The organism is Bradyrhizobium erythrophlei (assembly GCF_900142985.1).
Classification (GTDB): domain Bacteria; phylum Pseudomonadota; class Alphaproteobacteria; order Rhizobiales; family Xanthobacteraceae; genus Bradyrhizobium; species Bradyrhizobium erythrophlei_B.
Genome location: NZ_LT670849.1, coordinates 2,342,201 through 2,457,543 on the forward strand (window position 1 = coordinate 2,342,201; position 115,343 = coordinate 2,457,543).

The following is a 115,343-nucleotide window of genomic DNA, read 5'->3' on the forward strand; positions in this document are numbered from 1 at the left end:
GGCGTGGAGGTCATTCTCAACCAGCCCGTCACCGAATGCTCCGCCGACGGCGTCGTGTTCGGCGGCAAGCCTTTGCAGGCGCGAACCCTGATCTGGGCCGCCGGCGTGCGCGCCTCCCGCGCCGCCGAATGGCTGCAGGCCCCTCACGATCGCGCTGGACGGTTGCAAGTTCAGCCTGACCTGACCGTGCCGGATCATCCCGACATCTTTGCGATCGGCGACACGGTGTCGATCGCAGACGCGAAAGGAAACCCGGTGCCCGGCATCGCGCCCGCCGCCAAGCAACAGGGCCGTTATGTCGCGGCCGCGATCAAGGCGCGCCTCGCGGGCCAAACGACCGCACCATTTCGCTACAGCCATGCCGGCAGCCTTGCGCAGATCGGCAAGCGCAAGGCGGTGATCGATTTCGGCACCATCAAGCTGCGCGGCACGATCGCATGGTGGATCTGGGGCATCGCCCACATCTACTTCCTGATCGGTCTGCGCAATCGTCTGAGCGTCGCCATCAGCTGGCTATGGATTCATGCCCGCGACCAGCGCGCTGCGCGCCTGATCACCCAGGGGTCCAGCAAGGTCGCGCGCTAGGAAAGGCGCTGCCGGAGAAATCGGCAGCACGACATACAAGGCTGTGCTATTGGCGGCGTCTGAGCCGGTCAAATCATTGATAAGACAGGGCCATCCGCCAAGACGGCCAACGCCTAACTGATGTACAGATGGCACACCAATTGCTTCGCAACTTGAGAAATTTGCCTACGCTCTCGTCAATCAGGATTTACGCGTGACCGAAACCGTCGCCGCCATCGTTGCCGCACATCGCGCCGGCCAACAATCCCCTGCGCAAACCGTGGCGCGCAGCTTCAAGCGGATTCGCGAGCACAACGATCCCGCGATCTTCATCTCGCTACGCGACGAAAAAGATGCGGTCACTGAGGCCGAGGCACTCTCCGCAAAGGACGCGCGCGAGCTTCCGCTGCTCGGCGTTCCGGTTGCGGTGAAGGACAATATCGACGTGGCGGGACTGCCGACCACCGCCGCCTGCCCGGCCTACTCTTACAACCCGACGCGCGACGCGGCGTCGGTGGCGCGGCTGCGCCAGGCCGGCGCGATCATCATCGGCAAGACCAATCTCGACCAGTTCGCGACCGGTCTCGTCGGCGTGCGTTCTCCTTACGGCATTCCCGTCAACCCGATGCGTTCCGATCTCATTCCGGGCGGATCGAGTTCGGGATCGGCGGTGGCGGTTTCGACCGGATTGGTGCCGCTCTCACTCGGCACCGATACCGCAGGGTCCGGCCGCGTGCCGGCGATGCTCAACAACATCGTCGGACTGAAGCCGAGCCTTGGCCTCGTTCCGACCGCAGGCGTCGTGCCGGCCTGCCGAACGCTCGACTGCGTGTCGGTGTTTTCGCTGACCGTCGACGATGCGGTCGCCGCGCTCTCGGTGATGGCCGGTCCCGACAGGTCGGATCCGTTCTCGCGCGACCGCTCGTTTGCGAAACTCAGTCCTTTTCCCGGCGGATTGCGGCTCGGCGTGCCGCGCGACGGCCAACTCATCTTCTTCGGCGACAAGGCGCAGGAGGCAGCCTACGCCGCCGCGCTGGAGCGGTGGCGCGCGCTCGGCGCGACGCTCGTCAGTTTCGACCTCGAGCCGCTCTACGAGACCGCGCGCTTGCTCTACGAAGGGCCCTGGGTCACCGAGCGCTATCTTGTGATCCGCAACCTGCTGGCGTCCTCGCCCGATGCGATCCATCCCGTGACGCGGGAGATCACCATCGCCGGCAGCCGGATATCGGCCGCCGACACGTTTGCCGCGCTCTACCGATTGCAGACCTTGCGCCGCACCGCCGAGCACGCCTTCGCCGGGATCGACGCGCTGGTGTTGCCGACCGCACCGACCGCCTATTCCACCGCGCAAGTACTCGCCAATCCGATCGAGCTCAACTCGCGGCTCGGCACCTATACCAACTTCGTCAACCTGCTCGACCTCTGCGGCCTTGCACTGCCGTCATCGATCCGGCCGGACGAAATTCCGTTCGGCATCACGCTGCTCGCGCCCGCCGGGCAGGATGCGCTGCTCGCCAGCATCGGCCGTGTGTTCCAGGCGCAAACCAAACTGACGCTGGGCGCCAAGGGCGTTGTGCTGCCGCCGCTCGCCGATCTCAGCCTGGATCTGACGGGCGACGAGATTCCGATCGCGGTGGTCGGCGCGCATCTTTCCGGCATGGCGCTCAATGCCGAATTGAAGGCGCATGGCGGACGGCTATTGGAAGCAACCTCGACCGCACCGGACTATCGGCTGTTTGCGTTACCCACCACGCCGCCCAAACCCGGAATGTTGCGCGTCGAGGCGGGAAGCGGCACGCCGGTCGCGCTTGAAGTATGGGCGCTGCGTGCGGCCGAGTTCGCCAGATTTGTCGCCGCGATTCCGCCACCGCTCTCGATCGGCACGGTTCGCCTGAAGGATGGTCGCGGCGTGAAAGGTTTTATCGTGGAAGCCGCCGACGTCGGCAACGCGAAGGACATTTCGTCGTACGGTGGCTGGCGGGCCTTCACCACGCAGGCAGCAAAGTAAGCTCAGAACAAAGCCCGCGGCCCGCTCACACCGAAACGGCGTAAATTTCGTATTCGCCGTGCACGCGCTCGATATGCGCACGCATCGCATTCGCAGCGCCGTTGCGATCGCCGCGCAGGATGGCCTGCACCACGCGATCATGCTCGGCATGCGACTGCGCCAGCCGACCCAGATTGCGGAACTGGGCCCGACGAAATGGCTGCACGCGCTTGCGGGTCGCCAACGTGATCTCGGCGATATGGCCGTTTAGCGAACCGGCGTAGATCGCGCTGTGGAAGCGTTCGTTCACCTGATGAAAGCGGTCGGGATCGCCGGCATGGCTCAGCACCCGCAATTCCTCGTGGATCGCTTCGAGCTGATGGCGCTCGGCGGGCGTCATCCGTTCTGCCGCAAGCCCCGCGCACAGAGCTTCAAGTTCGGCCATCGCCTCGAACATGCCGCTTAGACGTTCGACGGACGGCTGCGCCACCACCGCACCGCGATGGGCACGCGCTTCGATCAGGCCCGACGCTGCGAGCTGCCGCAAGGCCTCGCGCACCGGCGTGCGCGATACGCTGAAGCGCCGCGCAATATCGGTCTCGTCCAGCGCCGCTCCCGGCGCCAGGTCGCCGCGCACGATCTCGTCGGCGAGCTGTTGGCGCAACTCTTCGGCGCGGGTGAGCTTGTCGGCGCGCACGATGCGGCCGCCGGGACGCGCACCCGTCTGCGCTTGCCGATCGGCGCGCGGCGCAACAATGTCTGGCAGATCGTCAAGGCTCATGCCTTATCCTGCGGTTCGTTGATCACGCTGACATGCGCGGCGACAATTTTCCAGCCCTCCGGAAAGCGTACCCAAGTCTGCATCTGCCGCCCGACCTTGCCGGGCATGGCATCGCGATAGAACAGGGTCGAGGCCACCGCCATGTCCCGGCCATAGGTCGTGATCAGGGTGCGTTCGGTCCTCCGCCCCAGGCCGATCGGCGAACGGCCAGCGCGAAACGCCATGATTTCCTGGTAGCCGTAGAGATTTTCGCCGCCGCCATAACGCAGCGTGCGCGGATCATTGCGGAACAATTCGTCGAGCACAGCGACATCGTTAGACACCAATGCCTTTTCGTAGCGCTCGAACTGCGCAGTCACCTCGGCCAGCACTTCGGGAAGATCGACCTGCATGTTCAAATTCCTCTCGGGGCGGCTGCGGCCACCACCCCTTCCCGCTCCAATGCCGCCGCCACGCGTAGCGCGATATCTTCGCGCCACGGTGCGGCGATGATCTGGACGCCGATCGGCATCGGCTCCAGCGGCACGGGAGCGGCGACCACCGGCAACCCGATGAAAGAGATCGGCTGGGTGTGAATGCCGATATTGGCGCGAACCGGCAGTTCGACGCCATCAAGCGTGAAATTCACCTGTCCGAGTTTCGGCGCGACGCAAGGCGTCGCCGGTGCCAGAATGACGTCGACCGACTTGAACAACTCCATCACCTGCGCGCGGTACCAGCGCCGGAATTTTTGTGCACGATCGACCATCGGCGCCGGAATCATCGCGCCGGCGATCAGACGGTCGCGCACCGCGGGATCGAAATCGTCCGGCCGTTGGCGCAAGCGGTCGAGATGAAGCGAAGCGCCTTCGCATGTGGAGATCACGTAAGCCGCCGATCGGGCGCGGGCGGCTTCCGGAATTTCGACGGTGCGATTGACCTTGAGCGCCCTGGCGACACGTCCAACAGCTTCGATCGCCTCGGGAAACACGTTCTTCTGGAAGTAACCGCCGGCAACCGCAATGCGCAAATCGCCGATGCCTTGGGCCAGTGCCGGCAGTGACGGCTCGACCGGCCGTGTCGTGCAGGCGGCATCGGCCGCGTCCGGTCCCTGCATCGCGTCATAGGCGAGCGCGAGGTCGGCGACACTGCGGGCGAGCGGGCCGACATGGTCGAAGCTGAATACAAACGGGAACGAGCGCGCGCGCGACAGCCGGCCGTAGGTCGGCTTCAACCCGAAGATTCCGCAAAACGACGACGGCACCCGGATCGAGCCGTTGGTGTCGGAGCCCAGCGCCAGCGGCACCAGCGCGCCGCCGACCGCGCTGCCGGAACCGCCGGAGGAACCGCCGGTCATCCGTGTCGGATCATGCGGATTGCGCGAGGGACCGTCGTGAATGTTTTCGCCGGTGAAGTCGTAGGCGTATTCGCCCATGTTGAGCGCGCCGACCAGCACAGCGCCGGCAGCCTCCAGCCGCTCGACCAGCGTCGCGTCGCGCGATGCGGGGGGAAGATCGCGGTTGATCTTCGATCCGGCGCGGGTCGCCAGCCCCTTCACATCGAACAGGTTCTTCACCGCAAACGGCACGCCGGCGAGCGCTCCGGGATTTGCCCCGGCCGCAATCGCCGCATCGACCGCGCGCGCCTTCGCCTGCGCGCGCTCGGCGGTGACATCGGTGAAGGAATTCAGCACGCCGTCGTATTTGGCGATTCGCGCCAGCGCGGCCTCGGTGGCCTCGAGCGCTGACAATTTCTTGTCCTTGACGGCGCGTGCGATGTCGTCGGCCGACATTACCGCCGATGCGGTATCAGGCTGTGAAGACACTGGCGGGCTCGGCTTCGTCGGAAAATTCAAACTCGTCCACCATCCGCGCGAGGCGCATGGACACTTCGAGATTGGCCCGGACCGCCGGCTTCCAGGCGTCCTTGACCGGCAATCTCAGGAGTTTCGAGGCAGCGTCGATATAGTCGTCCAGGGAGTCTTTAGCCATTGTTGTCGCAATCTTCCACTAGCTGACTGGCAGCGGTGGGTGGGGAATAGCCGTCAGCAACTCCCTTGTATAGGCATTTTGCGGATCGCCCAAGACCCGGTCGGCCGTGCCCTGCTCCACGATTTTGCCGGTCTGCATCACAATGACGCGGTCACACAGCAGCCGCACCACGTTCAGATCGTGGGAGACGAACAGATAGCTCATGCCGAGCGATTGCTTGAGGTCCTGAAGAAGGTTCAGCACCACCGCCTGCACCGACACGTCGAGTGCGGCGGTCGGCTCATCGAGGATGACGAGTTTCGGATTGAGCGCGATAGCGCGCGCAATGCCGACCCGCGCCTTCTGGCCGCCTGACATCTGATGCGGGAATCGATCGAGTAGATGCAGCGGCAACCCGACCAGCGTGGCGAGTTCCTCGCAGCGCGCCCGCAGTGCATCGCGCTTTTTGATGCCGCCCAGCCTCAGAATCGGGTCCGCGATGGCGCGCACCGCCGTAAAGCGCGGGTTGAGGCTGTCGGTCGGATCCTGAAACACCATCTGGATGCTCTTGCGCTGCGGCAGCCGCGCGAAGGCATTGGGCATGATGCCGCCGATCTCCTCACCATCGAACATGATGCGGCCCGATGTCTGATCGAGCAGCCGCATCACCATCATCGAGGTCGTGGACTTGCCGCAGCCGGATTCGCCGACAAGGCCGACGCTTTCGCCGTGACCGACCGAAAAGCTGATGCCGTCGACAGCGCGAAATAGATCGGGTTCGGCCGGTGGCTTGCGCGAGAACAATTTGGCGAGCGTCCCCGGCGCGCCCTGGCGCGGATATTCCTTCACCAGTTTCTCGACCAAGAGAAGCGGTTTGGCGTCTCCGTTGGCGCTGGAGGGCTTGAGCTGAGACTCCGCCTTCTCCGGTGCCGGCGCGGTCATGACTGGAGAAGTTTCCTCCTCCGGCAACAGGTCGCGCAAGGAGACGCCGAGCCGCGGCGTGGCCCGCATCAATTTGCGCGTATAGGGATGTTCGGGCCTGGCGAAAATGTTGGACGAGAGCGCGGTTTCGACCACATGCCCCTTCTCCATCACCACCACGCGATCGCAATAGGCCGCGGCTAGTCCCAGATCATGCGTGATCAGGATGGTCGACATGTTGCGTTGTTTGGTCAGTTCGACGACGAGGTCCATCACCGCCTTCTGGGTGGTGACATCGAGCCCGGTGGTCGGCTCGTCCGCGATCAGAAGCCGCGGACCGCAGGCCAGCGCCAGCGCGATCACGACCCGCTGGCACATGCCGCCGGAGAGCTGGAACGGATAGGCATGATAGCGCTCGCGCGGACGCGCAATCTTGACCTGTTCGAGCGCCGCAATCGCGCGATCCGTCACCTGGGAGTGGTCAACCTGGACATGCTGCAGCAGCACGTCCTCGATTTGATGGCCGATCTTGCGGATCGGATTGAGCGCGAGCCGCGGGCTCTGAAAAATCATCGACATTTCGCGGCCGCGCATGTCGCGCATCTGATCTTCGCTCGCAGCCTTGACGTCGACGCCGGAAAAATGAACCGAGCCTTCGGCGATCTTGCCGGCCCGGTCGAGGATGCGCATCACCGCATAGGAAGTGACGGATTTGCCGGAACCGGACTCGCCGACGATGCCGAGCGTCTCGCCCTTGGCCACCTGGATATTGACGTGCTGCACCGCCTTGACGATGCCGCGCCGGGTGACGAATTCCACCGTGAGGTCGTTGACGTCGAGCAGCGGCAACGCGGTCATGGCAGACTCACTTTTTTGAGCATAACCTTTTCGGAAAACCGGTACCCACTTTTCCGGGTCATGCTCTATGTCCTCCGCTGCGGATCGACCAGATCGCGCAAGCCGTCGCCGAGCAGGTTGAAGCAGAACACCGCGACCATCAGCGCCGCGCCGGGAAAGAACGCGACCCACCACTCGCCGGAAATGATGTTGGTGGCGCCTTCCGCCACCATGATCCCCCATTCCGGCGTCGGCGGCTTGACGCCAAGCCCGATGAACGACAGTCCGGCGGCGTTGAGGATGGCGTAGCCCATGGTCAGCGACACCTGCACCATCATGATCGGCATGATGTTGGGCATGATCTGCGCGAGCAGGATCCGCATGTCGCTGTTGCCGGAAAGCCGCGCCGCCTGCACGAAGCCGGCGTCGCGCCGCACATTGGCTTCCGCGCGCGCGACACGGACGTAAAGCGGGAAATTGATGATCGCAGTTGCGATCACGATGTTGGTCACGGTGTTGCCGAGCGCGGCGACGATGCCCATCGCCAGCACGAACAGCGGAAACGCCATGATGGTATCGGATATGCGCCCGACGATGCGGTCGGTCCAGCCGCCGAAGAAGCCGGCGGCAATTCCGGCGAACCCGCCGATGACAAGCACCAGCGCGACGGAAGCAATCGCAATCACGAAATCGAGCCGGGTTGCGGCTATCACGCGGCTGAAGATGTCACGCCCCAACAGGTCGGTTCCGAACCAGTGCCGCAGCGACGGCGACTGCAACGTCGCCGAGGTATCGCTGGCGAGCGGATCGTAAGGCACGACATACGGACCGATCACGGCGCACAGCGCAATCAGCGTGAACAGGCCGAACGACAGTCCGGTGACGGGATTATCCGCGATGACATAGACCGCATGGCGGAGGATCGAGTTGCTCGGCGGGGCTGGCTGAAGGCTCGTGGCCGGCGACGTGGTCAGACTGGCTTCGGTCATGCATCCACCCTCACGCGCGGATCGATCACGCCATAGAGCATGTCGATGATCAGGTTGAGCGCCACATAGAGCACCGCCATGGTCAGCACGAAGCCCTGCACCGGCGCGAAGTCCGATTGCAGCAGCGCTTCCACCGCGTAGGAACCGATGCCGGGCCAGGCGAAGACCTTCTCGACCAGCACATTGGCGCCGAGCAGGAACGAGAACACCATGCCGAGCGTTGTGACGACCGGCAGCATCGCGTTGCGGAACGCGTAAGTCAGGATCACGGTGCGGCTGCTGAGGCCGCTCGCCCGCGCGGTTCGGATGAATTCGGAAGCGAGCGCCGCCAGCATCGAGGCGCGGGTCATGCGCGTGATCGGCGCCAGCGAAAAGATCGCAAGCGTCACTGCCGGCAAAATCAGCTGACCGAGCGCCGAACGAAACGTCTCGAAGTTGCCCGTGATCAGGCTGTCGATCAGAAAGAAGCCGGTGATATCGGGCGGGCTGGTCGCGAAGGCATCGAGCCGGCCGAGCGGCGCCGGCGACCAGCCGAGGCGGAAATAGAACACATAAGCCAGCAAGAGCCCGGTGAAGAACACCGGCAGCGAGACACCGGCAGTCGCGATCACCCGGCAGAGATGATCGATCCAGGAGCCTTGTTTCACCGCGGCAAAGATGCCGAGCGGCACCGCAATCGCGATCGCGAGAAAAAGGCCGAACAGCGTCAGTTCGGCCGAAGCCGGCAGGCGGCTTGCGATTTCGGTCGCAACGGATTGCCCGGTCGACAGAGAATTGCCGAAATTGCCGTGGGCGAGATCGTTGACATAGCGCAAGAACTGATCCGGCAGCGGGCGATCCAGCCCCAGCGATTTTCGAATTTCGGCAATTGACTGCGGCGTTGCCGCGGGCCCTGCGAAATACACCGCGGGATCACCGGGCAGCACGCGCGTGAGCAGAAACGTCACGATGATCACGCCGATCAAAGTCGGAATGACGGTTGCGAGCCGTTTGAGGATCACCATGGTGTGCGCCCTTTGGCGGCTACGCCGCGACTAACTTCAGCCCTTCACGATCGAGCGGTAATCGAGCTGACGATGGAACCAGTAGGCGTAGCCGGAAATGTTCTTCTGCGTGGCAATATTGAGGACCGGCTGGAACAGCGGAATCCGCGGCACTTCCGTGTAGGCCTTGGAGATGAAGCCCTCGACGTCCTTGGCGTATTTTTCCTTGTCGCCGACCGCGGCGGCCGCTCGCGCGCCGTCGATCAGGGCGTCCATGTCGGCATTGACATAGCTCGGCGTGTTGAAGATCGCGTTCTGGCCGGAATAGGCCCAGAAGAAAAAATATTCGGGATAATCGAGCCAGCCGGAGAAGAAGTTGAGCATCAGCGGCATCGTCTTCTTGGCCATCTCGCTGCGCCAGTTGGCGCCTGGCACCTTGTTGATGGTGGTCTTGATGCCGATCTGGCCGAGGGCTTCCTGCACCAGCACGGAGACGGGCTCGCTGACATCGCTGGTCCCGAGGTCGTAGGAGATCGTCGTCTCGATATCGGAAGCGCCGCTCTCGGCCATCAGCGCCTTGGCCTTCGCCATGTCGTTGACGTAGCCGGTCCTGGCCGGCCAAGTGGTATCGGTGACAGTGTTGGATGGACCGCCGAACAAGGGATTGGCGAGGCCGAACATCGCCGCATCCATGATCTTCTGGTACGGCAACGCGTAGGCCACCGCCTGGCGTACCTTCTGGTTGTCGAACGGCGGATTCTTCACATTCAGATCGATCGAATACATACCGTTGCCGACCGGATGCGAGAGGATGACGAGCTTGCCCTCCTTCTTCATCTCGGACGTGTCCTTGCTGGACAGGTCGAAGGAGATGTCGGCATCGCCGCGTTCCATCAACGCGCGGCGATTGCCCTGCGAAGGCACGGTGCGCCAGATCACTCGTCTGAGCTGCGGCAGCTTGCCGCCGACCCAGTCGTCATTGCGCTCATAGATGGTCTCGACCCCGGGCTTCCAGCTCGTCACCTTGTAGGCGCCGCTGCCAGCCGTATTGCTCTTGGTGTACTCCAGTGCCCACGGATCTTTTTCCGTGGCTTTCTTTTTCAGCAGCTCGGAGTTGTAGATGCTTGGCACGATCACCGCGAGATCGGGAAGCGTCAGCCGGTCCTTCTTGGCAAAATCGACCCTGATGGTTGAGTCGTCGACAATGACGAACTGCTCCGTGCTGGACAGAGAGCCCGCCTTCATCTGCACGGTGGGAAAGCCGCCGACCGTCACCGAGCGGTCGAGCGACCATTTGACGTCCTTGGCCGTGACCGGCGCACCGTCCTGGAATTTGGCGTTCTTCTTCAGCTTGAACGTTACCGACATGTCACCGAGGTTCATGTCGTCGGCGAGCTCCAGCTTGAACTTGTCGCGGTCGTAAGCCTGCGTCCCGTCGGCCTCCGTTTTGAGCTCATGGCTGATCAGCCGGTCGTAGCAATTCCACGACACTTCGTAGCCGGCCCGGTTGGTGCCAACGCCATGAATATCGAGGTTGTTGGGGCCGCCTTCGGTCACCACCAGCAAGGTTTCCGATCGCGCATCGGCCTTCGCCGGGGACCAGATCGCAGGCGCCTGAACGGCCGCGCCGACGGCAATGCCGGAAACGGATTTTAGAAAATCACGGCGCTTCATCGCATGCTCCAACAAAAGGGGATCCGTTCTGGAGCAGGCGTCGCAAGGTTCGTGCCAAGGCTTACCGTTTGGTTAACCCGTTCTTAAATCCCTGATTTGGCTTGCAGATCGCGAACCGGTCACGACCACGGCTGCGGTTGAGCCGCAGAAATCCATTGCATGCACAGGGCCAAACTTGCTGAATTAATGGGCAGGGATTCTGCCCCCCGGCAAGGGCCGTCCCGAAGGCGACGGAGGGGATGCAGCCACCCAAAATGCGGTGGTTGGCGGTCTTTTGTGCTTTAAAAATCAACCGTGAGATTGTGTTGAACCTTTTTTTCTCGCCACAGACTTTATTACGGGGGGACAAGTTGCCCGTGTGTACCCGCGCCGACCTTTCGCGGACCGTCGCCATGTTTGCTGCCTTGCTTCTGACGGCCGTCACGACATCCGCTCCGGCCCGCGAATTTCGCGCGGCCGATACCCAGAGCGAAGATTATCCGACCGTCCAGGCGCTTCGCTTCATGGGCCGGCTCATCGAAGAGAAAACCAGCGGCCGGCTTCAGATTCGCGTGTTTCATTCGCGTCAGCTCGGCGAAGAAAAGGAAACGATCGAGCAGACCCGCGCTGGCGCGATTGATCTCAACCGAACGAATGTGGCGCTGATCGGCACGTTCGTGCCAGCGATGAACGTACTGGCGATGCCGTTTCTGTTTCGCTCCATCGAGCATTTGCAGAAGGTGCTGGATGGCCCGATCGGTGACGAAATCCTGGGCAGCTTCGAGCCTTACGGATTTGTCGGCCTCGCCTTCTACGATTCCGGGGCGCGGTCAGTGTACAACAGCGTCAGGCCGGTCCGCACGATCGCCGACATGAAAGGTTTGAGGCTCCGCGTGCAGCAATCGGAATTGATGTCCGACATGATCAAGGCGCTTGGCGCCGAGCCGATCGAGCTGCCCTATGGACAGGTCCTCACTGGGTTAGCCACCAAGCTGATCGACGGCGCGGAAAACAACTGGCCGTCATTTGTCACGACCGACCACTATAAATATGCCGGCTTCTATACGCTGACCGAGCACACGATGAGCCCTGAAGTCCTGGTGATGTCGCACAAGGCGTGGAGCAGCCTGTCGGCAGAGGACCAGGCGACATTTCGCGCCGCCGCGAAGGAATCGAGCCGCTTCATGCGCGCGCGATGGAAAGACCTCGAGGAGCAATCGCGCCGGCGCGCGGAAGCGGCCGGGGTCACGATCGTGAGCGACTTCGACCGCAAGCCGTTCGAGGCGGCGATGAACGATATCTATGCCAAGACCCGGCGCGATCCGCAGGCCTCGGCGCTGATTGAACGAATTCGCAAGGTCAACTGAATTGAGCGGGATCGCCGACCAGCATGAGACGAGCGAATTGCCGACGAGCCTGACGGCGCGCGGCCATTCGCGGCTGGTCGCGCTGGTTCGCGCCGTTCCGATCCGCTGGCGCATCCTGTCGATCGCCGCATTGAACTCCGCCGTCGTCGTGGTGCTGGTGGCGCTGATCTGGAACGGCGTCCAGGTCTTGGGGATGGCCTGGGACGACGTCCGGCAGGTGCGTGAATCCGACAAGGTCCTGGCCACGCTCGAGAGCGAAACCGGACACCTGCAAAACCTGATTCATCGCTACATCACCCAGCCGAGCCCGGAACTGTTCGCCGAGATCTCGCATCTGCGCGACACGGTGCTGGGTACGTTGAAGACACGCGCCTCGACAGACCCGATGCTTTCCGGTTCGGTGCAAAAACTCGAGCAGGTCACGGAGCGCTTCCTCAACGGCTTCAGCGAACTGCGCGAGGTGCAGGCGACGATCTCGAAGACCTACGAGCAGGAAGTGCTGGCCCCTGCCCGCGACATGGCCGGGCTCTATTCGATCATCGAGGGCGCGACCGGCCATCGCAATGCGCTGATCTGGCCCTCGCTCGGCAAGTCCCGCGAGGCCTTCACGGCGATGCTGGTTGCCGCCAACTCATATTATCTTTCGCTGGCGACTGCCGCGGCGGAGGAAGCCAGCCGCAATACCGAGACCATCCAGCAGACCATCCCGGTCATGAGCGACCTCGCCGACAACGACCTGCAACGGATGGCGCTGCAGCGGCTGAATACGCGAACCAAGTCGCTCAGCGATGGCCTGACGAAACTGTCGGCGCAATTGACCAACCGCACCGAATTGCTGCGTGACGCGATCGACGCCAGCCAGGCCGAGGCCTCCAACGTTATCGACGAACTCTCCGACAAGATGCGCCAGCGCGAGCAAAAGGCCCAAGAAACCTTCGACCAGACGCTCGCCGACATTTCCCGCAAAGTGCTTTCCGTCGCCGTTATCTTCTTAGGGATCATCATCACCGCCGGCGTCCTGATCGCGCTGTCGATCCGCCTGCCGTTGCGGCAGATCATGACGGCGATGCACGCGATCACGTCGGGCGACCTCAACCGCAAGGTTCAAGGCACAAGCGCCAGCGACGAGGTCGGCGAGATGGCGCGCGCGGTGGAAGTGTTCCGTGAAAACGCGATCGCCAAGCGCAAGACCGAAGACGAGTTGCGCGCGGCAAAGGAAAAGGCGGAGAACGCGTTGCACGAGCTGAACGCCGCCCAGCAGAACCTGATCGACGCCGAACGGCTGGCCGCGCTCGGCGGCCTCGTCGCGGGCGTCGCCCACGAGGTGAACAATCCGATCGGCATCAGCCTGACGGTTGCCTCGAGCTTTGCGCGCCGCACCGAGGCATTCGAGGACGAACTGAAGAGCGGCAACGGACTGCGCCGCTCGCAGCTCGACGAATTCGTCAAGACCTCGCGCGACGCCGCCCAACAGCTCGTGGGCAACCTGCATCGTGCCGGCGAATTGATTCAGTCCTTCAAGCAGGTCGCGGTCGACCGTTCGCATGCCGAGCGGCGCACCTTCAATCTGAGCGAGGCAACCGACCAGATCATCGCGAGCCTGCGGCCCGCGCTGAAGAAGGCCTCGATTGCGCTGTCGGTCGAGGTGCCGGAAAACCTCATCATCGACGGCTATCCCGGCTCTTACGGCCAGATCCTGACCAACCTGTTTCTCAACGCCGCCACCCACGCTTTCCCTGACGGGCGTTCCGGCAACATCACGATCTCGGCAAAGCCCCGCGGCAGCGATGATGTCGAGATCATCTTTGCCGATGACGGCGCCGGCATGACCGCCGACGTGCAACGGCAAGCGTTCGACCCCTTCTTCACGACGCGCCGCAACGAAGGCGGCACGGGCCTCGGCTTGCACATCGTTTACAATCTGGTCACCCAGCAACTGGGCGGCCGGATGATGCTGGATTCAAGACCGGGACAAGGCACCACGTTTCGCATTATCATGCCCAAGACCGCCAAGGGCGGCCAGCCGGCAGAAAACCGGGATCGCGACAGGACTGATTCATGGCCGAACAGGACGATGTCCTCCACCTGATCGACGATACCGGTGTCGCGCCGGAAGCATCCGGCGCGCGCAAATGGAAAATCGCGGTCATCGATGACGATCATGCGGTGCATGAGGGTACGCGCTTTGCGCTGAGCGATTACAACCTCAACGGACAGGGTCTTGAGATTCTGTCGGCCTATTCCGCCGCCGAGGGCCGGCAGCTGATGCGCGCCCATTCCGACATCGCCGCGGTGTTGCTCGACGTCATCATGGAAACGGATGCCGCAGGGCTCGATCTCGTCGAATATATCCGCAACGACATCCGCAACGAGACGGTCCGTATCATCCTGCGCACCGGTCAGCCCGGGCAGGCCCCCGAACGCCGCGTCATCGTCCAGTACGACATCAACGACTACAAGGCGAAGACCGAACTTACCGCCGACAAGCTGTTTACCTCGCTCACGGCGGCGCTGCGCAGCTATCAGCAGCTCGAACGGATGGTCCAGACCCGCCGCGGGCTGGAGATCATCATCGATGCCGCCTCGACGCTTTACGACTTCAAATCGATGCAGCGCCTTGCCGAGGGCGTGCTGACCCAGATCGGCTCGCTGCTCAACGTCGACTGCGCCGGCATTCTGGTGCTGCGCGACGGCGGCGACGTCAACGATGAATTTTCCGTTCTTGCCGGCTCCGGCTGCTACAGCCGCTTCATCGGCGCCTCGGGCGCGAAATCGCTCGATCCCGACCTGCGCAGCATGGTCGAAGCCGCTTTCAAGCGCCGCAAGCACGAATTCGTCGACCAGCGCACCGTGCTCTACGTCCGCACCGGCTCGGGCCGCGAAGTAGTCGTGCTGCTTCAGGCCGAGCGGCAATTGTCGGAGACCGACCGCTCACTGGTCGAAATCTTCGGCAGCCGGCTTTCGATCGCCTTCGACAACGTCATTCTTTACCAGCAGCTCCAGCAGGCCAACAGCCAGCTCGAGGACCGCGTCGCGCAGCGTACGCGCGCGTTGATGCAGGCCAACCGCCGGCTGTCGGCGCAATGGCTGCGGCTTCAGCGCGCCAATGGCTTCAAGAACGAAATTCTCGGCACCGTGGCCCACGACCTGAAGAATCCGCTCGGAGTGATCCTTGGCCGCACCGAAATGCTGACCGAACTGATCGCCGCCAGCTCTCCGCGTGAAAATATCACCTCGCAGATCGACCATATCCGCGACGCCACCAAGCGCCTGACCTCGATGGTCGATCACCTGATCTCGGACGCGATGGCCGATGCCTTCGACATCACCATCCGCCGCGAGCCGGTCGATATTGCGGCCCTGGTCGGCGAAGTGGCTGACGCCAATCAGCCGCTTGCCGTCAACAAGCAGCAATCGATCACGGTGTCCGCCGCTCCCAACTTGACCGCGACATGCGACGCCGACCGGATGCGCGAGGCGATCGACAACCTGATCAGCAACGCCATCAAATACAGCCCGATCGGTGGCAAGATTTCGGTGCAGGTCGGCCAGGAAGGCAACAAGACCGCGATCCGCGTCGTCGACCAGGGCGCCGGCCTTTCGCCGGAAGATCTTGGCCGGCTGTTCGGGCGCTTCCAGCGGCTGTCCGCCAAACCCACGGCAGGCGAGAGCTCGACGGGCTTGGGACTTTCGATCGTCAAGCGTATCATCGACATGCATGGCGGCGAGGTCGCTGCCAACAGCGGCGGGCCTGGACAAGGCTCGACATTCACCATCACATTGCCCGTAGCAGACGCGTGATCACATGAGCCAAAGTCAGCACATCATCATTGTCGATGACGAGGCGCCGGCTCGCGAAATGGTCGGCGATTACCTCAAGATGCACGGGTTTACCGTCACGCTTTGCGACGGCGGCAAGAGCCTGCGCGCGGCGATCGAAAACAACGTGCCCGACCTCGTGGTGCTCGACCTCAACATGCCCGAGGAAGACGGGCTCTCTATCATTCGCGACTTGAAGGGCCGTACCAACGTACCGGTCATCATGCTGACGGCCACCGCAAGCCCGATCGATCGCGTGGTCGGGCTCGAACTTGGCGCCGACGACTATATCGCCAAGCCCTGCGAGTTGCGCGAGCTGATGGCGCGGATCCGCTCGGTGTTGCGGAGAAGCACGCCGGCGCGCGCGCAAGGCGGCGATGCCAACGGGGCGAAGGCGGCCAAGGATTCGCTGGTGCGGTTCGGCACCAAATGGCTCGACCTTCAGGCCCAGGCGTTGCGCGACGACGAAGGCAACGAACACCCCCTGACGGCCTCCGAGTTCGGCCTGCTCAAGGTCTTTGCCGCCAATCCCAAGCGCGTATTGTCGCGTGAGCGGCTGCTGGAACTGGCCAATGCCCGCGACAGCGAAGCTTTCGACCGCGCCGTCGACCTGCGCATCATGCGAATTCGCCGCAAGATCGAGATTGATCCGACGAAACCGGCTGTGATCCGGACGATTCGTGGCGGCGGCTATCTGTTCTCACCGGCCGGCGAGAAGGCTTGACTTGGCCGTTCGAGAAACCTGCCTCATCCGTTGCATCAATGAAACAGCGGCTGTCAAACTGAAGCGGCCGGATGCCCGTTCTGGATTTTGGCGCTCCGATCAAGTAATCCATTCGGAAGCGACCAGGGCGCTTTAGGCCCTGCGTGAACGCGCAAGTGGGAGAGCCGGTTTCCCACGCAACCTTTAACCAGCGTTCGCGCGACGATTGCAGCAAGACAACAAGCCAGACTGCGATGGCGATCCGGCCTGGGGCCGTCGCGCTTTGGCCGTCCGCCGCCGCCGGGCGGCGCATATGGGTTTTGGGGATTACCGCTGCCATGCTTTCTTTTTTTCGTGTGACGTTTCGATGGGCAAGCGCGGCGCTGCTTGTCGCTTTGTCGGTGGTTGACGTATCTCCGGCCTCGGCGGCGACGGCCGTGCACAAGAAGGTGTACCTGCTGCGCGGTTTGACCAACGTGCTGTCACCCGGGATCGACCAGCTCAACGAGGAACTGCATCGGCGAAACGTCGACGTCACGATCGCCAATCATGCGTTTTCGGATTCGCTGGCCTCTGAGGCCATCGAGGGCTGCAAGAGCGGGCGCTTCGGTTCGATCGTGCTGGTCGGCCACTCGCTGGGCGCCAGCGCAGCCGCCAGCATGGCGGAGCAATTGCAAAGAGCCGGCCTTCACGTCGCGTTGATCGTGACGATCGACCCCGTCACCAAGATCGTTGTACCGAGCAACGTGCATCTGTTGAGAAACTACTTCCTTTCCAGTGGAGTCGGGACAGTGGTGGAGCGCAGTGGCCAATTCCACGGCACGCTGCAGAACGTCGATATGGGAAAATCCGAATATGGACACGTCTCGCTGACGACCGCCCCGGTCGTTCAGAACCAGGCGTTGCGGGATATCCTCACCGCCAATTCGAGCTGCCGCTGACAGTTCAGCGCTAGGGCGCGCTGTTTACGCCCGGTACCGTCGGCGCCGCGAACGGAAGCAGGCCGGCGGCCGCCAAAATTTATCTACCTAAAATTGCTGCTATTTTACCCCCAATTGTTTCGTCGCAAGGCCTGCGACGAAACAATTCTCCTGACCACGAAACCATTTTTCCCTTTTCTCGCAGACATCCCGAAACCGTCACCCACTACCAAAGGAGGGTAACGAAGCGCCGCCACAGGGCGACACCGGGAGACCGTCATGCAAAACGTCGTAGCCATCAATGCAGCAGCTCGCCAGGGCATCCTTGCCGCTCAAGCGACCTCCGACGAATCGCTGCTTGAGAGCATTGCCGAGGGCGGACGCACCGCGATGCATATCCTCTATTCCCGTCACCACGTGCGGGTTTATCGTTTCATCCTGCGGATGGTGCGGGACGCTACGACGGCCGAGGATCTGGCCAGTCAGGTATTCCTCGACGTGTGGCGAACCGCAAACCAGTTCCAGGGGCGTTCGCAAGTATCGACCTGGCTGCTGTCGATCGCTCGCTTCAAGGCCCTGACCGCCTTGCGTCAACGCCGGCACGAGGACCTCGACCAGGAGGAAATGCTGGAGATCCCCGACGACGCCGACACGCCGGAAGCCTGTCTCGACCGCTCCAGCACCAGCGCGATCTTGCGCGCCTGCGTCGCCAAGCTGTCGCCGGCGCATCGCGAGATCATCAACCTCGTCTACTACCACGAGAAGTCGGTCGAGGAAGTGGGCAACATCATCGGCATTCCCCAAAGCACGGTGAAGACCCGGATGTTCTATGCCCGCAGGCAGCTCGCCGATTTGCTCAAGGTTGCCGGCATCGAGGGCCTGGCCGCCTGAGCGCCACCGCCTCACGCCTCAGAAGGCGAGCCCGAGCCTCACGGCTTGGGTTCGCGAGCCGCGCTCAAAGCTTCCTGAAAATCATCAGTTTCGCTATAAAAGCAGCGGTTCGGCTGCATGATAGCCAGTTTACTTGCCATCACGCTGCCCCTGGGATTTGATGATAGCTGGCTTGGCCAAAACGGGCCACGGCGGGAGAGGCACAAGAGGCAAAAATGACAAAAATCCGTCACCTGATCTGCATGACGATGGCAGCCGCAGGCCTGATGCTTTCGGCCTCGGTCAGCTTTGCGCAGCAGCCCGACCGGGGCGACGAGCCAGGACTGATCGCTGACGACGGCTACCAGCTCGATCCCGAATGGCAGAAGCAGATGGTGTATTTCCGCACCACGGAGCCGCCGGGCACTATCATCATCTCGACCGCCGAACGTCATCTTTATCTGGTCCAGCCGGGCGGCCGCGCATTGCGCTACGGCATCGGCGTCGGCCGCGACGGCTTTCAGTGGCAGGGCTTGTTGAGCATTACCCGCAAGGCGGAATGGCCGGATTGGGTGCCGCCGCCGGAAATGATCGAGCGCCAGCCCTATCTGCCGCGCTTCATGGCCGGCGGTCCCGGCAATCCGCTTGGCGCCCGCGCCATGTATCTCGGCGGCACGGTCTATCGCATTCACGGCACCAACCGCCCGGACACCATCGGCACCAAGATTTCGTCCGGCTGCTTCCGCCTGGTCAATGCCGACGTTGCCGATCTCTATGACCGGGTGCCGGTAGGGACCAAGGTCGTCGTACGGCAAAAGCCGGAACTGTAACGAACACCCATTTTCCAGACAGCATCACAACTTCCCGATCGGGGCGAGGGGTAGATCATGCGTACATTCCGAGGCGGCCTTCTGATTGGGCTTGCGATCGCCGTTGCGGTCGCAGCCGTTGCCGTCACCTACGAGCTCTACGACACGCGCACCCTGAAGCGGACCGTTCGCCGCGGCGAAGTGCAGTGCGGCGTCAACAAGGGGCTGCCGGGCTTCTCGATCCCTGACGACAAGGGCAACTGGACCGGGTTCGATGTCGACTTCTGCCGCGCGGTCGCCGCCGCCATCTTTAACGATCCGGCCAAGGCAAAATTCATCCCGCTCGACGCCAATGAGCGTTTCAAGGAATTGCAAAGCCGCAAGGTGGACATTCTCTCGCGCAACTCGACCTGGAGCATGTCACGCGAGACCTCCTTCGACCTCTATTTCCCGGCGGTCGCCTATTATGACGGTCAGGGCTTCATGCTGCCGCGCGCGCGCAACATCGATTCCGCGCTCGACCTCAATGGCAGCAAGGTGTGCGTCCAGGACGGCACCACCACCGTGCTCAACCTCGCCGACTACTTCCGTACCAACAACATGAAGTACGAGGAAAAGAAGTTCGGCAAACTCGAAGACGTGGTCAAAGCCTATGAATCCGGCCAGTGCGACACGCTGACCGCCGACGTATCGCAACTTTATGCACTGCGGCTCAATCTCGGCAAGCCGGTCGATCACACCATCCTGCCCGACGTGATCTCGAAGGAGCCGCTTGCGCCCGTGGTGCGGGAGCGCGACGACGACTGGATGCTGATCGTGAAGTGGACGCTTTACGCGATGATCAACGCCGAAGAACTCGGCGTGACGTCGAAGAACATCGACGAAGCGCTGAAGTCCAAGAAGCCGGACGTGATGCGGCTGGTCGGCACCGAGGGCAACTACGGCGAGGAACTCGGACTGACCAGGGATTGGGCGGTCCGGATCATCCGCCATGTCGGCAATTACGGCGAAGTCTATGAGCGCAATATCGGCTCGGAATCCAAGTTGAAGATTCCGCGCGGATTGAACCAGCTCTGGAGCGCCGGTGGCATTCAATATGCCCCGCCGATCCGGTAGAACGTTCAACCTCTCCCTCATCCTGAGGAGCGCTCGCGCGTCTCGAAGGATGAGGCCGCGAACCGGGCCTCAAGGTTCGAGACGCTGCGCGTGAAGCGCAGCTCCTCACCACGAGGATACTTCAAAGAACAACAAAGCATAGAGGAACGCCAGGATGCGGCTGAAATTGCTCACCCCAGAGGAGATGAATCCGGCGCAGAAGCAGACCCACGACGAAGCGATCGCGGGAAAACGCGGCAAGCCGCCAGCGCCGATGATGGCCTGGCTCAACAGCCCGGAAATGGCGCGCCACGCCACCCGGCTTGGCGAGGTGTTGCGCTTCGATACGATCTTTCCGGCAAAACTGTCTGAAATCGCAATTCTCGTCACCGCGCGGCACTGGACCTCGCATTACGAATGGTTCGCCCACAAGCGCCTCGCGTTGCAGGGCGGCATGGACCCGAAGATCATCGAGGACATCCGCGACCGCCGGACGCCGACCTTCGACGACCCGAAAGCGAAGATGATCTACGACGTCGCGAAATCGCTGCACGAAGGCCACGGCGTACCCAAGGCGCTTTACGACGAGGCCGTCGAGCTATTGTCCCTGCGCGGGGTCGTCGAGGTGATCGGCCTCTGCGGCTATTACACCATGGTCTCGATGACGCTAAACACCTTCGAATTCGGCCTGCCCGACGGGCAGGTATCGGAGCTTGCGTGAGCCTTGGCCGCTTCCTAAATCCCTCTGATCACGCAGGGGAGCAGCCATGCCGCAAAATCCGCCCATCGTCGCCGGCACCAGGATCGGCCATGTCCATCTCAAGGTCGCCGATCTCGATCGCGCGCTGGGCTTTTATTGCGGCGTGCTCGGCTTCGAGCTGATGCAACGCTATGGCACCGAGGCCGCTTTCATTTCGGCCGGTGGCTATCATCACCATATCGGGCTGAACACCTGGCACAGCAAAGGCGGCCATCCCCCCTGCTCCCGGAACCACCGGGCTGTTTCACACCGCGATCCTTTACCCGACGCGCCCCGCCCTTGCCGATGCGCTCCATCGCGTCACCAGTGCCGGCATTCCACTTGACGGCGCCAGCGACCACGGCGTGAGCCAGGCGCTTTACTTGCGCGATCCCGACGAGAACGGCGTCGAGCTCTATTGGGACCGGCCCGAGGCCGAATGGCCCCGCGCGGCCGACGGATCACTTGCAATGTTCACCCGGCGGCTCGACCTCGAAGACCTGATGCGCGAGCGCGTGGCGTAATCTCGTCAAGACACGCGGCGTTCGGGCTCGTTGCCCTGTGACAGCCTGCCGCGGAACATCACCAGCATGGCGGCGATCAGTTCCAGCGCGATACAGCCATAGAAGGGCAGCGTGTAGCTGCCGGAGAGGTCGCGAAGCGCGCCGATCACGCCGGGGCCGAATGCGTAGGTGATTTGTGTGATTGCGGTGAGCAGGCTGATCAGCACGCCGAAAGATCGCGGATCGAACTCGCGCTGCACAATCAGCGACGGCAGCGTAATGAGATTGCCGACCGAGAAGCCGAACACGGCGCAGGCTGCGATCAGGGCCACTTCATTGCGGAAATTGATGATGACCAGAAGCGCCAGCGCCTGGCTCGCAAACGAAAGTGCCGAGGCGAGCCGCTGATTGAGCCGGTCGATGACGGTGGAAAACAGCAGGCGTCCGATCACGGCCATTGCGGTCAGAAGCGCGATCGCCACCGTCGCGCTAGCACGGCCAATGACGGGATCGAGAAACGAGATCAGGTGAACGACAAATCCCACTTGCGCAAACAGCACCAGCGCAAACGCGATCGACACCGACAGGAATCCGACGTTGCGCAAGGCGCAGGCGCGGATTTGCGCGGATGACGCCACCCCGCCCGCCGAAGGGAGCCTGCTTCCCGACACCAGCGGCGGACGGCCGACAAATATGACGACCACCGGAATCACCAGCACGATCATCAACGACGACGCCGCGATCATCGCGCCGGAAAATCCGAGTTGGCCGATGGCGAGCACCAGCAAGGGAACGCCGGCCACGCCGCCGAAGCTCGCGCCATTGAGCGCGAGGCTGATCGCCATGCCCCGCTTTTGATCGAACCAGAGCCCCAGTGTCGTGCTGATCATCGCGAGGCTGGTGCCTGCCCAGCCGAGCGCCAGCAGGACGTTGGCGAGGTAAAGCTGCCAGAGCGAGGTGACCTGTCCCATGACGATGACGGCGACAGCCATCGCAACCGTCCCGGCCACCAGGCAATTACGAGGACCGAACTTTCGAATCGTCTCGGCAACGAAGATGACGAGCAACGCGCCGAACAGGTAGAAAAAGGTGGTCGCGGTCGAAATCAGCGATGCCGGCCAGCCGTGCAACCGGTGCAATTCGGCGAGATAAACGCTTTGTCCGTAGAAGCCGAACGCCCAGCCAAAGGTTGCGACCAGAAAGCAGACGGCGACGATCCGCCATCCCTCGTAGTGAGCAGAGCTCTCGTCGATCGAATAGGGATTTGAAGCTTCCACGACGGGGCCTCCCGATCAGGGAGATCAGATAGGCCGCAGCCCGCCTCGCGCCAAGGCGATTATTTCGATCCAGATCGAAGTGTCAGCAGTTGGCACTAGCACCGCCGATCTGAAGTCCCTGTACCACAAGCGGTGAGTTCGATCAGGGACTTCAGATCGACAAAGCGGTGCTAGAATCAATAAGTTTTCTAGTGCCGATGACTTTCCGAAGTTCGTGACGGTGGGTGCTGCAATGGAGCACGAACTTCGGAAAGTGGGCACTAGCTGCTGCCAGTGACCTTAGTGGGGTCATAGAAGAAGCGCTCGCGAAAGATCAGATCGCCCCGCCATTCCTGCCAGGCGACTTCGTCGAAGCGGCGCACCAGGCCGGATTTCTCGGTGAGCACGAAGTTCCAATGAATGGCGACGCGGTCGCCTTCGACCACCGACGACACGCATTTCGAATAGACGTCCGACATCCGCGCCAGCGCTGCGCGCTCATGAGCGACAAGCACATCGCGGCCGACACGTGGCGGCGCGGCGTTCTCCTGCATGGTGGCGTCTTCGGTGTAGTAGCGCTCGATGGCGCCGGCGTGGTCGCCGGATTCGACCACGGCAATGAACTCATCAAGACGGGCTCGCGACGGCATCGATCTCTCCTGCGGTGAATTCCCGGATCTATGGCGACGCCGCGCGCCATGCAACGCTGCTCAGGCTCGGCGGAGCACGAGAGTGAGGTTGTTGGCTGGCATCTCGGCAATATCGATCAGCGAGAGCCTGGCGCGGTCCGCCAGCTTCTCGACCTCATCGACATCGCGCAATCCCCATTCGGGATTTCCCCGGCGCAGGCTGGCGTCGAAGGCGACATTGCTGTCAGCCGTATGCTTGCCGCCGCGCTTGAACGGACCGTACAGAAAAAGCATGCCGCCATTGCGCAGCGCGTGCCCCGCCCCGGCAATCAGGCCTTCAGCGACCTGCCATGGCGCAATGTGAATGACGTTGGCGCAGAACACGGCGAGCAACTCGCCCGGCCCGCCCTCGCCCTTCATGACAGAGCCCCACGCGGGATCCGATACGTCGAGCCGCCGGGCGGGGCGGATGTTCGCCAACGCCGAATGGCGCCGCCAGGCTTCGATGCTGGCGAGGTGATTGTCGTTGAGGTCGCTCGGCCACCAGGTGACTTCGGGAAACTGACGGGCAAATTCGACGACGTGTTGGCCCGTGCCGCTTCCGATCTCAAGCGCATCGCCGGATTTTCCGGTCAGATATCGTTCCAGCACACTCCGGATCGCCTCATAGTTACGGTGAAAGGCCGGCGCATCGAGGCGTCCGTCGGTCTGACGACTGCCGCCATCCTTGCCAAACTCGACGACATAATCGGGCATGACCTGCCTTTCGAATTTTCATCGCTGCGGCGCAAACTAGTGCTCCGATTCCGAAGTTCGTATCACATTGCGGCCTCACGTTAACGAACTTCGGAATCAAAGGAGCATTAGCCGCGTTGTCACGCGATAGCCTTTATGCTTTGAACGATTATATTCGGCTATATCGTGTACTGGAACCGTGTCTTGATCGACCGCCGTTCACTCAAGGTTTTCTTGCTGGCGCTCGTGGCCGCCGGCATCATGACGCCGATGGCGGCGCACGCCCAATCGAATGCGGCCGAGGGCGAGAAACTCGCGTTCGACCGCGCCAAAGGCAACTGTCTGAGCTGTCACGAGATCAAGGGCGGCGACCTGCCGGGGTCGATCGGACCCCCGCTCCGGGATATCAAGAGCAAATATCCCGACAGGGCCGACCTCGTTGCGATCCTCACCGACGAGAGCCGTCGGAATCCGCTCACCGCAATGCCGCCGTTCGGCCGGAATCGCATTCTAACCGAACAGGAAATCAACGCGATCGTGGATTTCTTGCAAACGCTATGAGTACCGCAAGATCAGAACTGCCAGCCAGGCGGCAAATTTGGGAGGTGAGCGATGACAAATTTCGATGGAGCTTCGCCGGTTACGCGGCGTCTTGTTTTACGTGGCGCAGGCTCGATCGCGCTCGCGGGACTTGGCCTTGCGGGACTTGGCATCGCCGCCTTCCACACGCCGGCGGCGCTTGCCGCGGCCAACGACAAATATCCGGAAGACGCCTTCAAGCAGAAGGACGGCAAGGAAGCGATCAAGCTGCTTTACGGCCGCACGGCCGAGCCTTCCGACAAGATCAAGCTCGATGCGCCGGAAATCGCGGAGAACGGCGCGGTGGTGCCGATATCAGTTTCGACCAGCATCCCTGAGGTCACCTCGATTGCTTTCGTGGTGCCGGAGAACCCGAACGTGCTGGCGGCGTACTACAAGATTCCGCAAGGCACGATGCCCAGCATCGCCAACCGCCTGAAGATGGCCAAAACCAGCAACGTCATCGTCCTCGTGGAATCCGGCGGCAAGCTTTTCAGCGCGACCAAGGAAGTCAAGGTCACCGTTGGCGGCTGCGGCGGTTAAGGAGAACTTCCATGGCATCGAGCATCCGCGTCCGCGCGATCACAAACGGTGAGATCACCGAGGTTCAGACGCTGATCCAGCATCCGATGGATTCCGGCTTCATCAAGGATGACAAGGGCGAATTCATCCCGGCGCATTACATCAGGGAACTGACCTTCGAACATAACGGCAAGGCCGTGTTCATTGCCGATTGGGGAACGGCTGTCTCCAAGGATCCATATGTCAAATTCGCCTTCAAGGGCGCGGCCAAGGGCGACGAGTTGAAGGTGAACTGGATCGACAACAAGGGCGAGACCGACACCGCGACCTTCAAGATCCAGTAATGTCGCGTGTTGGCCGGGCTAGTGGAGTGGATTTGGCATTCGCTGCTGGCCAAGCCGCAAATTCGTAAAGCGAATGTCAAATCCTAAACTCCACTAGAAACCCATATTTTGCTAGTGGTCCTTTTGATTCTAACATTCGCAAAAGTGGCCGCTGAGAAGGGATGCGAATGTTAGAATCGGACCGCTAGGAGACGGACGTGAGATTGCTTCTGATTTCGCTTGCGGCTCTCCTGCTTGCTGACGCGGCGGCTGTCGCCGACAGCACGGACCCGGCCGCCGAGGCACGCGCTTTCCGCGACTACTTCTTTCGCAAATTCCCGAACGTGAAGCCGGATGATTTCTCCAATGGTCCCTACGCCCTGAACGAGGACATGCGGCGACAATGGGAAGAGAAGGAGCAGTTTCCACCGTACGAATTTTCTCTCGAAGCGGGCAAGGAACTGTTCGCCAAACCTTTCGCGAACGGCAAACATTATGCCGATTGCTTTCCCGACCAGGGCATCGGCATCCGGCAGAACTATCCGCAGTTCGACGCAAAAAGCCGCAAGGTGATCACGCTTGAACTGGCGCTGAACCAGTGCCGCGAGGCCAATGGCGAGAAAGCGATCTCCTACACCGGCGAGGACATGGCAGCCCTCACCGCCTATATGGCCTTCACCTCCCGCGGCAAGCCGTTCGACATCAGGATTCCCGACGATCCCCGTGCGCTTGAGGCCTATGAGAACGGCAAGCGCTATTTCTACACACGGCGCGGGCAGCTGAATTTCTCCTGCGCGACCTGCCATGTGCAAAATCCCGGCGAGCGGCTGCGAGCAGAAGTGCTTGCGCCGGCGCTTGGAATCCTCAACGCAATGCCGATCTATCGTTCTGAATGGGGCGGCATGGGCACGACAAGCCGGCGTTTCATCTCCTGCAACAGCCAGGTGCGCGGTGTGCCGCTTGAAGCGCAGAGCGAGGAATATCGCGACCTCGAATATTTCCTGTCTTACGTCAGCAACGGCTTGCCGATTTCCGGGCCGGGTGCGCGGCCATGACGGACTCGTGGAAAATCTCGCTTGGATCATTTGGGCTGCTCGCCGCGGTCTGCATTGGCAGCGCGGCACTTGCAGCCGGCACCGAGGCCGATTTCAAGCAAGCCTACGCCGCGGCCGACGCCGCCGAGAAAGAGGCCGGCCGCCTGCGCAACCAGTGGCTCGCAACCGAAGCCGCTCTCGCTGATGCCAGGAAAGCCGCCGAGAGAAGCGACTTCGATCGTGCGGTCGCGGCCGCCAGGGAGGCCGAGGCATTGGCAAAAGCATCGATTTTCCAGGCGACGAGCGAAAAAGAAGCCTGGAAGAATCTCGAAATCCGCTAGTGGGGATGCGAATGTTAGAGTCAGACCACTAGTAAGGATAGCGCGACGCCCACCATGACCCTCCGCCGCCGGGATATTCTCAAACTCACAGGCGCCGCCGCGCTTTCCGGCAGCTTGCCGCGCCTCGCGCGCAGCGCCGAGCCCGGCGTCTATGATCTCGAGCGGTTCGGCAACGCCCGCATTCTGCACATCACCGACACGCATGCGCAGCTGTTGCCCGGTTACTTTCGCGAACCGAGCGTCAATCTCGGCCTTGGCGCGATGGCGGGCCAGCCGCCGCATCTCGTCGGCCGTGCTTTTCTCGACCACTTCGGCATCAAGCCCGAGAGTGCCGATGCCTACGCGTTCACCTCGCTGGAGTTCGAGAAGTCGGCGGCGCGCTTCGGCCGGCTCGGCGGTTTTGCGCATCTGAAGACCCTGGTCGACCGGTTTCGCAACGAGGCCGGCGCGCAGAATTCGATGCTGCTTGACGGTGGCGACGCCTGGCAAGGCACGGGGCTCGCCAACGCACTGCGCGGCGCCGACATGGTGGAGGCCTGCAATCTGCTCGGCGTTGAGGCGATGACCGGGCATTGGGAATTCACCTATGGCGAGGAAACGCTGCGCGGCAACCTCGAACGCTTCAAGGGCGAGTTTCTGGCCCAGAACGTCTTCCTGACCGAAGAAGCCGCCTTCAATGGCGCCAAGGCCTTCGATCCGGCTTCCGGCCGCGTGTTCAAGCCGGCAATGATCAAGCAAGTCGGCGATTATCGCGTTGCGGTGATCGGCCAGGCATTTCCCTACGTTCCGATCGCGCATCCGAAACGCCTGACGCCGGACTGGACTTTCGGCATTCGCGAACAGGAATTGCAAACACTTGTCGACGGCCTGCGCTCCAACGACAAGGCCGACGTGGTGCTGTTGCTGTCGCACAACGGCATGGACGTCGATCTGAAACTGGCGAGCCGCGTGCGCGGCCTCGACGTCATCCTCGGCGGCCACACGCATGACGCCATCCCGCGGCCGATCGCCGTGACCAACGCGAGCGGCAAGACGTTGGTCACCAATGCCGGCGCGAACGGCAAGTTTCTGGGCGTACTCGACCTCGATCTCGCCAAGGGCCGGGTGCAGGACGCACGCTACCGGCTGTTTCCGGTATTTTCGGAATTGCTGAAGCCTGATGCCGAAATGGCCGCGCTGATCGATAAAGTGCACAGCCCCCGTGTCGCGGCGTGGAGCGATAAAATCACGACCGCAACCCGCTTGCTCTATCGCCGCGACAATTTCACGGGCACCGTCGATCAACTGATCTGCGCTGCGCTTCGCCGCGAATTTGATGCCGAAATCTCGCTGTCGCCGGGCTTCCGCTGGGGCGCGACGTTCCTGCCGAACCAGCCTTTGACGATGGAAGACGTGCTGGCAGAAACGGCGATCACCTATCCGGAAACCTACGTTTCGCGGCTGACCGGCAGCGACATCAAGAACACGCTCGAAGACGTCTGCGACAATCTGTTCAATCCCGACCCCTATTATCAGCAGGGCGGCGACATGGTCCGCGTCGGCGGCCTCAGCTATACCTGCACGCCATCGGAAAAAGTCGGGCGCCGGATTTCCGATTTGAAACTCGACAATGGCCGGGCGATCGAACCCAGCAAGCGTTACAAGGTCGCCGGCTGGGCCGCGATCAACGCCCAGCAGGGGCTACCTGTGTGGGAGGTTGTTGCCAAACAGCTCGGGGCCGGCAAGCCATTTAACCCGCTCGCCGGCAATGTTGCGCTGCGGGGCGTGACCGGCAATCCCGGCATTGCAGAGTAGACAGCATTTCGCCGCATGGCACTGAGCTGTGCCTCAAGCCATGTCATGATACGATCGGGAATCGGTTCACGGATTTCACCACCATGATCTTTCGTCAGTTGTTCGACAGCGTATCCGGCACTTACAGCTACTTGCTGGCAAGCCGCGTCGGCGGCGAAGCCATGATCCTCGATCCCGTGCTGGAGCGGGTCGATCGCTATTGCCAATTGCTGCGCGAACTCGACCTCAAGCTGGTCAAGGCCGTCGATACCCACCTGCACGCCGACCATGTGACCGGCCTTGGCGAATTACGCGACCGCACCCATTGCATCACCATCATGGGCGAAGAGACCAAGGCCGACGTCGTGTCGATGCGGGTGTCGGATGGCGACAGGGTTACGATCGAAGGCCTCGCGCTGGATGTGATGTACACGCCGGGCCACACCGACGATTCATACAGCTATTTGATGGGCGATCGTGTCTTCACCGGCGATACGCTACTGATCCGCGGCACCGGCCGCACCGACTTCCAGAACGGCAGCGCGCGGGCGCAATACGAGTCGATTTTCAACCGGCTGCTGAAACTTCCCGAGGAAACGCTGGTGTTTCCCGCCCACGATTACAAAGGCGACACCGTCTCCACCATCGGCGAGGAGAAGCGCTACAATCCGCGGCTCCAGGTGCGTTCGGTCGACGAATATGTCGAGCTGATGAACAATCTGAAGCTGCCCAATCCGAAAATGATGGATGTCGCCGTACCCGCCAACATCCGGGTCGGATTGCATCAGGACGACCTAGCCAAGCAAGGACTTTCATTTTCGGCCATCGAGGCGATCCAGAGCCTCGGACGGCCCGATATTCTGCTGGTCGACCTGCGCGAGACCAGCGAGCGCGCCAAGCACGGCACTCTGCCCGGCGCGCTGCACGCGCCCTATCCCGGCATCGACGACAGCCTCAAGCCCGGCGGCATGCTGCGCGAAGTCGCGACCGCGACCGGCCGCCGCGTCGTGTTCTTCTGCGCCTATGGCGAGCGCTCGGCGATGGCGGTCAACGCTGCGAAGGAGGCGGGCCTCGCCAATGCGGCCCACATCGCCGGTGGCATCGACGCCTGGAAAAAGGCCGGCGGACCAGTCGCGACGGGCTAGAATCTCGGATAAAAATACCGCACCCGCCGCGCTAGTTCGCCCGACCACCCGCGACGGCATTGACTCGCCGCCAAGCGCCCTCCTAGATAGCCGGGACGGTTCCTCTTACGAGGATCAAGAGGGAATGCGGTGCGGAGAAAAATCTCCAATGCCGCGGCTGCCCCCGCAACTGTAAGCGATGAATCTTCCGTCAAATGCCACTGGGAATCTCGGTCCCGGGAAGGCGACGGAAGGTAACGACCCGCGAGCCAGGAGACCTGCCGTCAATCGTGGTCACACGCGAGGATGCCGGTCGGGGAGTACAGGCATTAGCTTCACTGGGCTGGGGGAAACAGCGTGGTGAGACTTCGTTCGCTGTGACGTGCCACTGACGTCATACCGAGGTCTAACTATGCCTTCCATCACCAAAGCCCGTACCCGGCGCGCCCTTTGGCTCGCCTCCACGGTGCTGATCCCATTATCTCCTTTTGCGCTCTCCGCCGCGCACGCCCAGCAATCGGCGTCGCCGGATCTTTTGCCGCCGGTCCAGGTCTCTCCGCCCAAGCGGGCCGAGACGGTTCAGCCTCCGGCGAAGCCCAAGCCGAGCCGACGTCAGGTTGCAGCCAAGCCAACGGCGCCAAAGCCGCCTGAACAGCCGGCCGCACCACAGCCGGGCGTTGCGACTTCGACAACAAACGTCGTCAGCCCGACCGGCATCGTGACGCCGATCAACCAGGTCGCGAACTCAGTAACGGTCATCACCGCGCAGGACATCGCGACCCAGCAATACCGCACCGTGCCCGACGCTCTGAATACCGTGCCGGGTTTGAATGTGGTGCAGAGTGGCGGGCTGGGTGGGCAAACTTCCGTCTTCATCCGCGGCACCAATTCGAACCACACCAAGGTGCTGATCGACGGCATCGACGTCAGCGACGCCAGCACCGGTACGTTCGATTTCGCTCACCTTCTGACCGCCGACATGGCCCAGATCGAGGTGCTGCGCGGCCCGCAAAGCGGACTTTACGGCTCGGACGCGATCGGCGGCGTCATTTCGATCGTTACCCAGAAGGGCGAAGGGCCCGCGCGCTGGACCGCGATGAACGAGGCCGGATCGTTCGGCACGTTCAATCAGAGTGTTGGCGTCAGCGGATCGCAAGACAATTACAACTATGCCGCCAGCGTCTCGCACGTCCATGCCAGCGATGTCCCCGTGACGCCGTTGCAGTTGTTACCGCCCGGACAACAGGCAAATGGCAACAACTACGACAACATGACGTACTCGACCAAGACCGGCGTCAACTTGAGCGATTCGCTGACATGGAACTCGGTGTTGCGCTACAGCGAGTCGACACTCCTTTTCACCGGAAACAACACCCCGAACGCAGACTTCAGCGTCTTTTTTCCGGACGCAAAACAAAGCCAACAGACCATTCACGAATTTTTCGGACGCGAAGAGGCTGTGTGGTCGTTACTGGATGGCCGCATCAAGAATTACTTCGGCGTCAATTACACGAACTACTGGCATGCCGACATCACGGAGGGTTTCGACCCGACCGCGATCACGACGGGCAACCGGCTGAAATACGATTGGCACAGCGTGACCGAGGTTGCGACCGGCCAGAATCTCATCGTTGGCGCCGAACGGGAGAATTCGAATCTCGACACGTCAGACCTTTCGGCAAAGACCGGCAACAGCGCCGCCTTTGTCGAATGGCAATCGAATCTCGCCAAGCGTTTCTTTCTAACCGCCAATATTCGCGAGGACGACAACGACAACTTCGGCCAGCATATGACCTACCGGATCGCCCCGTCCGTGATCCTGCCCGTCACCGAAACCACCATCAAGGCGAGCTACGGCACCGGCTTCAAGGCGCCGACGCTCAGTGAACTTTTCGAGTTTTTTCCCGGGTTTTCCATTCCCAATCCAAACCTGAAGCCCGAGCAAAGCCGCGGCGCTGACATCGGCTTCGAGCAGCCTCTGTTCAACGATCGCATCCGGTTTGGATCGACCTATTTCAAGAACGACATCACGGACCTGATCTTTTTCGAGCCCATACCCGGCAGCTTCCTCGGCCAGAATGTCAATATTGGGCACGCGATCACCGAAGGCACCGAGAACTTCGTAACCTTCAATGTGATTGATCGTGTGAAGGTTCGCTCGGACTACACGTTCACGCGAACGGTCGACACCGATACCGGTTTGCAGCTGCTCCGCCGACCAAAGGAAAAGTTCAGCGTCACCGCGCTCTGGAATCCGATCGACCCACTCACGTTGTCGGCCACAGTCCTTCACGTGAGCGATTGGTCCGATATCGACCGCAATACAGGCGTGCCGGTCACTGCCCCGGGCTACACCATCGTCAACTTGCGCGCCGACTACGCGCTCAACGACCAACTCAAGGTGTTCGGCCGGATCGATAACGTCGCCAACGTTCACTACCAGAACCCGACCGGATTCCTGGCGCCGGGTCTCGGCGTGTTCGCCGGCATCCGCTTTGCAAGCTATGGCGTGAAATAACCACGCCCAGACAGTCGCGCGAGAAGAGGGTCAGACCAGACGCCGGAACGCGTTCGCTGGCCCTCTCCATTCGAACAGTTCGGGGTGAAGGAGGTGCGCCAACAGCTCCGTGCCTTCGATGACACGCGGTCCTGGACGTGCGAAATAGGAATTCGCGTCCACCGCATAAACACATCCGTTGCGCACCGCCGGAAGATCGTCCCAGCCGGGATAGGCCGTCAGCCGTTGCGCCTCCTTGAACGTCTTTTCCAGATCGAAGCCGCACGGCATGACGATCAACACTTCCGGCTTCCATTCAAGGACGTCGTCCCACCGTATGCGAACCGAATCGGCTCCCTCGCGTCCAAGCTTGTCGAGGCCGCCCGCCATGCGAACCATTTCCGGAACCCAATGACCGCAGCAATAAACCGGGTCCATCCATTCCATGCAAAAGACCCGGGGCCGCGAAACGAGCGCGCGTGTAACAGATTCGATCTTTGCAAGCCGAGCCTGCCCGTCCGCAATCAATGTTTCGGCCATTTCGGACCGACCCGTCGCCTCGCCAAGCTCGCGCAAATTGTCGAATATCTGCTCGAGCGATTTCGGCGTAAGCCACAAGACCTGCGGCTTGCTGGGCAGCGACGTCAGAAGCTGCGAGATTTCGTTGCCCGAGGGCGCGCAGACCTGGCAGAGGTCCTGGGTCAGGATCAGGTCGGGCGCGATGTCCTGCATCAGCGCCTCTTCCACCCGGTAGAGACTTTGGCCATCGCGCAATCGTTGCGTGACGGCGACATCGATCTCCGCCTGGCTCATGCTTTCGATCGGAAGGACATTACGAACGACGACCGGCTTGCCCATGATCTGAGGCGGGTAATCGCATTCGTGGGTAATGCCCAGCAATTGGTCGCTTAGACCCAGCGCACATGCCATCTCGGTCGCCGAGGGCAAGAATGAGACGATCCGTCGCGTTTCAGGCATCTTTAAGCCGCCGATGTAATCAGGGACGTTACAGTAGCACAGTCTTGCACGGTCTGAGCCCCTCTATCAGAAACGCGGCATTAACCGCCAATCAGGCTATTGCGGGTCTATGAAATCGATTAAGGTGACGGCCAAGGAGAAATGATCATGTCCCTCAGCCTGCTCTCGCCGTCGGCCAACGGCTTCCGGCTCGCGCCTGTCGAATCGCGCCATGCGCCGTTGTTCGGTTTCGCCTTGCTGGCGGTGTCTTGCGCGCTCGCAAGCTTTGCGCTCGCCTGCGCCACGCCATTTGCGGCCTTTGCGGTGATTGCCGCCGCGATGCTGCCGCTGCGGCCGGCGCTGCTCGTGGTCACCGGCGCATGGCTGGTCAATCAGGGCATCGGCTTCGGGGCCCTGCACTATCCGGTCGACGGCAATACGATGCTCTGGGGTGCGGTCATTGGCATCGCCGCCCTCGCTGCGACCGCAGCGTCGTCGGCGGTTCTGCGCGCGCTTCCTCAGAGCGGCACGCCGCTCGTCCTCGCGCTGGCCTTGATTGGCGGCTACGGCATCTATGAACTGGTGCTTCTGGCCGCCACGCCGTTCCTCGGCGGCGCCGGCGACTTTACGGCCGCCATCGTCGCGCAAATCGGACTTACAAACATCGCCTGGCTGATCGGGCTTGTGGCAGCTTGCGAGATTGTCCGGCTGATCAATCCCTCCAGGCGCGGCCATATGGCCTCTTAGCCGTCCGCGTCTGACATTCGCATCCCGTCTCAGCGGGCGCTTTGCGAATGTTAGAATCATAGCGGCGGGCTGCCATGCGGCCCCATTCATGGACAGGGTGCCGTCGGGGCCGATAGGTTCGCTTCCAAAAAGCGAGGAAGCCCCGAGATGGCCGATATCCTGGCCACGCCGCAACAAGCCACTGATCAGGCCATCAAGGACGAGCAGTTCCGCACGCTGGGCGCGATATCAGTCGCGCACTGGGTAAGCCATTTCCACATTTTCGTACTCCCGATGCTGTTTCCGTTCCTGAAACAGCAACTCGGCGTCGGCTATGTCGAGCTCGGCTTCGCGCTCACGGTCTTCGCCGTCAGCTCCGGCCTGACCCAGGCGCCGATCGGCTATCTCGCCGATCATCTCGGCGCGCGAAATATTCTACTGATAGGCCTGTGCCTCGGCGGCTGCTCGCTCATCGCGCTCGGCCTGCATCTGAGCTATCCATGGCTGATCGTCAACGCCGCGCTGCTGGGGCTCGCCAACAGCGTCTATCACCCCGCCAACTACGCCATCCTCTCGGCCCACATGAATGAAGCGCGCATGGGCCGTGCGTTTTCGATTCACGCCTTTGCCGGGTTTTTCGGCGGCGCGGTTGCGCCCGCCATCATCGCCGCCCTGGTTGCGGCGATCGGCGGCCATGGCGCGCTGATCGCAGCCGGCGCGGTCGGTCCCCTGGCCGCGTTGCTTCTGATGGCCGTCGGCATTCCCGATGCGAGCAGCGCCCGCCCCACCACAAGCGCCGCCGATGCTCCCAGGCAAAACGTCATCACGCCGGCGATCGTCGTTTTGATGATCTTCTTCTTGCTGCTCAGCATATCCAGCGCCGGGATATCCAATTTCGGCGTCGTGGCGCTGATGGGCGGATACGGCACGACTTTCTCTGTGGCTAATCTCGTGCTCACAACCTATCTCGGCGCGAGCGCGGCCGGCGTTCTCGCCGGCGGACTTCTCGCCGACCTGACCGAGCGCCACGGTCAGGTGGCCGCTGCCTGCTTTGCCGTCAATGCCGTCATCCTGCTGATCGTTGCCGCGTTGAATTTGCCGCAAGTGCTCTTGATCGGCGCGATGGGACTGGCCGGATTCCTCAGCGGCGTGATCGTCCCCTCGCGCGACATGATGGTCCGTAACGCCGCGCCAGCCGGCGCCGCCGGCCGGGTGTTCGGCATCGTCTCCACCGGCTTCAATATTGGCGGCATCATCAGCCCGCTGTTGTTTGGCTGGATCATGGATCGGAACCTGCCGCATTGGGTGTTCGGCGTGTCGGTCGTGTTCATGATGATGACCGTCATCCTGGCGCTTGCCACCGAGCGAAACCCGCAAGCCGGCAAGGCCGCAGAGCCCGTGACCGAAGCGCACCCCTGAGCCGCACGATCAGGTCGCCATCGCCCTCGGGGGCCGTGATCTCCACTTCAGGTATTGCTATGCTGCACGGCCACTGAAGGGGTATTTAGTGCGGCGAATTTGAAGTTCCTATCGGCTTCGCCGCGAGTCCAGTATAGGAACTTCAAATTCAAAGCCGCACTCAAGACAATAACTTGCTAGAGCTCCTTTGATTCCGAGGTTCGCATCAGAGGTCGCCACGATAGCTTGCGAACCTCGGAATCGGAGCTCCAGGATGCGTTGCTTCGCATGACCGCCGACAAAGAGATCGTGCTGAGCGTTCGCCACCTGACCAAGGCCTATTTCGCAGCCGGCGAAAAGGTCGACGTTCTCCGCGGCGTGAACTTGAGCATCGCCGCCGGCGAACGGGTCGCACTGACCGGCGAATCCGGCAGCGGCAAGAGCACGCTGCTGCATCTGATCGCAGGGCTCGACCGTGCCGACGGCGGCGAAATCGATTTTTCCGGCACGCCGATCACGAATCTCGGCGAGGCAGGCCTGGCGACGTTGCGGCGCGACCGTCTCGGCCTGGTCTTTCAGCAATTCAACCTGATCCCGAGCCTGAGCGTTCGGGATAATCTCGCGTTTCAATCCCGCATCGCCGGACGCCACGACGCGGCGTGGCTGGCGCAATTGGCTGAACGATTGGGCCTTGCCGGCTTTCTGGATCGCTATCCGGAGCAGCTTTCCGGCGGCCAGCAGCAGCGGGTCGCGATCGGCCGGGCGCTCGCGGTCAAACCGTCGCTCCTGCTCGCGGACGAGCCGACCGGAAATCTCGACGAAGCCACCGCAGACGAGGTGCTGGCGCTGACCCGGGACCTGGTCGCGCAGACCGGCTGCAGTCTCTTGATGGTGACGCATTCGACCCGGCTGGCCGCGACGCTCGACCGCCATATCCGTCTCAGCGCGGGATTGATCGCATGAGGCGGCCGCTGTGGATTCTCGCGGTGCTGCTCAGCCACTGGCGACGGCATCCGATGCAATTTGCGACACTGCTGATCGGTCTGATCTCGGCGATCGCGCTGTGGAGTGGCGTGCAGGCGCTGAACCAGCAGGCGCGTGCGAGTTACGATCGCGCGGCCGCCGCGCTTGGAGGTGCTCGCACCGCGATGCTGGTTGGCCGTAACGGCGCGACCTTCCCGCAAGCGCTTTTTGTCGAGCTCCGCCGCGCCGGCTGGCCGGTGTCGCCGGTTGTCGAGGGGCGAATCCAGATCGACGGCCGGACCTTCCGTCTGCTCGGCGTCGAACCTGTGACGCTCCCGGCAGAAGCCGGCAATACGCCCGCAATAGGTGGCGACTTGCAGGCCTTTGTCGCGCCGCCGGGCGAAACGAGGGTGGCGCACGAAACGCTCGGCGAACTCGGAGCCTCCGAAGGCGACACGCCGATAACGAGCAGCGACCTCAATTTGCCGCCGCTTCGCGTGTCCGCGCAATTGGCGCCCGGCGTGATGGTGGTCGATATCGGGATTGCGCAGCGGCTGCTCAAAATGCCCGATCAGATTTCACGCCTCTTGATCGGCAAAGCCCAGGGACCCCGCGCGGCGCTTGAAGCCGTCGCGGGCGATCGCTTGCGCCTGATCGAGCCTGAGGCGGAGACCGATCTCGAACGCCTCACCGACAGTTTCCACCTGAACCTGACCGCGTTCGGCCTGCTTTCGTTTTTCGTCGGCCTCTTCATCGTCAATTCGGCGATCGGACTGGCATTCGAGCAGCGACTGCCGATGTTGCGAACCTTGCGCGCCTGCGGCGTATCCGCAGCCCAGCTCAACACGGTGCTCGTGTTCGAGCTGGTTTTCCTCGCCCTCATCGCCGGGCTTCTGGGCATGGTCTGCGGCTATCTGATTGCGGCGGCGCTATTGCCCGATGTCGCCGCATCGCTGCGTGGCCTTTATGGAGCCCAGATCCCCGGCCATCTCTCGCTTCGACCGCAATGGTGGATCGCCGGTCTCCTGATCAGCGTGGCCGGCGCGATGCTCGCCGCAGCGCAAAGCCTGTGGAAGGCGAGCCACCTGCCGGTGCTCGCCGCCGCCCAGCCCCAGGCCTGGCATCAGGCGCAACGCCGATGGGTTGTCCTTCAGGGGATCGGTGCGCTCGCTGTGTTCGCCGTGGCGTTCGGATTTTTCTGGTTCGGCGACTCTCTCCTTGCGGGCTTTGCCGTGCTCGCAGCCATGCTGCTCGGCGCGGCACTCGTGCTGCCGTTGATTCTGGAATTGGTGCTGGGCGCGGGCCAGCGCCGCGCGCGCGGCGCGATCGCTTCCTGGTTCTGGGCCGACAGCCGCCAGCAGCTTTCCGGATTGTCGCTGGCGCTGATGGCGCTGTTGCTCGCGCTGTCCGTCAATGTGGGCGTCGGCACCATGGTCGAGAGCTTCAGCCGGACGTTTGTGAACTGGCTTGACGGCAGACTGGCTGCCGACGTCTACCTCAACGCATCGGATGATGCACAAGCGAAAGCCATCACGGCGTGGCTGCGCGAACGGCGCGACGTCAGCGCCATTCTCCCCGGCGGTCGCGCCGAGACGCAGCTTGCCGGAGCGCCGCTGGAAATTTTCGGTCTTCCGGATCACGCCACCTATCGCGAACACTGGCCGCTGTTGCGCGCTGCTGAAAATGCCTGGATACGCCTGCGGCCGGGCGATGCGGCTTTCGTCAGCGAGCAACTGGCGCTGCGACTCAAGCTTGCGATCGGCGATCATCTCGACGTGCCGACGCCGAGCGGAAACTGGCCGCTGGAAGTGGTCGGCATCTATGCCGATTACGGCAATCCCAAGGGACAGATCGCGGTCAACTTTGCCGCGCTGACCCGTTACTTCCCGAACATCCCGCTGACACGGATCGGCCTGCGCGCCGAGCCCGCGGCCGTGCCGGCGCTGATGTCGGCCTTGCGTGAGAAATTCAGTCTCGATGATCGTAACCTGATCGACCAGGCGACGCTGAAAGCAGAATCAAAACGCATCTTCGACCGGACCTTCGCGGTGACCGCGGCGTTGAACGCCTTCACGCTCGGCGTAGCCGGCATCGCATTGCTGACCAGCCTGCTCACGCTCGGCAACTCGCGCCTGCCGCAACTCGCGCCGCTATGGGCGATCGGGATCACCCGGCAAAGACTGGCAATGATCGAACTGCTCAAGACGATGTCGGTTGCGCTGATCACGGCGCTGCTGGCGCTGCCGTTGGGTCTGATGGTCGCCTGGTGCCTGATCGCGGTCGTCAATGTGAAGGCGTTCGGCTGGCGCCTGCCGTTTCACGTCTTCCCGCTGCAACTGGCCGAACTTCTGCTTGTCGCGATGGCGGCATCGCTGGTAGCCGCCGCCATCCCCGTGCTCAAGCTTGCGCGGTTGCAGCCGGCCGTCTTGATCAAGGTTTTCGCCGATGAGCGGTAGTGTCTCCCGGCGGACCTTTGTAGGCGGCGCGCTGCTCTTGGCGCTGAAGCAAGGCACGGCGCAAGCGCAGGGCTTTGCCGGGCTCGGCATGAGCGGCGAAGGGTTCGCGCCGGTCGTCGCGGGGAAGAAGCTCGTCTTTCCCGGCGATCACGGCCCGCATCCGGACTTCCGCATCGAATGGTGGTACGTCACCGCCAACCTCGTTGATGCCGCCGGCGCCGCCTATGGCGCGCAGTGGACGTTGTTCCGACAGGCGATGGCGCCGGGTCCGCAAGCGGAAGGCTGGGCCAATCAGCAAATCTGGATGGCGCACGCCGCGGTGACGCGCGCCGATATCCACCGTTTCAGCGAGACGTTTGCCCGCGGCGGCGTTGGGCAGGCGGGCGTTGAAGCCACGCCCTTCCATGCCTGGATCGATGCCTGGCAAATACGTGGCCGTGAGGGAATGAACAGCGACGCGATGTCGCCGCTCGAACTCAACGCCGAAGGCGCGGATTTCGCTTACGCGCTGCGTCTCGAAGCGGATCATGCGTTGGTGTTGCAGGGCGAGGACGGCTACAGCGTCAAATCCGAACAGGGACAGGCGTCCTATTACTACAGTCAGCCTTACTTCAAGGCCGCCGGCCGCATTACCATCGACGGCGCGCCGGTTAAGGTCACGGGCAAAGCCTGGCTCGACCGCGAATGGAGCAGCCAGCCGCTGGCCGCAGATCAGACCGGGTGGGACTGGCTGTCGCTGCATTTCGGTAGCGATGAAAAGCTGATGCTGTTTCGGCTGCGCGAGACGAACGGGCGTCACTTCATTTCCGGCAAATGGTTTTCGGCGGACGGCAATGGACGGACGATCGCATTTTCCGACATCGTCATGACGCCAAAAGCCTGGACCGATGTCGCAGGACGCCGCATTCCGACGGGCTGGGACATTGCGATCCCGCCGCTCTCGCTGGCGATTTCGTGTGCGCCCTTGAATCCAAAATGCTGGATGGGGACGCGCTTTCCCTATTGGGAGGGGCCGATCCGGTTTTCCGGCAGTCACAGCGGGGTTGGTTATCTGGAAATGACCGGCTACTGAAGACCACTCCAGACCCCCAAAAGGGAGCTCCCGATGTTTCATCTGACGGCCTTCGTCACCTGCCTTGCGGTCCTGATGTATTTCTTTTTCAGCTTTCAGGTCGGCAAGGCGCGCCAAACCTATGGTGTCAAGGCGCCAGCAATCATCGGCGATCCGGACTTCGAGCGCGTGTTTCGCGCCCATATGAATACGCTTGAGTGGATGCCGATTTTCCTCCCGGCGCTCTGGTTGTTTGCGCTCTATATCAGCGACGCGATAGCGGCAGGGCTCGGCGTCGTCTGGATTGTCGGCCGCATTCTTTACATGACCGGCTACGCGAAAGCCGCCAACAAACGCAGTCAGGGTTTCATGATCCAGTCCATTGCCGCAATCATTCTGTGGGCCGGCGCGACAGGCGCCATCCTGTGGCGCCTGATCCACCCATGAAACGAAACGTCGCATGGCGGTATTTGTGACTTGTTACAAAACGAAAAAATGCCGCAGGTTCTGAGCCTTGCCCACTATTTGACTTCGGGCAGGTCCCAAGTTTAAGTAGCCCCATCGCAGCAGGCCGCCCCGCCTCGTTTCCAAAGTCAGCCCTTTACGTATTTTTGCGCGAAGGTTGTAGCGAGCCCCAGCCATGAATGCCTTTTTCAAGCGCCAGCTTGCCGATTACGTGGAATATCATCGCAACCCCTGGAATGGTGCGATGCATGTGCTCGGTATTTTGACATTGTTCTTTGCCGCTATTCTTCCTCTCAACCTCGTGCCCGTACAGGTTTTGGGCGTGCAAACGACGCTCGCACCTATCCTGGCGCTGCCGGTACTGATTTATTGGCTGCTGCTCGATGTCGCACTTGGAGCGGCCATTCTCGGCTTTGCCGTCGCCCTGTTCGCCGCCGCGACCTTCGTCGTGCATCATGCGAGCACCGCCATGGTGTGGTCGATCACATTGCCCCTGATCGCCGTCGGCATCGCTTTCCAGGTTATCGGACATCGGGTTTTCGAACAGCGCCAGCCGGCCCTGGTCGACAATCCCTCGCATTTCCTGCTGGGGCCGATGTTCGTGACGGCCAAGCTGTTCATCGCGCTCGGGCTCCGGCGCGATCTGGCGGCCATTATCCAGACCGATCCACAGAACCAGCCCTCATCCTTTACCGAGGAACATCAGGTCGGACCGCTGCCACGTTCATGACCAGTGCCGCCCATTTGAAATTCCTGCGTCGCAAGCTGCAAATTCCGTTCAGGAATTTCGAAAAGGAAAGCGGCACTGGAATAATAGTCTTGCTGGTGCCCATGACTTTTCGAAGTTCGTGAAAGGTGGGCGCTGCGATGGAGCACGAACTTCGAAAAGCGGGCACCAGGGTACTCGTCACTGGCGGTACTGGCTTCATAGGGCAGCACCTTGTGTCGGCGCTGGTCGCGCGCGAGCACAAGGTGCGGGTCCTCGATCAACGGCCGCCCATCTGCGCACTCCCCGACGTCGAATATGTGTCGGGCTCAGTGCTGGACTCGGCGCTGGTGGATGACACGCTGCGCGATATCGACGAGGTCTATCACCTCGCCGGCCTTCCGGGTATGTGGCTACCCGAGAAGAGCGATTTCCATGCGGTGAATTTTCAGGGTACGGAAGTTGTCATTACAGCCGCACGCAAGCGTGGCGTCGCGCGCTTTTTGCATTGCTCGACCGAATCCATTCTGTTCCGACCGCCCTCTCTGAAGGCGGCCTCCGACGAGCGCAGCCTGCTGCCGCCGGAGCAAATGCCGGGCGTCTATACCCGCTCGAAAATGCTGGCCGAACAATTCGCCGCACAAGCGGCGGCCGCGGGATTTCCGCTCGTCATCGGCACGCCGACCATGCCGATCGGGCCACATGACCACAACCTGACGCCGCCTACCGCGATGCTCCGGCAATTCCTGCACGGGCGGGTGCAGATGTATCTCGACTTCATCGTGAACCTTGTCGACGTGCGCGATGTCGCCGCCGGTCTTGTGCTCGCGATGGAACGCGGCCAGGTCGGCCACCGCTACATCCTCGGTGGCGAAAGCATTTCGCTGAAGAAGATTCTAAAACTGATGTCGACGATCAGCGGACACCACTCGATCGCCATTCCGGTCCCCGGCAAGATCGCGGAAGCCGCCGCAGCGATGCTGGAATTCATGGCGGACCACGTGACGCACCGCCCACCCTCCGGCACTGCCGAGGGCGTGCGGATCGCACTGCGGGCGACCGAATTATCGATCGAAAAAGCGAAGAATGAACTCGGCTATGCGCCGCGGCCGGTCGAGCCGGCGCTGCGCGATACGATTGCCTATCTGCTCAGCAAGCCGACGGCGTCTTGATGCCGTAAGCCATTCCTTCATCTCCTCTTTTTCGTGATTTGCCAGCTTCTTCCGATCGGGAATATAAGCTCGGCGTGGCGACTCTGACGTTCCTTTTGGTGCCCGCTGCGAATTCAGAGTCAAAGCCACGCCAGAATTAGATGGTTCCTAGTGTCCCTTTGATTCTGACATTCGTAATAGTGGGCGCCGAGACGGGATACGAATGTCAGAATCGGGACACTAGCGGATGACGCGTGAGCCGAACCCGATCGTCGCTTTGCTGTGGAGCGGATGGAGCGCGACCTGGCCCGCCGCCTTGCTGGCCTTGATCTGGCTTGCGTGGCTGTTGAGCTGGCTGATCGGCGCCTTCTTTTCCGGCCGCACCGAAAAGCGCGTCAGGCCTGAGGACTCGCGCGCCTATCGTATTCCAATCATCATTGGCGCCGTCCTGCTGACGCCCTGGACTGCGTCAATCCTTGGCGAAAAGCCGTTGTGGCAGGTCGGCGCGACCGGCACCTATGTATCCGCTGCGTTGACCGCCGCTGGTTGCCTGTTCACCTGGTGGGCGCGCCTTCACCTCGGACGTTTCTGGTCGGGCACGATCACGCGCAAGGAAGGCCATCGCGTTGTCGACACCGGCCCTTATGAGCTGGTTCGCCATCCGATCTATACCGGGCTGATCGGCGCCATGATCGCGACCGGTGTTGCGCTTGGAACCGCAAGCGCCCTGTTCGGCACGGCCCTGATCGCCTTCGGCTTCTGGCAAAAGGCGCGTATGGAAGAAGGCTTCCTCACCAACGAACTCGGCGACGTCTACACTCCGTACCGCCGGCGTGTTCCGATGCTAGTGCCGCTCTTGCCGCGGCGTTGAAACTCCGCGCGACGGGCCAGTTGAAACACTGGAAACGGTAGGCGGCACTGGCTCCGGCGTCTCGATGAGCGGCTCGAGGTGGCGCGGCACGATGACGCGCTCGCCGGGCACCAGCGGCGCGCGATCGGCGCCCTTGTTGATCTGGGTAACCGACCACAGCGGGACATGGTAGGCGGTCGCGATCGACTGCAAGCTGTCGCCTGGACGGGCGAACACCGAGGTTCCACTGTCCCACAGTTCGATCCGCTCTTTCGGCGGAACGACATAGCGGATCGGCAACGTATCGCCGGGCCCTCTTGCGAGTGCAATCTGAAGAACCTTGGTCACGAGCTGCTGCTGGATCGTATCGACCTTCTCGATATTGACATGAGACTCGCCGTGCTCGGAAAGGTCGAAGCTCGCATAATGGCCGCGAAATCCTGCCTTCGGCTTGACATCGCCGCCACCGAGCACGTCCTTTGACAGGAAGATGTTGATGAAGCGATCGACGTTCAGCGGAACGTCTGATGTCGCATGGGCGGGATCGATCGCGACAACCAGATTCGCCCGAATACCCTCTTTCTCCAAAACTTCCGCAAACGTCACTGCGCAGAGCCCACCCATGGAGTGGCCGATCAGGATGATCGGCTGCGGGTCTTCACGATAGTCGTCAATCGCCTGGGCGGCGATCAGGCGGCAGATGGTGAACTCATAGACATGGTTCGTAATGCCGACCTCATCGAGCCTCTCCCCCAAACGATCGATGCCGCGCGAGAAGAACGGGCCGAGCGCCCCGCGAAACAAATAAGCGCGGCCGCGGGGCGTCTGCGCCGTCGAGAGCCCGGGTGGCGGTGGCGATATCAAGGACTCGGTAGAAGTCGCGGTTGCCGGGTCGGCTGCGGCTGGGTGGCCATTGCCGTCAACCAGAGAGGTCAACGACAGCGTCCCCAGGAGAACCGCGGCCAAGCGTGCCGAATTGATCAAGCGCCCCACGAACTATCCTACGGCTGCGAGCCCGTTATTGGTTGCCAACATGACGGGCAACCCAAGCATAGCGGGCAACCCAAAAGCCGAATGGCGCGACCGATGCACGCCATCGTCGTTCTGGTCGGCCGAATTGGTGGAATTGTGGCGTCTTGCGGGCAAACGCCCGCGCAGGCGGCCGATCTGCGTTCCGATTTTATTGAGTCACCGCGGGCGCGGCCGATGCTTGCCGGGGGCGACTGCCGAAAACCACGGCATCAATGTCGGCGATCACCCGACGCTGCATGATCTCGCTCTTTTCGATCGTGAGGTGCCCGACGCCAGGAATGTTCGACACGTTCACGTTCTCGAGCGTTCCATGCAGTCCTTTGGTAGGCGCGACCGGCTCGCCATTGCCATTGCCAATATAGTAGTTGACGTATCGTCCGACGCGGCCAGACAGGCTGGTGCGAAATACCGAATCAAGACCGATCGCGAGCTTCACCGGCGCACCCTGCTGACTGAGACGCGCCACCATATCGGGCAGCACCGTCGCCCCCGAGGAGTGTCCGACCAGAATAATCGTTTTCACCCTGCCGCTGCGATAGTCCGCCGCAGCTTCGTCGGCGACCGCCGCCCAGCCGAGATAGTTGGTGATGGTCACCGGAATGCCCTGGGCTTCGAGTTTGGCTGCGATGCCATCGAGGCCGAGCGAGAAGACGTTGAGCACGCCGCGCAGCAGATAGACATGCGCGCCGCTGGCGGGCGCCGCCGCTGGAACCGCATGGCTCGCCGTGCTGCCGGCGGGAAGGATCAGCAGCGATGCGACCGCCGCCGCTTGCAGCGAACGCACCCACCATCGCGCAGGTGCGCGAAGCGTGTTCAAGCGTTTCGAGGTGGCGCTCGATGATGTCATGGTTCCCTCAGGGAAAAATTTCATGGCCGGAAACTAGCCTCGGCGTGCTCGCATCCGCAACAAAAGCTGAGGTGAGAGCGTTATTTAATCCACGCGGCGTGACCCGATTGCAACACCGCCGCGTCCCCCGATACCCCTTCGGGAGACACGAGTGCTTTTGCAGGGATTGTGCTTCGACGGGGCGACGCAATCGCCCCGTCACACCGCTGTCGTAGCGGCGCCGGCGCTTACTTCGTCAGCGGGCAGCCGCTGTCCTTGGCGGCCGGGAAGGCCTTGTCACCAGGAACGACGGCAAGCTGCTTGTAATAGTCCCAGGGCTTCTTGGACTCGGAAGGCTTCTTGACTTCGAACAGATAAAGGTCGTGCACGAAGCGGCCATTCTCGAGCACCTTGCCTTGCGCAAACGCGTCGTCGACCGGCAGCTCCTTCAGCTTCTTGACTACCGCATCCGAGTCCTTGGTGCCGGCCGCTTTCACCGCCTTCAGATATTGCAGCGTCGAAGAATAGGTACCGGCGTGGATCATGCTGGGCATGCGACCCGTGCGCTTGAAGAAGCGCTCGGAGAATGCGCGGGTCTTGTCGTTCTGGTCCCAGTAAAACGCTTCCGTGAGCACGAGGCCCTGGGCTGCCTCAAGCCCGAGACCGTGAACTTCCGCCAGCGTCATCAGCAGTCCCGCAAGTTTCTGACCGCTCTTGACGATACCGAATTCGGCCGCCTGCTTGATCGAGTTGGTGGTGTCGAGGCCGGCATTGGCTAGCCCGATGACCTTGGCCTTCGAGCTCTGCGCCTGAAGCAGGAAGGATGAGAAATCCGACGAATTCAAGGGAATGCGGACCGAGCCCACAACCTTGCCGCCGTTTTCCTTGACGATCTCGCTGGTGTCTTTTTCCAGCGAATAACCGAACGCATAGTCGGCAGTCATGAAAAACCAGGTGTCGCCGCCTGCCTTGACCAGCGCGCCGCCGGTGCCGACCGCGAGCGCGTGCGTATCGAACGACCAGTGGAAACCGTACGGCGTGCAGGCATCACCGGTGATGCGCGAGGTCGCAGCTCCCACCACGATGTCGATCTTCTTCTTTTCCTTGGAAAGATCCTGCACCGCGAGCGCGACCGACGAGGTCGTGAGCTCCGTGATCATGTCGACGTTTTCGACCTCGTACCATCGCCGTGCGATGCTGGTGGCGAGGTCCGGCTTGTTCTGATGGTCGGCCGAGATAATCTCGACCTTCTGGCCCAGCACCTCGCCGCCAAAATCCTCGATCGCCATCTTGGCGGCTTCGAACGAATATTTGCCGCCGTAGTCGGCATAGACGCCGGATTGATCGTTCAGGATGCCGATCTTGACGCCTTGCGCGAGCGCAGGCGCTGCAACCAACAAAGCGCACGCCGCAACGGCCGCTGACAATAACTTCGTTCGCATATGGGCCTTCCCCGATATTGTTGTTTTAATGGGCTTCAGGAGTGGCATCCGCGGCGGCAGTCAGCCTGTAACGCATGTCAAATCCACTCGCGCGCAGCATATTTTATAACCTTCTCCCTGCCCACCCCGGCGGCATGCGCCAAAAGTAGGGTCTTGAGCGCATCTGCCCTGGGGCAGCGGCGTTAAGGATTTGCGAAATCGTGCCTCAGCCTGGCACGGCCGGCTTTTTTGCCTGCGGCCCGTCCGCAAGATTACGCACGATCATGTAGAAGATCGGCGTGAACACGAGCCCGAACAGGGTGACGCCGAGCATGCCGAAGAACACGGCGACACCAACGGCCTGGCGCATTTCCGATCCCGAGCCGCTCGAGACGACGAGCGGCAGAACGCCGAGGATGAAGGCAAACGACGTCATCAGAATCGGCCGCAGACGGAGACGGCACGCCTCGATCACCGCTTCCAGACGCGGCCGGCCTTCCAGTTCGATATCGCGTGCAAACTCGACGATCAGGATGGCGTTTTTCGCCGCCAGTCCGACCAGCACCACGAAGCCGATCTGGGTCAGGATGTTGACGTCCTGTCCCATGATGCGCACGCCGAGCGTTGCCGCCAAGAGGCACATCGGCACGATCAGGATCACCGCGAACGGCAGCGTCCAGCTGCCATATTGCGCCGCCAGCACCAGGTAAACGAACAGCACGCAGATCGGGAAAACGTAGAGGCCCGAATTGGCGCCATTGACCTGCTGGTAGGACAGATCGGTCCAGTCATAGGAAAAGCCGCTCGGCAGCGTCTCGTCCGCCAGGCGTTTCATGATTTCGATCGCGGTCGCCGAGCTCGTGCCTGGCAAAGCCTCGCCCTGCAATTCGGCCGCCGAATAAAGATTGTAGCGCGCCACGCGATCGGGCCCTGCCACATCCTTGAAATCGACGACGCTGCCCAGCATCACCATGTCGCCCGCGGCGTTGCGCGTACGCAGCCGCGTGAGGTCCGCCCGCTCCTTTCGGTAAGGAAGGTCTGCCTGCGCGGTGACGTGATAGGTCCGGCCGAGAATGTTGAAGTCGTTGACGTAGGTCGAGCCAAAGTATGTCTCGAGTGCGTCCGTGACATTCTGGACCGGCACACCGAGCTTCTGTGCCTTGACGCGATCGATATCGACGAAGACTTGCGGTGTATTGGCGTTAAAGGGAGAGAACACTTGGGTCAGTCCGGGTGTTCTGCGGGCCGCCGCGACGAGTTCGTCGGTTGCCGCCGCCAGCAAGTCCGAACCCCTGCCCTGCCGATCCTGGATGCGCATGGTGAAGCCGCCACCGGTGCCGATACCGGGGATCGGGGGCGGCGGGATGACGATGATGAACGCGCCCTCAATGGAGGACAGACGCTTGCGCAGGTCGGCAGTGATGACCGCCGCGGTCAGGCCTTTCTTTAGCCGCACCTCCGGATCTTCGAACACCGGAAACAACGCCGCCGAATTGCTGGCCTGGGTCCGCGTCGCACCGGACAGGCCTGCGAAAACGGCAACGCGGATAATGCCGGGCGTATCAAGCGCCATCGCCTCAATCCGGCGGACGATTTCGGTCGTCCGCGCCAACGAAGCCGCACCCGGCAATTGTGCCGAGATGATGATATAGCCGCGGTCCTGGGCCGGAATGTATCCTTGCGGCGTGGTCGCAAGCAGCCATCCGGCACTGCCGATCAGGCCGACATAGACCAACAGCATCAAGGCACGATGCCGGATCACAAAGTCGGCGACGTCCGCATAGGAATTCGACGCCCAGTCAAAGCCGCGGTTGAAGGCGCCGGTAAAACTTTCCCAGGCGCGACCGACGAGATTCCACGCTGCCGGAGGCCGATGCTCTTCGTGGGCCACAAGGATTTGTGAGGCCAGCGCCGGCGACAGCGTCAGCGAGCAGAAGCACGAGATCGCGGTTGCCACCGCAATCGTCACGGCGAATTGCTGGAAGAAGAGTCCGGAGATCCCACCAAGGAATGCCGTTGGCACGAACACGGCACACAGCACCAGCGCAATCGACACCAGCGCGCCGCCCACCTCCTCCATGGTGCGCAAGGCCGCCTCGCGACGGGCCATGCCGTCCCGCAAATGCCGCTCGACATTTTCCACCACGACGATGGCGTCGTCGACCACGATGCCGACCGCGAGCACGAGGCCAAACAGGGTCAGGTTGTTGATGGCGTAGCCGAGCGCGGCCATGGCCGCGAAAGTCCCGACCAGCGACACCGGGATTGCTACGATCGGGATGATCGCCGGACGCCATCCTTGCAGGAAAACCAGAACCACAATGACGACGAGAACCATCGCCTCGTAGATCGTCTTGATCAACTCGCTGATCGACTGCGCGATGAATTCAGTCGGGTTGTAGCCGATATTGTAATCGAGCCCCTTCGGGAAGTTGGCCTTCAGCTTGGCCATCGTATCCGAGATGCCCTTGGCGGTTGACAGCGCATTCGAACCGGGACGCTGGGTCACCAGCATCGCGACAGCGGTCTTGCGCAGCATGAAGCTGTTGGTCGAGTAATCGAGCGCGCCGAGTTCGATCCGCGCCACGTCGCGCAGGCGCACCGTGCGGCCATCCGCGCTGCCTTTGACGACGATGTCCTCGAACTGGCTGACATCCTTCAACCGCCCGGTAAATGTCAGATTGGGCTGAAAGGCCCTGTCCGCAATCGGGGGACCAGCGAGCTGGCCGCCCGTGATTTGAAGGTTCTGCGCGCGAATAGCCGTCATCACGTCGCTCGCGGTCAGGCCCAGATTGGCGATCTTGTCGGGATCAAGCCACAGGCGCATCGAATAATCCCGCGCGCCGAAGATCTGGATGTCGCCGATGCCGTCCTGCCGAAGCAACTGATCGCGCACCTGAAGCAGCGCGTAGTTGCTGATATAGAGCTGGTCGAAAGTGTCGTCGGGCGACAGCATGAACACGACCATCAGGATGTCGGGGCTGTTCTTGCGGGTCGTCACACCATTGCGCTGAACTTCGTCCGGCAATTGCGGCAGCGCGATCGCGACGCGGTTCTGAACCAGCACCTGAGCATTGTCGAGATTGGTGCCGATCTTGAAGGTCACAGTGATCGTGAGCTGTCCGTTCGAGGTCGCCTGGCTGTAGAGATAGAGCATGTCCTCGACGCCGTTGATCTGCTGCTCGATCGGGGCAGCGACGGTGTCGGACACGGTCTGCGCCGATGCGCCCGGATATTGCGTGGTCACGACCACCGTCGGCGGCACCACTTGCGGATATTCAGCGACCGGCAACGTCGTGTAAGCGATAGCACCGACGATCAGCAGCACGATGGACAGCACCATCGCCAGGATAGGCCGGTTGACGGAAAGCGCCCCGAGATTCATGTCTTGCCACCGGCAGGTGCGGGCTTCGCCTCGTGCGGGGTGACCTTGGCGCCAACCCGCACACGCTGTAGTCCATCGACCACCACGCGGTCCTCCGGCTTGAGGCCTTCGCGGATCACGCGCAGGCCCTCGTCCAGCGGTCCGAGGACGACAGCCTTGGCTTCCACCGTATTGTCGTCCTTCACAACGAACAGGATCTTGCGGGATTGATCGGTCGCGATGGCCGTATCAGGCACCAGCAGCGCCTCGTATGGCGCACTCGCAATCAGGCGCACCCGGCCGAACTGTCCCGGCAGGATCGACAGGTCCGTATTGGGAATCACCGCCCGCCCGCGCAGCGTGCCGGTCGAAACGTCGAGCTGGTTGTCGAGGAAATTGATCGTGCCGTTGCGGGAAGGCTTGGTCTCACCCGTCAGCGATACCTGGACGGGATTGGGGGTATCGCGCGAACTTGGCCGTTTGCCCTCGAACCAGAGCTTGTTGTATTTGATATAGGTCGCCTCATCGATATCGAAGTAGACATAGATCGGGTCGAGCGTCACAATCGATGTCAGCAGCGTCGAATTGCCCTCGCTACCCTGCACGAGATTGCCGAGGTCGACGAGATGCCGGCTAACCCGGCCGCTGATCGGCGCCGTGACATGGGTAAACTCGACATTGAGCTGCGCCGCCTTCAGCGAGCCCTCGGCCTGCGTCACCGCGGCGTAGGCGGCTTGCAACGCCTGGCGGCGCTGGTCGACGAGCTGTTCGGACACTGCACTGGTCTGGACCAGGGCGAGGCCACGCTCGAGATCGCGCTTGGCAAGCTCGACCTTGGCGCGCGCATCCGAGAGCTGACCCTCGGCCTGCGTGGCGACCGCCTCGAACGGCCGGGCATCGATGAGGTACAGAAGATCGCCCTCCTTGACGAAGGCGCCGTCACGGAATTCCACGGCCGTGATGAAGCCGCCGACACGGGGACGAACCTGAACCTGCTGGACCGCATCAAACCGCCCCGTGAACTCGTCCCAATCCGTGACGGTTCGTTTGACAGGCTGGGCCACGGTGACAGGGGGCGCCGGCGGGGCCGCCGCCTGCGGCGCCTGCTTTTCCTCGCAGCCCGACAACAGCGCCGCGAGAATGATGAGGACGGGAGAAAGCCTTAAGGGCGAACGGGTATCGGCTATCCCTGCCGAACGCGTCGATTGCTCAGTCGCGCTCAATTCCCACTCCTCTTAATGACGGCTACGATCGATCGAGGTAATCCACTTATGCGACGGGACCACGAAGGGTTTGTCAGATAGTCTGTTCAAGCTGCAAACAGGATCAAGTGGAATCTGTGGCGTATAGCGCAACCGGCGTCCCAAAAATGCACGGCGCGGCACTTTGCGATGTTGAATTAATCCTCTAGCCCCCGTCGCCGGACGCACTTTCGTCACGCGCCTCCCGACCGTCGACAGACCTCACGTGACTACTTTGCCCCGAGACCACCAGACAACTGGCCGATTGCCCGGATTGACCGTCCTTCCGGATCGAGCATAGCGCCAAGAGCGAGCCGTCCCGGATGCCTGCTCTTCCCGGCCCGTCGACGACCGGACCGGCGTGTCTGCTCGCACACTTTGCGAGGCGATCGGCGAAAGAAGTGCGTCACCGTTGACCGAAACCGCACGGCGTCACCCATCCGTCGAACAGCCGACGGCGCGCCGCACTTCGATCTAGATAGCTTCCCCGGTTGAATGGTGTGCAGCGCTGATGTCTGGAGCGCCGCCATTTCATTTTAGGCCGCGGCCGCGCGACAATTGATGGACCTATCAAAAGTCCCGCTCTCACGCGTCCGAAGAAAGATCCGGACACCGTAGAAACACCGTCTGTTCGCCAACGCACATCTTCGACTGTGGATGGCGTCTCCGTGTCGCTTGATTGCGCGGCAGCGGTTTGATGGAATGTCTGTGGGCTGAGGTGCGATCATGAAATGGAAACGCGACCGCGATCTTCTGATCGCGCAGACCATGGCGTTTGTTCAGTCGGTCACCGGAAAACCGATGGACGCCGAACGTACGTTCGAAGCGCGCCTGCCATTGGCGTCGCCGGATCTGCCGTCAACAACGGTTCGTCCCGTCGACGTACTCCCCGCCCGACTGTCCCCGATCAACCAGAGCGACCTGCGCGACGAGATTCACCGGAGGGTTGCGGCCTTCCGCGATCGCCAGCAGATATTTCATCGCGACCGCGACGAATATTGCAACGCGATGATGGCGAAGGCCCGGGCTTCGAGCGAGCAGGCCCTGAAAGCCCGAGACCATCGGCCACCCAAGGCCTGATCATAGGTCCTGCTCACCTCCGTCGGCGCCGCAAAATCGCTTGCATGGCGTGGTTTTTGCAGCGCTAAATCGGATCGCCCTGGCCATCACGACGGGGCAAACTAACGGAGCAGGACGATGACAGTACTTAACCGACGGGGTCTGCTGGGCGCGGGCTCGGCCATGCTGGCGTTCGCAGCATTGGGCGACAAGAAAGCCCTGGCGGCCGGATCGCCGGGGTTGACGACCCACGTGCTCGATACCGCCAACGGCAAACCCGGCGAGGGCATCAAGATCGAATTCAGCGTCCTCGAAGGCGACACCTACAAACTGCTCGCAACCGTGACCACCAATGCGGACGGCCGCAACGCCCAGCCGCTGCTGACGCCGGAAAACATGAAGGCCGGCAAATACCAGCTGGTATTCTATATCGGCGAATACTTCACCAAGATGGGTGCTCAACTGCCCAATCCGCCCTTCCTCGAGAAGGCCGTCATTCAGTTCGGCATGGCCGACGCCACGGCGCACTATCATGTGCCGATCCTCGCCACGCCCTGGAGCTATACGACCTACCGCGGCAGCTGACCGTCGCTTTCGGGACGCAAGGAGACTGAACATGATGGGTCTTTCCCGGCTGCTTGCGTCCGTGGTTTTCGCATTGCTGCTCGGGCCGGCGCTGACCGAATCCGCGGTCGCCGGCCCGGTCGACATGGCGCCGATCAATGCGATGGACCGCGCCGCCTTCGTGGTGAAGTTCGGCAGTATCTTCGAAAAGTCGCCATGGGTTGCCGAGAAGGCCTGGGAGAAGCGGCCGTTCGCGAACCTCGATGACCTGCACGCCGCGATGGTGACCGAGGCCAAAACCGCGCCCGCAGCCCAGCAGCTCGCGCTGTTGCAGGCCCATCCCGATCTCGCCGGCAAGGAAGCCCAGGCCGGCACCATGACCGCCTCCTCGGTTGCCGAGCAGGCCAGCGCCGGACTCAACACGCTTTCCGCGCCCGAATTCGCGGAGCTGACGAGCCTCAATGCCGCCTACAGGGCGAAATTTGGATTTCCCTTCATCATCGCCGTGAGGATGTACACCAAGGAAGGCATTTTCTTCGAGTTCAAGCGGCGGCTGCAAAACGATACGCAAGCCGAATTCGCCAACGATTTGCAGAATGTCTACATCATCACGCGGCTGCGGCTGAACAAGCTGCTCGACGCGGGCTGAGCATTGGCCGCCGGCATCACGACCAAAAGCTCTTAACCTTCTGCGCTTCGCCAGCGAAGTTCTCCGCATTCACCGCCCGGCGAAATCCGTCGCGTGCCTGCAACTGTTGCCAGTAGGCCACCACCGCCGGGCCGAAATCCTTTGCCAGGCCGATGCGGTCGGCCAATAGCAGCGCATAGCCGACGGAAATATCGGCAACCGTGAACCTGCCGGCACACAATGTCTCGTTAGAGGCAACCGCGGCTTCGACCGCGCGCAACCGGCCCAAGAACCATTTGGCATAGTCGGCCGTGACCTGCGGACTGCGCCGCTCCTCGGGCTCGAGCTTTCCATAACGCAGCACCAGCGTTTGCGGGAACGTCAGCGTCGCTTCGCCGAAATGCAGCCAGTTGAGAAAAGCCCCGTAGCTCGGCTCATCGACGCCGACCGCGAGCGGCGTCGGCCCATGGCGAGTGACCAGATATTGAAGGATGGCAGCGGATTCCGTCATCCGCGTGTCGCCGTCGATCAGAAGCGGAATGGTGCCGAGCGGATTGAGCGCCAGATAGTCCTTGGCAAATGCGCGCGGGGGAAAGGGCAGCATCTTGAGCTCGTACGGAAGCCCGAGTTCTTCCAGCGCCCAGAGCGGACGAAACGAGCGCGCCGCCGTGCAATGATAGAGCGTGATCACGCCGCACCGTCCTTTTCTGGCTCGCCCTGGAAAAACAACGCGTACGGCTCTTCGGTCGTGCGCCGCAAATGTTCGCGATAGAGCGCGTAGTTGGCGTCGCCGGATGCGATTCGCCCCACGGTCGGATTTCGGATCGTCTTGATCGGCAGGAATACGATTGGCGCAGCCGCCGGCGTCAGCAGCGCGCCGCGTCCTGCCAGCAGCGTCGTGATGATCCCATACATTTCGCCGGTGATCCTTGGACGCGACACCGTGATCAGGCGATGCTGGCCGTGCCGGTTGGTCACAAGATAGACGTGGCCGGACTGGTTCGGAACCGCAACTTCGCCGAACTGGGAATAGTCGGCGTCCATCCGCTCTCCCTCGCGAAACACAAGGCAAGAGACGGCCGGGGCCCAGGCGATGTCGGTGTGATAGGCATAGATCGCACCCTTGGCCCCAAACGACGGCCTTAGCGTGATGTAGATTCCCTCAAGCCAGGCGACCGAGCGTCGCGAGTAAGCGCCAAGTCCATCCGGCGAAACATCGCCATTCGCCGCAGATACGGAGGCGGCCTCGAGCCCCTTGCGCAGCGAGACGCCGAGGGCTTCCTCCAGGCGCACGGTGGTGGCAAGCGTGAACGGCCGCCGGCCGCCCAGAACCTTCTCCAGGGTCGAAAGGCTGAGCTTGGCTTGTTCGGCCAGTGTCTGCCGCGAAATCCGGCGCCGCGCGATCTCTTCGCGGATCGTTTCGGCGACCTGTCGGCTCTGCTCCGGCGAAAGCTGCTTGTCCGGTGTCGGCATCTTACCCCTCCGATTCCCCCCACCCTAGCAGACGCACATTTCCTCACAAAACCGTACAAGACCGCCGTCGCCGCTACGGCCGACAACGGCGGGCGGCCAAACATTGCCGATCATTCTGCTCGCCCCGGTTCGCGCCGCCTCGCACAAATGAGGCACGGCAAAACGCCGTTGGGAGCAAGCCAAATGACCGTCAGCGATGAAATCGAGACAGATGAATCGAATGAACCGAGCCTCGGCAGATCAGCCCTGTCCGGCCTGATCAAACTGGTGCTGTTCCTGGTGATCCAGGGCCTCGCCGTGGTCATGGTCGGGATCGTGGCGCTGTTTTTCAGTTTTGAACCGGCATGGTCGGCGGAGGGTCCCTTCCCTGCTCCGGTCAAACCCGGTAACGCCCGTTCCGGCTCGTTGCTCCTTAAAAATGACGACGGCTACACCGAAGCGATGCGGCTCGGCATCGACGTCGACCTCACGGTTTCAGGGCCGACCATCCGCGCCCGAGTCACGCAGATCTTCAAGAACCCGACGCAGGACTGGGTCGAGGCCACGTATGTGTACCCACTGCCTTCGGGCGGCGCCGTCGATACGCTCAAGATGGTGGTCGGAGACCGCGTCGTGGTCGGCGACATCAGGGAGCGTCAACAGGCGCGACAGGTCTACGAACAGGCGCGACGCAACGGACAGAAGGCGGCGCTCACCGAACAGGAGCGGCCGAACATTTTCACCAACTCCGTCGCCAATATCGGCCCCGGCGAAACGATCCTGGTACAGATCGAATATCAGGAGCCGGTGCAGCAGTCAGGCAACGAGTTCTCGCTACGGGTCCCGATGGTGGTCGGCCCGCGCTACAATCCGCAACCTCTCGTGCAAAGCGTCGACTTGCGGCCGGGCAGCAATGGCTGGGGCACCACTTCAGCGGATCCCGTGCCGGACCGCGACCGCATTTCACCGCCCGTGCTGGACCCCGCCAAAAATGCCCCGGTCAATCCCACTGCCATCACCGTACATCTGCAAGCCGGTTTCCCGCTCGGCGAAGTGAAGTCGCACCATCACCAGGTCAAGATCGAGAGCCCCGATAAGGCGACGCGGACCATCACCCTCGCTGACGGCGTCGTGCCCGCCGATCGCGATTTCGAGCTGAGCTGGAAGGCTGTGGCTGAAACGGTACCGTCGGTCGGCTTGTTCCGCGAACATGTCGGCGATGCCGACTATCTGTTGGCCTTTGTCACACCGCCGTCGATCGAACCTGCGGAGCAAAAGCCGTTGCCGCGCGAAGTGGTCTTCGTGATCGACAACTCCGGCTCGATGGGCGGCACCTCGATCATCCAGGCCAAAGCGAGCCTCATTTACGCGCTCGGCCGCTTGCAGCCGAACGACCGCTTCAATGTGATCCGCTTCGATGACACCATGGACGTGCTGTTCCCGGATTCGGTCCCGGCCGATCAGGAACACCTCGGCCGCGCCGTTTCATTCGTCGGTGCCTTGCAGGCCAGAGGCGGCACCGAAATGGTGCCCGCCATGCGCGCGGCGCTGACGGATCGCAGCGCAGACGATGCCGACCACATCCGTCAGGTCGTGTTCCTGACCGATGGCGCCATTGGAAACGAGCAGCGGCTGTTCGAGACCCTCACGGCCATGCGCGGCCGGTCGCGCGTGTTCATGGTCGGCATCGGCTCGGCGCCGAACACCTACCTGATGACGCGCGCCGCCGAACTCGGACGCGGCACGTTCACCCATATCGGTTCGGTCGAACAGGTCGAGGAGCGCATGCGCGGCCTGTTCGCCAAGCTGGAAAATCCGGCCGTGACGGCGCTTTCCGCCAAATTCTCTGATGCCAAAGCCGATTTGACGCCTGCGGTGCTTCCCGATCTCTATCGTGGCGAACCGCTGGTGCTTGCCGCCAGGCTCGACAGGCTGGCGGGATCGGTTGAGATCAAGGGCCGCATCGGCGAACGGCCGTGGGTCGTGAAGCTGCCGGTTGCGAACGCCGCTGAAGGCAAGGGTTTGTCGAAGCTCTGGGCGCGGCGCAAGATCGCAGACGCGGAAGTCGCCCGCACCACGCGGCAAACCGCGCCTGAAGACGCCGACAAGGCCATTCTTGCGCTCGCGCTGGAGCATCAGCTTGTGACGCGGCTGACGAGCCTTGTCGCGGTCGACAAGACGCCGAGCCGTCCCGACGGCGAAACGCTCAAGCTCGCTGAACTGCCGATCAACCTGCCGGCGGGTTGGGATTTCGAAAAGGTGTTCGGCGAACGACAGAGGCTGTTGTCGCCACCGGCGGAACGCCGCAGTGATCCGAACGACCCGCACCTGCTGCCGATCGCCGCCAAGCGCTCGCTGATCCCCTCGCCCGCGGCACCGAACACCATCGCGCTGCCGAAGACCGCGACCGATGCCGAGCTGAAGATGATCGCAGGCCTCATCCTGCTCATGCTCGGTCTCCTGCTCATCGTGTTCGACCGGCGTCAGGTGGTTATGCGTTGACGCCGGTTGAAGGAGTAGGTTGCCCCACCTCCTCCTTGAAAGCGCGCGGCCTCTTCCCCCGGAGGCCGCGCGCAACCTTTCCAACAAGACGATGGAAAATTCCTGATGCCCCGCTTCGTCGGCCCGTTTGTCTTGCTGCTTGCCGGGCTCCTGCTGTTCGGCCAGGGCGCCTACATTCACGCCAAGGCGTTGGTCGCGCAAATGCTGCTGCGGCATGCGTTTGAGCAAACCATCGTCACCGGCCACGACATCAAGCCGTGGTCGTGGGCGGACACCTGGCCGATCGCGCGCATCGAGATCAAGCGGCTGCATGCCGAGAGCATCGTTCTTGCCGGCAGCAGCGGCCAGGCGCTGGCGTTCGGTCCCGGTCACGTCGAACTCACCGCAGACGCGGGCGAACGAGGCGTTGCGGTCTATTCCGCGCATCGCGATACGCATTTTCGTTTTCTGAAAGACGTCATCGTCGGCGACGAAATCGACGTGACGCGAAGCGACGGCCGCACTTTCCGTTACCGCGTTGACGGCTCTGCGGTCGTGCGTTTCGACGCTTCCGGCATCGATCCCAACAGCAGCGGATACGAGCTCGTGCTGTCGACCTGCTGGCCGTTCGACGCCGTTACGTCGGGACCGGACCGCTATATTCTGCACGCCACGATGATCCCGTCGCCCGACCGGCCCTGAGTTGCGGCGCCCTTGCCAATGCGCGAAGATCGAATATCTGATGTAGAGACCGGTCGGGGCAGGATCATCCGCGATGAACTCCCAGGTTCACTATCTGCCGCTCACGCCGGCATTGTTCTCTATCCTGGTCTTTCTGTTTATCGGGCTGATTATCCTGATTCAGCTCCGTATCCTCAGATACGCCTATATGAAGCTCGGCGTCGGTCCGGGAGCCGCCATGGCCTTGCTGTTCGGCTCGTTGATCGGCAGCTACTTCAATATTCCCATCACCGTGCTGCCGGGCGCGGTGCGTTCGTCGGGACAAGTGATCGATTTCTTCGGCATGCAATATGTTGTGCCGCTGGTCCAGCAATGGCCGGGCACGGTGCTTGCCGTCAATGTCGGCGGCGCGGTGATCCCGACGCTGATGTCGACCTATCTCGTGCTTCGCTATCAGCTCTGGACCAGAGCCGTGATCGCCGTCATCGCCATTGCCTTCATCATCCATTCGATGGCGACGCCGGTGCACGGACTCGGTATTGCCGTGCCGGTCTTTGCGCCGGTCGTTGCAACCGCGATCCTCGCTTTCCTGCTGTCTCGCGAATACGCGGCGCCGCTGGCCTATATCGGCGGCTCGATGGGAACGCTGATCGGCGCCGACCTCTCCAACCTCGACAAGATCAGCGGTCTTGGCGCGCCGGTGGCCTCCATCGGAGGTGCCGGGACATTCGACGGCATCTTCCTGACCGGCATTCTGGCCGTTCTGCTGGCCGGCATCGCTTCTCCATCACAACCGAGGCCCGCCTGGTAGGACCCGGTAGAAATGGAATAGCCGTTGACGGCTCGACCATTCTCAACGACGTTGCGGCCGGCATCACCGGGCAATCGCCAATAAAAAACAACATAGGGGGAAACCGATGCGAAAGGCCTTTGCCGCACTGGCAATCATGGGCATGACCGCTGGCGTGGCGCCGCCCGCACAGGCTCAATCGCCGGCACCTGCACCGACATCGGCGGCGTCATTCCCGGCCTGGGCCTATCCATGGGTTCCGGATTTCAAGGTCGCGCCTGCCGACGATGTGCCGCGGCATGTGCCCGACAGCGATCAGAGCTTCACCATCGCCCAGGAGCGTAACCTTTTCTTCGTGCCCGACTGGCATCCCGAAGATCATCCGCCGATGCCGGACGTGGTGGCGCACGGCCGAATGCCCGACGTGCGCGCCTGCGGTTCGTGTCATCGCGCCGCAGGCACTGGCGGGCCTGAAAACGCCAGCCTCGCCGGTTTGCCCGCGGCCTACATCATCCAGCAGATCGAGGACTACAAAAGCGGCGCGCGGAAATTCGCCGGTCCCCAGCGCAGCCCAAGCGTCGTGATGACGGCCATTGCCAAAGCCAGCAACGAAGACGAGATCAAGTCGGCCGCGGCCTACTTCGCCTCGCTCAAACCCAAGGCCAACATCAAGGTCATCGAGACCGACACAGTTCCGGTCACGCAAATCGCACGGGTGTTCTACATGCAGGTGAAGGACGGCGGCACCGAGCCGATCGGCGAGCGCATCATCGAGACGCCGGTGGACGCCGTGCAATTCGAACACCGCGACACGCGTTCGCAGTTCATCGCTTATGTGCCGAAGGGAAGCATCGCCAGGGGCGAGGCCCTCGCGAAAACCGGCGGCGCCGGCGTCACCACGCCCTGCATCACCTGCCACGGTCCCGACCTGAGAGGCGTTGCGGCCATCCCCGGCATTGCCGGACGCTCACCGAGCTATCTCGTCCGTCAACTCTACGACTTTCAGCAGCACGCGCGGGCGGGAACTGCCGGCGCACAGATGTTGCCTGTGGTCGAAAAGCTCTCGCATGACGACATGATGTCGCTGGCAGCCTATGCGGCTTCGTTAACGCCGTAGCAGAAGGCGCGGAGGGCCACCGGGTCCGCGGGTCCGGCCTTTCGCCGCGCCCGCTTTGCCCGTACAATCGGCGGAACACTGGCGATTTGGATCGTTTCGATCTCTCACGGAATCCGGCTTCCCCGATGAAGATGCGCTCCAGCAACCTCATGATCGGAACCACGACGCTGGCGATCCTGGCGATCGCTTTTTTCGGTATTTTGGGCGTGAAGAAAATCCGGGCGATCTCGCAGGAAAGCCGGATGCGCATCGTGTTCGAGGGCGGCTCCGCGAGCGGCCTGCGCCGGGGCGGCAGCGTCAACTTCGACGGCGTCCAGGTCGGCGAGATCCTTTCGCTCAAGCTCGACAACCCGCGCAAGGTCGTGGCCGAAGTCAGGGTCGCCACCAACGCGCCGATCCGCAAGGATACCGTCGTGGGGATGGAGTTTCAGGGCCTCACCGGCATTGCCGCCATTTCGTTGATTGGCGGCGAGTCGCCCGATCCACCGGCGCCATCCGACAAGGACGGCATTCCAACGCTGACCGCGGACTTAAGCGAAATCCAGTCGCTGCGCGATACCTTGCATAACGTCGACCGCATCCTTGTCGGCAATCAATCGACGATCAAGGACGGGATGCTGAGTTTCGAAACCTACACGGCCTCGCTGGCGAGCGGGGGCGACGCCATCGACAAGGCGATCGACAGGACTAATGACGCGTTCGCGGGTTTCAACGGCGCGATTGCGCGCATCGACAGCGTTCTGCCCGGCTTTGCCGACGGAAAAGCCGACGAACTGTTCGAGAAGATGCAGACCATCCGCGAATTTGCCGAAACTTTTAACAAGAAGTCCGCGGTCGTGATCGAAGAAGCGCGCCATACACTTCTCGACATCAGCGAAGGCGCCAACAAGGTCACGCTCAAGATCGACCCGCAGGCCGCTTCCAGCCCGCGTCCGCCGCGAAGGCAAAATCCGCAGCGTTAGCTGTAAGAGCTGTAGCGGCGGCAACCGGCGGGTTCCTGCCGGGAACTACGGATTGCACCCTCGACGCCGCGTTCAAAATAATTTTGAATCCGTCTGGAACGATTATTCGTCTGCCGAATTGACTTACTCGGCTCGCGCTTCTCGCTCTATCGCTTTGTAATATCTAGCGTATTTCACTTGCTTTGCGAGCATGTGCACGATTTGATCGAGTTAATACCGACTCGCTTGCGCGCGGACAGCAGCGCTTTTTCCGGTTCTCGAGGGGGCCTTTCATGAGTGAAGTTGGTTCGGTCAATCCGTCCAATCGTCGGCGCGCCAAACTCTACACCAACGGAAAACCGGACCCGTCGCAGGAATTGCTGCAGGCGTTGCAGGCGATGCGAAGCGGCGATTTTTCCGTGCGAATGACCGGCGATCACCTCGGCATCGACGGCAAGATCGCTGACACCTTCAACGAGATCGTCGCCGCCAACCAGCGAATGGCGCAACAGCTCGAGCGCGTCGGCCAAGTCGTGGGCCGCGAAGGAAAAACGCGCCAACGCGTCAAATTCGGCCTCGCCAGCGGGTCATGGGCGGATATGGAAGGTTCGGTCAACACGCTGATCGATGATCTGCTGTGGCCGACGCGCGAGGTGACGCGCGCCGTCGCCGCCGTCGCGCAAGGCGACCTGTTGCAAACCGTGAAGCTTGACGTCGACGGCCGCCCGCTGGGCGGCGAATTTTTGCAGTCGGCGACGATCGTCAACACCATGATCAAGCAGCTTTCGGTGTTCACCTCCGAAGTGACGCGCGTCGCACGCGAGGTCGGTACCGAAGGCAAGCTCGGCGGACAGGCCCAGGTGCCGGAAGTGACCGGCGTGTGGAAGGACCTGACCGAGAGCGTCAACTCGATGGCGAACAACCTGACCGGCCAGGTTCGCAACATCGCCGAGGTCACGATTGCGGTCGCCAACGGCGACTTGTCGAAAAAGATCACGGTGGACGTGCGTGGCGAAATTCTCCAGCTCAAGGAAGCCATCAACACGATGGTGGACCAGCTGCGCTCCTTCGCCTCGGAAGTGACGCGCGTGGCGCGCGAAGTCGGCACCGACGGCAAACTCGGCGGTCAGGCCATCGTGCCCGGCGTCGCCGGGACCTGGAAAGACCTGACCGACTCCGTGAACGCGATGTGCGGCAACCTGACCGCACAGGTCCGCAACATCGCCAACGTCACCACGGCGGTCGCGCGCGGCGACCTGTCGCGCAAGATCACGGTCGACGTGCGCGGCGAAATTCTCGAGCTGAAAGACACCATCAACACCATGGTGGACCAGCTCAACTCCTTTGCGTCGGAAGTGACACGCGTCGCACGTGAGGTCGGCACCGACGGCAAGCTCGGCGGACAGGCCCAGGTGCCTGGTGTCGCCGGCACCTGGAAGGACCTCACCGACAACGTCAACTTCATGGCCTCGAACCTGACCGCGCAGGTTCGCAACATCGCCGACGTCGCAACCGCGATCGCCGGCGGCGACCTGTCCAAGAAAATCACGGTGAACGTGTCGGGCGAAATCCTTCAATTGAAGGAAACGCTCAACACCATGGTGGACCAGCTCAACGCCTTCGCCTCGGAAGTGACGCGCGTGGCGCGCGAAGTCGGCACCGACGGCAAGCTCGGCGGTCAGGCCCAGGTGACGGGCGTCGCCGGCACCTGGAAAGACTTGACTGACTCCGTCAACTCCATGGCCGGCAACCTGACCGCGCAGGTCCGCAACATCGCCGAGGTGACGACGGCGGTCGCCAACGGCGACTTGTCGAAAAAGATCACGGTGGACGTGCGCGGCGAAATTCTCGAACTGAAGAACACCATCAACACGATGGTGGACCAGCTCAACGCCTTTGCCGGCGAAGTGACGCGCGTGGCGCGCGAAGTCGGCACCGAGGGCAAGCTCGGCGGTCAGGCCCAGGTCCGCGGCGTCGCCGGTACCTGGAAGGATTTGACCGACAGCGTCAACTCGATGGCGTCCAACCTCACCGGCCAGGTCCGCAACATCGCCGAAGTCGCCACGGCCGTGGCGAAGGGCGACCTGTCGAAGAAAATCACCGTGAACGTGTCGGGTGAAATCCTTCAGTTGAAGGAAACGCTCAACACCATGGTGGACCAGCTCAACGCTTTCGCGGGCGAAGTGACGCGCGTGGCGCGCGAGGTCGGCACCGACGGCAAGCTCGGCGGACAGGCGCAGGTGACAGGCGTCGCCGGCACCTGGAAAGACTTGACCGACTCCGTGAACTCCATGGCCGGCAACCTGACGGCACAGGTCCGCAACATCGCCGAAGTCGCGACCGCGATCGCCGGCGGTGACCTGTCGCGCAAGATCACGGTGGACGTGCGCGGCGAAATCCTTCAGCTCAAGGAAACGCTGAATACGATGGTCGACCAGCTCAACCGCTTCGCGGGTGAGGTGACGCGCGTCGCGCGCGAGGTTGGCACCGAAGGCCGCCTTGGTGGTCAAGCCAACGTGCCCGGCGTCGCCGGTACCTGGAAGGACCTCACCGACTCCGTCAATTCGATGGCCGGCAACCTGACGGCACAAGTCCGCAACATCGCCGAAGTGACCACCGCCGTGGCGCGCGGCGACCTGTCGCGCAAGATCACGGTCGACGTGAAGGGCGAAATTCTCGAACTGAAAAACACCATCAACACCATGGTGGACCAGCTCAACGCCTTCGCCTCGGAAGTGACGCGCGTGGCGCGCGAAGTCGGCACCGAAGGCAAGCTCGGCGGCCAGGCGGAAGTGCCGGAAGTCGCCGGCACCTGGAAGGACCTCACCGACAACGTCAACTTCATGGCGTCGAACCTGACCGCGCAAGTGCGCAACATCGCCGAAGTCGCAACCGCGATCGCCGGCGGCGACCTGTCGAAGAAGATCACGGTGGACGTGCGCGGCGAAATCCTTCTGCTCAAGGACACCCTGAACACCATGGTGGAGCAGCTTCGTTCTTTCGCCGCCGAAGTGACCCGCGTGGCGCGCGAAGTCGGCACCGAAGGCCGGCTCGGCGGTCAGGCCGTGGTGCCCGGCGTCGGCGGCACCTGGAAGGACCTTACCGACAACGTCAACCTGTTGGCTGCGAACCTCACCACGCAGGTCCGCAACATCGCCGAAGTGACCACCGCCGTGGCGCGCGGTGACTTGTCGCGCAAGATCACCGTCGACGTGAAGGGCGAAATTCTCGAACTGAAGAACACCATCAACACGATGGTGGACCAGCTCAACGCCTTTGCCGGCGAAGTGACGCGCGTGGCGCGCGAGGTCGGCACCGAAGGCAAGCTCGGCGGACAGGCGCAGGTGCCGGGCGTCGCCGGCACCTGGAAAGATCTCACCGATACCGTGAACTTCATGGCCGCCAACCTGACCGAACAGGTACGCGGCATCGTCAAGGTCGTGACCGCGGTCGCGAACGGCGACCTGAAACAGAACCTGACGATGAAATCGAAGGGCGAAGTCGCGGCGCTCGCAGACACCATCAACAATATGACCGAGACGCTCGCAACCTTCGCCGACCAGGTGACGAGCGTGGCGCGCGAAGTCGGCGTCGAAGGCCGTCTCGGCGGTCAAGCCAACGTGCCCGGCGCGGCCGGCACCTGGAAGGACCTGACCGGCAACGTCAACCTGCTCGCGGCCAACCTGACCTCGCAGGTCCGCGCCATCGCGGAAGTGGCGACGGCTGTGACCAAGGGCGACCTCACCCGATCGATCCAGGTCGACGCCCGCGGCGAAGTCTCGGAGCTGAAAGACAACATCAACACGATGATCACCAACCTCCGGCTCACGACCGACCTCAATACCGAGCAGGACTGGCTGAAGACGAACCTCGCCCGCTTCACCAACATGTTGCAGGGTCAGCGCGACCTGACCACGGTCGGCCGGTTGCTCCTCACCGAGCTCACGCCGCTGGTCAACGCGCATCGAGGCGTGATTTATCAGGTCCAGTACGAGGATAGCCCGCAACTGCGCTTGCTCTCGGCCTATGCGAGCGACGGCGCCAGCCCGCACCTGCAGGTGATTCAGGTCGGCGAAGGCCTGATCGGCCAGTGCGCGATGGACAAGCGGCAGCGACTGGTAACCGACATCCCCGAAGACACGGCCCCAGTCAACTCGGCGCTATTGCGCATGACGCCGAAGAATCTGGTGGTGCTGCCGGTTCTGTTCGAGAACCAGGTCAAGGCAGTGATCGAACTGGCTTCCGTTTCGACCTTCACGACATCGCAGATGACGTTCCTCGAACAGCTCACCGACTCGATCGGAATCGTGCTGAACAGCATCGAGGCCACGATGCAAACCGAAGGCCTCCTGACGCAATCGCAGCAACTGGCAGGCGAATTGCAGACCCAGCAGAAGGAATTGCAGCAGACCAACGATCAGCTCGAGCAGAAGGCCCAGCAGCTCGCCGAACGCAACGTCGAAGTCGAACGCAAGAACCAGGAAATCGAGCAGGCCCGTCGCGCGCTCGAGGAAAAAGCCACCGAGCTTTCGCTGACGTCGAAGTACAAGTCCGAATTCCTGGCCAACATGTCCCACGAATTGCGGACGCCGCTGAACAGTATCCTCATCCTGGGCCAGCAGCTGACGGAAAATCCCGACGGCAACCTGACGCCGAAGCAGGTCGAATTCGCGCGCACCATCCACGGCGCAGGCACCGACCTGTTGAACCTGATCAGCGACATTCTCGATCTTTCGAAGATCGAATCCGGCACGGTGACGGTCGAAGCCGAAGACATCCTCCTCACCAACTTGCTGGACACCGTTGGACGTCCATTCCGCCACGAAGCGGACAACCGGCAGCTGACCTTCGACATGGCCATCGATCCGCATCTCGGGCGCAGCATCTCGACCGACTCGAAGCGGTTGCAGCAGGTGCTGAAAAACCTGCTCTCGAACGCCTTCAAGTTCACCGCAGAAGGCGGCGTGCGTCTGAGCGTCACGGCGGCGTTGGGCGGTTGGAGCGCCGAACACCCCGTGCTCGATCATTCGCCCGCGGTGGTCGCCTTTGAGGTGTCCGACACCGGCATCGGCATTCCACAGGAAAAGCAGAAGCTGATCTTCGAAGCCTTCCAGCAGGCGGACGCCGGCACCAGCCGGAAATATGGCGGCACTGGCCTCGGTCTTGCCATCAGCCGCGAACTGGCAAGCCTGCTCGGCGGCGAAATCCATTTGCAGAGCACGCCCGGCAAAGGCAGCGTGTTCACGCTCTATCTGCCGCTGAAATATGCCGGACCGACGGTCGCGCCGCGGGTCGTGGCGTCAACGCAACCGTTGCCCGCCGTCGCGCAGGAACGCGTCATCGAGCAATTGCCGGATGATCGCCTGAGCCTGGAGCCGGGCGACACCATCCTCCTGATCGTCGAGGACGATCCGCATTACGCGAGGGTGCTGGTCGACCTGGCGCGCGACAAGGGTTTCAAGGTCATGGTCGCGGCAAGGGGCGCGGAAGCACTCGACCTGGCCAAACAATACCAGCCGACCGCGATCTCACTCGACGTGTTCCTGCCCGACATGCTCGGATGGACGGTGCTGAGCCAGCTCAAGCACAACCCGCTGACGCGGCATATTCCGGTTCAGATCATCACGCTCGACGAAGACCGCCAGCATGCCCTGGCGCGCGGTGCGTTCTCCTTTGTCAACAAGCCGACCACTACCGAGGGCGTCGCCGCGGCGCTGACCCAGATCAAGGAATACGCAAAACCGCGCCGCAAGCGGCTGTTGATCGTCGAGGACAATGCGGCGGAACAAATGAGCATCAAGGAACTGCTCGGCCACGACGATATTGAGATCGTCACCGCCGATACCGGCGCCGGCGCCCTGACGACGCTTCGGGACCAGCCCTGCGACTGCGTGGTGCTCGATCTCAGGCTGCCCGATATGAGTGGATTTGAGGTTCTGGATTCGATCCGCAAGGACGAGGTGCTGTCGGAGATTCCGGTCGTGGTTTTCACCGGCCGTGAACTTTCGATCGAGGAAGACGCGGAACTCCACACCATGGCCCGCAGTATCGTGGTCAAGGGCGTGGAATCGCCCGAGCGCCTGCTGGACGAGACATCGCTGTTCCTGCATCGCGTGATCACGGAACTTCCGACCGAGAAGCAGCGGATGCTGGAAAAGCTCAACAGTTCCGATGAGGATCTCGTGGGCCGCACCGCGCTTCTGGTCGACGACGACGCCCGCAATATTTTCGCGCTGTCGAGCGTTCTGGAACGCCGCGGAATGAAGGTGCTGACTGCGACGACCGGCAGTGAGGCGGTCGCGCTGGTCGGATCTAACCCTGAAATCGCCGTGGTGTTGATGGACATCATGATGCCGCAGATGGACGGTTATCAGACCATCGGCGTCATCCGGGCGAACCCTGCGTTCCGCAGGCTTCCGATCATTGCCCTGACCGCCAAGGCGATGAAGGGCGACCGCGAGAAATGCCTGGAGGCCGGCGCATCCGACTACCTCGCTAAACCGGTCAACACCGAGCAGTTATTGCTTGCGATCAGAATGTGGCTGCACCGCTGATTTGAGCCTTAGAGCTCTTGGACACCAAATGATGGACCAGGAAAAGGTAGACATCCTTCTGGTTGACGATCAGCCGGCCAAGCTGTTGGCCTATGAAGTTATCCTCAAGGAGCTCAACGAAAATCTCGTGGTCGCGACCTCGGGACGGGAAGCTCTGGAATATCTGCTCAAGAACGAAGTCGCCGTGATTCTGGTCGATGTCTGCATGCCCGAGCTCGACGGTTTCGAGCTCGCCGCGATGATTCGCGAACATCCGCGTTTCCAGAAGACGGCAATGATTTTCATCTCGGCCATCCAGGTTTCGGATATCGATCGTCTGCGCGGCTATGAGATGGGCGCGGTCGACTACGTGCCGGTTCCCGTGGTTCCGGAAGTGCTGCGCGCCAAGATTCGCGTTTTCGTCGATCTCTATCGCAAGACGCGTCAGCTCGAACGCTTCAACGCCGAGCTTGAAGACCGGGTGCGCGCCCGCACCATGGAGCTTGAGCATTCCAACGCGCGGCTGCTCGAAAGCGAGCAGCGCCGCAGCCTTGCACTGGCCGCGGGGAGCATGGGCTCCTGGGACTGGGACTGGCTCAACGGCGACTGGATGTGGGACGAAGGCCAATACCGGATCTTCGGGGTCGAACCGACGGCTTTCACCGTCACCCCGGACAACGTGCGCGCCTTGCTTCATCCGGACGACATGGGCCAGCTACGCAAGGCCATGGTGCAGTTCAACAAGGGCGTCAAATCCTACGAAACCGAATTCCGGATCGTTCGCCCGGACGGCGAAATTCGATGGCTGTTCGGCACAGCCGCCGCGACCGCCGACAAGAGCGGCCGGGTCATCCACGTCAGCGGCGTCACCGTCGATATCACCGAACGCAAACGCGCCGAGGAGCGGCAGAACCTGCTCACCCGCGAAGTCGATCACCGCGCCAAGAATGCGCTGGCGCTCGCCCAGTCGATCGTGCGGCTGACGCGCGGCGAGAACGCGAAATCCTACATGCAAGCGGTGGAAGGCCGCATCGGCGCGCTGGCGCGGGTGCACACCATCCTTTCACTGTCGAGCTGGCAGGGCGCAGAAATCACCAGGCTCGTCGACGAGGAACTCGCGCCCTATCAGATGAACGACCAGATTGCCTTCGGCGGATCGAACGTCCAGTTGCAGCCGGCAACCGCGCAGACGCTCGCGATGGCGCTGCATGAGCTGGTCACGAACTCGGCCAAGTACGGCGCGCTGTCGACGCGGACCGGCCGCCTGACGATCAACTGGAAGGTCGAGGCGGACGTTTTGCGGATTCTCTGGGAAGAGCGGGAAGGCCCGCCCGTCGTGGAGCCGGTATCGCGCGGCTTTGGAACGCGGAGCGTGATCGCAAGCATCGAGTCCCAGCTCGGCGGCCAGGCCGAATTCGACTGGCGCCCCGAAGGCCTGATCTGCCGGCTCTCGGTCCCGTTAAGGCCGGCCGCTACGGCGCGGCAGAGCAGTCATCGCCAGCCTGTGGGCGGCGAGACCGAGGTCCAGAAGGTCGCGGCTCAGTAGTCGACACCTAGTAATTGCTCGCCGGCACCTTGTTCGGGATGCCGTCGATCGGGCACTCCTCGGTCCCTGCGGTCGAGCGGGTCATCGCTTCGACCATTTCGCGCGTGCCTTCCGGATCGGCAATCCAGTTCTTGTAGAAATCATAAGGACAGGCCGCGACTCCGCGTGCGCTTTCGCCGGAATTGATCATACCGGTATAGCCGCGATGAACCAGCTTATAGAGATGATTCTGCGACTGGCCGTTGCGGCGCGCATCGCGGATCAAACTCTTCGAGAGCTGCGCATACTGGATGCCATACTCTTCCTCGCCAGTCTCGCCCAGAGTACGCCCATCAAAGCCGATGATCGCCGAGTGACCGAAGTAGGAATAGACACCATCAAAACCGGCAGCATTGGCGACCGCGACATAAACATTGTTGGCCCAGGCCATCGCCTTGGAAATGAGGACCTGTTGCTCCTTGGCTGGATACATGTAACCCTGACAGCGCACGATCAACTCCGCGCCCTTCATGGCGCAGTCGCGCCAGATTTCCGGAAAATTGCCGTCGTCGCAGATGATCAGACTGATCTTCATGCCCTTCGGGCCGTCGGAAACATAGGTGCAATTGCCGGGATACCAGCCTTCGATCGGCACCCACGGCATGATCTTGCGATATTTCTGGACAATCTCGCCCTTGTCGTTCATCAGGATCAAGGTGTTGTACGGCGCCTTGTTCGGGTGCTGCTCGTGGCGTTCGCCCGTGAGCGAGAACACGCCCCAGACCTTGGCCTTGCGGCACGCTTCCGCGAAAATCTCGGTCTCGGGACCCGGGATCGCAGAGGCCGTCTCGTACATCTCTTTCGAGTCATACATGATGCCCTGGGTGGAATATTCCGGAAAGATCACCAGGTCCATGCCCGGCAGCCCGACCTTCATGCCCACCAACATGTCGGCAATCTTGCGGGCGTTGTCGAGCACCTCGGCTTTGGTGTGCAGGCGCGGCATCTTGTAGTTGACGACCGCGACGCCGACCGTGTCGTTGCTGCTGGAAATATCACCGTGAAGCATTGGGATCGCCTTTGTTTCAGTTGGGTTTGTCGTCGATCAACGTCAATGGCTGATCATCCAGGGACGTGCGGTCGGAAAGCTTTTCGCGCCGCTTTTGGTTTTCTTCACAAGGCGCGAGGGCTTGCCTGAGCAGCAGCCGCAACCGGGCCCGTGCGAGGCTTTGTACTGATCCAGCGTCTTGGGCGCATTCGAGCTGCGTTCATTGGTGGCATGCGCCTTCCGTTTTTCGGCTGGCATGCAAAAGAAGTTGGGCGCTCTCAGAATCGCACGCGGCGAGGAAGTCGCGCATTTCGGGCAATCGCCCTCCTCGTCGCATTCGGACATCGGCCGCATGTCCGAGAACGGACCGCAATCGCGGCAAAGATAATCGTAAACCGGCATCTCACTCCCCTGCGCTGACGTTCTCGACTGCGGCGGATGCGGGGCGGCAAACCAGAAAACCGTCCCGCATCCTATGGCGCAGGGAGACTTATTTGTCGGGAGAAAGCGACACGTCGACGCCGCCCTTGATGTGTTTGATCGGCCCGGCCGACGACGGCATGATATCGAAGTCAAAAATCTCCGTCGGCAGATAGAGTGTGGCGCAGGCGTTGGGAATATCGACCACGCCGCTGATATGGCCTTGCACCGGCGCGACACCGAGAATCGTGTAGGCTTGGGCGCCCGAGTAACCGAACTTCTTCAGATATTCGATCGCGTTCAGACAGGCCTGACGATAGGCTATATGAACGTCGAGGTAGTGCTGTTCACCCTTCTCGTCGACCGAGATGCCTTCGAAGATCAGATAGTCCTTGTAGTTCGGCGTGATCGGCGACGGCTTGAAGATCGGATTCTTGATGCCGTATTTGGCGACGCCATCCTTGATGATTTCGACCTTCAGATGCAGCCAACCGGCCATCTCGATCGCGCCGCAGAAGGTGATTTCGCCGTCACCCTGGCTGAAATGCAGGTCGCCCATCGACAGCCCGCCACCCGGTACATAGACCGGGAAGTAGATCTTTGAGCCGCGCGACAGATCCTTGATGTCGCAGTTGCCGCCATGCTCGCGCGGCGGCACCGTGCGGGCACCTTCGGCGGCGATCTTGGCCTTCGCATCGCCCTTGGCCTGGCCGGCATGGGTGGTCGCCGCAAAGGGTGGGTTAGCCAGCGGCGGGACGCGCGTCGGATTCGTCGCGATCAGCGCGGTCTCGCGCTCGTTCCATTTTGCCAGCAGCTTCGGATCGGGCAGACAGCCGATCAGACCGGGATGCACGAGACCTGCGAAGTTCACGCCGGGCACATGACGCGACGAGGTGTAAAGACCCTTGATGTCCCAGATCGACTTCTGCGCCAGCGGGAAGTGTTCGGTGAGGAAGCCGCCGCCATTCTTCTTGGAGAAGAAGCCGTTGAAGCCCCAGAGGCTCTCCTTCTTCGGCCCAACGTCGAGCAGATCGACGACCAGGAGGTCGCCGGGCTCGGCGCCCTTGACGCCGATCGGCCCCGAGAGGAAGTGCACGATCGACAGATCGATATCGCGCACGTCGTCGGCCGAATCGTTGTTCTTGATGAAGCCGCCGGTCCAGTCGTAGGTCTCGACGATGAAATCGTCGCCCGGATTGACCCACGCCACCATCGGAATGTCCGGGTGCCAGCGATTGTGGATCATGTCATTTTCATAAGCCGACTTCGTAAGATCGACTTTGATCAGTGTCTCTGGCATTTCAACGCTCCCCTGTTTACGAGCTAAATTCAGACGGATAGGTATTTGGAGATCTGCGCGGCATCGACGCCGTCGCGCGGATCGTCGCGGACGATTTCACCGTTCTCGATGACGAGCACGCGGTCGGCGATATCGAGCGCAAAACTCAGAACCTGTTCGGAGACGACGATCGACAGACCTCGCTCGTCGCGAATCCGCTTCAAGGTGCGCGCCATCTCCTTGATAATCGATGGCTGGATGCCTTCGGTCGGCTCATCCAGCAGCAGCACCTTGGGTTTGGTGGCGAGCGCGCGCGCGATCGCGAGTTGCTGCTGTTGACCGCCGGACAGATTGCCGCCGCGGCGATTCTTCATCTCGAGAAGAACCGGAAACAATTCGTAGATGCTGCCGGGCACCTCACGCTCGCCGGAGACGACGAGACCGGTCTCGATATTTTCCTTGACCGTCATGGTCGAGAAAATCATCCGCCCCTGCGGCACATAGGCGAGCCCCTTGGCGACGCGATCATAACTCGGCAAATTGCCAAGCTCGGCCCCATCCATGGTCACCGAGCCGCTTTTGGTCGGCAGGATGCCCATCAGAGATTTCATCAGCGTGGTTTTTCCCATGCCGTTGCGGCCCATGATCGCAACAATCTCATTCGCAGCAACGGACACGTTGAGGCCGTGCAGAACTTCGCTCTGGCCATAGGCGACGTGAAGGTTGGAAATCGCCAGCATCAAAAGCTCCTTGCCTCTTCCTAAATTTCCAGTCCGGCCCACTAGTGGAGTGGATTTGACATTCGCTACCCACCTAGCCGCGAATTCCTAAGGCGAATGTCAAATCCTAAACTCCACTAGAAACCTATATTTGCTAGTGGTCCTTTGATTCTAACATTCGCAAAAGTGGCCGCCGCAAAAGGATGCGAATGTTAGAATCGGACCACTAGTGTCCGAGATAAACCTCGATGACCTTGGGGTCGTTCTTGACGTGATCCATCGAGCCTTCCGACAGAACCTGGCCCTGATGCAGAACCGTGACCTTGTGCGCGATGTCCTCGACGAATTTCATGTCGTGCTCAATCACGAGCACCGAACGGTCCTTGATGATGCGGTTGAGCAGTTCGGCGGTCTTGGCCCGCTCGCTGACACTCATGCCGGCGACCGGCTCGTCGAGCATCAGCAACTCGGGGTCCTGGATCAGCAGCATGCCGATTTCGAGCCATTGCTTCTGGCCGTGGCTGAGCAACTCGGCCTTCACGTTCAGCCGGTCGCTGAGGAAGATCATCTCGGCAACCTCATGAACGCGGTCGCGCACCACGGCATCACGGGTGAAAGTCAGTGCCCCGAACACCGTGCGGCCACGCGGGTAGGAGATCTCAAGATTTTCGAACACCGTCAGGTCGTCATAGATCGACGGATTCTGGAATTTACGGCCGACGCCCGCCTTGACGATCTGGTTTTCCTTCATCGACGTCAGCTCCTTGCCGCGAAACTGGATGGAGCCGGCGGTTGCCTTGGTCTTTCCGCAGATCAGGTCCAGCACCGTGGTTTTGCCGGCGCCGTTCGGGCCGATGATGACGCGGATCTCGTTCTCCTCGACGTAGAAGGACAGGTTGTTCACCGCCTTGAAGCCGTCGAAGGAGACAGTGAGTGCTTCGACCGCGAGCAGGAATTCCTTAGGCTGATGACCGATGCGCATGGCGATCTCCTCACTCTGCCGGTGCGCCGTTTGCGACCGAATTGTCGGGCAACGCGAAGCTCCCCTTCTTCCGTCCGGCCAGCAGGCGATCAATGCGTGGCTGCACGTAATCGCCCCAGATGCCGGCGAGGCCGTTCGGGAATGCGAGCACCACCGCTATGAACAAGCCGCCGAGCCCAAACAGCCACAGCTCGGGAAAGGATTCCGACAGGCTGGTCTTGGCGAAATTGACCAAGAGAGTGCCGTACACCGCGCCGAGGATTGAAAGCCGGCCACCGACCGCGGTGTAGATCACCATTTCGATCGACGGCACGATGCCGACAAAGGACGGCGACATAAATCCCACATTGAGCGCGAACATCGCGCCGCCGACCGCGGCGAAAACGGCGGCGACGCAGAAGGCGAAGATCTTGAAGTTGGCGACGCTGTAGCCGGAGAAGCGGACGCGATCCTCCTTGTCGCGCATCGCGACCAGGATTCGGCCGAGTTTCGAATGCCGGATGAACTGGGCGATGAAGATACAGACGAACAGGCATCCTACCTGGAAGAAGTAGAGAACGATCTTGGCGTGGTCAGGCCGGATGTCCCATCCCTTCAGGGTGCGAAGGTCGGTCATGCCGTTGATGCCGCCGGTATAGCCCTGCTGCCCGACGATCAGGATCGTCAGGATGGCGGCGACGGCCTGGGTGATGATCGCAAAGTAAGTGCCGCCGACGCGACGTTTGAACATGGCCGCGCCGATGATCAGGGCGAAAATGCCGGGCACCAGGATGACGGCAGCGATGGTCAGGCTGAGGCTATGGAAAGGCTTCCAGAAAAACGGCAGTTCGGTGATCTGGTTCCAGTCCATGAAATCGGGAATGCCGGGTGTCGATTGAATCTTGGTGTTCTCGACGCTCGATGCTTCGAGCTTGAGAAACATCGCCATGCAATAGCCGCCGAGGCCGAAGAATACCCCCTGCCCGAGACTGAGAATGCCGCCATAGCCCCAGCAGATCACCAGCCCCAGCGCCACAAAGGCGTAAGTCAGATATTTCGCGACCAGATTGAGCCTGAAGACGTCGAGGCACAGCGGCAGGACCACCACCAGAAATGCGGCGAGCACCAGAATGCCGATGAGTTCCGATCGATTGAAGTAACGACTCTCGGTCATGGCTCCAGCCTTTTTGTTATTTGCGAACCTTAAGGGCGAACAGACCCTGCGGCCGCATCATCAGGATTCCGACGACGGCAAGCAGCGTCAGGACTTTTGCCATCGACCCGGACATGAAGAATTCAAGCGTCGACTGCGTCTGTGAGATGCTGAACGCTGATGCGATGGTGCCGAGCAGGCTCGCAGCGCCGCCGAACACGACGACCAGGAAGGTATCGACGATATAGAGCTGGCCGGAGGTCGGCCCGGTCGAGCCGATCATGGTGAAAGCGCTTCCGGCGACGCCGGCAATGCCGCAGCCAAGCCCGAACGTATAGCGATCGACCTTCTCGGTGTTGATGCCGACCGCGCCGGCCATAACGCGGTTTTGCACCACCGCGCGCACCTGCCGGCCCCAGCGCGACTTGTACATGATGTAGGCGACCACGAGCGTAATCAGCACGGTCAGGCACATCACGAAAATGCCGTTGATCGGCACCTCGATGCTGTCGGTGACATGCAGCGAGCCGAGCATCCATTGCGGCAACTCGACGCCGACCTCTCGCGCGCCGAAGACCGAGCGATACGCCTGCTGTAGCATGAGGCTCAATCCCCACGTGGCGAGCAGCGTATCCAGCGGACGCTTGTAGAGGTGCCGGATCAACACCCACTCCACCAGCATTCCGAGTGCTCCGGAAGCCAGGAAGGCCAGTATCATCGCGAGAAAGAAGTAGCCGCTGAACAGGCCAGGGAGATGCGACTGAAAGAAGTTTGAGGTCATCCAGGTGACGTAGGCGCCGAGGATCATGAACTCGCCGTGCGCCATGTTGATGACGCCCATCTGGCCGAAGATGATCGCAAGACCGAGCGCCATCAGCACGTAGACTGAAAACAGGATCAGCCCCGCAAAGCCCTGCATGACGAAGATCGAGCCCAAATCACCAATCGAATAATCGCCGAACATCAATGCCGTCCTATGTCATCGGAAGTTCTGGACTCGCGAACGGGGTTCGCGAGAAAGCGCGCGATCAGGAGGTGGGCGTGGACCGGTGGTCCACGCCGCGGGGCTTAAGATGGAAGCGATCGCGTCAGGACGACGCTCCACCGACCACCCTTACTGATAGCCCTTCGGGAACGGATCCGGCTCGACCAGATCGGCGGTCTCATAGATCAGTTCGAACTGACCATCGAGCTTGGCCCGGCCGACGCGCGTCTTCGACCACAGATGATGATTTTCATGGATGCGGACGTATCCTTCCGGCGCTCCCTTGAACTCAACACCCGGCGAAGCCGCCGCGATCTTGTCGACGTCGAAGCTTTGGGCCTTTTCGACCGTCAACTTCCAAAGCCACGGGCCGAGATAGGCCGCTTGCGTCACGTCGCCGATCACGGTCTTGGCGCCCCACATCTTCTGGAATGCCGGGACAAAGGCCTTGTTGTTCGGGTTATCGAGGGATTCGAAATACTTCATGCAGGCATAGGCGCCCGCAATATTCTCGCCGCCGATGCCGTCGATCTCGTCTTCGGTCACCGAGATCGTGAGAAGCGCCTGCTTCGACAGGTCGATGCCGGCCGCCTTGAGTTGCTTGTAGAATGCGACGTTCGATCCGCCCACGACGTCTGTGAAGATCACGTCGGGCTTGGTCAGCTTGATCTTGTTGATGACCGAATTGAACTGGGTGTTGCCGAGCGGATAATATTCCTCGCCGACAACCTTGCCTTTGAGCACATTCTCGACATGCTTGCGGGCGATCTTGTTCGACGTACGCGGCCAGATGTAATCCGAACCGACAAAGAAGAACGATTTCGCGCCCTTTTCCTTGGCGATCCAGTTAAGTCCAGCCAGGATCTGCTGGGTGGCTTCCTGGCCGGTGTAGATGACGTTCTTCGACTGCTCGAGGCCTTCGTAGAAGGTCGGATAATAGAGCATGCCGTTATATTGCTCGACGACCGGCAACACTGCCTTGCGCGAGGCCGAGGTCCAGCAGCCCATGATCGAGGCAACCTTGTCGTTGACGAGAAGTTTCTTGGCCTTCTCGGCAAAGGTCGGCCAGTCGCTGGCGCCGTCTTCCTGAATGAATTTGATCTTGCGTCCGAGCACACCGCCCATGGCATTGATCTGCTCGATCGCGAGCTTTTCGGCTTCGATCGACCCGGTTTCCGAAATCGCCATCGTGCCGGTGGCGGAATGAAGGATGCCGACCGTCACCTCGGTGTCGGTGACCGCGAGGCCAGTGGTGTTGACCGCGGAAGTGGCGGGAGTGTCGGCCCATGCGGACCGCGGAAGCAGGGAAATTGCAGGAAGTGCAGCCATTCCTGCGAGCATTTTGCGCCGAAATGGCGACTTCAGGCCCCGTTTGATTTCATCTGACATGAGTACCCCATTGGTGTTCGAGGACGTGGTCTTACCGGGGGAGGATTGCGCGAATTGTGCAGTGCACAGATACGCAAGATCGCGTATATTGCACCGCAAAATGCCGACGTAGATTTTGGCATCCAAGTTGCAGTCGAACTAAGGGCGAGCTTGCAGGCGAGTTGCAAATGACCGCGTAAAGATCGGGAGTTCAGGGTGGCAGGCCGGCAGCGGATCGACCGCGTCAGACGCCAATATAATCAATGGGTTGCGAACCAGACGCTGGAAGATTACGCGCTCCGCTTCACCGCCAAGAGCGCCCGGCGTTGGTCTGCCGCCCGCGTCGCCAATACCGCGCTCGGCGCGATTTCATTCCTGGCTCTGGAAGCCATTGGCGGAACGATTACGCTCAATTACGGCGTCACCAACGCGACGGCCGCGATCCTTACCGTCAGCGTCATTATCTTCTGCTGCGGCCTGCCGATTGCCTATCATGCCGCAAAATGCGGCATCGATATTGACCTCCTGACGCGCGGCGCCGGCTTCGGCTACATCGGCTCGACGATCACCTCGCTGATCTACGCGTCGTTCACCTTCATCTTCTTCGCCCTCGAGGCGGTCATTCTAGCGAGCGCGCTGGAGATGTGCTTCGGCATCCCCCGCCCGATCGGTTATCTGATTAGCGCGGTCGTCATTATTCCGTTGGTCACGCACGGCATCACGCTGATCAGCCGCTTTCAGCTCTGGACGCAGCCGCTCTGGCTCATTCTGAACATTCTTCCCTTTGCGGCGATCGCCTACGCCAATCCACGTGCCTTTACCGATTGGACGAGGTTCGCCGGCGAGCACGGCAGCGACTCCGGTCAGCTCGATCTTCTGTTGTTCGGCACCGCCGCTTCCGTCGTCTTTTCGCTGGTGGCACAGATCGGCGAACAGGTCGACTTCTTGCGATTCCTGCCGCGCGACCGGCGCTCGTCGAAGAAATCCTGGTGGATTGCGCTGATGACCGCCGGGCCTGGCTGGATCATCGTTGGCGCACTGAAGCTGCTCGCCGGGTCGTTTCTCGCTTTCTTCGCCATCAACCACGGCGTCTCCTACGAGCACGCGGCCGAGCCGGCGCAAATGTATCTTCAGGCCTTCCGCTATGTGCTGGCGCAGCCTGATCTCGCTTTGGCGCTCACCGGAACGTTTGTGATCCTGTCGCAAGTCAAGATCAACGTCACCAACGCCTATGCCGGCTCGATCGCATGGTCGAATTTCTTTTCCCGGCTCACCCACAGCCATCCCGGCCGCGTGGTCTGGCTGGTGTTCAACGTGCTGGTCGCGCTCTTGTTGATGGAGATTGGCGTCTACAAGGCGCTCGAGCACACGCTGGCGCTCTACTCCAACGTTGCGATTGCCTGGGTCGGTGCGCTCGTCTCGGATCTCGTCGTCAACAAACCGCTCGGCTTGCGGCCGCAGCACATGGAATTCAAACGCGCGCATCTCTACGACATCAACCCGGTCGGCGTAGGAGCGATGTCGATCGCCACCATCGTCTCGATCAGCGCTTTCTACGGCCTGTTCGGGCCGACCGCCAAGGCGCTGTCACCGTTTGTCGCGCTGGCGGTCGCCTTCGTCGCGGCGCCGGCCATCGCCTTCGCCACCGGCGGCAAGTACTACATTGCGCGCAAGCCGAAGCGAAGCTGGCAGAATATCGAAGCCATCAAGTGCTGCATCTGCGAGCATACCTTCGAACCCGAAGACATGGCCGCTTGCCCGGCCTATGCCGGGCCGATCTGCTCGCTGTGCTGTTCGCTGGATGCACGCTGCCATGATCTCTGCAAGCCGCATGCCCGCATCCAGGCGCAGATCTCGGAAAGCCTCGGCAAGCTGTTGCCGCAACCGATCTATGCCCGCATCAATTCGCATGTCGGGCATTATCTCGGCGTGTTTGCGATCTCCGCGGGACTCGTCGGCCTGACCCTGTGTCTGATCTACCTTCAGACCGAGGTAAACACCAATGTCGATCAGCTCCTGCTTTGGGACGTACTCTGGAAGGTCTTCTTCGCGCTCTCGATCATCATCGGCGTGGTGGCGTGGCTGTTTGTGCTGGCGCAGCAGAGCCGGCGCGCGGCGGAAGCAGAGACCCGACGGCAAACGACGCTGCTGATACAGGAAATCGACGCCCATAAACGCACCGACGCCGAACTCCAGCGCGCCAAGGAAGTCGCGGAATCCGCCAACCTGGCGAAGAGCCGGTACGTCGTGGGGTTAAGCCATGAACTGCGCTCGCCGCTGAACGCAATCTCTGGCTATGCGCAACTGCTGGAGCAGGACGCCAGCCTCGCCACCAAGCCGCGCGATCAGGTGCGCGTCGTGCGCCGCAGCGCAGACCACCTGTCCGGGCTGATCGACGGCATCCTCGATATTTCGAAAATCGAGGCCGGGCGGCTGTATTTGTCGCGCGACGAGGTACGCATCGGCGAATTTCTCGATCAACTCGTCGGCATGTTCCGCCTTCAGGCCGCTGCCAAAGGCATCGACTTCGTCTTCAAACGAGCGCCGACGCTGCCGTCCGTTGTCTATGCCGATGAAAAACGGCTGCGGCAGATTCTGATCAACCTGCTATCCAATGCGATCAAATTTACCCAGTCGGGCAGCGTCCAGCTTGTCGTGCACTATCGCAGCCCGGTCGCCGAATTTGAGGTGATCGATACCGGCCCCGGCATTCAACTGTCCGACCTTGAGCGCATCTTCGCGCCTTTCGAGCGCGGCGCACTTGGTGCCGCACAACCCCAGACCGGAACCGGGCTTGGGTTGACCATCAGCCGGTTGCTTGCGGGTGTCATGGGCGGCGACATTCAGGTCGCGAGCGCCGTCGGCGCCGGCAGCACGTTCCGCGTCAAGCTGTTGCTGTCGGAAGTGGCCAACCCGAAACAGATCGCGCCGGTCGACGCGACACCATCGGGCTATCATGGCGCACGCAAGACAGTCCTGATCACGGACGACGATCCGATCCAGCGCGACCTGCTGCGCGAGGTGCTGACGCCGCTCGGCTTCATCCTGCTCAGCGCCCCCGATGGGCCAGGATGTCTAGCGCTCGCGCAACATTGCCGGCCGGATTTGTTCCTGCTTGATATTTCGATGGCCGGCATGGATGGCTGGACAGTCGCGGAAACCCTTCGCACCACCGGCCACCACCAGGCCCGCATTCTGATGGTTTCGGCCAGCGCGCTGGAAGCCCATGGCGCTCCGCTGGCGCAGCCCTTCCACGACGGCTACCTGATGAAGCCGATCGATATTCCGCGTCTGCTGGAATTGGTCCGTCGGCTTCTGAAGATCGAATGGCAATATTCCGATGAGCAGGCGACCATCGCGACGTGGGACCCGAGCCGCGGCTTGCAGCCACCGGCCAATCATGTCGACGAGCTTATTACCCTGGGGCAACTTGGCTATATTCGCGCGATCCAGGTCAAGCTCGACGAGATCGGAGCCGATCATCCCGAGCACAGCGACTTCGTTTCGGAAATGCGCACGCTAGTCGATCGCTTCGATCTGGATCGGTATATGGCAACCCTGAAGACGCTGCAAAGCCATGATCGCTGACTCCAAGAAGCGCGATATAGCGCTCGTCGTCGACGACTCTCCGGAGACGCTCCGCCTTTTGACGGACGCGCTCGATGGCGCGGGGATGACCGTCATGGTCGCTATGGATGGCGCGGCTGCCTTGCGCATCGTCGAACAGATCACACCCGACATCGTCCTGCTCGACGCGGTGATGCCTGGCATGGACGGCTTTGAGACTTGCCGGCGGCTGAAGCGCGACGCGGGTTTCAGCAACGTTCCGGTCATCTTCATGACGGGACTGGCCGAGACCGAACATATCGTCGGCGGTCTCGAGGCTGGCGGCGTCGACTATGTCACCAAGCCGATCGTGATCGAAGAAATGCTGGCGCGCATTCGCGTACACCTCGCCAACGCCCGGTTGACGCAGAGCGCGCGGGCCGCGCTCGACGCGTCCGGCCGCTATTTGCTCGCGGTGAACGGACAGGGAAAAATTGTCTGGGCGACGCCGCAAGCGCAGAAGATGTTGTCGGAGAACCTCACCTCCAGCGCCAGCGAGGAATTCGCGCTGTCCGAAACCATGCTGCAATGGCTCGCGCAAATGCAGAGGGGAAAGGCCAAGCCGAAATCCCAGAACGCGCCCTTTCCCGAGAATGAGCAGCTTCATCTGCAATATATGGGCAAGCTCGGGCCCAACGAGTTTCTCTTGCGGCTTGCCAAGGACTCCAGCTCCGATACGCCGGTTGAATTCTCCAGCGAGCTCGGATTGACGAGCCGCGAGGGCGAAGTCCTGTCATGGCTGAGCAAAGGCAAGACCAACCGCGACATCGCGCAAATCCTGGGACTAAGCCCACGGACGGTCGACAAGCATCTCGAGCAGATCTACGCCAAGCTCGGCGTCGAGAACCGCACCGCTGCGGCTGCAATCGCCACCAGCACCGGCCGCAAGAACTCCTGAAGGACCAGTCATAACGCTTCGCCGGGCTGGCGCGGATGCGCCACTCGTGTTAGCGGCTGATAGAGCTCTTGAGTCGAACCGGGCTCCAGATTCTTGTTTTGACGCGTTTTCTTCACGCGAACCGGTATCCACTTCGCTTGAAAACGCTATGGTGGTCAAACAATGTTTGAAGCAGTCATATGGGATTTTGGCGGCGTATTGACGACCTCGCCCTTTGAGGCGTTCGCTCGCTTCGAGACAGAGCGGGGCCTGCCTGCCGATATCATTCGCCGCACCAACGCCGCCAATCATCTGGAAAATGCCTGGGCCAGATTCGAGCGCGCCGAGGTCGACATCGAAACCTTCGATCGGCTGTTTGCCGCGGAATCCCGCGCGTTGGGCGCGGAGGTCCGCGGCAAGGACGTGCTACCGCTGCTGGCCGGTGACCCGCGGCCTGAGATGGTCGAGGCGCTCCGGCATATCAAGTTGAGCTTCAAGACCGGCTGCATCACCAATAATCTTCCGGCGAATGCGATTGGCAGCGCTGGCGGGCGAACGCTCTATATCGCTGAGGTGATGGCGCTGTTCGACCACATCATCGAATCCGCCAAGATCGGCCTGAGAAAGCCCGATCCGAAAATCTATCGCATGATGGTGGACGCGCTTGGCGTCGATCCGAAGCGCTGCATTTATCTCGACGACCTCGGCATCAACCTGAAGCCCGCGCGCGAGATGGGCATGACCACGATCAAGGTGAGCGACGCCAAGCAGGCGATCGCGGAGCTCGAAGCGGCGACCGGCCTGCTGCTTCGCTAAAAACGCCAATGCGCGCGGCTCTAGAGCTCCGATTCCGAAGTGCGCAAGCTATTGGGCGGCCTTTCATGCGAACTTCGGAATCAAAGGAACTCCAGCAAAATATGGTTGCTAGTGCGGCCTTGAATTTGAAGTTCCTGTGATGAATCCGCGGCGAAACTGATAGGAATTTCAAATTCGCCGCACTAGGCGTCGATCGCGTCCTTGATCTTCTTTCGCGTCAGCGGCAGATCGCGCAGGCGCTTGCCGGTGGCATTGGCGATAGCATTGGCAACCGACGCCGCGGCCGGCCCCTGCCCGGTTTCTCCGCTGCCAAGGAACGGCAGGCCCGGACGGTTGATGATGTGCACGTCGATCTTGTCGGGGACCGCGTCGAACCGCAGGATCGGATAGGTCTGCCAGTCCGTGCTCGTGATCCTCGTATCGTCGAAGGTGACGGCTTCATAAAGCGTCCAGCTCATGGACTGAAGGATCGCGCCCTCGACCTGGTTGATCAACCCGTCGGGATTGACGACTTGCCCGCTGTCGACGGCGGCCACCGCGCGCACCAGCCGCGGACGGCCGGTCTCGCGGTTGATTTCCACTTCGCTCGCTATGGCGCAATAGGCCGCCAGGCTCTTGTAGCGCGCAAAAGCAAAGCCGTAGCCGCGATCAAGAGGCGCTTTTTGCGCCTTCTGCCAGCCGAATTCCTTCGCCGCTTTCTCGATGACCTCGCGACCGCGCTTGTCCTCCAGATGATTTAGCCTGAACTCGACCGGGTCGACGCCGGCGAGTTCGGCAAGCTCGGTCATGAAACTCTCGATCGAGAAGATGTTGTGATAGGCGCCGAGCGCGCGCATCGCGGAGACCCGCACCGGCATCTCCGGAATGAAGCGGTGCACCACCTTGGCGTTGGGAAACTTGTAGATCGGAATAGCATTGCGGTCGCCGCCGCCCGCCGGCAACGGAATCGGCTGCGGCTCGGGTACGGCGAAAGGCTCGGCCATATGCTGGGCCGCCAGCATGGAGCCGGCGCCGCCAGGCCGCATCGAATGGGTGTTGGTCCAGACGTCGAAATTCCAATCGACAATCTTTCCATTGCCATCGAGCGATGCCTTCAGCTTCGTCACCATCGCTGGGCCAAACGGCTCCCAGGTGTGCTCCTGCTCGCGCATCCATTGCACGCGCACGGGAATGCCGGGCAGCTCGCGCGCGATCAGGGCCGCGTCCGCGGCAGCATCGTCGGCGCCATTGTGGCCGTAGCATCCAGAACCTTCGACGTGAATGAGCCGAACGCTTGGCAGGGGCACCTTCAACATTTCCGCGATGCCCTGACGGTCGGGATAGACGCCCTGGGTATGCGTCCATACCTTCATCGTACCGTCGGCGAATTGCGCGATGGCGCAGGACGGCCCGATCGAGCCATGGGCTTGATAGGGGCGCGTAAAGGTCGCTTCAATGGTCTTTTGGCCTGTCACCGAAGCGTCGCTCTGCTGGAAGATCGTCGTATCGTTCGACTTCAGGCTGGTAAGGACAGCAAGCAGATCGTCCTGCTTCGGCAGGCCGGGCTTCTCTTTCCACTTCGCCGCTTTCGACAAAGTCCTCATGGCCTTGATCGCCTGAAATTCCTTTCGGGCAACCACGGCCAGGAAATTTCCATCGCGGACAACCTTGACGAATCCGGGCAGCTTTTCGACCGACGCCGTGTCGCATTCCGTCAACTGCGCGCCATAGCTCGGCGGACGGATAATGCGGGCGTGCACCATGCCGGGCAACCGCATGTCCTGAACGTAGGCTGCGCCGCCGGTCACCTTGGCCGGAATATCGACGCGGGGCACCGGCTGGCCCATGACCTTATAAGTCGCAGGATTCTTCAGTTTCGATTTTGGCTGAGCCTGAACATGCAGCATGTTGTCCGCGACCAGATCGCCATAACCCAGGCGCTGGCCGTCCGGAGCGATCACCGCGCCGTTCTCGGTCCGCAGATTTTCCATCGGCACATTGAGCCGCCGCGCGGCTTCCGCCACCAGAATCTCGCGCACCTGCGCGGCGGCATTCTGAATCGCCGTGCCGCTATATTGCGTGGACTGGCTGCCGGATGTGTAGCCCTCGTCAGCGGTGAGAAGCGTGTCGGCCGTGACGACCTTGAGCGATGCAAAGGAAACATCAAGCTCTTCGGCCGCGATCTGCTGGAACGCGGTCTTGAAACCCTGGCCGAGCTCGGCCTTGCCGGTGAAGATCGTAATGCCGTCGGCATCGATGCGAATCCAGGCATCAAGATAAGGCGACGTCGCGAGACTGCCGGGAGGCTTTGGCGCGGCTGCGGCATGATCTTGAGCAAAAGCATCCGACAGCGAGAAGCTGACGACCAAAGCGCCGCCACCGGCCAGTACCTGACGGCGATCGAGATTGACGGGACCGTTCATTGCGCGCCCCCTTGCGTAGTAGGCGTCAATTCGGCGGTATCCATCAGATGCGCGGCGCGGTGCACAGCGCGAAGAATGCGCATGTGCGTGCCGCAGCGGCAAAGATTGGTTTGCATCTCGCTGCGAATCTGCGCGTCCGTCGGCTTCGAATTCCGCTGCAACAGCGCCTGTGCGCGCATCATCATTCCGGCAATGCAATAGCCGCATTGCGCGGCCTGCTCTTCCATGAAGGCACGCTGGATTGGCGCAGGCTTCTCGACTGTTCCCAGACCTTCCAGCGTCGTCACCTCCTTGCCTTTCAGCAAAAGCAGCGGCGTGACGCAGGACAGCACCGCCTTTCCGTCGACGATCACAGTGCAGGCGCCACATTGACCAAGGCCGCAGCCGAACTTGGCGGCATTGAGCTTGAGTTCGTCGCGCAGCACGTAAAGCAGCGGCGTATCGGGATCGGCGTCGATCTCGTGATCGTGGCCGTTGACCTTCAATGTCGTCATGGCTTGTCTCGCTGCGTGGAGCCGGCGGGCGGGCTGTTGGGTGCCGACGGGCTCTGGAGAGATACGGTTTCGGCGCGCCTTGCGTCCCGGACGATCTGTTCGGCGTTGCTCCAGGCGGGCTGGGCACTGAAGCGACCGCGAAGGTAAGTCAGCAGAGCCGCGATCTGCTCGTCGGTCATGCTGTTGGCAAAACCCGGCATGATGGGGCTGCGTTCCCCGCCGACCGGACGGATGCCGCCCAGAATAACGTTGGCGGCGTTGCGCGGATCCGGCGCGCTGAGGGCCGTGGATAGACGAAGGTTGATCCCGCTATAGGGCAGCGGGCGATCGGCTTCGTGGCAGGTTGCACAGGCCGCCTGATAGATCGAGGCGCCGGAATTGTCGGCCGGTGCGGACTTGTCAGATGACGATTTCAGATCGGCCGGCGTCGCACTGGCCCGGGTTCCAAACACGCTCGTCATATAGACGGCGATGGCGCGAACATCGCTTTCTGGCACCGATGACAGGTTGGCGGTGACTTCCGCCATCGGCCCGCGCGCCACGCCATGATCGGAATCCCAGCCGTAACGCAGATAGTGAAACAGCGCATCAGCAGTCCACGGCAGCGGCGACGGCGACTGCGCATTGATCGCATAAGCGTGCCAGTTATCGACATCGCCGCCGGAGAACGATGCGTTTGTTCGTTCCGCACCGAGCGCGTTACGCGGCGTGTGGCATGCGCCACAATGCGCGAGACCTTCGACCAGGTAAGCGCCGCGGTTCCACTGCGCGCTTTGCGAGCTGTCCGCCTTGTAGGTCCCGCCCTTCAGAAACAGCAGCTTCCAGCCGGCGACGGCTAAACGCTGGTTGAACGGGAACGCAAGATCGTTGGCGTGCGCGGGCGCGCGAACGGCGGTTCGCGTCATCAGGAATGCGTAGAGCGCGTGATCGTCTTCGTCGCTCACATTGGTGAAGTGGTCGTACGGAAAGGTTGGATAGAGATGATGCCCGCCGCGGTCGACCCCGGAGCGCATGGCACGCTGGAACGCTGCTTCCGACCAGCGGCCGATGCCGCTGTCCGGATCGGGCGTGATGTTCGACGAGTAGATCGCGCCGAACGGCGTCGGCACCGCAAGACCGCCGGCGAGGGTTTTGCCGCCCGGCGCCGTATGGCAATCGCTGCAATTGCCGATCGCGGCAAGATCGCGGCCGCGCTTGACCAGCGCAGGATCGCAGGATTGCGGCGCGGGGGGATTGATCTGATCGATTGCAGGCCGCCAGGCAACCGCGAAAGCGGCAACCGCCCCGCCGATGAGCGCTACGATCACGGCACCCGCGATGATTCTCGACTTTTGCATCCGTCCCAAGCTCTAGTGGCTTTGGGACGCATTGCTAGCACAAGTTGGCGGATGGCGTCCAAATTCGCACCAGCCTTCCGGGGCTGAAAACAGGCGCTTTGGGCTTCGAAACGCCGCGTTTTGCGGCCCTTCAGACCGCAAGACCGGATCCCGGCTGGCTATTTACTGCTGCTTTATTTCCGGAGCCGGTGCTGCCGCGGCAAAGGCCTGTTCAAAAACCGCAAGGTCAGTGCTCGGCAAATCGCACACCGCGACATAGGTGAAGTTGCCGTCGCTCCAGCTTCGGACGTTGTAGCCAGCGATGTTCTGGTCGGGCACAGACTGCCCCCGCTTCAACGTCGTGAGGCTCACGGTGTGAGCCGCATGCTTGTAGACGATCGTTGCCACCGGACGATTATCGATCACATCGACCCGGCCACCCAACAGAGCGAAACCCTGTTCGGCGAGGTCCGGCACCTGAGGGGATTCCGGCAGCCGCGAGGTGAACCACGGCTTGACGGTGTGACGGTCGGAAGATGCAATATCGAACGGCTGCGGCGCCAGCAGCCCGCGGATATGGCCGGCGACCACTTCGCTCGCGACGGTGTCGTCCTGACTGAGGCGATCGATCGTCTTCAGCACGGAGCCGGAGATCACGGCGCCGAACACGGCGGATGCCGCCAGCGCCTGGAACGACCAATTCCGGCGGCGCAGAACGGTGACGTTGCTGACCGCGTTCGCGCGCTCAACGCCGGCCTGCTCCGTATTCAACCTGGCCTGAATGCGCGCCTGCAAGTCCGAGGGCATGTCGGCCTGCGGGAGCGCCTGCATCGCGTTCCGCAGCGACATCAGACGTGTATATCGAGCCTGCAACTTGTCATCGGCCGCCATCCGGCGCTCGAATTCGCCTGCGGCAACGGGATCGAGCTCGCCATCGCAATAGGCGGTCAACTTGAGCTCGTCGTTATCTTGCAAGGACGCGGCCATAATTACTCTTGATCTCCGAGAAGCGCGATCAGCAGCTGCCTTCCGCGCGACAGACGGGACATGACAGTGCCGATGGGAACATTGGTAATCTCGGCAATATCGCGATAGTTCATCTGATTGATTTCCCGCAAAACCAGCACTTCACGAAACTGGGTCGGCAACTGCGCCAAGGCCTTCTGAAGCCGCTCCGCATCTGCCTTTAAAAGAACCGTCTCCTCCGGTGTCTCTATTCTCGCTCCGTGCAGTCCTTCGTGTTCGAGCTCCTGCTGCTCCGACGGGTTAAGGTCGTTGATATAGGTGACTTTCCTCGACCGGTTCTTCGTCAGCCAACTCAGAGCCGTATTGCGTACAATGGTCAGCGACCATGCGCGGGCATTGACGGCCCCGAAACCCCTTATGCCGCGAAACGCCCGGATGGCGGCTTCCTGCACGATGTCCTCGGCGTCCGACGCATTGCCGGAAAGCCACTGCGCGAGGCGGTAGGCCTCGGGCAGATACGGCAGGAAAATCTCGTCAAAGGTGTTTCTATCATCCTTGTTTTGCACAACGGAGACCGGCATTTGCGACTGGCCAGACACTCGATCTGAGCCTTCCGGCCGGTCTTTTAGCATGTCGTTTTTAAGTTCGGTACACTGGAAACCGGTCCGGTGCGCCATAGAAGAGCGGATTTGACCTTCACTTCCCATCCCATCAGGAGTCTCGAATGCGAAGGTCAAATCCAAAACTCCGCTAGCCGAAATTCAGGTTTTCTGGTGGTCCGATTACTCCAACATTCGCAAAAGGTGCCCGCTGAGAAGGGACGCGAAAGTCTGAATCGGACCACCAGAGTTCTCATGACGCGTTACTTGACGATGATCTTTCCCTGCATGTGCGGGTGCAGGCCGCAGAAATAATCGAAGGTGCCGGCGCTGGCGAACGTAAAGGAATACGAGTCGTCAGTGTCGAGCGCCTTTGACCGGAACACTTTGTCCTTGTTGATCACGTTGTGCGGAATGTCGTCGTGATTGACCCATTTCACCGTGGTGCCGACCGCAACGGTCAGTTCCGGCGGCGTGAAGGTGAAGTTGTCGATCGTAACGGCATTGGCCTCCTCCGCCGCGACCGCCCCAAACGCCAGCAACGCGCCGACGAGCGGACCGAAAAGCATCGCAACGACCACGGCGCGACCGGGAGTGCATCGCGCCGCAGCGGGGCGCAGGTGGCTTACTAAGCTACGCATGAAAGTCCTCGAATTAGCCGGCCAGCGTCTTGTCGACGAAGGCGAGCGGTTTGTTGCCCTGCATAACTGTGACGGTTGAAAGCCCGAGCTTGCTGCGAAGCTGATCGGCAGGAACGACCATCGGTCCCGGCGAAGGCGCCGAACCCGGAGCGGGCTGCGGGAACGCCGTCGACATCGCGGTGTGGAAGGTCATGTTGCCTTCGACCTTCTGCACCAGCTGATGGATGTGGCCGTTCAGCACGGTGACGGAGCCGAAGCGCTTCAGAAGATCGAGCGCCTTCATGCCGTCCTCGGTGCCCCAACCCCATTCCTTGTAGACGATCTGCATCGGGATATGGGCGAACACGACGATCGGCGTGCTGTTCGAACGGTCCTTCAGATCCGCTTCGAGCCAGGCGAGCTGCTCAGCGCCAAGATTGCCGAGACCGCCGCCCTTCAGGTCGACGACGTTGACGAGGCCGATGAAGTGGACACCGTGATCGTCGTAGGAATACCAGCCGGCGCCCTTCGAACCCTTGCCGTAACGCTCGAGATAGGCCTTGCCGCGATCTTCGTCGATGATGTCGTGCTCGCCGGGGACCCAGTGAATCTGCACGCCGGTCTCGCTGAAAACCTTGTCGGCATTGTCGAACTCGGCGGGCTTGGAAAGATGGGTGATGTCGCCGGTGTGGATGATGAAGGACGGCTTGGTCGGCATCGCCTTGACCTTGGCGACGGCCTCGCGGAGCGTGCCCAGCGCATCGGGATTGGCGGCCTTGTCGAAGCCGATATGGCTGTCGCTCATCTGAAGGAAGGTAAAGCCAGTGGTGGGTTCGGCCGCAGCGGCTTCACCGATCAGCCCGATCGAGTGAGGAACGCCGCCCGTCATGCTCCAAAGGACGCCAGTGCCCGCCCAGACCATGCATTCCAGCACTTCGCGGCGGCCGAGTCCCTTTTCCTGATCGTCCAGGCCTTTCTTAGCCATGTCATATTCTCCCTATGGAGCCTGCACGGCCCCAGATGCGCAGAATTGCGCGTACGGGAGAGACTCAGCGATTTCGGCCTTTATTCCTGAAGCCGCCTGCCGGCGAACCAAGGATGGTTCACAAACGGTTGTGATTGGGCCGGGATGGTTAAAGGCCACCGCCCAAACGAAATGGGGGAGCGGAAATTCCGCTCCCCCACAACAACTTAAGCCTGGTTCTGGTCTAGCTTAGAACTGGTAGCGGAGACCAATGCCCGGGTCGAAGGTCGAGACCGTGGTCTTGACGTTGGTACCAGTCAGAGTGCCGTTCTGGTTGGACTGAACGAAGGCAGCGGCCAGACCGCCATTGCGCTGCGAGTAGGCAACGCCGGCGTAGAAGTCGACGTGACGGGCGAACCGCCAATCGAGGGCGATGCCGAACATGTCTTCGCCGCCGGCGCAGTTGGTCGCGATGGCGCTGTTGGCAGCGCAAGCGGCCTGTTGGCCGGCTGTGGTCGCACCAAAGCCGCCGTTGTTGGCAAGAGCGCCGCCCGGAGTGTTGGCGAACAGCGTACCAGCACCGGTACCCGCAGCAGCACCCTGCGTGAAGAAGTGCTGACGGAAGCCGTAGTAAGAGGCAGCGATATCGAGCGCGGGTGTGATCGAATACTTCACGCCTGCCCAGAAGACGTCGAAGTGGCCGTCCGTCACGTAGTTGTTGTTGTTGGCGAAGCCGAGCGCATAGCCACCGAGGACGTTGGCACCCGCGGTCAACGGATTATCCGGGTTGGACTTGTTGATGAACTCGTAGCCACCATAGAATTTCCAGGGGCCGATCGTGTAACGAGCGGCGATCTGGAAGTTGGTGTTGTCGGAGACGGTACCCGGCAAGCAGCCCAGGTTGCAGGCGATGGTTCCCGTGCCCGCGAAGCCAGCAGGACCCAAAGTACCCAGCTGGTTGGCGGCAATCGCGTTCACCTGCGCCGTGCTCAGAGGACCACCCGAGAACGACACGGACTGGAAGATCTTGCCGCCGACAGCGTCCATCGACAGGCCCATATAGTCGAAGCCGATGTTGCCCTGGAAGGCGTTGCCGATACTGCTGTTGTTGCCGTCGCGGAGCTGCGTCAAAGCCGCCAACCGCACCGGGCCGATGTTCAGACGATATTCAAAGGAGTTGTTGAAGATACGGTTTTCGGTGTTGCCAGCGCCGCCGGTCGCACCTTCGTTGGTGATCAGCGACCACATGTTCGAACCGGACAGCGCGTCATAGTTGACGACGAGGTCCGAGCTCAGAGCCGACTGACGGCCCATGGTGAGGGTACCGTAGGTCGGCGAACTGATACCGAAGTAGGCCGCGTTGTTGAACATCTGGCCGGCCTTCGACGAGTCGCCGTAGGCGTTCGCGGTGCCCAGTGTGTTGGCATTGCCGAGGCCGTTGTTCTGCACGATCGCGCCGATGCCGTTGGCGTTCGCGCCGCTCGCCGGGTTGAACAGGGTCTGCAAGTTGAACACGGCGTACAGATTGTCGCCGATCTCCTGCTTGCCGCGCAGACCGATGAACGAGGTGCTCAGCATGTTCGGAGTAGCACCGAACTGCGCACCGTTCCCCGCCTTTTCCATCGGAGCGTTCTGCGGGAAGCCGGCCAACGGCGAGAATGCGTTGCCATGCTGGAAGTAGGCGACGCCCATATCGAAGTTGCCGTAAACGCAGACGCCCTTGATGCAGATGTCGTCGTTCTCGACCGGCCTGGCCTTGACCGCGGCCTTGTAGGGCAGGTCGGCGGCCATCGCGTCGACCGGGCTGATGGTCGGCACGGCAGACTTCTGAGCTTCGAGCGCCTTCTGACGCTTTTCGATGTCGGCGAGACGCTTGGTCATCGCCGCATTCTGTTCACGCAGTTGCTTGGCCTGGGCCTGGATATCGGTCAGCTCGTCGGCGTGAGCCGCGGTCGCTGCGAAAGCCAGGATGGCCGCTGCTGAGATAAAAGTCCTTTTCACGTAAGGTCCCCCACAATAGACGCGGCAACAACCATACGCCGCGAGCTGCCTGGTTACGGAGCCTCGGATGAGGACTCCTTAGGCAGACACTCTGCGTCAGGGGGCAAAGAAATACTGTAACCCAAACGCCACAGCCGGCCACGAAGCCATCTTTTGAAAGGATCGCCTTTCAAAGGAGTTGGCCCTGTTGCCGCTATGACACACTGGGTTGTTTATCTAAAGTAAAGCTGTGGTCCTATTACAACTATTGATTGTTTCCTTTCGAGACTTTTTGAGGTTGAAAGCGGGCTCCGATTCCTCGGAGCCGCCTTCGGTGGTTTTCAGGCCAGAGAATCGGCCGACCCATTTGCGAGAGCCGATTGACTGGTGGGAGACGGAGACATCTTAAGCCTTTGATTCAACCTAGATATCTCCGTCTGTGTCGTTACGCCTCCATCAGAACTGGTAGCGGAGACCAACGCCCGGGTTCCACGAAGAGACCGTGGTGGCGCAGGTGGCGCAGATGCCCGAGACACCGACAGTCGTTCCCGTGGTGGTCGTGGCGAGGCCGTTGTTGTTGGAGGTCGCGAAGCCGTTGGCCAGGCCACCGTTTCGCTGCGAGTAGGCGACGCCGGCGAACACGTCGACGTGACGGGCAAAGCGCCAATCGACGACGAGGCTGACCATGTCTTCGCCGCCGTTGCAGTTCGACTGCGACGCACTGTTGGCGGCGCAAGCGGCCTGCTGAGCAGCAACGCTACCCAAGTTCGCAGCACCACCGGGCGTGTTGGCGAATACCGCCGTGCCGGGAGATGCACCCTGCTGGAAGAAGTGCTGCCGGATGCCGTAGTACGAACCGATGATGTCCAACGCCGGCGTGATCGCATACTTCACGCCCACCCAGAACGCATCCTGATTACGGGTGCTCAGGTAGTTGTTGTTGTTCACGTAGGCGAGGTTATAGCCGCCTTGCGCGAAAGCGCCGGGCGAGAGCGGATTGTTCGGATTGTCGAACCAGAGATGTTCGTATCCGCCGTAGAACTTCCAGGGGCCGATCGTGTAGCGAGCGGCGATCTGGAAGATCGTGTCGTCGGAGATCGTGCCGCTCATGCAGCCGAGCGAGCAGGTGATGGCGGTGCCGGTGATCGGGTTGGTGCCGGTGGACTGCGAAGTCGTAAGGGCACCGACCTGGCTCGAGCTCAAGGGCGCACCGACGGAAAGGGCGTCGTAGACCTTGCCGCCAACGACGTCCATCGAGAAGCCCATGTAGTCGAAGCCGACATCGCCCAGGAAAGCATTGCCGGTTGCGCTGTTGCCGCCGTTGCGCAGCTGAGCTTCCGCCGCCAAGCGCACCGGGCCGACGTTCAGGCGATACTCATACGAGTTATCGAGAATTCGGTTTTCGGTCACGCCACCGCCGCCGGTTGCACCTTCATAGGTGATCAGCGACCAGGCATTCGAACCCGACAGCGCGTCATAGTTGACGACGAGGTCCGAGGTCAGGGACGACTGACGGCCCATGGTGAAGGTGCCGTAGGTCGGCGAACTGATACCGAAGTAAGCCGCGTTGTTGAACAACTGACCGCCCTTCGACGAGTCGCCATAGGCGTTCGTCAGGGTGCCGATCGTCGTAGCGCCGCCCAGGCCGTTGTTCTGGACGAGCGAGCCGGTGCCGTTGGCGTTCATGCCGCTGGCGGGGTTGAACAAGGTCTGCAAGTTGAACACGGCGTACAGATTGTCGCCGATCTCCTGCTTGCCGCGCAGACCGATGAACGAGGTGCTCATCAGGTTGGCCGCGACGCCGGAATACGAGCCGCTCGAGTTCTTCTGGATCGCGTAGTCCAGCGGACCGCCGGCAAACGCGCTGTACGGAGCGCCATGCGTCTGCGACGCGAAGCCCATATCGAAGTTGCCGTAAACGCAGATGCCCTTGACGCAGATGTCGTCGTTCTCGACCGGCTTGGCCTTGACCGCCGCCTTGTAGGGCAGATCGGCAGCCATCGCGTCCACCGGACTGATGGTAGGCACGGCTTTCTGTTGCGCCTCCAGCGCCTTTTGCCGCTTTTCGAGATCAGCAAGACGCTTGGTCATCTGTTCACGAAGTTGCTTGGCCTGCGCCTGGACGTCCGTCAGCTCGTCGGCGTGAGCCGCAGGCGCTGCGAAAGCCAGGATGGCCGCTGCTGTGATGAAAGTCCTCTTCACGTAAATCCCCCAAAATAGGCGCGGCAACAACCATCGCCGCGAACTGCCTGGTTACGGAGCTTCGAACGAAGACTCCTTGGGCAGCCTTGTGCCTTAGGGGGGAAATAAATGCTGTGTCCGACTGACAACAGTAATATTGGAAGCCGACAGGACTGACGGTCATGTGATGTTGGCGTAATATATGATAACCGTCATGTGACATCTGGTAACTCGTGCATTTCAGATACGTGATTGAAGTTCAAATCCAGATCGCGAATCCGTGAATCTCCGTGAGATGGCGTTACAATTCGATCATCATCAGAAGTGAGCCTGGAGAGAAAAGGCAGAGACATCGCGAACCGCGTTGGGGGAACGTGGATCGGATGTCTCTGCATTTGTGCTTGTGTCCTTACGTTACGAGATCATTAGAACTGGTAGCGGAGACCAACGCCGGGATCCCAGGTCGAGACACGGTTGTTCACGTTGCAGGTACCGCCTCCTGTGCCGCAACCGGCGGCACTGAGAGTGCCGTTGTTGGTCGCTGTGACGAAGCCGCCGGCCAGACCGCCGTTACGCTGCGAGTAGGCGACGCCGGCGTAGAAGTCGACGTGCTTGGCAAACCGCCAGTCGAGCACCAAGCCAACCATGTCTTCGCCGCCGGCGCAGTTGGTCTGCGACGCGCTATTGGCGGCGCAAGCTGCCTGCTGAGCCGCGAGGCTGCCGAGGTTGAGCGCACCACCGGGAACGCTGGAAAATACGGCAGTACCAAGGCCCGTTGCCGAGCCGGGTGCGGCACCCTGCGCGAAGAAGTGTTGCCGGATGCCATAGTACGAAGCGGCGATATCCAGGGTCGGCGTGATCGAATACTTCGCGCCAACCCAGAACACGTCCTGGTTACGGTTCGTCACGTAGTTGTTGTTATTGACGAAGGCGATGCCGTAGCCGCCGATCGCATTGGCACCGGGCTGTAGCGGGTTGTTCGGGTTGGAGAACTGGAGGTGCTCGTATCCGCCGTACAGTTTCCACGGTCCGATCACGTATCGCGCACCGACACTGAACACGGTGTTGTCGGAGACGATACCCGACACACAGCCGAGCGAGCAGGGGATGGTGTATCCGACGCTAGTCCCGGTCGCAGACGCCTGGTTGGCAGAGATAGCGGCAACTTGTCCGGAGGTCAGGGTCGTTCCGATGGAGTTTTGGTCGTAGATTTTGCCGCCGAGGAAGTCCATCGACAGTCCCTGGTAGTCGAAGCCGATGTCGCCCTCGAAGGCATTGCCGACGGAGCTGTTGTTGCCGTTGCGCAGTTGCGCTTCCGCCGCCAACCGCACCGGGCCGATGTTCAGACGATACTCATAGGAGTTGTCGTAGATGCGGTTTTCCGTCACGCCGCCACCGCCGGTGGCGCCTTCGTTGGTGATCAGCGACCAGGCGTTCGAACCGGACAGCGCGTCATAGTTGACGACGAGGTCCGAGCTCAGAGCCGACTGACGGCCCATGGTGAAGGTACCGTAGGTCGGCGAACTGACGCCGAAGTAGGCCGCGTTGTTGAACATCTGGCCGGCCTTCGACGAGTCGCCGTAAGCGTTGGCGAGCGTACCAAGCTGCGGAGACTGGCCGAGGCCGTTGTTCTGCACGATGGCGCCGATGCCGTTGGCGTTCTGACCCGAGGCCGGGTTGAACAGGGTCTGCAAATTGAACACGGCGTAGAGATTGTCAGCGATCTCCTGCTTGCCGCGCAGACCGATGAACGAGGTGCTGAGCTGGTTCGGCGTCGCAATGAACTGCGACCCGAAGCTCGACTTTTCGATCGGCGTGTTCGCCGGGAAGCCGGCCAACGGCGAGGACGCGTTGCCGTGCTGCTGCCAGTTCAGGCCCATATCGAAGTTGCCGTAGACGCAAATGCCCTTGATGCAGATGTCGTCGTTCTCGACCGGCTTGGCCTTGACCGCTGCCTTGTAGGGCAGATCGGCAGCCATCGCGTCCACCGGACTGATGGTAGGCACGGCGGCCTTCTGCGCTTCGAGCGCCTTCTGCCGCTTTTCGATATCGGCGAGACGCTTGGTCATCGCCGCGTTCTGTTCGCGAAGTTGCTTGGCCTGAGTCTGGATATCTGTGAGCTCATCGGCGTGAGCCGCGGTCGCTGCGAAAGCCAGAATGGCCGCTGCTGAGATGAAAGTCCTTTTCACGTGAGTCCCCCAAAATAGGTGCGGCAACAACCATCGCCGCGAACCGCCTGGTTACGGAGCCTCGGATGAGATCTCCTTGGGACTGCTTGTGCCTCAGCAAAAGAAGAAATGCTGTGACAGCATCGCCACAGAAATATCGGAAGCCGACAATGTCACCGTCATGTGAGTTACTGATATCATATGATGTATGACATATGATTGATAACATATGATTGGATCCTGTAGCCGCGCTTGGTTCTTCTGTTCGAGCCCGTCTATTGTCTCAACGTATTTTTGCTCTCGCCCATTTCCACCGCATCCACGCGCCGGTGCCGACGATAAGAGACAGAGACATCATGAACCGCGTGAGGGGCGTGGATCAGATGTCTCTGTCTTTCGTGCTTTTGAGTCCTTGCGCTACGCGCTCATCAGAACTGGTAACGAAGACCGATGCCGGGATCGAAAGTCGAGACCCGGGTAGCGCAGGTAGCGCAGATGCCGGTGACGGTATTGGTGGTGTTCTGGCCGTTGTTGGTCGAAGTGACGAAGCCGGAAGCCAGACCGCCGTTACGCTGCGAGTAGCCAACGCCGGCATAGAGGTCGACGTGCCGGGCGAACCGCCAGTCGAAGACAACGCTGACCATGTCTTCACCGCCGGCGCAGTTGGTTTGCGACGCGCTGTTGGCGGCGCAAGCGGCTTGCTGTTGAGCAACGCTACCCAGGTTCAGAAGACCACCCGGAGCGTTGGCGAACGCCGTCGCGCCAGGAGCAGCACCCTGGGTGAAGAATTCCTGCCGGACTCCGTAGTAGGAGGCAGCAACATCCAACGTCGGGGTGATCGAGTATTTCGCGCCAACCCAGAACACATGCTGGTTGCGGGTGCTGACGTAGTTGTTGTTGTTCACGAAAGCGAGGTTATAGCCACCCTGAGCGAAGGCGCCGGGAGTGAGCGGGTTGTTCGGATTGTCGAACGCGAGGTGTTCGTATCCACCAAAGAACTTCCAGGGGCCGATCGTGTAGCGAGCGGCAACCGCAAACACAGTGTTGTCGGAGATGGTGCCGCTCAGACAGCCCAGCGAACATCCGATCGCGCCGCCGAACGGGTTGACGACTGTGCCGGCCTGGTTGCTGGTCAGAGCGTTGACCTGCGCCGTGCTCAAGGTCGTTGCAACGGAGTTTGCGTCGTAGATCTTGCCGCCGACGAAGTCCATCGACAGGCCCATGTAGTCGAAGCCGACATTGCCTTCGAAGGCATTGCCGGTCGGGCTGTTGCCGCCGTTACGCAGTTGCGCTTCAGCCGCCAAGCGCACCGGGCCGATGTTCAGACGATACTCATATGAGTTGTCGTAGATGCGGTCTTCGGTGACGCCCCCGCCGCCGGTGGCGCCTTCGAAGGTGATCAGCGACCAGGCGTTCGAGCCGGACAGCGCGTCATAGTTGACGACGAGGTCAGAGGTCAGAGCCGACTGGCGACCCATGGTGAAGGTACCATAGGTCGGCGAACTGACGCCGAAATAGGCCGCGTTGTTGAACATCTGGCCACCCTTCGACGAGTCGCCATAGGCGTTCGCCTGACCGAGCGACGTAGCCGCGCCCAGACCGTTGTTCTGCACGATGGCGCCGACACCGTTGGCGTTCATGCCGCTGGCCGGGTTGAACAGGGTCTGCAAGTTGAACACGGCGTACAGATTGTCGCCGATCTCCTGCTTGCCGCGCAGACCGATGAACGAGGTGCTGAGCTGGTTGGCCGCGACGCCGCCATACGAACCGTTGGACTGTTTTTCGATCAAGTAATTCAGCGGACCGCCGGCAAACGCGTTGAACGGGTTGCCGTGTTGATTGTAGCTGAGGCCCATGTCGAAGTTGCCGTAGACGCAAATGCCCTTGACGCAGATGTCGTCATTCTCGACCGGCTTGGCCTTGACCGCTGCCTTGTAAGGCAGGTCGGCAGCCATCGCGTCCACCGGACTGATGGTGGGCACAGCCTTCTGTTGCGCCTCGAGTGCCTTTTGCCGCTTTTCGAGATCGGCAAGACGCTTGCTCATCTGTTCGCGAAGTTGCTTGGCCTGAGCCTGGACGTCCGAAAGCTCGTCGGCGTGAGCTGTCGCGGCGAAAGCCAGGACGGCTACTGCGGAGATAAAAGTCCTTTTCACGTAAGGTCCCCCAAAATAGGCGCGGCAACAACCATGCGCCGCGGACTGCTAAAGGTACGGAGCCTCGGATGAGGACTCCTACGTGAATGATCCTGCATCACCTCGTTTGGAAATGTTGTCACTCGAACGCAACAACGCATTGATTAGCTGACGTAAATTCATAATATGATTTTTATAATATAAAGCGGCTTTCGATATCTGAAAATCGGTTTAGAAAACCTGCGGCAATCGAAAGTTACTCAAAAATTTTTTATGAAAGTTCCAGACGGTTTCATATCAGCGGCTATCTTCTCCTGGCTCACGCGAAGTCCGGCATCCAGTTCTCGCGCGACGCTCAGCCGATATCTGCTGCGTGACATCCGTTTCAGGAGTGCCGAAGCCTTGTGGCCAAGAGGCAGCCTCGACGCAAAAAAACAGAGACATCGCGAACCGCGTGGGGGAACGCGGGCCGGATGTCTCTGTTCTTCAGGCTTCTAGATCAGAACTGGTAGCGAATGCCGATGCCCGGATCGTAGGACGAGGCTTTGCCGCCCGCCTGATTGATCGTGCCGTTGTTGTTGCCGTTCGCCTGAAGGAATCCATTGGCGAGGCCGTTCTGCACCTGCGACCACATCACGCCCGCGTACATGTCGACGTGCCTGGCGAAGCGCCAGTCGACCATCAACGAAACGGCGTCCAGCGAACCGGAGCACTTGGAGGACCGTGCATCGGTACAACCTGCAACCGGACCAAAGTTCGTGCCGCCGGAGACAGCATTTCCGTCGGCCGCGCCACCGAAGCTGTTCTGCCACTCGTGGTAATAGGCGCCTGCGATATCGAGGTTCGGCGTGATCGAATACTTCACGCCGATCCAGCCGGTCTGAAGCACCCTCTCGTTGGTGAAGTTGGCGTTGTTGATCGCGCCGCCGTTGCCGAGGATGAAGCCGCCGGTAACGAACGCACCGGGAGCGAGCGGGTTGTTCGGATTGGCGAAGTGGACGTTCTCGTAGCCGCCGTAGAACTTCCACGGACCGATGACGTATTTGGCGCCGACCTGGAATACGGTGTTGTCGGAGACAGTCCCCGCGATGATGCCGTTGCCGTTGCTTACCGTGTTGATCGACGCGGCGAGTTGGGCTTGTGACAGAGGCGCGGCAGATACGGCGTCGTAGATCTTGCCGCCGAGGAAGTCGATCGACAAGCCCATATAATCGAAGCCAATGTTGCCTTCGAACGCGTTGCCGGTCGAGCTGTTGCCGCCGTTACGAAGCTGAGCTTCCGCCGCCAACCGCACCGGACCGATGTTCAGACGATATTCGTACGAGTTGTCGAACACGCGATCCTCGGTGTCGCCGCCACCGCCGTTCGCGCCCTGGAAAGTGAGCAGCGAGAAGGCGTTTGCACCCGAGAGCGCATCATAGTTGGTGACGAGATCGGAGCTCAGCGCCGACTGGCGTCCCATCGTGAAGGTACCGTAGGTCGGCGAACTGATACCAAAGTAAGCCGCCTGGTTGAACAGCTGGCCAGCCTTGGACGAGTCCTGGAACGAGTTCTGGAATCCCAGATTCGTCGTCAAACCGTTGTTCTGGGCAATGCCGCCGATGCCGTTGGCGTTCATGCCGCTCGCGGGATCGAAGATCGTCTGCAAGTTGAACACCGCGTACAGATTGTCGGCGATTTCCTGCTTGCCGCGCAGACCGATGAACGAGCTGCTCGCCTGGTTCGATCCGACGCCGAAATAGGAGCCGTTCGAGTTCTTCGAAATCAGATAGTTCAGCGGCGGATTGCCGAGCGCATTGAGCGGCGCACCGTGCTGGATATACGACACGCCCATGTCGAAGTTGCCGTAGACGCAGATGCCCTTGATGCAGATATCGTCGTTCTCGGCCGGCTTGGCCTTGACCGCTGCCTTGTAGGGCAAGTCGGCCGCCATTGCGTCCACCGGACTGATGGTCGGCACGGCTTTCTGTTGCGCCTCGAGTGCCTTTTGCCGCTTTTCGAGATCAGCAAGACGCTTGCCCATCTGATCGCGAAGTTGCTTGGCCTGAGCCTGGACGTCCGAAAGCTCATCGGCGTGCGCTGTCGCGGCGAAAGCCAGGACGGCTACTGCTGAGATGAATGTCTTCTTCACTTAAGTTCCCCAACAAAATGCAGCAAAGAATTCTTGCCGCGAAGTGTCCGAATGCGGAGCCTCGGATGAGGACTCCTTGCGGCGGCCTTCTGCCGTAGGGAACGAACAAATGCTGTGTCGACCTCGCCACAGCGATGCTGCAAGGCGACAAAAATACGCGTATGTGATTGAAGATTTCTACATGATGAACGGCATGTGATGCCGAATCATTCCCATGTCATCCGCCGTGATTTCAACCGTCACATTTGCGTCATTCGCAAGCGCACTTTGCCGATGGCAGTCGAGATGTTAGAGCCGCGTGAACGACACGTCCGCCGTCACACAAATGAAAAATATCTCGCCAGGTCGAACCTGCGAGATCCAAGATCTCTCCATACCTATTCGGAATCGAATGTGACGAGCGCATTGTCGCCGGCCGGCGCCTCGATGACCCGCGACGCACGCGCCCCCTCGGCGCCGCATGACTCAAGCGCACAGCCGGGTCCCTCATAACTTCATAAAAAAGACGACCAGCCATGAGCGGCTGACGGAGCAGCGGGTCAAATCCCGCCTTGCCGACCCAAGGCAAAAGCCGCATGCTCGCCGCAACAATGACGCCGGACCAAAATTTCCGGCCACAAGGGGGAAATGACCATGAAACGCGAAGGATTCGACCGGCGCGATTTCCTGAAGAGCGCCGTGGTGAGCGGCGCGGCCGCGGCCAGCGTCACGACAACCATCGCCGCGCCCGATGCGGCGCAGGCCCAGCAACCCGCCCAGACAGCGCCAACCCCGACCGAACCGGCCGGTTACGCCTTTCTCAATCTCGACGAGGCGGCTTTCGTCGAGGCGCTGGTCGACCACATGGTCCCGGCCGACGAAATCAGCCCCAAAGGCACCGATCTCGGCGTCAATATCTATATCGACCGCGCTTTGGCGGGCGGTTGGGGCAAGGGCGACCGGCTTTATATGCAGGGGCCCTGGAAACTCGGCACGCCCGCCCAGGGCTACCAGCTGCCGCTGACGCCGGCCCAGCTCTACCGCGCCGGCATTGCGGCAACCAACGCACATTGCCGCAAGGCCTACGGCAACACGTTCGACCGGATCACTGCGGATCAGCGGCAGGAGGTTCTGACCGGCCTCTCCACCGGCAAGATCACCTTCGACGACGGCCTGCCGGTGCGGGTGTTCTGGACCACGCTTTATCAGACAGTGGTCGAGGGCATGTATTCCGATCCGATTTACGGCGGCAACCGTAACAAGGCCGGATGGGCCATCATCGGTTTTCCCGGCGTCATCGCGGTGCATCGCGACCACGTCGCGCAATATCGCGGCAAGCCGTTCCCCACCAAGCCCGTCGGCATCGCGGATATGAGCTAGTGGAGGGAAAGCCATGACCACGAAGCTCAAGGAAGTCGACGTCGTCATCGTAGGATTGGGCTGGACCGGCGGCATTCTGGCAAAGGAGCTGACTGAATCCGGCCTGAAGGTCGTCGCGCTGGAGCGCGGCGCCATGCGTACGTCCGAAAACGATTATGCGCTGCCGAACATCCGCGACGAACTGCGCTACGTCGTGCGCCACGATCTGATGCAAAACACCGCGCGCGACACCATTACCGTGCGCAACAATCCGCAGATGGATGCGCTGCCGATGCGCCGGCTCGGCTCGTTCCTGCCGGGCGAAGTGGTCGGCGGCTCCGCCGTGCATTGGAGCGGCCACACCTGGCGCTGGACCGACATGGAATTCAAGGTTCGCTCCATGTACGAGGAGCGTTATGGCAAGAAGTTCCTTTCCGAGGACATGACCATCCAGGACTGGGGAATCACCTATGCCGAGCTCGAACCCTACTATGACAAGTTCGAACGCACGGCGGCTGTTTCCGGCAAGGCCGGCAATATTGGCGGCAAGATCCAGGAAGGAGGCAATCCGTTCGAGGCGCCGCGCGCCAGCGAATATCCGTTGCCGCCGCTGACGCCGATTCTTTCAAGCGAGATGTTTTCGCAAGCCGCACGCAATGCCGGCTATCATCCCTTCCCGCGCCCATCGGCCAACGCGTCGGAAGCCTACACCAATCCCGACGGCTCGAAGTTCGGCGCTTGCCAGTATTGCGGCTATTGCCAACGCTTCGGCTGCGAAGCGAACGCGAAAGGCAGCCCGCATATCACGGTGATCCCGATCGCGATGTCGCGGCCGAATTTCGAGCTGCGCACCCATTCCTGGGCGACCCGCGTGCTGAAGGATTCCGACGGCAAGCGCGTCACCGGCGTCACCTATACCAACGTGCTCAACGGCGAGGAGTTCGAGCAGCCGGCTGGAATCGTGCTGCTGTGCGCCTACGCGATCAACAACGTGCATCTGATGCTGTTGTCGGGCATCGGCACGCCGTACGATCCGGTCGCGCAAAAGGGCATCATCGGCAAGAACTACTGCTACCAGACTGGCGCCTCGGCGACGCTTTTCTTTGAAGGAAAATACTTCAATCCCTTCATGAATGCCGGCGGCTCCAACATCACCATCGACGACTTCAATACCAACTGGGCCTTCGATCGGGCCCCGCATGAGTTCGTCGGAGGATATAATGTGGCTGGCGGCTTCAACACCCCGCTGCCGATCGGCTATCGCCCGGTGCCGTCAGGCACGCCGCTGTGGGGCAGCGAATGGAAGCGCGCTACCGCGAAATGGTACCAAACCGCGATGGTCATCAGCGCCAGCGGCAGCGTGATGGCCAACCGCTACAATTGTTATGACCTCGATCCCACCTATCGCAACGCGTTCGGCCAGCCGTTGATGCGCATGACCTTCGATTACAAGGCCAATGAGCACAAGATGGGTGTCCACGCCGCGCAGACCATCAACGCCATCGCCAACTCCATGAACCCGACCAAGCTCAATCCGGCGCGGGCGCGCACCGATCCGTGGACCGTGGTGCCGTATCAGAGCACGCACAATACCGGCGGCACGATCATGGGCGTCAATCCGCGCGACAGCGCCGTGAACAAATACTTGCAGAGCTGGGACTGCCACAACCTGTTCGTGGTCGGAGCCAACGTGTTCCCCCACAACTCGTCCTACAATCCCACCGGCCCTGTCGGTGCGCTGGCCTACTGGACGGCGGACGCCATCAAGAATCGCTATCTGAAGAATCCGGGTCCGCTGGTGAATGCATGATTAGAAAGAGAACGGCCGTTACCGCGTTGCTGGCGTCGCTTCTGGTTGTTCCAGCCCATGCCGAAGGCGATGCCGCGCGTGGCGAAGCTCAGTTCAAGGAATGCGCCGCCTGCCACAAGCTGGCAGCGGGCGCCAACGAAGTGGGGCCAAGCCTGCACGGAATTTTCTCGCGCAAGGCGGGCGAACTCGCCGACTTTCGTTATTCGCCGGCGATGAAGCGCAGCGGCGTCAGCTGGACGCCGGAATCGCTCGACAAGTATCTCGCCGATCCGCAAGCCTTCATCCCTGCGAACCGCATGCCCTATGCCGGAATGTCGAACCCGGCAGACCGCGCCGACCTCATCGCCTATCTTCAGAAGGCAACGCAGTAAGCGCTCGGGCGTTGAGTCGATTCACCCGTCAAACAGCCAATTCGTCATTGCGAGGGGCTTCAGCGACGAAGCAATCCAGCCTGTCTTCAAGAGAGGCCCTGGATTGCTTCGCTTACGCTCGCAATGACGTGCGTCCATGTTCCCGCGAGCCTTTTTCGCACCGGGTCTTACAAAGATTCTCCCCTCCGGAAGTCAGAGGGCGCAGGGAATGCTGGGCACTCGACGCACCCGCAGCCTCGTATGCAGGTAAAAAAGCATACGAGCGTAGTTACCGCAGGCAGGCCGGAGCGATCCGGCATTCCCTGCACGACGGCTTTACGGCTTATTCCACGCTCTTCCCGGCGATCGGGCTTTTTGTCACCGTCCCCACGCAATGCGAAGCATTGTCGCGAGTTGACGTCAGCGTCGAGACGTCAGAACCACGTGGCTTCGTCGTACGCGTTACGTGCGTTCGTCTGTCGCATCGAAAGCGTCGATCGCATCCCGCGCCCAACGTCCGTGACGATCGCGATACGCCCCTTGTGTCCAGGAAATCTGGCAGAACATGCGAACGGGCGGTTGGATCAAAACCGCCCGTTGCTGGAACTGAGCCCGTAGCGCCCCAAAGGCGGCAAAGCCTGTATTAGAGCGAGGGACAGCTCCGGTGTCTTCCTCAACCCGAACAGTTGCATGGGCTTGGAGCCCGAACCGAGCAAGGAAGGGAGTGGATGATGGCACAAAATGATCTCGCTGTCGTGGGCATCGACGTCGCCAAGGACAAGGTGGACCTGTGCATTCGAGCATTGGCGGTGCGGCAGACCTGTCCGAACACCGCCCAAGGTCGCCGCAAACTGGTGGCCTGGCTTCGCAGGCACCAGGTAGGCAAGGCGGTGATGGAGGCGAGCGGCGGTTACGAGCGTGAATGGCGCAAGGTGCTGCTCGATGCCGGCATCGAGGTACGGATCGTGGACCCAAAGCGGGTTCGTCACTTCGCTCAATCGGCCGGACGGCTTGCCAAGAATGATACGATCGATGCTGAGATGATCGCCTGGTTTGCCGAGACGTTCGGCGAGACGCCGAGCCAGACACATGATGCTGCCCAAGAGGAACTGGCGGCCCTGGTGAAAGCACGCCTAGCGCTCGTTGAGCTGAAGGTCCGATTGCAAAGCCAAAGTGCACATGCCGCGCCGGGACCGGTTCAGAAAGCACAGGCCCGCGTCTTGAAGAGTCTGGCGACCGAAATTGAAAAGCTCGAGCTCGCGATCGCAGCCAAGGTCAAGGCTACACCGCACCTTGCCGAGCGTGCCGAGATTATCGAGAGCGTGCCGGGCTTCGCCGAAACGACCTCCGCGATCCTCGCTGCAGGGATGCCAGAACTCGGGCAAGTGAACGATAAGATCGCCGCGGCTTTGGTAGGCATCGCTCCTTACGACGATGACAGTGGAAAGCGCCGGGGCGAGCGCCACATCAAGGGCGGCCGCCGCTGGATCCGCAACGCCATCTACATGCCTTGCCTCGGCGCTGCCACGCAGAACAATCCAGTCGCCAAGGCCTTCTATCGCCGCCTGATCGCCAAGGGAAAGGAGCCGAAGGTGGCCCTCGTGGCCTGCATGCGCAAGCTGATCTGCATTCTCAACGTCATGATCGCTCGCCACCAGAAATGGGATGCCGCTCGCTACGCACCCGCCTGATCGCGCGAACCTTTATCGCGCCAAGGCCCTAGTCTATCTCGACACAGTTGCTCTTGAGAGGCGCGAGACGCGCGGAAAATGCCGCTGATTTGCCCGACGTCACAACAGAAATGTCTGCGACAGATTAACGCGACGGGCAAATCGCCCCTTTGAGGCCTCAAGCACCATCGTGGTTGTCAAGTGCACGCACCGAAGCGAAAGGTTCTGATAATCAGTGCTTATTCCAGCGGCTCGACCTTCACGATTGAAGCGCCGTGGTTGTTGCCGACCCAGAAGCTGACCGGCGTGGTGGAATTGTCGACGAAGACGCGCCGGATATTGGTGCTGCGCGGCAAGAGATAGTTGATCGTCTCGCCGGTTGCGGGATTAAGCCGGGTGACCTGATCGCTCAGCATCGAGCCGGTCCAGGCCTCGCCATTCTTGTCGACGACGACGTCGTAGGGTGACGACCATTTCGGCGGAATCACCCACTCCTTGAACTCTTCCTTTTTGGTGTCGAACATGCCGATGCGGTCGGCGCGATATTCGCCGAACCACAAACGGTCCTGCGCATCCATCCAGCCGCGGCGCGGCGCCGAATTCGGCGTCGGGGTCTCGTATAAATCGACCTTCCCGGTCTTGGCATCGATGCGGCCGATGTGGCGCTGCCGGAAATCCGTGAAGTACACGTTGTTTTTGGAGTCCGGGACTACGTCGTAGATATTGTGCGGACCGGACATGCCCTTGAAGGGCTCGAAGGTTTCGAATTTGCCGCTGGCAACGTCAAGCCGATGAATGCCGGCAAAGCCGTTGTTCTGCGCCCACACCTTGCCGTCTACGCTCGCGCTTTGCGGACTGACCATGTTGATTTGCGCCGCGTCGATGTTTTCATCGCCCTCCAGCGGCCAGAACTTGAACGTCTCGGTCTTGCGATCGAATCTTGCGATCGTCGCCTGATACATGTTGCCGAACCACAGATTGCCTTCGGCATCGCCGCGCAAGCCGAGCAGGCCGGTCGGGAAGCCGGGCTTGTGTTCGGGAATCTCGAATTCCGTCAGCTTGCCGGTGCGTGGATCAAGCTTGCCGAGATATTGCTCGCCAAAGGACGAGAACCAGACGGTGCCTCTGTCGTCGACCACCACGTCATGCGGCTCGATGCTCTCCCGCGGCAGGTCGTATTCGGTATAGATGACGCGGGTCGCTGCTCCCGTCGGACGTGGCAGCGTCTTCAGTTCGAAACTCCAGGTCGGATGCGAACTGAGATTGATGCTGGCGAGAAAGTCCGCCGTACCGCGATAGACCTGCACGCGTTGATCGCCGCGCTCTTCCCGCAGACGCTCGGCACGGCGTAATTGCGGATGCAGCGGCATGCTCTGATTCACGTAGCCCTGCATGCGCGGCAAAATCTGCGTCAGGAATTCGTCGGCGGTGTATTTCGAATTCAGCGGACGGGCGAGCGTGTGGCAGCCGACGCAATTGAGCAATTGTCCCTTCTGCGTGTCGGTGCCGGGCATGCTGGCGAGCCATTCGGCATTGGTCAGTTGCGATGCGATATCCTTCGCCGCGCGCAGCTTCAGGTCGGCGGTCGTGGTCTTGTCCGCTGCGACAGAAATCTCGCTTGGTCCTTCGAGATCGTATCCGACAGCCCGGATGCGCAACGAATAGACGCCGGGCTCGAGCTTGCCTGCCGGGAATTCGTAACGGCCATCCTTGCCGCTCACGACCGTCGTGGTGATGGTCGAGCCGCTCTTTTTTGCGCTGACGAGGACACCCTCCAGCGCGTCCGGTCCGGCCGTGACCGTTCCGGTCAGCGCAGGGGCCGCCTGCTGCGCAGCCGCGGGATCGGCGGCGGCCAGGTACACGACGGCCAGAAGACCAACGAAGCGCACGACCATCGATCGGCGTGACATGGGCGTCTCCCCTTATTTTGATTGTTGTTGTTTGTTGGTGCCAGTTTAGATGGCGGGTGAAGGGAAAACCAGCCGCTTGGCTGGGCAAAACGCGTGCGTCTCGGTTATGATGGCATGCATCTTCCGGAGGCCACAGGACAGGGAAACCAATGAGTATCGACCAAGCCAGAGAGAGCCGAGCCAATCTGCCGGGCATTGTCGCCGCGATGTTCAAGAACGCCACCGTCGACCGGGACTATGCGCCTTACGGACTTTTTCTGTTGCGCATCTCGCTCGGCTTCGACTGGCTGGTTCACGCCTTCCTCAAGGTGTCCCGCGGCATGAACACCCACGAGGCGCTGTTGGCGAAGAACGGCATCACACCGCTGCTGGCCTGGCCGACCTTCGGTCTGGAAGTGATCGGCGGCGTCGCGATCCTGCTCGGCTGGTACACCCGGCAATGGGCGGGCTTCCTTTTGATATTCCTGGCCGTGGTGGTGTGGATCAAATGGCCGGTCGGTTGGGGTTACTCCAACCCGGGCGGCGGTTGGGAATATCCGATGCTGTGGCTGGTTGCCCAGGCCGCACTGGTACTGGCAGGCAGCGGCGCTTTCGCCCTGCAAGGCTCCAAATCCTGAACTACTGGATCGCTTGATTATTGACGTTGACGATCCGGCACTTCGCCGAAGTGCCGGACACGCAGTAATCCATCGCGGCCTTCCGCGCCTCGTCTGCCGTCCGGCGCCCGGAGGCCCATCCAAATCGCGAATCGCCTGCCGCAAAAGCCTTGTTGGGGCCACTCTCCAGGTAGGTCTTGAAAGTCTCGCGGCCGTTGCTGCTTAAGCCTGCCGGCGCGGCCACATTCGGCGGCGTCACATCGATCAGACGGTCGCGTAGCGCGAGGCCGTTCGCCGCCAGAAAGCGGTCGACGATCGGTGACCAGATCGGCATGCCGTTCGCTGTCGTGAACAGCTGATGGCCGTCGTCACCGAATGCTGCCGTCTTGACGAAGGTGAGGTCGCCGCCTGCCTTCGAAAAAGCGTCCGTCAACAGCGGCACCAGCCGCGGCCCGAAGAAGTGATCGTTATCGGTCGCGACCCATAACAGCGGCAGCCGCGATGTCTTGCCGTAGCTCGCGAATGCCGCAACGAGCTGCTTCTCGCCGCACACCGCATCCGGCGCCGTCGACCCCCTCCCCGGCGCGAATGCGATCGCGGCAGCCAGACCAGGCGGAGGTTCGGACGTCAGGGCAACGGTTGCAAAGGCGCCGGCCGAGTGACCGACGCTGATCCACTTGCCTTGGCTGACATAGGACTGGCCACTCATATATTTGCCGACGGCGGCAATGTCGTTTGCCCCTGCCCGCCCCGCTCTCGTGTAATCCGGCTCCGAACACGAGCCGTAGCTTTCTGCCCACTCGCCTTGCGAGCTTCCGTAACCGCGGCGCATGGCGACGACCGCGACCCAGCCCCGCCGCGCAAACGCGACCGCCTGCGGCCACAGGCGGTAGGGCGACATGGCCGGACGACCGTCGGAGTCTCGCGGAGAACCGTGGTTCAGCACCGCAAGCGGATGGGCTTGCCCGTCGTCGGGCCGCACCACAATGGCTTCTAGTTCGAGGGGACGAGCGTTACCCGGCACAGCAATCGGAATTTTGATGGCGTCAGTGCGCAGTTCATCGGCCCGCGCCGTCAGGGGCAGACCGACCAGGAGCAGCAGGCACGCGGCCATCCTCGCGGCGCATTTCATCGATGTCATGGAGCCGCGCCGATTCGTCAGACAGGAACGTTGCCGTCGAGTCTATCGGCGGGGCTTCTTAACGCAATCCTGTCTCGAACGAACTCAACAGCTCTTGCGGAGCCGGCCGTCAGGCCGCACTCGCGGGAGCGAGCTGGCTCATCACCAGACGGGTCAGCGTGCCGACCGACTGGAAGTTTTCCGGCGTGATCTCGGTCTGCGGAATCGTGAAATCGAACTCCGCCTCGACGGCAAGCATCAGATTGACCATGTCCATCGACGTCAGACCGACATCCACCAGCAGCGTCGTCGGCTCGACATTGGCAGCAATTGCATTCTGCTTGAGAATGGATTTGACAAGAACGAACAATCTGCCCTGAACGTCGCTAACAGCCTGCATTTCGATTTCCTGCCTGTCGCACTGATCCCATCACTGCTCGCAAGACATGCAAGCCGTGACGGCGCGAACTATAAATCCGCTATTCTCTTAAGAACAGTGAATCCCGTTTGAACAAAAACTTTGTTCCGCTTTTAACGCTAATGAGAGTCGTTAAAAAATGAGGCATTGAGAAAACGCCCGATTAACTTTCGTCGACGAAACGGCAGTCGTTTACCTCGAATTTCATCGACGCATTTGAATTAAATCTTTAAGCGTGTCGCTCGATCGGAAGTTCTCCTTCGAGGCACATCGGCTATGAACGTTCAGCAAGCCAGTTTTCGTGACCTCGGCGCGGAGAATACCGGCGAACAATTCATCGATCGCAGTTCCTTTCCAAAACGAATAGCGGCAACGGCAGCCGCAGCAGCCGCGGACGCCGAAGACGTCGATCGCGGCGCACGCTTCCCGCAAAAGGCCATCGATACCGCCCGCACTGAGCGGCTGCTGGGTGTCCAGATTCCGAAAGCTTTCGGCGGCGACGGCGCCTCGATCTTCGATATCACCGACATGTGCTATGCGCTCGGCCGCGCCTGCTCTTCGACCGCGATGATCTTCGCTATGCATCAGACCAAGATTGCGTGTCTGGTGAGGCATGGAACCGGCAGCGCCTGGCACGAAGCGCTGATGCGCCGCGTCGCGTCCGAACAGATGCTGCTGGCTTCGTCGACCACCGAAGGTCAAAACGGCGGCAACATCCGCTATTCGTCCGCGGCCGTCGAACGCGCCGGCGCCGAAATCTCGCTGGTTCGCAACGCGACCGTGATCTCCTATGGCGCACAGGCCGACGGCATTGTTACGATTGCCCGGCGTGACGACGACGCGGCGGGCTCCGACCAGGTATTGCTTGCAATCACCAAGGACGACTACTCGCTGACGAAGAGCGTCGAGTGGGAGACGCTCGGCATGCGCGGAACCTGTAGCGCTGGCTTTGAGCTGAAATTCAAGGGGAACAGCGACCAGATCTTCCCCGAAGGCTATGACAAGATCCATGCCCAGACGATGACGCCAGTGGCGCATTTGTGCTGGTCGTCCGCCTGGGCCGGTATTGCGGCAGCAAGCGTCGAGCGCGCCCAAGCCTTTATCCGAAAGGCTGCTCGCGGCGCAGGTGGCCAGATGCCGCCTGGAGCAGCCCATTTCAACGCAGCCAGAATGACACTCGCCAAGCTCCGCGCCATCATCACCGCCAATCTCGATGCATATGCTGCCCACGAGCACGACGAGCGGGCATTATCATCGATCGACTTCCAGTCATCGATCAACTTGCTCAAGGTGGAAGCTTCCGAGCTCGCGGTCGAGACCGTGATGAGCGCGATGCGGGCCTGCGGGCTCGCCGGCTATCGCAACGACGGCGATTTCAGCGTCGGCCGCCTGCTGCGCGACGTGCTGTCCTCGCCGATCATGATCAACAACGATCGCATTCTTTCGAACATTGCCACCACGAGCCTCATGAGCTCGGTGCCGACGAGCTTGCGCGACTGATCTCACAATAATAAAGGGAAGGCCGAACATGAACGTCGTCGTCCGATCCAATAAGGTTGAAAACGCCCAGCCCGCCGATCCGCTCGACCATCTGGCCGACAAGCTGTTTCACAAGATGGGCACCGATGGCGTTTACGCCCGGACCGAACTCTATGAGCACATGATCGAGCGCTTGACCGCGCTGATCACCCGGCACCGCGAAGCCGGCACGGAAGTGATGCGCTTTCCGCCGGTCATGAACCGCGCCCAGCTCGAGAAATCCGGCTATCTAAAGAGCTTTCCGAACCTGCTTGGCTGCGTTTGCGGCTTGCACGGCACCGAGCGCGAGATCAACGAGGCCGTCAGCCGCTTCGACGCCGGCGGCGAATGGACGACCTCGCTCTCGCCAGCCGATCTCGTGCTCTCGCCGGCAGCCTGTTATCCGGTTTATCCGATCGCGGCCGCCCGAGGCCGGCTGCCGCAAGGCGGCCTGCGTTTCGACGTTGCGGCCGATTGCTTCCGGCGCGAGCCGTCGCGTCATCTCGACCGGCTGCAATCCTTCCGGATGCGGGAATATGTCTGCATCGGCACCCCCGATGACGTGTCCGATTTCCGCGAGCGCTGGATGGTTCGGGCGCAAGCAATCGCCAGCGACCTCGGCCTCGCCTTCCGCGTCGATTATGCCAGTGACCCCTTCTTCGGCCGCGTCGGTCAGATGAAGGCGGTGAGCCAAATGCAGCAATCGCTGAAGTTCGAATTGCTGGTTCCGCTGCGCTCCGAAGAACAGCCGACGGCCTGCATGAGCTTCAACTATCACCGCGAGCATTTCGGCACGACCTGGGACATCCAGGATGCCGCAGGCGCCCCGGCCCATACTGGCTGCGTCGCGTTCGGGATGGACCGGCTGGCGGTAGCGATGTTCCAGACCCATGGCACGGATCTCGCGAAGTGGCCGACGTCCGTCCGCGAGGTTCTGGGCCTCTAAATCTTAGAAAGCGGCTGATCTGAGCCGCTGCCTTGCCGGCGGCGTCAGCGATGCGCAAACTCCCAGTACAGCTTGCGCGCCCGCTGGAACAACGGGCCTGGCTGCAATGAACGGTCGTCGATCCGGATCACCGGCGCGACCTTGGCAAAATTGCCGCTGGAGAAGATTTCGTCGGCACCGGCGAAGTCCTGATACTTGAGCGTGGTCTCGACAACCGTTACGCCATCGGCGCGCAACAGGCTGATCACCCGCTGCCGCGTGATTCCGTTGAGGAACGTTCCGTTCGGCGCCGGCGTATAAACCACGCCGTCCTTGGCCATGAACACGTTCGAATTGCCGAACTCGGCGACATTGCCGAGCATGTCGAGCATCAGGCAATTGTTGAAGCCGCGCGATTGCGCCTCGATCAGGGCGCGTGAATTGTTCGGGTAGAGACAGCCCGCCTTGCAATCGACCGGCGCGCTTTCCATGGTCGGGCGACGAAACGGCGACAGCGTGATCGCTGAACCCGTGATCGGCGGCATCGGCGCCGCATAGATGCACAGGCACCAGTTCGTCGTCTCCGGATCGAACAGGACGCCGCCGCCGCTGCCGGTCTGCGCCCAATACATCGGCCGGATGTAAAGCTCTGCCTTGGCGCCGAAGCGCGCGATGCCCTCGCGGGCCAATGCCAGCCAGGTTTCAACGTTGACAACAGGCTTGAGTTTGAAGTTGACCGCGGAACGATTGACACGCTCGCAATGCGCCTCGAGATCCGGCGCCACGCCCTCGAAAGCGCGGGCGCCATCGAACACCGTCGAGGCAAGCCACGCGCCGTGGGTGCGGGGGCCCATGATCGGCACATTGCCGCCGTGCCAGTCGCCTTCAAAGAAGGTTAAGGTCTCGGAAAAGTCGACCGGCTTCACGGTCGGGGTTGATATGGCCATTTGCGATCTCGTAACCCGCGTCACAGTGGACGATAGCATCCATATTGTCCGAATTTCCTAAGGATTTCCTTTTCCATGGCACACGCGCAATGCGGAACCGCGATCTGATGCGCGCTGCCGCGCCGCCCACGCGGCGGTAGCCCGCCAAACATGGTTACGAAGTCATGACGAAATTGTTCGCAGCTTTAATCAACGCGCGCGCAATCATTAGGGTTATTTCGTCAATCTTGCCGCGAATTATTGAAGGCTTGACGGCCGCCATCTAACACATTGGCTTGGGAAAAAAGCACGCTGAAAGTGCGTTACGCGAAGAACGTAGAGGTGGACCGATGCGCAGCGAAACCATTGCCATTCACGCCGGCTACGAACCCGATTCAGCCACCAAATCGGTTGCCGTTCCGATCTATCAAACGGCTTCCTACGCGTTCGACAGCGCCGACCACGGCGCCGCGCTCTTCAATCTCGAAGCCGAAGGCTATCGCTACAGCCGGATCGCCAATCCGACCACGTCGGTGCTCGAAAAGCGCATCACCGAGCTCGAAGGCGGCGTTGGCTCACTTGCGGTTGCGAGCGGTCAGGCCGCGCTGCACTTTTCCATCGTCAATCTCGCCGACGGCGGCGGCAACATCGTCTCCGTGCCGCAGCTTTATGGCACCACACACACGCTGCTCGGCCACATTCTGCCGCGCCAGGGCATCGTTACCCACTTCGCCGAAAGCGACAAGGCCGACGCGATCGAAAAACTGATCGATGAAAACACCAAAGCGGTGTTTGCCGAAACGATCGGAAATCCCGCCGGCAACGTCTGCGACATCGAGGCGCTGGCGAAAGTCGCCCATCGTCACGGCGTGCCGCTGGTGGTGGACAACACGGTTGCGACACCGATCCTGCTCAAGCCGTTCGACTACGGCGCCGACATCGCCATTCACTCGCTGACCAAGTTTCTCGGCGGCCACGGCACCACGCTCGGCGGCGCCATCGTCGACAGCGGCCGCTTCCGCTGGGCCGATCATGCCGACCGCTTCCCGGGCTACAACCAGCCGGATGCCTCCTATCACGGCCTCGTCTATGCGGAACGTTTCGGCGAGAAGGCCTTCATCGAACGCGCGCGCAGCGTCTATCAGCGCACCATGGGCGCGGTGCTGTCGCCATTCAACGCGTTCCTGCTTTTGCAAGGCATCGAGACCGTCGCGCTTCGTGTCGAACGGCATGTCGAAAACGCCCGCAAGGTCGCCGAGTTCCTGCGCAACGATCCGCGCGTCGATTGGATCAACTATGCCGGCTTTGCCGACAGCCCCTATTACCCGCTGGTCGCGAAATATCTCAACGGCAGGGCTTCCTCGCTGTTCACTTTCGGCATCAGGGGCGGCATGGAAGCCGGCAAGGTGTTCTACGACTCGCTCAATTTGATCACGCGGCTGGTCAATATCGGCGATGCGAAGTCGCTCGCCTGCCATCCGGCCTCGACCACCCACCGCCAGATGACTGCGGAGCAGCAGCGTATGGCCGGCATCCTGCCCGAAACGATTCGCCTTTCGATCGGCATCGAGCACGCCGACGACATCATCGAGGACATCGACCAGGCGCTGGCGAAAGCAAGCTCGAAGCGCAACCGGCTCGAAGCGGCAGAGTGAACTCACCGGGCGCGACATGACCGTTCTGTTGGAAAAACGGCGACTGATCGTCAGTCCGGGTCTCGTACCGGCGCAACAGCGGCGAGAGGACAAGCTCGGTCACCCGAAAAACGTCGATGCCGACCTCACGATCGGGCTCATCAACAATATGCCGGACTCTGCGCTGAAAGCGACCGAACGCCAGTTCATGCGCCTGCTGAGGCAGGCAGCCGGCGACGTCCGCATCGATTTCCACTGTTTCTCGCTGGCATCCGTGAGCCGCTCGCAATCGGCGAAAGGGCGCATCGATGGTCAATACACCGATATCGCCGAGCTCGACCGGCTGCCGATCGACGGATTGATTATCACCGGCGCCGAACCTCATACCGCAAACCTGAACGACGAGGCCTATTGGCGCGACCTTACTGACATTATCGACTGGGCGAAGGAAAACACCCATTCGACGATCTGGTCATGCCTGGCCGCCCATGCCGCAGTGCTGTATCTCGACGGCATCGAACGCAAACCGCTTGAGACCAAGTGCTCCGGCGTCTATGACTGCGCCAGCGTTTCGCCTCACTGGCTGACGGATGGCCTTCCCTCCCCCTTCAAGGTGGCGCACTCGCGTCTCAACGAATTGCGCGCCGATGAACTGACCGCAAACGGCTATCAATTGCTTTCGCAGCTGCCGCGCGGCGGCGTCAACAGTTTTGCCAAGGATTTCGGCAGCCAGTTTATCTTCTTCCAGGGGCACCCCGAGTACGAAGCCTTGTCGCTGGAGCGCGAATACCTTCGCGACATCGCGCGGTTTCTCGCGGGCGAACGCGACCGTTATCCGGGCATTCCCGTCGGCTACTTCGATACGGGGACCGAACTGCGGCTTACGGCCTTTGCGCTGCGCGCCCAGAACGAACGCCGCCCAGCACTGATCGCCGAACTGCCCGAGCGCACGCTTCGGGAAGATATTGCGATGGGCGCGGCCGCCACCGTCATGTTCCGCAACTGGATCGGTTTTCTTTCCGCGCGTGCGCGGGCCGTTTCTCCAGAAGCCAACCTCTGATCGGACGGCTGAGATGGCTGAACAACCCGAACGGCCGACACTGCAAGCGCGCGTCAGCAACCGTTTGTCGCGATACTTCAGTGTAACGCCGCTCAGGCTGCGCAACGAACGGCCGATGGTCAGCTTCACGTTCGACGATTTTCCAGAAAGCGCGGCTACCGACGGCGTCTCCATTCTCGACCAGTACGATGCCAAGGGAACGT

94 protein-coding genes, 1 pseudogene and 1 riboswitch (2 of these 96 running past the window's edge) are annotated in these 115,343 nt (G+C 61.5%); of the genes and pseudogenes, 52 read left to right on the forward strand and 43 right to left on the reverse strand.

Going from position 1 to position 115,343, the window contains the following annotated elements; translation table 11 throughout:
* Window positions 1–585 carry the end of an NAD(P)/FAD-dependent oxidoreductase gene (locus BUA38_RS10990; RefSeq protein ID WP_072817950.1) on the forward strand. 681 nt of this gene lie to the left of the window's left edge, so 585 of the gene's 1,266 nt are visible here — the last part of the coding sequence; its start codon lies beyond the left edge, outside the window; it ends in the stop codon at window positions 583–585.
* Window positions 586–778: 193 nt separating this feature from the next.
* Window positions 779–2,572, forward strand: a complete 1,794-nt coding sequence (atzF, locus tag BUA38_RS10995; RefSeq protein ID WP_072817951.1) for an allophanate hydrolase — start codon at window positions 779–781, stop codon at window positions 2,570–2,572.
* Window positions 2,573–2,597: 25 nt separating this feature from the next.
* On the opposite strand, the gene BUA38_RS11000 is transcribed toward atzF, so the two are convergent.
* The 8 genes from BUA38_RS11000 to BUA38_RS11035 all read right to left on the reverse strand — a co-directional run bounded on the left by BUA38_RS11000 (window position 2,598) and on the right by BUA38_RS11035 (window position 10,685).
* A complete protein-coding gene (locus BUA38_RS11000; protein WP_072817952.1) occupies window positions 2,598–3,332 on the reverse strand; it encodes a GntR family transcriptional regulator in 735 nt (244 codons plus the stop codon).
* Window positions 3,329–3,724, reverse strand: a complete 396-nt coding sequence (hpxZ, locus tag BUA38_RS11005) for an oxalurate catabolism protein HpxZ (RefSeq protein WP_072817953.1) — start codon at window positions 3,722–3,724, stop codon at window positions 3,329–3,331. The genes BUA38_RS11000 and hpxZ overlap by 4 nt, the downstream gene beginning before the upstream one ends.
* A 2-nt stretch (window positions 3,725–3,726) precedes the next feature.
* Window positions 3,727–5,103, reverse strand: coding sequence for an AtzE family amidohydrolase (locus tag BUA38_RS11010; protein WP_156898943.1), 1,377 nt, complete (start codon window positions 5,101–5,103; stop codon window positions 3,727–3,729).
* A 16-nt stretch (window positions 5,104–5,119) separates the two neighbouring features.
* Complete coding sequence (locus tag BUA38_RS11015; protein WP_072817955.1) at window positions 5,120–5,302, reverse strand: DUF4089 domain-containing protein; 183 nt, start codon at window positions 5,300–5,302, stop codon at window positions 5,120–5,122.
* 18 nt (window positions 5,303–5,320) lie between these two features.
* A complete protein-coding gene (locus tag BUA38_RS11020; RefSeq protein ID WP_072817956.1) occupies window positions 5,321–7,060 on the reverse strand; it encodes a dipeptide ABC transporter ATP-binding protein in 1,740 nt (579 codons plus the stop codon).
* Window positions 7,061–7,125: 65 nt separating this feature from the next.
* A complete protein-coding gene (locus BUA38_RS11025; RefSeq protein WP_072817957.1) occupies window positions 7,126–8,028 on the reverse strand; it encodes an ABC transporter permease in 903 nt (300 codons plus the stop codon).
* Window positions 8,025–9,032 (reverse strand): ABC transporter permease, encoded by a 1,008-nt coding sequence (locus tag BUA38_RS11030; RefSeq protein WP_072817958.1) that lies wholly within the window; start codon window positions 9,030–9,032, stop codon window positions 8,025–8,027. The genes BUA38_RS11025 and BUA38_RS11030 overlap by 4 nt, the downstream gene beginning before the upstream one ends.
* A gap of 36 nt (window positions 9,033–9,068) precedes the next feature.
* Window positions 9,069–10,685 carry an ABC transporter substrate-binding protein gene (locus tag BUA38_RS11035; protein ID WP_072817959.1) on the reverse strand — a complete coding sequence of 539 codons (1,617 nt, stop codon included), beginning with the start codon at window positions 10,683–10,685 and terminating at the stop codon, window positions 9,069–9,071.
* A gap of 350 nt (window positions 10,686–11,035) precedes the next feature.
* On the opposite strand from BUA38_RS11035, the gene BUA38_RS11040 reads away from it, so the two are divergent.
* The 10 genes and pseudogenes from BUA38_RS11040 to BUA38_RS11085 all read left to right on the forward strand — a co-directional run bounded on the left by BUA38_RS11040 (window position 11,036) and on the right by BUA38_RS11085 (window position 21,510).
* Window positions 11,036–12,031: a TRAP transporter substrate-binding protein gene (locus BUA38_RS11040; RefSeq protein ID WP_083587540.1), complete on the forward strand. Its 996-nt coding sequence runs from the start codon at window positions 11,036–11,038 to the stop codon at window positions 12,029–12,031.
* A 37-nt stretch (window positions 12,032–12,068) separates the two neighbouring features.
* The gene (locus BUA38_RS11045; RefSeq protein WP_172806161.1) at window positions 12,069–14,120 is read left to right on the forward strand and encodes a sensor histidine kinase; all 2,052 of its coding nucleotides are present in this window, start codon (window positions 12,069–12,071) and stop codon (window positions 14,118–14,120) included.
* Entirely contained in the window at window positions 14,090–15,832 is a 1,743-nt protein-coding gene (locus BUA38_RS11050) for an ATP-binding response regulator (RefSeq protein ID WP_072817960.1), read from the forward strand. The genes BUA38_RS11045 and BUA38_RS11050 overlap by 31 nt, the downstream gene beginning before the upstream one ends.
* 4 nt (window positions 15,833–15,836) lie before the next feature.
* The gene (locus BUA38_RS11055) at window positions 15,837–16,574 is read left to right on the forward strand and encodes a response regulator (RefSeq protein WP_072817961.1); all 738 of its coding nucleotides are present in this window, start codon (window positions 15,837–15,839) and stop codon (window positions 16,572–16,574) included.
* 317 nt (window positions 16,575–16,891) lie between these two features.
* On the forward strand, window positions 16,892–17,494 hold the full coding sequence (locus BUA38_RS11060) for a thioesterase domain-containing protein (protein ID WP_172806015.1): 603 nt from the start codon (window positions 16,892–16,894) through the stop codon (window positions 17,492–17,494).
* Between the two features lie 258 nt (window positions 17,495–17,752).
* Complete coding sequence (locus BUA38_RS11065) at window positions 17,753–18,364, forward strand: sigma-70 family RNA polymerase sigma factor (protein WP_072817963.1); 612 nt, start codon at window positions 17,753–17,755, stop codon at window positions 18,362–18,364.
* Between the two features lie 215 nt (window positions 18,365–18,579).
* On the forward strand, window positions 18,580–19,173 hold the full coding sequence (locus BUA38_RS11070; protein WP_072817964.1) for a L,D-transpeptidase: 594 nt from the start codon (window positions 18,580–18,582) through the stop codon (window positions 19,171–19,173).
* Window positions 19,174–19,230: 57 nt separating this feature from the next.
* Window positions 19,231–20,268 carry an amino acid ABC transporter substrate-binding protein gene (locus BUA38_RS11075; RefSeq protein WP_072817965.1) on the forward strand — a complete coding sequence of 346 codons (1,038 nt, stop codon included), beginning with the start codon at window positions 19,231–19,233 and terminating at the stop codon, window positions 20,266–20,268.
* Between the two features lie 154 nt (window positions 20,269–20,422).
* The gene (locus BUA38_RS11080) at window positions 20,423–20,968 is read left to right on the forward strand and encodes a carboxymuconolactone decarboxylase family protein (protein ID WP_072817966.1); all 546 of its coding nucleotides are present in this window, start codon (window positions 20,423–20,425) and stop codon (window positions 20,966–20,968) included.
* A gap of 46 nt (window positions 20,969–21,014) precedes the next feature.
* Window positions 21,015–21,510 (forward strand): annotated as a pseudogene (locus tag BUA38_RS11085) (VOC family protein).
* A 5-nt stretch (window positions 21,511–21,515) separates the two neighbouring features.
* On the opposite strand, the gene BUA38_RS11090 reads toward BUA38_RS11085, so the two are convergent.
* From BUA38_RS11090 to BUA38_RS11100, 3 genes are all read right to left on the reverse strand, one after another.
* Window positions 21,516–22,766 carry an MFS transporter gene (locus BUA38_RS11090; RefSeq protein ID WP_072817967.1) on the reverse strand — a complete coding sequence of 417 codons (1,251 nt, stop codon included), beginning with the start codon at window positions 22,764–22,766 and terminating at the stop codon, window positions 21,516–21,518.
* A 260-nt stretch (window positions 22,767–23,026) separates the two neighbouring features.
* Window positions 23,027–23,395, reverse strand: coding sequence for a nuclear transport factor 2 family protein (locus BUA38_RS11095; RefSeq protein ID WP_072817968.1), 369 nt, complete (start codon window positions 23,393–23,395; stop codon window positions 23,027–23,029).
* A gap of 60 nt (window positions 23,396–23,455) precedes the next feature.
* Entirely contained in the window at window positions 23,456–24,130 is a 675-nt protein-coding gene (locus BUA38_RS11100; protein WP_072817969.1) for a DUF938 domain-containing protein, read from the reverse strand.
* Window positions 24,131–24,370: 240 nt separating this feature from the next.
* On the opposite strand from BUA38_RS11100, the gene soxX reads away from it, so the two are divergent.
* The 8 genes from soxX (at window position 24,371) to BUA38_RS11140 (ending at window position 32,323) form a co-directional block, all read left to right on the forward strand.
* Complete coding sequence (soxX, locus tag BUA38_RS11105) at window positions 24,371–24,670, forward strand: sulfur oxidation c-type cytochrome SoxX (RefSeq protein WP_072826024.1); 300 nt, start codon at window positions 24,371–24,373, stop codon at window positions 24,668–24,670.
* Between the two features lie 51 nt (window positions 24,671–24,721).
* The gene (gene soxY, locus BUA38_RS11110; protein WP_072817970.1) at window positions 24,722–25,231 is read left to right on the forward strand and encodes a thiosulfate oxidation carrier protein SoxY; all 510 of its coding nucleotides are present in this window, start codon (window positions 24,722–24,724) and stop codon (window positions 25,229–25,231) included.
* 11 nt (window positions 25,232–25,242) lie between these two features.
* Window positions 25,243–25,554, forward strand: a complete 312-nt coding sequence (gene soxZ, locus BUA38_RS11115) for a thiosulfate oxidation carrier complex protein SoxZ (RefSeq protein WP_072817971.1) — start codon at window positions 25,243–25,245, stop codon at window positions 25,552–25,554.
* 197 nt (window positions 25,555–25,751) lie between these two features.
* Window positions 25,752–26,588, forward strand: a complete 837-nt coding sequence (gene soxA / locus BUA38_RS11120; protein ID WP_072817972.1) for a sulfur oxidation c-type cytochrome SoxA — start codon at window positions 25,752–25,754, stop codon at window positions 26,586–26,588.
* Window positions 26,585–26,908, forward strand: coding sequence for a hypothetical protein (locus BUA38_RS11125; protein ID WP_072817973.1), 324 nt, complete (start codon window positions 26,585–26,587; stop codon window positions 26,906–26,908). The genes soxA and BUA38_RS11125 overlap by 4 nt, the downstream gene beginning before the upstream one ends.
* A 54-nt stretch (window positions 26,909–26,962) precedes the next feature.
* Window positions 26,963–28,702 (forward strand): thiosulfohydrolase SoxB, encoded by a 1,740-nt coding sequence (gene soxB / locus BUA38_RS11130; RefSeq protein ID WP_072817974.1) that lies wholly within the window; start codon window positions 26,963–26,965, stop codon window positions 28,700–28,702.
* 83 nt (window positions 28,703–28,785) lie between these two features.
* Window positions 28,786–29,826: an MBL fold metallo-hydrolase gene (locus BUA38_RS11135; RefSeq protein ID WP_072817975.1), complete on the forward strand. Its 1,041-nt coding sequence runs from the start codon at window positions 28,786–28,788 to the stop codon at window positions 29,824–29,826.
* A 79-nt stretch (window positions 29,827–29,905) separates the two neighbouring features.
* Window positions 29,906–30,105, forward strand: a riboswitch (cobalamin riboswitch).
* 112 nt (window positions 30,106–30,217) lie between these two features.
* Window positions 30,218–32,323, forward strand: a complete 2,106-nt coding sequence (locus tag BUA38_RS11140; protein WP_072817976.1) for a TonB-dependent receptor plug domain-containing protein — start codon at window positions 30,218–30,220, stop codon at window positions 32,321–32,323.
* Window positions 32,324–32,353: 30 nt separating this feature from the next.
* On the opposite strand, the gene BUA38_RS11145 is transcribed toward BUA38_RS11140, so the two are convergent.
* Window positions 32,354–33,280: a cobalamin-binding protein gene (locus BUA38_RS11145; protein WP_072817977.1), complete on the reverse strand. Its 927-nt coding sequence runs from the start codon at window positions 33,278–33,280 to the stop codon at window positions 32,354–32,356.
* Window positions 33,281–33,427: 147 nt separating this feature from the next.
* Between BUA38_RS11145 and BUA38_RS11150 the strand changes: the two genes are divergently transcribed.
* From BUA38_RS11150 to BUA38_RS11190, 9 genes are all read left to right on the forward strand, one after another.
* Complete coding sequence (locus tag BUA38_RS11150; RefSeq protein WP_072826025.1) at window positions 33,428–34,006, forward strand: hypothetical protein; 579 nt, start codon at window positions 33,428–33,430, stop codon at window positions 34,004–34,006.
* A gap of 147 nt (window positions 34,007–34,153) precedes the next feature.
* Window positions 34,154–35,404 carry an MFS transporter gene (locus BUA38_RS11155; RefSeq protein ID WP_072817978.1) on the forward strand — a complete coding sequence of 417 codons (1,251 nt, stop codon included), beginning with the start codon at window positions 34,154–34,156 and terminating at the stop codon, window positions 35,402–35,404.
* 267 nt (window positions 35,405–35,671) lie between these two features.
* Complete coding sequence (locus BUA38_RS11160) at window positions 35,672–36,346, forward strand: ABC transporter ATP-binding protein (protein WP_244553236.1); 675 nt, start codon at window positions 35,672–35,674, stop codon at window positions 36,344–36,346.
* On the forward strand, window positions 36,343–38,802 hold the full coding sequence (locus BUA38_RS11165) for an FtsX-like permease family protein (RefSeq protein ID WP_072817979.1): 2,460 nt from the start codon (window positions 36,343–36,345) through the stop codon (window positions 38,800–38,802). Before BUA38_RS11160 ends, BUA38_RS11165 begins: the two co-directional genes overlap by 4 nt.
* Window positions 38,792–39,874, forward strand: coding sequence for a lipocalin-like domain-containing protein (locus BUA38_RS11170; protein WP_072817980.1), 1,083 nt, complete (start codon window positions 38,792–38,794; stop codon window positions 39,872–39,874). The genes BUA38_RS11165 and BUA38_RS11170 overlap by 11 nt, the downstream gene beginning before the upstream one ends.
* 33 nt (window positions 39,875–39,907) lie before the next feature.
* Window positions 39,908–40,300 (forward strand): MAPEG family protein, encoded by a 393-nt coding sequence (locus BUA38_RS11175; RefSeq protein ID WP_072817981.1) that lies wholly within the window; start codon window positions 39,908–39,910, stop codon window positions 40,298–40,300.
* Between the two features lie 193 nt (window positions 40,301–40,493).
* Window positions 40,494–41,048 (forward strand): DUF962 domain-containing protein, encoded by a 555-nt coding sequence (locus BUA38_RS11180; protein ID WP_072817982.1) that lies wholly within the window; start codon window positions 40,494–40,496, stop codon window positions 41,046–41,048.
* Window positions 41,049–41,185: 137 nt separating this feature from the next.
* Complete coding sequence (locus tag BUA38_RS11185) at window positions 41,186–42,196, forward strand: NAD-dependent epimerase/dehydratase family protein (protein ID WP_072817983.1); 1,011 nt, start codon at window positions 41,186–41,188, stop codon at window positions 42,194–42,196.
* A gap of 226 nt (window positions 42,197–42,422) precedes the next feature.
* Window positions 42,423–43,046: a methyltransferase family protein gene (locus BUA38_RS11190; protein ID WP_072817984.1), complete on the forward strand. Its 624-nt coding sequence runs from the start codon at window positions 42,423–42,425 to the stop codon at window positions 43,044–43,046.
* Here BUA38_RS11190 and BUA38_RS11195 read toward each other — a convergent pair.
* The 5 genes from BUA38_RS11195 to BUA38_RS11215 form a co-directional block, all read right to left on the reverse strand.
* On the reverse strand, window positions 43,020–44,018 hold the full coding sequence (locus BUA38_RS11195) for a LysM domain-containing protein (RefSeq protein ID WP_244553237.1): 999 nt from the start codon (window positions 44,016–44,018) through the stop codon (window positions 43,020–43,022). The two genes, BUA38_RS11190 and BUA38_RS11195, sit on opposite strands and share 27 nt — an antisense overlap.
* 187 nt (window positions 44,019–44,205) lie before the next feature.
* The gene (locus tag BUA38_RS11200; protein WP_072817985.1) at window positions 44,206–44,904 is read right to left on the reverse strand and encodes a hypothetical protein; all 699 of its coding nucleotides are present in this window, start codon (window positions 44,902–44,904) and stop codon (window positions 44,206–44,208) included.
* Between the two features lie 227 nt (window positions 44,905–45,131).
* Window positions 45,132–46,325, reverse strand: a complete 1,194-nt coding sequence (locus tag BUA38_RS11205; RefSeq protein ID WP_072817986.1) for an ABC transporter substrate-binding protein — start codon at window positions 46,323–46,325, stop codon at window positions 45,132–45,134.
* A 205-nt stretch (window positions 46,326–46,530) separates the two neighbouring features.
* Entirely contained in the window at window positions 46,531–49,689 is a 3,159-nt protein-coding gene (locus tag BUA38_RS11210; RefSeq protein ID WP_072817987.1) for an efflux RND transporter permease subunit, read from the reverse strand.
* Window positions 49,686–50,813, reverse strand: a complete 1,128-nt coding sequence (locus BUA38_RS11215; protein WP_425304974.1) for an efflux RND transporter periplasmic adaptor subunit — start codon at window positions 50,811–50,813, stop codon at window positions 49,686–49,688. Before BUA38_RS11215 ends, BUA38_RS11210 begins: the two co-directional genes overlap by 4 nt.
* Before the next feature lie 822 nt (window positions 50,814–51,635).
* Here BUA38_RS11215 and BUA38_RS11220 point away from each other — a divergent pair.
* The 3 genes from BUA38_RS11220 to uraD all read left to right on the forward strand — a co-directional run bounded on the left by BUA38_RS11220 (window position 51,636) and on the right by uraD (window position 53,181).
* On the forward strand, window positions 51,636–51,989 hold the full coding sequence (locus BUA38_RS11220) for a hypothetical protein (RefSeq protein WP_072817988.1): 354 nt from the start codon (window positions 51,636–51,638) through the stop codon (window positions 51,987–51,989).
* 162 nt (window positions 51,990–52,151) lie between these two features.
* The gene (uraH, locus tag BUA38_RS11225) at window positions 52,152–52,553 is read left to right on the forward strand and encodes a hydroxyisourate hydrolase (RefSeq protein WP_072826029.1); all 402 of its coding nucleotides are present in this window, start codon (window positions 52,152–52,154) and stop codon (window positions 52,551–52,553) included.
* A gap of 31 nt (window positions 52,554–52,584) precedes the next feature.
* Window positions 52,585–53,181 carry a 2-oxo-4-hydroxy-4-carboxy-5-ureidoimidazoline decarboxylase gene (gene uraD / locus BUA38_RS11230; protein ID WP_197685923.1) on the forward strand — a complete coding sequence of 199 codons (597 nt, stop codon included), beginning with the start codon at window positions 52,585–52,587 and terminating at the stop codon, window positions 53,179–53,181.
* Between the two features lie 16 nt (window positions 53,182–53,197).
* Here uraD and BUA38_RS11235 read toward each other — a convergent pair whose 3' ends face one another.
* Window positions 53,198–53,851, reverse strand: coding sequence for a glutathione S-transferase family protein (locus tag BUA38_RS11235; protein WP_072817989.1), 654 nt, complete (start codon window positions 53,849–53,851; stop codon window positions 53,198–53,200).
* A complete protein-coding gene (locus tag BUA38_RS11240; RefSeq protein WP_072817990.1) occupies window positions 53,848–54,633 on the reverse strand; it encodes a helix-turn-helix domain-containing protein in 786 nt (261 codons plus the stop codon). Before BUA38_RS11240 ends, BUA38_RS11235 begins: the two co-directional genes overlap by 4 nt.
* A 183-nt stretch (window positions 54,634–54,816) precedes the next feature.
* Between BUA38_RS11240 and BUA38_RS11245 the strand changes: the two genes are divergently transcribed.
* From BUA38_RS11245 to BUA38_RS11275, 7 genes are all read left to right on the forward strand, one after another.
* Complete coding sequence (locus BUA38_RS11245) at window positions 54,817–57,114, forward strand: marine proteobacterial sortase target protein (protein ID WP_083587544.1); 2,298 nt, start codon at window positions 54,817–54,819, stop codon at window positions 57,112–57,114.
* A gap of 105 nt (window positions 57,115–57,219) precedes the next feature.
* Window positions 57,220–57,795 carry a class GN sortase gene (locus BUA38_RS11250; protein WP_072817991.1) on the forward strand — a complete coding sequence of 192 codons (576 nt, stop codon included), beginning with the start codon at window positions 57,220–57,222 and terminating at the stop codon, window positions 57,793–57,795.
* 73 nt (window positions 57,796–57,868) lie between these two features.
* Window positions 57,869–58,585, forward strand: a complete 717-nt coding sequence (locus tag BUA38_RS11255) for a DUF1614 domain-containing protein (RefSeq protein WP_072817992.1) — start codon at window positions 57,869–57,871, stop codon at window positions 58,583–58,585.
* Window positions 58,586–58,691: 106 nt separating this feature from the next.
* Window positions 58,692–59,681, forward strand: coding sequence for a c-type cytochrome (locus BUA38_RS11260; RefSeq protein ID WP_244553238.1), 990 nt, complete (start codon window positions 58,692–58,694; stop codon window positions 59,679–59,681).
* Between the two features lie 131 nt (window positions 59,682–59,812).
* The gene (locus BUA38_RS11265) at window positions 59,813–60,643 is read left to right on the forward strand and encodes an MlaD family protein (RefSeq protein WP_072826033.1); all 831 of its coding nucleotides are present in this window, start codon (window positions 59,813–59,815) and stop codon (window positions 60,641–60,643) included.
* A 272-nt stretch (window positions 60,644–60,915) separates the two neighbouring features.
* Complete coding sequence (locus tag BUA38_RS11270; RefSeq protein WP_072817993.1) at window positions 60,916–67,176, forward strand: HAMP domain-containing protein; 6,261 nt, start codon at window positions 60,916–60,918, stop codon at window positions 67,174–67,176.
* Window positions 67,177–67,207: 31 nt separating this feature from the next.
* Entirely contained in the window at window positions 67,208–68,701 is a 1,494-nt protein-coding gene (locus BUA38_RS11275) for an HWE histidine kinase domain-containing protein (protein ID WP_072826034.1), read from the forward strand.
* A 7-nt stretch (window positions 68,702–68,708) separates the two neighbouring features.
* Here BUA38_RS11275 and BUA38_RS11280 read toward each other — a convergent pair whose 3' ends face one another.
* The 8 genes from BUA38_RS11280 to urtA form a co-directional block, all read right to left on the reverse strand.
* A complete protein-coding gene (locus BUA38_RS11280) occupies window positions 68,709–69,749 on the reverse strand; it encodes an aliphatic amidase (protein WP_072817994.1) in 1,041 nt (346 codons plus the stop codon).
* A 42-nt stretch (window positions 69,750–69,791) separates the two neighbouring features.
* The gene (locus BUA38_RS11285; RefSeq protein WP_072817995.1) at window positions 69,792–70,130 is read right to left on the reverse strand and encodes an FmdB family zinc ribbon protein; all 339 of its coding nucleotides are present in this window, start codon (window positions 70,128–70,130) and stop codon (window positions 69,792–69,794) included.
* An 88-nt stretch (window positions 70,131–70,218) separates the two neighbouring features.
* On the reverse strand, window positions 70,219–71,448 hold the full coding sequence (gene fmdA / locus BUA38_RS11290) for a formamidase (protein ID WP_072817996.1): 1,230 nt from the start codon (window positions 71,446–71,448) through the stop codon (window positions 70,219–70,221).
* 29 nt (window positions 71,449–71,477) lie between these two features.
* The gene (gene urtE, locus BUA38_RS11295; protein ID WP_072817997.1) at window positions 71,478–72,167 is read right to left on the reverse strand and encodes an urea ABC transporter ATP-binding subunit UrtE; all 690 of its coding nucleotides are present in this window, start codon (window positions 72,165–72,167) and stop codon (window positions 71,478–71,480) included.
* A gap of 205 nt (window positions 72,168–72,372) precedes the next feature.
* Entirely contained in the window at window positions 72,373–73,128 is a 756-nt protein-coding gene (urtD, locus tag BUA38_RS11300; protein WP_072817998.1) for an urea ABC transporter ATP-binding protein UrtD, read from the reverse strand.
* A 10-nt stretch (window positions 73,129–73,138) separates the two neighbouring features.
* On the reverse strand, window positions 73,139–74,281 hold the full coding sequence (urtC, locus tag BUA38_RS11305) for an urea ABC transporter permease subunit UrtC (protein WP_072817999.1): 1,143 nt from the start codon (window positions 74,279–74,281) through the stop codon (window positions 73,139–73,141).
* A gap of 16 nt (window positions 74,282–74,297) precedes the next feature.
* Window positions 74,298–75,224 (reverse strand): urea ABC transporter permease subunit UrtB, encoded by a 927-nt coding sequence (gene urtB, locus BUA38_RS11310; RefSeq protein ID WP_072818000.1) that lies wholly within the window; start codon window positions 75,222–75,224, stop codon window positions 74,298–74,300.
* Between the two features lie 150 nt (window positions 75,225–75,374).
* Window positions 75,375–76,634: an urea ABC transporter substrate-binding protein gene (gene urtA, locus BUA38_RS11315; RefSeq protein ID WP_072818001.1), complete on the reverse strand. Its 1,260-nt coding sequence runs from the start codon at window positions 76,632–76,634 to the stop codon at window positions 75,375–75,377.
* Window positions 76,635–76,829: 195 nt separating this feature from the next.
* Here urtA and BUA38_RS11320 point away from each other — a divergent pair, with 195 nt between their 5' ends.
* From BUA38_RS11320 to BUA38_RS11330, 3 genes are all read left to right on the forward strand, one after another.
* Window positions 76,830–80,201 (forward strand): hybrid sensor histidine kinase/response regulator, encoded by a 3,372-nt coding sequence (locus BUA38_RS11320; RefSeq protein WP_072818002.1) that lies wholly within the window; start codon window positions 76,830–76,832, stop codon window positions 80,199–80,201.
* A complete protein-coding gene (locus BUA38_RS11325; RefSeq protein ID WP_072818003.1) occupies window positions 80,191–81,117 on the forward strand; it encodes a response regulator transcription factor in 927 nt (308 codons plus the stop codon). Before BUA38_RS11320 ends, BUA38_RS11325 begins: the two co-directional genes overlap by 11 nt.
* A gap of 162 nt (window positions 81,118–81,279) precedes the next feature.
* A complete protein-coding gene (locus BUA38_RS11330) occupies window positions 81,280–81,912 on the forward strand; it encodes an HAD-IA family hydrolase (protein WP_072818004.1) in 633 nt (210 codons plus the stop codon).
* Between the two features lie 182 nt (window positions 81,913–82,094).
* On the opposite strand, the gene BUA38_RS11335 is transcribed toward BUA38_RS11330, so the two are convergent.
* The 12 genes from BUA38_RS11335 to BUA38_RS11390 all read right to left on the reverse strand — a co-directional run bounded on the left by BUA38_RS11335 (window position 82,095) and on the right by BUA38_RS11390 (window position 99,865).
* A complete protein-coding gene (locus BUA38_RS11335; protein ID WP_072818005.1) occupies window positions 82,095–84,314 on the reverse strand; it encodes a xanthine dehydrogenase family protein molybdopterin-binding subunit in 2,220 nt (739 codons plus the stop codon).
* A complete protein-coding gene (locus tag BUA38_RS11340; protein ID WP_072818006.1) occupies window positions 84,311–84,808 on the reverse strand; it encodes a (2Fe-2S)-binding protein in 498 nt (165 codons plus the stop codon). The genes BUA38_RS11335 and BUA38_RS11340 overlap by 4 nt, the downstream gene beginning before the upstream one ends.
* A complete protein-coding gene (locus BUA38_RS11345; protein WP_072818007.1) occupies window positions 84,805–86,145 on the reverse strand; it encodes a c-type cytochrome in 1,341 nt (446 codons plus the stop codon). Before BUA38_RS11345 ends, BUA38_RS11340 begins: the two co-directional genes overlap by 4 nt.
* 162 nt (window positions 86,146–86,307) lie before the next feature.
* The gene (locus BUA38_RS11350; RefSeq protein WP_072818008.1) at window positions 86,308–87,111 is read right to left on the reverse strand and encodes an anti-sigma factor family protein; all 804 of its coding nucleotides are present in this window, start codon (window positions 87,109–87,111) and stop codon (window positions 86,308–86,310) included.
* Between the two features lie 2 nt (window positions 87,112–87,113).
* Complete coding sequence (locus tag BUA38_RS11355; protein WP_244553239.1) at window positions 87,114–87,827, reverse strand: sigma-70 family RNA polymerase sigma factor; 714 nt, start codon at window positions 87,825–87,827, stop codon at window positions 87,114–87,116.
* A gap of 125 nt (window positions 87,828–87,952) precedes the next feature.
* A complete protein-coding gene (locus tag BUA38_RS11360; RefSeq protein ID WP_083587545.1) occupies window positions 87,953–88,330 on the reverse strand; it encodes a cupredoxin domain-containing protein in 378 nt (125 codons plus the stop codon).
* A gap of 13 nt (window positions 88,331–88,343) precedes the next feature.
* Window positions 88,344–89,294 carry a metallophosphoesterase family protein gene (locus tag BUA38_RS11365; RefSeq protein ID WP_072818009.1) on the reverse strand — a complete coding sequence of 317 codons (951 nt, stop codon included), beginning with the start codon at window positions 89,292–89,294 and terminating at the stop codon, window positions 88,344–88,346.
* A 228-nt stretch (window positions 89,295–89,522) separates the two neighbouring features.
* The gene (locus BUA38_RS11370) at window positions 89,523–91,274 is read right to left on the reverse strand and encodes a porin (RefSeq protein WP_072818010.1); all 1,752 of its coding nucleotides are present in this window, start codon (window positions 91,272–91,274) and stop codon (window positions 89,523–89,525) included.
* Between the two features lie 435 nt (window positions 91,275–91,709).
* Window positions 91,710–93,455, reverse strand: coding sequence for a porin (locus tag BUA38_RS11375; protein ID WP_072818011.1), 1,746 nt, complete (start codon window positions 93,453–93,455; stop codon window positions 91,710–91,712).
* Between the two features lie 404 nt (window positions 93,456–93,859).
* A complete protein-coding gene (locus BUA38_RS11380) occupies window positions 93,860–95,623 on the reverse strand; it encodes a porin (RefSeq protein WP_072818012.1) in 1,764 nt (587 codons plus the stop codon).
* Between the two features lie 407 nt (window positions 95,624–96,030).
* Window positions 96,031–97,755 carry a porin gene (locus tag BUA38_RS11385; protein ID WP_072818013.1) on the reverse strand — a complete coding sequence of 575 codons (1,725 nt, stop codon included), beginning with the start codon at window positions 97,753–97,755 and terminating at the stop codon, window positions 96,031–96,033.
* 478 nt (window positions 97,756–98,233) lie between these two features.
* Window positions 98,234–99,865, reverse strand: coding sequence for a porin (locus BUA38_RS11390; protein WP_072818014.1), 1,632 nt, complete (start codon window positions 99,863–99,865; stop codon window positions 98,234–98,236).
* Between the two features lie 633 nt (window positions 99,866–100,498).
* On the opposite strand from BUA38_RS11390, the gene BUA38_RS11395 reads away from it, so the two are divergent.
* The 4 genes from BUA38_RS11395 to BUA38_RS11410 all read left to right on the forward strand — a co-directional run bounded on the left by BUA38_RS11395 (window position 100,499) and on the right by BUA38_RS11410 (window position 105,054).
* Window positions 100,499–101,224, forward strand: coding sequence for a gluconate 2-dehydrogenase subunit 3 family protein (locus BUA38_RS11395; RefSeq protein WP_083587969.1), 726 nt, complete (start codon window positions 100,499–100,501; stop codon window positions 101,222–101,224).
* A gap of 13 nt (window positions 101,225–101,237) precedes the next feature.
* The gene (locus BUA38_RS11400) at window positions 101,238–103,013 is read left to right on the forward strand and encodes a GMC family oxidoreductase (protein ID WP_072818016.1); all 1,776 of its coding nucleotides are present in this window, start codon (window positions 101,238–101,240) and stop codon (window positions 103,011–103,013) included.
* The gene (locus BUA38_RS11405) at window positions 103,010–103,384 is read left to right on the forward strand and encodes a c-type cytochrome (RefSeq protein ID WP_072818017.1); all 375 of its coding nucleotides are present in this window, start codon (window positions 103,010–103,012) and stop codon (window positions 103,382–103,384) included. The genes BUA38_RS11400 and BUA38_RS11405 overlap by 4 nt, the downstream gene beginning before the upstream one ends.
* Before the next feature lie 707 nt (window positions 103,385–104,091).
* Entirely contained in the window at window positions 104,092–105,054 is a 963-nt protein-coding gene (locus BUA38_RS11410; protein WP_156898492.1) for an IS110 family transposase, read from the forward strand.
* 218 nt (window positions 105,055–105,272) lie between these two features.
* On the opposite strand, the gene BUA38_RS11415 is transcribed toward BUA38_RS11410, so the two are convergent.
* On the reverse strand, window positions 105,273–106,943 hold the full coding sequence (locus BUA38_RS11415) for a virginiamycin B lyase family protein (protein ID WP_083587547.1): 1,671 nt from the start codon (window positions 106,941–106,943) through the stop codon (window positions 105,273–105,275).
* A 149-nt stretch (window positions 106,944–107,092) separates the two neighbouring features.
* On the opposite strand from BUA38_RS11415, the gene BUA38_RS11420 reads away from it, so the two are divergent.
* The gene (locus BUA38_RS11420) at window positions 107,093–107,560 is read left to right on the forward strand and encodes a DoxX family protein (protein ID WP_083587548.1); all 468 of its coding nucleotides are present in this window, start codon (window positions 107,093–107,095) and stop codon (window positions 107,558–107,560) included.
* Window position 107,561: 1 nt separating this feature from the next.
* On the opposite strand, the gene BUA38_RS11425 is transcribed toward BUA38_RS11420, so the two are convergent.
* The gene (locus BUA38_RS11425) at window positions 107,562–108,680 is read right to left on the reverse strand and encodes an alpha/beta hydrolase family protein (protein WP_072818019.1); all 1,119 of its coding nucleotides are present in this window, start codon (window positions 108,678–108,680) and stop codon (window positions 107,562–107,564) included.
* Between the two features lie 109 nt (window positions 108,681–108,789).
* Window positions 108,790–109,059, reverse strand: a complete 270-nt coding sequence (locus BUA38_RS11430; protein WP_072818020.1) for a phosphopantetheine-binding protein — start codon at window positions 109,057–109,059, stop codon at window positions 108,790–108,792.
* A 294-nt stretch (window positions 109,060–109,353) separates the two neighbouring features.
* Between BUA38_RS11430 and BUA38_RS11435 the strand changes: the two genes are divergently transcribed.
* Both BUA38_RS11435 and BUA38_RS11440 read left to right on the forward strand, forming a co-directional pair.
* Window positions 109,354–110,577 carry an acyl-CoA dehydrogenase family protein gene (locus tag BUA38_RS11435; RefSeq protein WP_072818021.1) on the forward strand — a complete coding sequence of 408 codons (1,224 nt, stop codon included), beginning with the start codon at window positions 109,354–109,356 and terminating at the stop codon, window positions 110,575–110,577.
* A gap of 28 nt (window positions 110,578–110,605) precedes the next feature.
* Window positions 110,606–111,541, forward strand: coding sequence for an amino acid--[acyl-carrier-protein] ligase (locus BUA38_RS11440; protein ID WP_072818022.1), 936 nt, complete (start codon window positions 110,606–110,608; stop codon window positions 111,539–111,541).
* Between the two features lie 44 nt (window positions 111,542–111,585).
* Here BUA38_RS11440 and BUA38_RS11445 read toward each other — a convergent pair whose 3' ends face one another.
* Window positions 111,586–112,467 (reverse strand): branched-chain amino acid aminotransferase, encoded by an 882-nt coding sequence (locus tag BUA38_RS11445; RefSeq protein ID WP_072818023.1) that lies wholly within the window; start codon window positions 112,465–112,467, stop codon window positions 111,586–111,588.
* A gap of 329 nt (window positions 112,468–112,796) precedes the next feature.
* On the opposite strand from BUA38_RS11445, the gene BUA38_RS11450 reads away from it, so the two are divergent.
* The 3 genes in view from BUA38_RS11450 to BUA38_RS11460 are tightly spaced (at most 16 nt apart) and all read left to right on the forward strand, a layout consistent with a single transcriptional unit that may run on beyond the window.
* Window positions 112,797–114,101, forward strand: a complete 1,305-nt coding sequence (locus BUA38_RS11450; protein ID WP_072818024.1) for an O-acetylhomoserine aminocarboxypropyltransferase/cysteine synthase family protein — start codon at window positions 112,797–112,799, stop codon at window positions 114,099–114,101.
* Window positions 114,102–114,117: 16 nt separating this feature from the next.
* Entirely contained in the window at window positions 114,118–115,140 is a 1,023-nt protein-coding gene (gene metA, locus BUA38_RS11455; protein ID WP_072818025.1) for a homoserine O-succinyltransferase MetA, read from the forward strand.
* Window positions 115,141–115,153: 13 nt separating this feature from the next.
* Window positions 115,154–115,343: the beginning of a polysaccharide deacetylase family protein gene (locus BUA38_RS11460; RefSeq protein ID WP_072818026.1), read on the forward strand. 569 nt of this gene lie beyond the right edge of the window; only the first 190 of its 759 coding nucleotides appear in the window; its start codon is at window positions 115,154–115,156; the stop codon falls past the right edge of the window.

Bases quoted from the DNA above. Each gene is read 5' to 3' on its own strand.
- BUA38_RS11000 (WP_072817952.1), bottom strand. From the start codon at position 3,332: ATGAGCCTTGACGATCTGCCAGACATTGTTGCGCCGCGCGCCGATCGG.
- hpxZ (WP_072817953.1), bottom strand. From the start codon at position 3,724: ATGCAGGTCGATCTTCCCGAAGTGCTGGCCGAGGTGACTGCGCAGTTC.
- BUA38_RS11010 (WP_156898943.1), bottom strand. From the start codon at position 5,103: ATGTCGGCCGACGACATCGCACGCGCCGTCAAGGACAAGAAATTGTCA.
- BUA38_RS11015 (WP_072817955.1), bottom strand. From the start codon at position 5,302: ATGGCTAAAGACTCCCTGGACGACTATATCGACGCTGCCTCGAAACTC.
- BUA38_RS11020 (WP_072817956.1), bottom strand. From the start codon at position 7,060: ATGACCGCGTTGCCGCTGCTCGACGTCAACGACCTCACGGTGGAATTC.
- BUA38_RS11025 (WP_072817957.1), bottom strand. From the start codon at position 8,028: ATGACCGAAGCCAGTCTGACCACGTCGCCGGCCACGAGCCTTCAGCCA.
- BUA38_RS11030 (WP_072817958.1), bottom strand. From the start codon at position 9,032: ATGGTGATCCTCAAACGGCTCGCAACCGTCATTCCGACTTTGATCGGC.
- BUA38_RS11035 (WP_072817959.1), bottom strand. From the start codon at position 10,685: ATGAAGCGCCGTGATTTTCTAAAATCCGTTTCCGGCATTGCCGTCGGC.
- BUA38_RS11050 (WP_072817960.1), top strand. From the start codon at position 14,090: ATGGCCGAACAGGACGATGTCCTCCACCTGATCGACGATACCGGTGTC.
- BUA38_RS11055 (WP_072817961.1), top strand. From the start codon at position 15,837: ATGAGCCAAAGTCAGCACATCATCATTGTCGATGACGAGGCGCCGGCT.
- BUA38_RS11060 (WP_172806015.1), top strand. From the start codon at position 16,892: ATGCTTTCTTTTTTTCGTGTGACGTTTCGATGGGCAAGCGCGGCGCTG.
- BUA38_RS11065 (WP_072817963.1), top strand. From the start codon at position 17,753: ATGCAAAACGTCGTAGCCATCAATGCAGCAGCTCGCCAGGGCATCCTT.
- BUA38_RS11070 (WP_072817964.1), top strand. From the start codon at position 18,580: ATGACAAAAATCCGTCACCTGATCTGCATGACGATGGCAGCCGCAGGC.
- BUA38_RS11075 (WP_072817965.1), top strand. From the start codon at position 19,231: ATGCGTACATTCCGAGGCGGCCTTCTGATTGGGCTTGCGATCGCCGTT.
- BUA38_RS11080 (WP_072817966.1), top strand. From the start codon at position 20,423: ATGCGGCTGAAATTGCTCACCCCAGAGGAGATGAATCCGGCGCAGAAG.
- BUA38_RS11095 (WP_072817968.1), bottom strand. From the start codon at position 23,395: ATGCCGTCGCGAGCCCGTCTTGATGAGTTCATTGCCGTGGTCGAATCC.
- BUA38_RS11100 (WP_072817969.1), bottom strand. From the start codon at position 24,130: ATGCCCGATTATGTCGTCGAGTTTGGCAAGGATGGCGGCAGTCGTCAG.
- soxX (WP_072826024.1), top strand. From the start codon at position 24,371: ATGACGCCGATGGCGGCGCACGCCCAATCGAATGCGGCCGAGGGCGAG.
- soxY (WP_072817970.1), top strand. From the start codon at position 24,722: ATGACAAATTTCGATGGAGCTTCGCCGGTTACGCGGCGTCTTGTTTTA.
- soxZ (WP_072817971.1), top strand. From the start codon at position 25,243: ATGGCATCGAGCATCCGCGTCCGCGCGATCACAAACGGTGAGATCACC.
- BUA38_RS11125 (WP_072817973.1), top strand. From the start codon at position 26,585: ATGACGGACTCGTGGAAAATCTCGCTTGGATCATTTGGGCTGCTCGCC.
- soxB (WP_072817974.1), top strand. From the start codon at position 26,963: ATGACCCTCCGCCGCCGGGATATTCTCAAACTCACAGGCGCCGCCGCG.
- BUA38_RS11135 (WP_072817975.1), top strand. From the start codon at position 28,786: ATGATCTTTCGTCAGTTGTTCGACAGCGTATCCGGCACTTACAGCTAC.
- BUA38_RS11140 (WP_072817976.1), top strand. From the start codon at position 30,218: ATGCCTTCCATCACCAAAGCCCGTACCCGGCGCGCCCTTTGGCTCGCC.
- BUA38_RS11145 (WP_072817977.1), bottom strand. From the start codon at position 33,280: ATGCCTGAAACGCGACGGATCGTCTCATTCTTGCCCTCGGCGACCGAG.
- BUA38_RS11150 (WP_072826025.1), top strand. From the start codon at position 33,428: ATGTCCCTCAGCCTGCTCTCGCCGTCGGCCAACGGCTTCCGGCTCGCG.
- BUA38_RS11155 (WP_072817978.1), top strand. From the start codon at position 34,154: ATGGCCGATATCCTGGCCACGCCGCAACAAGCCACTGATCAGGCCATC.
- BUA38_RS11160 (WP_244553236.1), top strand. From the start codon at position 35,672: ATGACCGCCGACAAAGAGATCGTGCTGAGCGTTCGCCACCTGACCAAG.
- BUA38_RS11165 (WP_072817979.1), top strand. From the start codon at position 36,343: ATGAGGCGGCCGCTGTGGATTCTCGCGGTGCTGCTCAGCCACTGGCGA.
- BUA38_RS11170 (WP_072817980.1), top strand. From the start codon at position 38,792: ATGAGCGGTAGTGTCTCCCGGCGGACCTTTGTAGGCGGCGCGCTGCTC.
- BUA38_RS11175 (WP_072817981.1), top strand. From the start codon at position 39,908: ATGTTTCATCTGACGGCCTTCGTCACCTGCCTTGCGGTCCTGATGTAT.
- BUA38_RS11180 (WP_072817982.1), top strand. From the start codon at position 40,494: ATGAATGCCTTTTTCAAGCGCCAGCTTGCCGATTACGTGGAATATCAT.
- BUA38_RS11185 (WP_072817983.1), top strand. From the start codon at position 41,186: ATGGAGCACGAACTTCGAAAAGCGGGCACCAGGGTACTCGTCACTGGC.
- BUA38_RS11190 (WP_072817984.1), top strand. From the start codon at position 42,423: ATGACGCGTGAGCCGAACCCGATCGTCGCTTTGCTGTGGAGCGGATGG.
- BUA38_RS11200 (WP_072817985.1), bottom strand. From the start codon at position 44,904: ATGACATCATCGAGCGCCACCTCGAAACGCTTGAACACGCTTCGCGCA.
- BUA38_RS11205 (WP_072817986.1), bottom strand. From the start codon at position 46,325: ATGCGAACGAAGTTATTGTCAGCGGCCGTTGCGGCGTGCGCTTTGTTG.
- BUA38_RS11210 (WP_072817987.1), bottom strand. From the start codon at position 49,689: ATGAATCTCGGGGCGCTTTCCGTCAACCGGCCTATCCTGGCGATGGTG.
- BUA38_RS11220 (WP_072817988.1), top strand. From the start codon at position 51,636: ATGAAATGGAAACGCGACCGCGATCTTCTGATCGCGCAGACCATGGCG.
- uraH (WP_072826029.1), top strand. From the start codon at position 52,152: ATGCTGGCGTTCGCAGCATTGGGCGACAAGAAAGCCCTGGCGGCCGGA.
- uraD (WP_197685923.1), top strand. From the start codon at position 52,585: ATGATGGGTCTTTCCCGGCTGCTTGCGTCCGTGGTTTTCGCATTGCTG.
- BUA38_RS11240 (WP_072817990.1), bottom strand. From the start codon at position 54,633: ATGCCGACACCGGACAAGCAGCTTTCGCCGGAGCAGAGCCGACAGGTC.
- BUA38_RS11245 (WP_083587544.1), top strand. From the start codon at position 54,817: ATGACCGTCAGCGATGAAATCGAGACAGATGAATCGAATGAACCGAGC.
- BUA38_RS11250 (WP_072817991.1), top strand. From the start codon at position 57,220: ATGCCCCGCTTCGTCGGCCCGTTTGTCTTGCTGCTTGCCGGGCTCCTG.
- BUA38_RS11255 (WP_072817992.1), top strand. From the start codon at position 57,869: ATGAACTCCCAGGTTCACTATCTGCCGCTCACGCCGGCATTGTTCTCT.
- BUA38_RS11260 (WP_244553238.1), top strand. From the start codon at position 58,692: ATGCGAAAGGCCTTTGCCGCACTGGCAATCATGGGCATGACCGCTGGC.
- BUA38_RS11265 (WP_072826033.1), top strand. From the start codon at position 59,813: ATGCGCTCCAGCAACCTCATGATCGGAACCACGACGCTGGCGATCCTG.
- BUA38_RS11270 (WP_072817993.1), top strand. From the start codon at position 60,916: ATGAGTGAAGTTGGTTCGGTCAATCCGTCCAATCGTCGGCGCGCCAAA.
- BUA38_RS11275 (WP_072826034.1), top strand. From the start codon at position 67,208: ATGGACCAGGAAAAGGTAGACATCCTTCTGGTTGACGATCAGCCGGCC.
- BUA38_RS11280 (WP_072817994.1), bottom strand. From the start codon at position 69,749: ATGCTTCACGGTGATATTTCCAGCAGCAACGACACGGTCGGCGTCGCG.
- BUA38_RS11285 (WP_072817995.1), bottom strand. From the start codon at position 70,130: ATGCCGGTTTACGATTATCTTTGCCGCGATTGCGGTCCGTTCTCGGAC.
- fmdA (WP_072817996.1), bottom strand. From the start codon at position 71,448: ATGCCAGAGACACTGATCAAAGTCGATCTTACGAAGTCGGCTTATGAA.
- urtE (WP_072817997.1), bottom strand. From the start codon at position 72,167: ATGCTGGCGATTTCCAACCTTCACGTCGCCTATGGCCAGAGCGAAGTT.
- urtD (WP_072817998.1), bottom strand. From the start codon at position 73,128: ATGCGCATCGGTCATCAGCCTAAGGAATTCCTGCTCGCGGTCGAAGCA.
- urtC (WP_072817999.1), bottom strand. From the start codon at position 74,281: ATGACCGAGAGTCGTTACTTCAATCGATCGGAACTCATCGGCATTCTG.
- urtB (WP_072818000.1), bottom strand. From the start codon at position 75,224: ATGTTCGGCGATTATTCGATTGGTGATTTGGGCTCGATCTTCGTCATG.
- urtA (WP_072818001.1), bottom strand. From the start codon at position 76,634: ATGTCAGATGAAATCAAACGGGGCCTGAAGTCGCCATTTCGGCGCAAA.
- BUA38_RS11325 (WP_072818003.1), top strand. From the start codon at position 80,191: ATGATCGCTGACTCCAAGAAGCGCGATATAGCGCTCGTCGTCGACGAC.
- BUA38_RS11330 (WP_072818004.1), top strand. From the start codon at position 81,280: ATGTTTGAAGCAGTCATATGGGATTTTGGCGGCGTATTGACGACCTCG.
- BUA38_RS11335 (WP_072818005.1), bottom strand. From the start codon at position 84,314: ATGAACGGTCCCGTCAATCTCGATCGCCGTCAGGTACTGGCCGGTGGC.
- BUA38_RS11340 (WP_072818006.1), bottom strand. From the start codon at position 84,808: ATGACGACATTGAAGGTCAACGGCCACGATCACGAGATCGACGCCGAT.
- BUA38_RS11345 (WP_072818007.1), bottom strand. From the start codon at position 86,145: ATGCAAAAGTCGAGAATCATCGCGGGTGCCGTGATCGTAGCGCTCATC.
- BUA38_RS11350 (WP_072818008.1), bottom strand. From the start codon at position 87,111: ATGGCCGCGTCCTTGCAAGATAACGACGAGCTCAAGTTGACCGCCTAT.
- BUA38_RS11360 (WP_083587545.1), bottom strand. From the start codon at position 88,330: ATGCGTAGCTTAGTAAGCCACCTGCGCCCCGCTGCGGCGCGATGCACT.
- BUA38_RS11365 (WP_072818009.1), bottom strand. From the start codon at position 89,294: ATGGCTAAGAAAGGCCTGGACGATCAGGAAAAGGGACTCGGCCGCCGC.
- BUA38_RS11395 (WP_083587969.1), top strand. From the start codon at position 100,499: ATGAAACGCGAAGGATTCGACCGGCGCGATTTCCTGAAGAGCGCCGTG.
- BUA38_RS11400 (WP_072818016.1), top strand. From the start codon at position 101,238: ATGACCACGAAGCTCAAGGAAGTCGACGTCGTCATCGTAGGATTGGGC.
- BUA38_RS11405 (WP_072818017.1), top strand. From the start codon at position 103,010: ATGATTAGAAAGAGAACGGCCGTTACCGCGTTGCTGGCGTCGCTTCTG.
- BUA38_RS11410 (WP_156898492.1), top strand. From the start codon at position 104,092: ATGATGGCACAAAATGATCTCGCTGTCGTGGGCATCGACGTCGCCAAG.
- BUA38_RS11415 (WP_083587547.1), bottom strand. From the start codon at position 106,943: ATGTCACGCCGATCGATGGTCGTGCGCTTCGTTGGTCTTCTGGCCGTC.
- BUA38_RS11420 (WP_083587548.1), top strand. From the start codon at position 107,093: ATGAGTATCGACCAAGCCAGAGAGAGCCGAGCCAATCTGCCGGGCATT.
- BUA38_RS11425 (WP_072818019.1), bottom strand. From the start codon at position 108,680: ATGACATCGATGAAATGCGCCGCGAGGATGGCCGCGTGCCTGCTGCTC.
- BUA38_RS11430 (WP_072818020.1), bottom strand. From the start codon at position 109,059: ATGCAGGCTGTTAGCGACGTTCAGGGCAGATTGTTCGTTCTTGTCAAA.
- BUA38_RS11435 (WP_072818021.1), top strand. From the start codon at position 109,354: ATGAACGTTCAGCAAGCCAGTTTTCGTGACCTCGGCGCGGAGAATACC.
- BUA38_RS11440 (WP_072818022.1), top strand. From the start codon at position 110,606: ATGAACGTCGTCGTCCGATCCAATAAGGTTGAAAACGCCCAGCCCGCC.
- BUA38_RS11445 (WP_072818023.1), bottom strand. From the start codon at position 112,467: ATGGCCATATCAACCCCGACCGTGAAGCCGGTCGACTTTTCCGAGACC.
- BUA38_RS11450 (WP_072818024.1), top strand. From the start codon at position 112,797: ATGCGCAGCGAAACCATTGCCATTCACGCCGGCTACGAACCCGATTCA.
- metA (WP_072818025.1), top strand. From the start codon at position 114,118: ATGACCGTTCTGTTGGAAAAACGGCGACTGATCGTCAGTCCGGGTCTC.